At 59.6% G+C, this 100,566-nt stretch carries 88 protein-coding genes (1 of these 88 running past the window's edge); 38 read left to right on the top strand and 50 right to left on the bottom strand.

The annotated features are described in order from the left end of the window. The 4 genes from J9788_RS25040 to J9788_RS05415 all read left to right on the top strand — a co-directional run. Window positions 1-893 (top strand): VENN motif pre-toxin domain-containing protein (locus tag J9788_RS25040; protein ID WP_304621810.1); only part of this gene is annotated, 893 nt, incomplete at its 5' end. Next, window positions 880-1,182, top strand: a complete 303-nt coding sequence (locus J9788_RS05425; RefSeq protein WP_182264355.1) for a hypothetical protein — start codon at window positions 880-882, stop codon at window positions 1,180-1,182. The genes J9788_RS25040 and J9788_RS05425, both read left to right, overlap by 14 nt. 92 nt (window positions 1,183-1,274) lie before the next feature. Then, window positions 1,275-1,562 carry a hypothetical protein gene (locus J9788_RS05420; RefSeq protein ID WP_182264356.1) on the top strand — a complete coding sequence of 96 codons (288 nt, stop codon included), beginning with the start codon at window positions 1,275-1,277 and terminating at the stop codon, window positions 1,560-1,562. A 558-nt stretch (window positions 1,563-2,120) separates the two neighbouring features. Further along, window positions 2,121-3,308 carry a glycosyltransferase family 9 protein gene (locus J9788_RS05415; RefSeq protein WP_182264357.1) on the top strand — a complete coding sequence of 396 codons (1,188 nt, stop codon included), beginning with the start codon at window positions 2,121-2,123 and terminating at the stop codon, window positions 3,306-3,308. A 112-nt stretch (window positions 3,309-3,420) separates the two neighbouring features. Here the strand turns inward: J9788_RS05415 and J9788_RS05410 are convergent, their stop codons facing one another. After that, window positions 3,421-5,487, bottom strand: a complete 2,067-nt coding sequence (locus J9788_RS05410; RefSeq protein ID WP_182264358.1) for a carbon starvation CstA family protein — start codon at window positions 5,485-5,487, stop codon at window positions 3,421-3,423. Between the two features lie 385 nt (window positions 5,488-5,872). Between J9788_RS05410 and J9788_RS05405 the strand changes: the two genes are divergently transcribed. Next, complete coding sequence (locus J9788_RS05405; protein WP_182264359.1) at window positions 5,873-7,036, top strand: M20 aminoacylase family protein; 1,164 nt, start codon at window positions 5,873-5,875, stop codon at window positions 7,034-7,036. Between the two features lie 30 nt (window positions 7,037-7,066). Continuing rightward, complete coding sequence (locus J9788_RS05400; RefSeq protein ID WP_164094897.1) at window positions 7,067-8,377, top strand: MFS transporter; 1,311 nt, start codon at window positions 7,067-7,069, stop codon at window positions 8,375-8,377. Between the two features lie 76 nt (window positions 8,378-8,453). Here the strand turns inward: J9788_RS05400 and J9788_RS05395 are convergent, their stop codons facing one another. Next, on the bottom strand, window positions 8,454-10,388 hold the full coding sequence (locus J9788_RS05395; RefSeq protein WP_182264360.1) for an exoribonuclease II: 1,935 nt from the start codon (window positions 10,386-10,388) through the stop codon (window positions 8,454-8,456). 185 nt (window positions 10,389-10,573) lie between these two features. Continuing rightward, window positions 10,574-11,101: a lactoylglutathione lyase gene (gene gloA, locus J9788_RS05390; protein WP_182264361.1), complete on the bottom strand. Its 528-nt coding sequence runs from the start codon at window positions 11,099-11,101 to the stop codon at window positions 10,574-10,576. A 99-nt stretch (window positions 11,102-11,200) separates the two neighbouring features. On the opposite strand from gloA, the gene J9788_RS05385 reads away from it, so the two are divergent. Continuing rightward, window positions 11,201-12,055 (top strand): LysR family transcriptional regulator, encoded by an 855-nt coding sequence (locus tag J9788_RS05385; RefSeq protein ID WP_182264362.1) that lies wholly within the window; start codon window positions 11,201-11,203, stop codon window positions 12,053-12,055. Window positions 12,056-12,070: 15 nt separating this feature from the next. Here the strand turns inward: J9788_RS05385 and J9788_RS05380 are convergent, their stop codons facing one another. Next, the gene (locus J9788_RS05380) at window positions 12,071-14,377 is read right to left on the bottom strand and encodes an FdhF/YdeP family oxidoreductase (RefSeq protein WP_182264363.1); all 2,307 of its coding nucleotides are present in this window, start codon (window positions 14,375-14,377) and stop codon (window positions 12,071-12,073) included. Between the two features lie 282 nt (window positions 14,378-14,659). On the opposite strand from J9788_RS05380, the gene dacD reads away from it, so the two are divergent. Together dacD and J9788_RS05370 are read left to right on the top strand one after the other, a co-directional pair. Further along, a complete protein-coding gene (dacD, locus tag J9788_RS05375) occupies window positions 14,660-15,829 on the top strand; it encodes a serine-type D-Ala-D-Ala carboxypeptidase DacD (protein ID WP_182264364.1) in 1,170 nt (389 codons plus the stop codon). A gap of 64 nt (window positions 15,830-15,893) precedes the next feature. Beyond that, a complete protein-coding gene (locus J9788_RS05370; RefSeq protein ID WP_033650272.1) occupies window positions 15,894-16,799 on the top strand; it encodes a LysR family transcriptional regulator in 906 nt (301 codons plus the stop codon). Window positions 16,800-16,842: 43 nt separating this feature from the next. Here the strand turns inward: J9788_RS05370 and J9788_RS05365 are convergent, their stop codons facing one another. Beyond that, window positions 16,843-18,027 (bottom strand): peroxidase-related enzyme, encoded by a 1,185-nt coding sequence (locus J9788_RS05365; protein WP_182264365.1) that lies wholly within the window; start codon window positions 18,025-18,027, stop codon window positions 16,843-16,845. Window positions 18,028-18,044: 17 nt separating this feature from the next. Here J9788_RS05365 and J9788_RS05360 point away from each other — a divergent pair, with 17 nt between their 5' ends. After that, window positions 18,045-18,302: a hypothetical protein gene (locus tag J9788_RS05360; protein ID WP_182264366.1), complete on the top strand. Its 258-nt coding sequence runs from the start codon at window positions 18,045-18,047 to the stop codon at window positions 18,300-18,302. Window positions 18,303-18,448: 146 nt separating this feature from the next. On the opposite strand, the gene sapF is transcribed toward J9788_RS05360, so the two are convergent. From sapF to sapA, 5 genes are read right to left on the bottom strand one after another with little or no spacing between them, the layout of a single operon-like run. Beyond that, entirely contained in the window at window positions 18,449-19,261 is an 813-nt protein-coding gene (gene sapF / locus J9788_RS05355) for a putrescine export ABC transporter ATP-binding protein SapF (protein WP_016927550.1), read from the bottom strand. 1 nt (window position 19,262) lies between these two features. Further along, window positions 19,263-20,255 carry a putrescine export ABC transporter ATP-binding protein SapD gene (gene sapD / locus J9788_RS05350; RefSeq protein ID WP_004930587.1) on the bottom strand — a complete coding sequence of 331 codons (993 nt, stop codon included), beginning with the start codon at window positions 20,253-20,255 and terminating at the stop codon, window positions 19,263-19,265. Then, complete coding sequence (gene sapC, locus J9788_RS05345) at window positions 20,255-21,145, bottom strand: putrescine export ABC transporter permease SapC (protein WP_004930580.1); 891 nt, start codon at window positions 21,143-21,145, stop codon at window positions 20,255-20,257. Before sapC ends, sapD begins: the two co-directional genes overlap by 1 nt. Then, complete coding sequence (sapB, locus tag J9788_RS05340) at window positions 21,132-22,097, bottom strand: putrescine export ABC transporter permease SapB (RefSeq protein WP_004930575.1); 966 nt, start codon at window positions 22,095-22,097, stop codon at window positions 21,132-21,134. Before sapB ends, sapC begins: the two co-directional genes overlap by 14 nt. Further along, window positions 22,094-23,743, bottom strand: a complete 1,650-nt coding sequence (gene sapA / locus J9788_RS05335) for an ABC transporter substrate-binding protein SapA (protein ID WP_182264367.1) — start codon at window positions 23,741-23,743, stop codon at window positions 22,094-22,096. Before sapA ends, sapB begins: the two co-directional genes overlap by 4 nt. Window positions 23,744-23,947: 204 nt before the next feature. Between sapA and folE2 the strand changes: the two genes are divergently transcribed. The 3 genes from folE2 to zigA are packed head-to-tail and all read left to right on the top strand — an operon-like array spanning window position 23,948 to window position 26,622. Beyond that, window positions 23,948-24,874: a GTP cyclohydrolase FolE2 gene (gene folE2 / locus J9788_RS05330; RefSeq protein WP_182264368.1), complete on the top strand. Its 927-nt coding sequence runs from the start codon at window positions 23,948-23,950 to the stop codon at window positions 24,872-24,874. Further along, on the top strand, window positions 24,864-25,424 hold the full coding sequence (locus J9788_RS05325; RefSeq protein WP_033643236.1) for a carbonate dehydratase: 561 nt from the start codon (window positions 24,864-24,866) through the stop codon (window positions 25,422-25,424). Before folE2 ends, J9788_RS05325 begins: the two co-directional genes overlap by 11 nt. A 10-nt stretch (window positions 25,425-25,434) precedes the next feature. Next, window positions 25,435-26,622, top strand: coding sequence for a zinc metallochaperone GTPase ZigA (zigA, locus tag J9788_RS05320; RefSeq protein ID WP_182264369.1), 1,188 nt, complete (start codon window positions 25,435-25,437; stop codon window positions 26,620-26,622). 193 nt (window positions 26,623-26,815) lie between these two features. On the opposite strand, the gene pspF is transcribed toward zigA, so the two are convergent. After that, complete coding sequence (pspF, locus tag J9788_RS05315; RefSeq protein WP_046898220.1) at window positions 26,816-27,823, bottom strand: phage shock protein operon transcriptional activator; 1,008 nt, start codon at window positions 27,821-27,823, stop codon at window positions 26,816-26,818. A 184-nt stretch (window positions 27,824-28,007) separates the two neighbouring features. Between pspF and pspA the strand changes: the two genes are divergently transcribed. The 7 genes from pspA to tyrR all read left to right on the top strand — a co-directional run bounded on the left by pspA (window position 28,008) and on the right by tyrR (window position 34,007). Beyond that, a complete protein-coding gene (pspA, locus tag J9788_RS05310; RefSeq protein ID WP_004930555.1) occupies window positions 28,008-28,673 on the top strand; it encodes a phage shock protein PspA in 666 nt (221 codons plus the stop codon). Between the two features lie 63 nt (window positions 28,674-28,736). Further along, window positions 28,737-28,964, top strand: coding sequence for an envelope stress response membrane protein PspB (gene pspB / locus J9788_RS05305; RefSeq protein ID WP_004930553.1), 228 nt, complete (start codon window positions 28,737-28,739; stop codon window positions 28,962-28,964). Next, on the top strand, window positions 28,964-29,323 hold the full coding sequence (gene pspC / locus J9788_RS05300) for an envelope stress response membrane protein PspC (protein ID WP_033643233.1): 360 nt from the start codon (window positions 28,964-28,966) through the stop codon (window positions 29,321-29,323). The genes pspB and pspC overlap by 1 nt, the downstream gene beginning before the upstream one ends. A 96-nt stretch (window positions 29,324-29,419) precedes the next feature. Continuing rightward, window positions 29,420-29,686, top strand: coding sequence for a phage shock protein PspD (pspD, locus tag J9788_RS05295; protein WP_071991647.1), 267 nt, complete (start codon window positions 29,420-29,422; stop codon window positions 29,684-29,686). Next, window positions 29,667-31,064: a YcjX family protein gene (locus J9788_RS05290; RefSeq protein WP_182264370.1), complete on the top strand. Its 1,398-nt coding sequence runs from the start codon at window positions 29,667-29,669 to the stop codon at window positions 31,062-31,064. The genes pspD and J9788_RS05290 overlap by 20 nt, the downstream gene beginning before the upstream one ends. Continuing rightward, a complete protein-coding gene (locus J9788_RS05285) occupies window positions 31,061-32,122 on the top strand; it encodes a YcjF family protein (protein WP_182264371.1) in 1,062 nt (353 codons plus the stop codon). Before J9788_RS05290 ends, J9788_RS05285 begins: the two co-directional genes overlap by 4 nt. 313 nt (window positions 32,123-32,435) lie before the next feature. Continuing rightward, on the top strand, window positions 32,436-34,007 hold the full coding sequence (gene tyrR / locus J9788_RS05280) for a transcriptional regulator TyrR (RefSeq protein WP_046898224.1): 1,572 nt from the start codon (window positions 32,436-32,438) through the stop codon (window positions 34,005-34,007). Window positions 34,008-34,063: 56 nt separating this feature from the next. On the opposite strand, the gene tpx is transcribed toward tyrR, so the two are convergent. Beyond that, window positions 34,064-34,567, bottom strand: coding sequence for a thiol peroxidase (gene tpx / locus J9788_RS05275; protein ID WP_004930536.1), 504 nt, complete (start codon window positions 34,565-34,567; stop codon window positions 34,064-34,066). Window positions 34,568-34,792: 225 nt separating this feature from the next. Between tpx and ycjG the strand changes: the two genes are divergently transcribed. After that, window positions 34,793-35,767: an L-Ala-D/L-Glu epimerase gene (gene ycjG / locus J9788_RS05270; RefSeq protein WP_182264372.1), complete on the top strand. Its 975-nt coding sequence runs from the start codon at window positions 34,793-34,795 to the stop codon at window positions 35,765-35,767. A gap of 3 nt (window positions 35,768-35,770) precedes the next feature. On the opposite strand, the gene mpaA is transcribed toward ycjG, so the two are convergent. Next, entirely contained in the window at window positions 35,771-36,478 is a 708-nt protein-coding gene (mpaA, locus tag J9788_RS05265) for a murein tripeptide amidase MpaA (protein WP_033643228.1), read from the bottom strand. Window positions 36,479-36,684: 206 nt separating this feature from the next. Here mpaA and J9788_RS05260 point away from each other — a divergent pair, with 206 nt between their 5' ends. Further along, window positions 36,685-37,035 carry a hypothetical protein gene (locus tag J9788_RS05260; protein ID WP_015378006.1) on the top strand — a complete coding sequence of 117 codons (351 nt, stop codon included), beginning with the start codon at window positions 36,685-36,687 and terminating at the stop codon, window positions 37,033-37,035. A 158-nt stretch (window positions 37,036-37,193) separates the two neighbouring features. After that, window positions 37,194-38,828: an ABC transporter substrate-binding protein gene (locus tag J9788_RS05255; RefSeq protein ID WP_182264373.1), complete on the top strand. Its 1,635-nt coding sequence runs from the start codon at window positions 37,194-37,196 to the stop codon at window positions 38,826-38,828. Between the two features lie 158 nt (window positions 38,829-38,986). Here the strand turns inward: J9788_RS05255 and J9788_RS05250 are convergent, their stop codons facing one another. The 3 genes from J9788_RS05250 to J9788_RS05240 form a co-directional block, all read right to left on the bottom strand. Continuing rightward, the gene (locus J9788_RS05250) at window positions 38,987-39,235 is read right to left on the bottom strand and encodes a hypothetical protein (protein WP_004930507.1); all 249 of its coding nucleotides are present in this window, start codon (window positions 39,233-39,235) and stop codon (window positions 38,987-38,989) included. 194 nt (window positions 39,236-39,429) lie between these two features. Further along, window positions 39,430-40,521, bottom strand: coding sequence for a hypothetical protein (locus J9788_RS05245; protein ID WP_182264374.1), 1,092 nt, complete (start codon window positions 40,519-40,521; stop codon window positions 39,430-39,432). Next, window positions 40,473-41,282, bottom strand: a complete 810-nt coding sequence (locus J9788_RS05240) for a hypothetical protein (protein WP_227414458.1) — start codon at window positions 41,280-41,282, stop codon at window positions 40,473-40,475. Before J9788_RS05240 ends, J9788_RS05245 begins: the two co-directional genes overlap by 49 nt. Window positions 41,283-41,332: 50 nt before the next feature. Here J9788_RS05240 and zntB point away from each other — a divergent pair, with 50 nt between their 5' ends. Further along, window positions 41,333-42,316 (top strand): zinc transporter ZntB, encoded by a 984-nt coding sequence (zntB, locus tag J9788_RS05235; RefSeq protein WP_033643224.1) that lies wholly within the window; start codon window positions 41,333-41,335, stop codon window positions 42,314-42,316. 217 nt (window positions 42,317-42,533) lie between these two features. Here the strand turns inward: zntB and J9788_RS05230 are convergent, their stop codons facing one another. The 3 genes from J9788_RS05230 to nifJ form a co-directional block, all read right to left on the bottom strand. Then, window positions 42,534-42,932: a VOC family protein gene (locus J9788_RS05230; RefSeq protein WP_033643223.1), complete on the bottom strand. Its 399-nt coding sequence runs from the start codon at window positions 42,930-42,932 to the stop codon at window positions 42,534-42,536. A 147-nt stretch (window positions 42,933-43,079) separates the two neighbouring features. Continuing rightward, the gene (gene ttcA, locus J9788_RS05225; protein ID WP_182264375.1) at window positions 43,080-44,018 is read right to left on the bottom strand and encodes a tRNA 2-thiocytidine(32) synthetase TtcA; all 939 of its coding nucleotides are present in this window, start codon (window positions 44,016-44,018) and stop codon (window positions 43,080-43,082) included. 229 nt (window positions 44,019-44,247) lie between these two features. After that, on the bottom strand, window positions 44,248-47,781 hold the full coding sequence (gene nifJ, locus J9788_RS05220) for a pyruvate:ferredoxin (flavodoxin) oxidoreductase (protein WP_182264376.1): 3,534 nt from the start codon (window positions 47,779-47,781) through the stop codon (window positions 44,248-44,250). Between the two features lie 246 nt (window positions 47,782-48,027). On the opposite strand from nifJ, the gene ssmE reads away from it, so the two are divergent. Then, entirely contained in the window at window positions 48,028-48,360 is a 333-nt protein-coding gene (ssmE, locus tag J9788_RS05215; protein WP_033632935.1) for a multidrug efflux SMR transporter SsmE, read from the top strand. Window positions 48,361-48,859: 499 nt separating this feature from the next. After that, entirely contained in the window at window positions 48,860-49,114 is a 255-nt protein-coding gene (locus tag J9788_RS05210) for a DUF333 domain-containing protein (RefSeq protein ID WP_015377999.1), read from the top strand. Between the two features lie 29 nt (window positions 49,115-49,143). Here the strand turns inward: J9788_RS05210 and hslJ are convergent, their stop codons facing one another. Together hslJ and J9788_RS05200 are read right to left on the bottom strand one after the other, a co-directional pair. Then, on the bottom strand, window positions 49,144-49,569 hold the full coding sequence (hslJ, locus tag J9788_RS05205; protein WP_046898234.1) for a heat shock protein HslJ: 426 nt from the start codon (window positions 49,567-49,569) through the stop codon (window positions 49,144-49,146). Between the two features lie 52 nt (window positions 49,570-49,621). After that, window positions 49,622-50,614, bottom strand: a complete 993-nt coding sequence (locus tag J9788_RS05200) for a 2-hydroxyacid dehydrogenase (RefSeq protein ID WP_033650287.1) — start codon at window positions 50,612-50,614, stop codon at window positions 49,622-49,624. A 443-nt stretch (window positions 50,615-51,057) separates the two neighbouring features. Between J9788_RS05200 and J9788_RS05195 the strand changes: the two genes are divergently transcribed. From J9788_RS05195 to J9788_RS05185, 3 genes are read left to right on the top strand one after another with little or no spacing between them, the layout of a single operon-like run. Then, complete coding sequence (locus tag J9788_RS05195; protein ID WP_182264377.1) at window positions 51,058-53,670, top strand: YdbH family protein; 2,613 nt, start codon at window positions 51,058-51,060, stop codon at window positions 53,668-53,670. Then, window positions 53,667-53,864, top strand: coding sequence for a YnbE family lipoprotein (locus tag J9788_RS05190; protein WP_004930472.1), 198 nt, complete (start codon window positions 53,667-53,669; stop codon window positions 53,862-53,864). Before J9788_RS05195 ends, J9788_RS05190 begins: the two co-directional genes overlap by 4 nt. An 8-nt stretch (window positions 53,865-53,872) precedes the next feature. Continuing rightward, window positions 53,873-54,196, top strand: coding sequence for a YdbL family protein (locus J9788_RS05185; protein WP_182264378.1), 324 nt, complete (start codon window positions 53,873-53,875; stop codon window positions 54,194-54,196). 118 nt (window positions 54,197-54,314) lie between these two features. Here the strand turns inward: J9788_RS05185 and azoR are convergent, their stop codons facing one another. After that, window positions 54,315-54,920 carry an FMN-dependent NADH-azoreductase gene (gene azoR, locus J9788_RS05180; RefSeq protein ID WP_182264379.1) on the bottom strand — a complete coding sequence of 202 codons (606 nt, stop codon included), beginning with the start codon at window positions 54,918-54,920 and terminating at the stop codon, window positions 54,315-54,317. A 269-nt stretch (window positions 54,921-55,189) separates the two neighbouring features. On the opposite strand from azoR, the gene hrpA reads away from it, so the two are divergent. After that, window positions 55,190-59,077 (top strand): ATP-dependent RNA helicase HrpA, encoded by a 3,888-nt coding sequence (gene hrpA, locus J9788_RS05175; RefSeq protein WP_182264380.1) that lies wholly within the window; start codon window positions 55,190-55,192, stop codon window positions 59,075-59,077. Window positions 59,078-59,174: 97 nt separating this feature from the next. Here the strand turns inward: hrpA and J9788_RS05170 are convergent, their stop codons facing one another. Beyond that, the gene (locus J9788_RS05170) at window positions 59,175-59,987 is read right to left on the bottom strand and encodes a serine protease (protein ID WP_046898237.1); all 813 of its coding nucleotides are present in this window, start codon (window positions 59,985-59,987) and stop codon (window positions 59,175-59,177) included. Window positions 59,988-60,280: 293 nt separating this feature from the next. Continuing rightward, window positions 60,281-60,559 carry an acid resistance repetitive basic protein Asr gene (gene asr / locus J9788_RS05165; protein WP_033643216.1) on the bottom strand — a complete coding sequence of 93 codons (279 nt, stop codon included), beginning with the start codon at window positions 60,557-60,559 and terminating at the stop codon, window positions 60,281-60,283. Between the two features lie 185 nt (window positions 60,560-60,744). On the opposite strand from asr, the gene J9788_RS05160 reads away from it, so the two are divergent. Further along, complete coding sequence (locus J9788_RS05160; protein WP_182264381.1) at window positions 60,745-61,650, top strand: alpha/beta fold hydrolase; 906 nt, start codon at window positions 60,745-60,747, stop codon at window positions 61,648-61,650. Window positions 61,651-61,819: 169 nt separating this feature from the next. Here J9788_RS05160 and J9788_RS05155 read toward each other — a convergent pair whose 3' ends face one another. The 4 genes from J9788_RS05155 to folM form a co-directional block, all read right to left on the bottom strand. After that, complete coding sequence (locus tag J9788_RS05155) at window positions 61,820-63,319, bottom strand: carboxypeptidase M32 (protein WP_046898239.1); 1,500 nt, start codon at window positions 63,317-63,319, stop codon at window positions 61,820-61,822. Window positions 63,320-63,354: 35 nt separating this feature from the next. After that, a complete protein-coding gene (rstB, locus tag J9788_RS05150; protein ID WP_033643213.1) occupies window positions 63,355-64,659 on the bottom strand; it encodes a two-component system sensor histidine kinase RstB in 1,305 nt (434 codons plus the stop codon). Further along, the gene (rstA, locus tag J9788_RS05145) at window positions 64,656-65,381 is read right to left on the bottom strand and encodes a two-component system response regulator RstA (protein ID WP_004938307.1); all 726 of its coding nucleotides are present in this window, start codon (window positions 65,379-65,381) and stop codon (window positions 64,656-64,658) included. Before rstA ends, rstB begins: the two co-directional genes overlap by 4 nt. Before the next feature lie 75 nt (window positions 65,382-65,456). Beyond that, entirely contained in the window at window positions 65,457-66,179 is a 723-nt protein-coding gene (folM, locus tag J9788_RS05140) for a dihydromonapterin reductase (RefSeq protein WP_033643212.1), read from the bottom strand. Between the two features lie 183 nt (window positions 66,180-66,362). Here folM and J9788_RS05135 point away from each other — a divergent pair, with 183 nt between their 5' ends. Next, window positions 66,363-66,773: a hypothetical protein gene (locus tag J9788_RS05135; protein WP_033643211.1), complete on the top strand. Its 411-nt coding sequence runs from the start codon at window positions 66,363-66,365 to the stop codon at window positions 66,771-66,773. Between the two features lie 99 nt (window positions 66,774-66,872). Here the strand turns inward: J9788_RS05135 and J9788_RS05130 are convergent, their stop codons facing one another. From J9788_RS05130 to ydgH, 4 genes are all read right to left on the bottom strand, one after another. Further along, window positions 66,873-67,268: a pyridoxamine 5'-phosphate oxidase family protein gene (locus J9788_RS05130; protein WP_033643210.1), complete on the bottom strand. Its 396-nt coding sequence runs from the start codon at window positions 67,266-67,268 to the stop codon at window positions 66,873-66,875. Between the two features lie 31 nt (window positions 67,269-67,299). Beyond that, window positions 67,300-67,785 (bottom strand): hypothetical protein, encoded by a 486-nt coding sequence (locus J9788_RS05125; protein WP_182264382.1) that lies wholly within the window; start codon window positions 67,783-67,785, stop codon window positions 67,300-67,302. Window positions 67,786-68,006: 221 nt separating this feature from the next. Next, window positions 68,007-69,398, bottom strand: a complete 1,392-nt coding sequence (locus J9788_RS05120) for an amino acid permease (protein ID WP_033643208.1) — start codon at window positions 69,396-69,398, stop codon at window positions 68,007-68,009. A 244-nt stretch (window positions 69,399-69,642) separates the two neighbouring features. Continuing rightward, complete coding sequence (gene ydgH, locus J9788_RS05115) at window positions 69,643-70,593, bottom strand: DUF1471 family protein YdgH (protein ID WP_046898243.1); 951 nt, start codon at window positions 70,591-70,593, stop codon at window positions 69,643-69,645. Between the two features lie 537 nt (window positions 70,594-71,130). Here ydgH and pntA point away from each other — a divergent pair. Together pntA and pntB are read left to right on the top strand one after the other, a co-directional pair. Further along, complete coding sequence (gene pntA / locus J9788_RS05110; RefSeq protein WP_182264383.1) at window positions 71,131-72,660, top strand: Re/Si-specific NAD(P)(+) transhydrogenase subunit alpha; 1,530 nt, start codon at window positions 71,131-71,133, stop codon at window positions 72,658-72,660. 10 nt (window positions 72,661-72,670) lie between these two features. After that, on the top strand, window positions 72,671-74,065 hold the full coding sequence (gene pntB / locus J9788_RS05105) for a Re/Si-specific NAD(P)(+) transhydrogenase subunit beta (RefSeq protein WP_046898244.1): 1,395 nt from the start codon (window positions 72,671-72,673) through the stop codon (window positions 74,063-74,065). Window positions 74,066-74,126: 61 nt separating this feature from the next. On the opposite strand, the gene uspE is transcribed toward pntB, so the two are convergent. The 13 genes from uspE to J9788_RS05040 all read right to left on the bottom strand — a co-directional run bounded on the left by uspE (window position 74,127) and on the right by J9788_RS05040 (window position 87,246). Next, window positions 74,127-75,089 carry a universal stress protein UspE gene (gene uspE, locus J9788_RS05100; RefSeq protein ID WP_004938281.1) on the bottom strand — a complete coding sequence of 321 codons (963 nt, stop codon included), beginning with the start codon at window positions 75,087-75,089 and terminating at the stop codon, window positions 74,127-74,129. A gap of 126 nt (window positions 75,090-75,215) precedes the next feature. Further along, window positions 75,216-75,980 (bottom strand): FNR family transcription factor, encoded by a 765-nt coding sequence (locus tag J9788_RS05095; protein ID WP_004938278.1) that lies wholly within the window; start codon window positions 75,978-75,980, stop codon window positions 75,216-75,218. A 280-nt stretch (window positions 75,981-76,260) separates the two neighbouring features. Continuing rightward, on the bottom strand, window positions 76,261-76,785 hold the full coding sequence (gene ogt, locus J9788_RS05090; RefSeq protein ID WP_004938274.1) for a methylated-DNA--[protein]-cysteine S-methyltransferase: 525 nt from the start codon (window positions 76,783-76,785) through the stop codon (window positions 76,261-76,263). 219 nt (window positions 76,786-77,004) lie between these two features. Next, the gene (locus J9788_RS05085; RefSeq protein ID WP_182264384.1) at window positions 77,005-77,316 is read right to left on the bottom strand and encodes a hypothetical protein; all 312 of its coding nucleotides are present in this window, start codon (window positions 77,314-77,316) and stop codon (window positions 77,005-77,007) included. A 306-nt stretch (window positions 77,317-77,622) separates the two neighbouring features. Continuing rightward, on the bottom strand, window positions 77,623-78,477 hold the full coding sequence (locus J9788_RS05080; RefSeq protein WP_182264385.1) for a tagatose bisphosphate family class II aldolase: 855 nt from the start codon (window positions 78,475-78,477) through the stop codon (window positions 77,623-77,625). A gap of 9 nt (window positions 78,478-78,486) precedes the next feature. Then, window positions 78,487-79,653: an SIS domain-containing protein gene (locus tag J9788_RS05075; protein ID WP_182264386.1), complete on the bottom strand. Its 1,167-nt coding sequence runs from the start codon at window positions 79,651-79,653 to the stop codon at window positions 78,487-78,489. A 25-nt stretch (window positions 79,654-79,678) separates the two neighbouring features. Continuing rightward, window positions 79,679-80,449 (bottom strand): transcriptional repressor AgaR, encoded by a 771-nt coding sequence (gene agaR / locus J9788_RS05070; protein WP_019452625.1) that lies wholly within the window; start codon window positions 80,447-80,449, stop codon window positions 79,679-79,681. A gap of 332 nt (window positions 80,450-80,781) precedes the next feature. Further along, on the bottom strand, window positions 80,782-81,687 hold the full coding sequence (locus J9788_RS05065; protein WP_094142651.1) for an ROK family protein: 906 nt from the start codon (window positions 81,685-81,687) through the stop codon (window positions 80,782-80,784). An 18-nt stretch (window positions 81,688-81,705) separates the two neighbouring features. After that, window positions 81,706-82,989: a Gfo/Idh/MocA family protein gene (locus tag J9788_RS05060; RefSeq protein WP_182264387.1), complete on the bottom strand. Its 1,284-nt coding sequence runs from the start codon at window positions 82,987-82,989 to the stop codon at window positions 81,706-81,708. A gap of 20 nt (window positions 82,990-83,009) precedes the next feature. Beyond that, window positions 83,010-84,122 (bottom strand): ABC transporter ATP-binding protein, encoded by a 1,113-nt coding sequence (locus J9788_RS05055; RefSeq protein WP_019452622.1) that lies wholly within the window; start codon window positions 84,120-84,122, stop codon window positions 83,010-83,012. Between the two features lie 21 nt (window positions 84,123-84,143). Next, complete coding sequence (locus J9788_RS05050; RefSeq protein WP_182264388.1) at window positions 84,144-84,962, bottom strand: carbohydrate ABC transporter permease; 819 nt, start codon at window positions 84,960-84,962, stop codon at window positions 84,144-84,146. 10 nt (window positions 84,963-84,972) lie between these two features. Further along, entirely contained in the window at window positions 84,973-85,914 is a 942-nt protein-coding gene (locus J9788_RS05045; RefSeq protein WP_182264389.1) for a carbohydrate ABC transporter permease, read from the bottom strand. Between the two features lie 78 nt (window positions 85,915-85,992). Next, on the bottom strand, window positions 85,993-87,246 hold the full coding sequence (locus tag J9788_RS05040; RefSeq protein ID WP_182264390.1) for a sugar ABC transporter substrate-binding protein: 1,254 nt from the start codon (window positions 87,244-87,246) through the stop codon (window positions 85,993-85,995). A gap of 465 nt (window positions 87,247-87,711) precedes the next feature. On the opposite strand from J9788_RS05040, the gene J9788_RS05035 reads away from it, so the two are divergent. The 4 genes from J9788_RS05035 (at window position 87,712) to J9788_RS05020 (ending at window position 92,931) form a co-directional block, all read left to right on the top strand. Further along, a complete protein-coding gene (locus J9788_RS05035) occupies window positions 87,712-89,382 on the top strand; it encodes a DUF4091 domain-containing protein (protein WP_182264391.1) in 1,671 nt (556 codons plus the stop codon). Between the two features lie 154 nt (window positions 89,383-89,536). Beyond that, on the top strand, window positions 89,537-91,258 hold the full coding sequence (locus J9788_RS05030) for a lysophospholipid acyltransferase family protein (RefSeq protein WP_033643203.1): 1,722 nt from the start codon (window positions 89,537-89,539) through the stop codon (window positions 91,256-91,258). 101 nt (window positions 91,259-91,359) lie between these two features. After that, window positions 91,360-92,142 (top strand): N-formylglutamate amidohydrolase, encoded by a 783-nt coding sequence (locus tag J9788_RS05025; RefSeq protein WP_182264392.1) that lies wholly within the window; start codon window positions 91,360-91,362, stop codon window positions 92,140-92,142. Window positions 92,143-92,217: 75 nt separating this feature from the next. Then, entirely contained in the window at window positions 92,218-92,931 is a 714-nt protein-coding gene (locus J9788_RS05020) for a flagellar brake protein (RefSeq protein WP_182264393.1), read from the top strand. 60 nt (window positions 92,932-92,991) lie between these two features. Here the strand turns inward: J9788_RS05020 and J9788_RS05015 are convergent, their stop codons facing one another. The 5 genes from J9788_RS05015 to J9788_RS04995 form a co-directional block, all read right to left on the bottom strand. Beyond that, on the bottom strand, window positions 92,992-94,419 hold the full coding sequence (locus J9788_RS05015) for a hypothetical protein (RefSeq protein ID WP_182264394.1): 1,428 nt from the start codon (window positions 94,417-94,419) through the stop codon (window positions 92,992-92,994). Next, complete coding sequence (locus J9788_RS05010) at window positions 94,400-96,310, bottom strand: hypothetical protein (RefSeq protein ID WP_182264395.1); 1,911 nt, start codon at window positions 96,308-96,310, stop codon at window positions 94,400-94,402. The genes J9788_RS05015 and J9788_RS05010 overlap by 20 nt, the downstream gene beginning before the upstream one ends. Window positions 96,311-96,319: 9 nt before the next feature. Then, entirely contained in the window at window positions 96,320-97,978 is a 1,659-nt protein-coding gene (locus J9788_RS05005) for a hypothetical protein (RefSeq protein ID WP_046898255.1), read from the bottom strand. A gap of 13 nt (window positions 97,979-97,991) precedes the next feature. Next, complete coding sequence (locus tag J9788_RS05000) at window positions 97,992-99,758, bottom strand: hypothetical protein (RefSeq protein ID WP_370576315.1); 1,767 nt, start codon at window positions 99,756-99,758, stop codon at window positions 97,992-97,994. 128 nt (window positions 99,759-99,886) lie between these two features. Beyond that, on the bottom strand, window positions 99,887-100,566 hold the 3' portion of the coding sequence (locus tag J9788_RS04995; protein WP_046898257.1) for a hypothetical protein. Its footprint extends 1,477 nt past the window's final position; only the last 680 of its 2,157 coding nucleotides appear in the window; the start codon falls outside the window, past its right edge; the stop codon is at window positions 99,887-99,889.

Genomic DNA, 100,566 nt, shown 5'->3' with positions numbered 1-100,566 from the left:
GCGGCGGGGAACTGGCGGCGCGCTACATTGCCGGCCAGCTGTACCCGGGCAAAACGGCGCAGCAGCTGAGCGAAAGCGAGAAACAACAGGTCAGCGCGCTGAGCCAGTTGGCTGCAGGGCTTGCAGGCGGCCTGGCGACGGGGGATACTGCGGGAGCGGTGACCGGCGGGCAGGCAGGGAAGACGGCGGTGGAGAATAATGCGCTGAGTGACATCATCGAGAATAAAGTCTCGGGTGTATCACAGGAAGAGAAATACCAGAAAGCGCAGGATAGCTTAAAAGCTGCAGTAGAAGAGTATAAGAAGAAAAACTGTGCAGGGATAAGTGCAGAAGCGTGTTCAGCGAAGATGCAGGCCAACAGTGACGAACTGCTGAAAGGCGCAGCGGGCTTTGGTTTAGACTTCGTGCCTATCATTAGTGATATTAAGAGCTTTGCGGAAGCGCAGAGTGCGCTGGATTATCTGGTTGCGGCGATAGGGATTATCCCAGGTGCTGGTGATGCGGCCGGTAAGGCGATCAAGGCGGCAGAGGCGGCGCTGAAGAAGGGGGATGTCGCTGAAGCGTCCAGGTTGATTAATAAGGCCAGTGATGAGGTATCGGCAACGATCCCTATGGGAAGCAAGCGTAATCCGATGAATCAACCAAGTAATCCATCTTATCAACTCGTCAGGAATCAATCAGGTACAATAGGAAACCGAGAGTATTCAGGTCATGCCTTAGATAGGATGCAGGATCGAGGAATAACTCCTTCTGTTGTTGAGAATACAATTAAAAATGGAAAGTCGACTCCTAGCCGCGGCGGAACAACAGTCCATTTTGATCCTGAAAGCAAAGTGTCAGTGGTAACGAACGAATCAGGAAGGGGGGTAACGGTTAAATATGGCGACCAATAAGAAGGATGCTATTCGTGAGTGTGCGTTTAGTTCTCTAAATAACGTTGTTAGCTTTGCTAAGTTCGTAAGCTATGCAGAGGATTTGGCTCAATTAAATGAGTTGTTTGAGGATGAAAAAAGCAGAGATAATTACCTGAGAATCTGGTTTGAACTGGAAATCATCAATGCACTTGCTCTATCAGAATGGGAGAATGAAGGACGCCCAGTAGACTGGAAAACTCAGTGGGAATCAAGCTATAAAGAAGATGCTTCCGAACTAATGAATGAGCTAATGAAGGTGCTGAAGTAAATATCAACAGCCTCTGCTAGGGCACTGATGCCGCTCAGCTGTTCCCGGGCAATACCGGGAAACAGCTTATCGGCGAGATTGGCGGCCAGACGATGGACGTCATCCGCACGCAGGGCGAGATTGCCGGGCTGAAGGCACAGAAAGACCCGGCGGCGCTGGCGCAGGCCAGGGAGCAGCTTGAGAAGAGCGGCAAACCGACGAACGATGCGGCGGTGATGAAGCAGGCGTACGACAACGCGATGCGGCAATACGGCACCGGCAGCGATCTGCAGAAAGCGGCGCAGGCGGTGACGGCGCAGCTGAACGATCAGTCAGCCACCGCAGGGGGGCTGGGTGCGGGCGGCGCGCTACATGTTCCACCGTACCCAATCTACGGCTAGATAACAAAGATGCGAGGAAAGGAGCCATCAACACAGAGTGCATCAGCCTCTCGGTCGGCATCAATGCCGGCAGGGGCTTGAGAACGGCAACACGGGATATATATACAGGAAGTTATCGAAACGGTAAGAGATAACGCCTCTTGCTTATAGGTGAAATCAACGCTTAGCCTTCCCGACAACGTCTGAATTATTGGAACCTCTTATATTGCATAAGGTTGTTTTTAATCAGATGCAAGTATTGGTATTCTGAATTTTCTGTCTAGGCAGCCATCTAGGTTGATGGTAAGGTAACCTTTTCAAACATTAATATGTCACGGGTAACATGATTGGATAGGCTAAAAATATTATTTTTGTTTGGCAGTTATCGAGTTGGTGAATGTATTTAACTGTTGTGATTCTACGGGTGTATTGTTATTTTCAGTCATGATTGAGTGGAGGTAATAATGTTGCATCGATGACTTTTTGTCACAAGAGTCGAAAAGATAAAGTGCTACGGAAATATCATTCAGTTTTTCTCTGCTATTTAACCTTTGGCTATTCAACTTAATGGAGTTTGTCATGCATAAGGATTTGAAAATTTACATTTCATCAGGGCGGTTTAGAAAAATAAGAGAGTGGAACAGGAGGCGGAATTATTACTTCAAAAAAGTGAAGCTGAATATTAAGGTTTATATTGCAAAGCTTATCTGGGATAAGCGTAGAAAAAATGTGATTGATATCAAGTCTGTCAAAACCGTATTGCTCCTGCGCAATGAAGGGACAATTGGCGATGTGGTGATTTCGACGCCGCTAGTGAAATGTCTTTATGAGTATGGTTATACGGTGGATTTATTGCTCACAAAATCGAGTAGCGCGGTGGTGAAATACAACCCCTATGTCAGGAATATCTATGAGGCAGATGATTGTAATAATGAGATATTTTTGAAACGGTTCACTCATACAGTTGCAAAATCAACAGTTAAGATGTTAAGCGGGAATAATTATGATCTGGTTGTTGATCTTTGTTTGTTTGATACCCCGGTACATAGGATGATGCTTTTTCGCGATATAAACGCAAGGTTTGTTCTTGGTTTTAATAAATGGGATTGCATTAACCACTACAGCAAATCTATTTCATTTGACAATGGTAAGGAACATGTGACGAAAGCAATTGCTTTGATTGCCAATGCCGCAGGGCTCAATATTACAAATCGCCGTGCCTATGACTTGCATATCCCAGATGAGATAACTTTTGAAGTGAGAGAGTATTTAAGCGGTTGGAGGGATAAAGTCAAGATTGTCATTAATGTTTTTACCGGGAGTCCAGAGAGAAATCTATCCAGAGAGCAACTTGTTCGGCTTATTGATATGCTTAATGAAAAATCGTCAAGTATAAGTATAATTATTCTCGATCACCGAAAGGAACTGACTATATCTCTACCAAGTAACGTTGTTATAAATCCATTTAATTCATTGCATCATGTCATGGCTTTGATCCGGGAGGTTGACATGATTATATCCCCGGATACGTCGATTGTACATATTTCTGCTGCATGGAATAAATCATTGGTTTGCGTTTACAAGAACGTAACAGATAATAATGACCTGTGGGCGCCAGACTATGAAAATGCAAAGCAGATTATTGTTAATAGCAGAAAAATAGCTGATGTGGATAATGTTCCGGAGCTTATATTGCATGAAATCGGCCGAAGAGGCCTGTTAGGTAAGCAAGAGATAAAACAGCTGCAGCAGTCCGTTGATCGGTGAGGCGGAGGCGGATGCCGCCGTAAACGCAATATTGTCCACCGGCGCGGTAACGACCCAACCCCTCGAGCAGCGCATTGCTCGAGAGGCCGGCCGTCTATCTCAACCCCGGGACTCAGCCACGGCTGGTTTCCTCCCGCAGTGCGGCGCTGACCTCGTGCGCCGTCGGTTGTTCGGAACGCAGCGCCCGGCGGATGGCGAAGAAAGCGGCGATCAGCATGGTCACCGCCACCAGCATAAAGAACCCGCACAGCGCGGCGTTGATTTGGTTGCTGAACACGATGGTCTCCATGTCTTTCAACGATTTGGCCGGCGCAATGATCGTGCCTTGCTCGATGCCGGTGGAGAACTTCTTCGCCTGCGCCAGGAAGCCGATGCTCGGTTTTTCGTGGAAGATCTTCTGCCAGCCGGCGGTCATGGAGGTCACGAACAGCCAGGCGGTCGGCAGAATAGTCACCCAGGCGTAGCGCTGCTTCTTCATCTTGAACAGCACCACGGTGCCGAGGATTAGCGCCATCGATGCCAGCATCTGGTTGCCGATGCCGAACAGCGGCCACAGGGTATTGATGCCGCCGAGCGGATCGACCACCCCCTGATACACGAAGAAGCCCCAACCGGCCACCGCCACCGTGGTGCCCGCCAGGTTGCCGAGCCAGGAGCGGTTGTTGGCCAGCTGCGGCACCGCCACGCCCACCAGATCCTGCACCATAAAGCGGCAGGCGCGGGTGCCGGCGTCGACGGCGGTCAGGATGAACAGCGCTTCGAACAGAATGGCGAAGTGGTACCAGAACGCCATCATCGCCCGGCTGTTGAACACCTCACTGATGATGTGCGCCATGCCCACGGCGAAGGTCGGGGCGCCGCCGGCGCGCGACAGTATCGAATTCTCACCCACCTCTTTGGCGATCAGCGCCAGCGTTTCCGGCGTGACGATAAAGCCCCAGCTGTTAATGACCTGCGAAGCATTTTCCACCGTGGTGCCGATCAGCGCCGCCGGCGAGTTCATGGCGAAGTAAACGCCCGGATCCAGCACCGAGGCGCAGATCAGCGCCATGATGGCGACGAAAGACTCCATCAGCATGGCGCCGTAACCGATAAAGCGAATGTGGCTTTCGCGCTCCACCAGTTTGGGCGTGGTGCCGCTGGAAACCAGCGCGTGGAAGCCGGAAATGGCGCCGCAGGCGATGGTGATGAACAGGAACGGGAACAGGGCGCCGGCGAACACCGGGCCGCTGCCGTCGATAAAGCGCGAGACCGCCGGCATTTTCATCTCCGGCATGGCGAAGACGATGCCGATGGCCAGACCGATGATGACGCCGATCTTCATAAAGGTCGAAAGGTAATCGCGCGGCGCCAGCAGCAGCCACACCGGCAGCACCGAGGCGACGAAACCGTAGATCACCAGCACCCAGGTCAGGGTGGTGCCGTGCAGCGTGAAGAACGGCCCCCAGTACGGATCTTGCGCCACGTTGCCGCCGTAAACGATCGCCAGCAGCATCAGCACGAAGCCGATTACCGAGATTTCAGCGATCTTACTTGGGCGAATAAAACGCATGTAGACACCCATGAACAGGGCGATCGGGATGGTGGCGGCGATGGTGAACAGCCCCCACGGGCTGTCGGCCAGCGCCTTCACCACCACCAGCGCCAGCGCCGACAGGATGATGATCATCACCCCCAGCGCGCCGAGCATGGTGATCACCCCGGCGAACGCCCCCAGCTCTTGCTTGGCCATCTCCCCCAGCGAACGTCCGTCGCGGCGGGTGGAGATGAACAGCACCAGAAAATCCTGCACCGCGCCGGCCAACATAACGCCGACCAGGATCCAGATGGTTCCCGGCAGGAAGCCCATCTGCGCGGCCAGGATCGGCCCCACCAGCGGCCCGGCGCCGGCGATGGCGGCGAAGTGGTGCCCGAACAGCACCCATTTGTTGGTGGGCACGTAGTCCAGACCGTCGTTGTGGCGTTCGGCCGGGGTCAGACGGCGGTCATCCAGTTCAAAGACCTTGTCGGCGATGAACCGGCTGTAGAAGCGGTAGGCGATGCTGTAGCAGGCGACGGCGGCGACCACCAGCCAGACGGCGTTGACGTGTTCGCCGCGGCTGAGCGCCAGCATGGCGAAGGCGAAAGCGCCGACCAACGCCACCAGCAGCCAGATAAGTCCGGACCTGATGTTTTTCATGAAACAACTCCTTGGCGTACAGAGGTAGAAATTGACGTTGTTATTAGGGATGACGTTTTAACAGTAGAAGTTTTGCCGCTGAACCGTGGCAGGTCGGATGAGAAATGTGAAGCAAGTGGGGTTTTAGTGTAAAAACAACGTGATGAAACCCCATTGGTGCAGGCTGTCGTCGCAATGTGGCCTGGCAGCGTTTCCTGCTGCATTTTTAATTCTTATCTGGCGGATAATATCTAAACCCATCGCTTGCGCGATCCCTTTGGCATTATTTTTCTGTATTGCCGACGCGAGGGGTACTAATAAACGTTTTGCGTGATATATCTTGGCTCGCGCTCGAAGCGCCATTCATTTATTTCACAAATAATAAAGTCAATAAAAGGAATTAATAATGATAGATAAAGTCATTGCAGGTTATTTACCGCAGCTAACGGCCATTCGTCATGATATTCATCAGCACCCGGAGCTTGGCTTCGAGGAGTTTCGTACCAGCGATTTGGTGGCGGATTATTTGAGTTCGTGGGGGTATGAGGTGCACCGCGGATTGGCGGGCACCGGCGTCGTCGGTACGCTGCGAGCGGGCGCCGGTGCGAAGCGTCTCGGGCTGCGCGCCGATATGGATGCGCTGCCGATCGAAGAAAACAACGGCAAATCCTGGAGCAGCAGCGTGCCTAACCGCATGCACGGTTGCGGCCACGACGGCCATACCACCATGTTGCTCGGCGCTGCGCGTTACCTGGCGCAAACCCGCCGCTTCAATGGCACGCTGCATCTGATTTTTCAGCCGGCGGAAGAGACGCTGGGCGGCGGCGCGTTGATGGTGGAGCAAGGGTTATTCGAACGCTTTCCCTGTGACGCCATCTTCGCCATGCACAACATGCCGGGTCTGCCGGTGGGCGAGTTTTTCTTCCGTCACGGCGCCTTTATGGCTTCGACGGACCAATTCGTCGTTACCGTGCAAGGCTGCGGTGGGCACGGCGCTATGCCGCATCTGACCGTCGATCCGGTGCTGGTGGCCTCGCATATCGTCGTCGCGCTGCAAAGCATCGTCTCGCGTAATACCGATCCGCTGGAGGCGGCGGTGATCACCGTCGGCAGCATTAAGGCCGGTGAGGCGGCCAATGTTATCCCGGACAGCGCGGAAATGCGGCTTAGCGTGCGATCGCTGGGGCGCGAGTGGCGAACCGAGCTGTTAACGCGCATTCCTGCGCTGATTCAGGCGCAGGCGCAAAGCTTCGGTGCCACGGCAATCGTGAACCACATCAACGGCGCTCCGGTATTGGTTAACGATGAGGCCATGACGCGCTTCGCGCATCAGGTGGCGCAGCAGCAGTTCGGCGCCGCACGCGCGCACTACGGCGCCAAGCCGCTGATGGGCAGTGAAGATTTCACCTTCATGCTCGAGGCGCAGCCGCAGGGTTGTTATCTGCTGATCGGTAATGGCGACGGTGAAGGAAGCTGTATGGTGCATAACCCGGGATATGACTTTAACGATGAATGCCTGGCGGCGGGCAGCCATTATTGGGGAGCGCTGGTGGAAGCCTATTTAAAATAAACTAAAAGAATAATAACAGGGAAGGTCATAATGAGTGAAAATACGGCGGTGACGCAATCAGAAATAAATGCGCCGTCGAAGGCGGGTGGCAAGAAAGTGATATTTGCCGCCTCCTTCGGTAATGCACTGGAATTTTTCGACTTCGGCATTTATAACTTCTTCGTCATTTATATTAGTGTGCTGTTCTTTCCGCCGTCGAGCGATCCTAATCTGGCGTTGCTGCTGGCGTTCGCCACGTTCGGCGTCAGTTTTATTATGCGGCCTCTGGGCGGTATTTTGATCGGCGCTTATGCCGATCGCCGCGGACGCAAACCGGCGATGATCCTGACGATTTCACTGATGAGCCTGGGTACGGCGATGATCGGTTTTGCGCCGACCTACGCCAGCGCCGGCTATTGGGGAACCATCACGCTGGTGGTGGCGCGCCTGATCCAGGGCGTGGCGGCGGGCGGAGAGGTGGGGGCGTCAATGTCGTTGCTGGTGGAGTCGGCGCCGCCCAATCGGCGCGGCTTCTATTCCAGCTGGTCACTGGCGACGCAGGGCATTGCCAGCGTGATTGGCGGTGTGACAGCGCTGGGGTTGAGCGCCGCGCTGCCGCTGCTTTCGGGCGAACCGAACGCGATGGCTGAATGGGGCTGGCGCATTCCTTTCTTTATCGGCGTGGCGCTGGCGCCGCTCGGTTGCTGGCTGCGTCTCGGGCTGGAAAGCGACCGGCCGCCGGCGGAGCGTACCCATGAGGCGCCTGTACCGCTGCGCAAACATTCCCGGGCGGTGATGCTCGGCGTGATGTTGACCATCGGCGCCACCGTCGCGACCTATATCTCGATGTACTATCTGGGCACCTTTGCGGTTAAGTACCTGGGGATGGCGCAGACCTACGGGTATGCGGCGATGCTGCTGGCCGGGATTATCACCTTCGTCGGCAGCCTGCTGGTCGGGCATTGGTGCGATCGTTATGGCCGTCTGCCGCTGATCCGCTGGGCGCGGATCGCCATTTTGTTGCTGGCGTTGCCGGTTTTCTGGCTGTTGACGGTGGCGCCGCATCCGGCGGTGTTGCTGAGCGTGGTGGCGTTGATGGTTGCGCTGACAACGTTAGGTTCTGTTCCGACGTTGTTGATGATTTCCGAGCTGTTTCCGCAGCGGGTGCGCGCGCTGGGGTTTGCGCTGGTTTATAGCCTCGGCGTCGCAATTTTCGGTGGTTTTGCCCAATACATCGCTTCACAGTCGATCGTGCTCAGCGGTTCATTGTTAGCGCCCGCCGGCTATCTGATGCTGGCGACGCTGATCTCGCTGGCCGCGTTGCCGCTGTTGCGTGAAACCGGCGGCGATCCGCTGCGCTAGCAGACGCGGGGCAAAAAAAGCGCCGGCGGTTTTCACCGCCGGCGCTTGACGTTTGTTACCGCACGCTATCCTACCGTCAGACCGCAGGGCGGGCGATCACGCTGCGGGTTTCCATGCGCACTTCGGCGATGGTGACCTGCAAGGTGTCGCTCTGGCGGTAAACCACTTCACCTTTGATCTGCACGGTGCCGGTTTCCTGGCTGCATTGCATCTCGTCACGCACCGCATGAATGAACGGCGCCGGAATGAAGGCAACCGCGCCGTTGTCCAGCAGGCGCACGCGCAGGCCGCCGCGTGTCACGTCGATAATCTCGGCGTTGAAGCGGGTATCGGTACCGGCCTTGTCCTGCAGGAAGCGCGCGTACAGCCAATCGCCGACGTCGCGTTCCGCCATGCGGTTCAGGCGGCGGCGTTCCGCCAGCTGCACCGTCACGTCATCCTGCGGTTTTTCCGCCGGCTGCTGGTTGATGATCGCCTTCAGCAGGCGATGGTTGACCATATCGCCGTATTTACGGATCGGCGATGTCCAGGTGGCGTAAGCCTCCAGCCCCAGACCGAAGTGTGGCCCCGGCGTAGTGCTGATCTCGGCGAAGGTCTGGAAGCGGCGGATGCGGCTGTCGAGGAACTGGGTCGGCTGCGCATCCAGGTGGCGGCGCAGTTCGCAGAAACCGTCGAGGGTCAGCAGCTTCTCGGCTTCGGCTTCCACGCCGTTGGCCTGCAGTACGGTGACCGCTTGCTCAACCAGCGCAGGATCGAAACCGGTGTGCACGTTGTACACGCCGAAGCCCAGGCGATCGCGCAGCACGATGGCGGCGCAGACGTTGGCGGCGATCATGCATTCTTCAACGATACGGTTGGCGCTGCGGCGCTGCTCGGTAACGATCTCCAGCACGTCGCCTTTTTCACCCAACACGAAGCGGTAGTCCGGGCGATCTTTGAATACCAGCGCATGCTGGTGGCGCCAGGCGTTGCGCGCGTCGCAAACGCGTTTCAGCAGGGTGATCTGTTGCGCGATGGCGTCGCTCGGCGGTTGCCAGCCGGCAATGCCGTCCAGCCAGTCGGAGACTTCGTCGTACACCAGTTTGGCTTTGGATTCGATCTCGGCGGCGAAGAACTGAATATCTTCGCCCAGCGCGCCGTCGGCGGCGATGGTCACGCGGCAAGCCAGCACCTGACGGCGCTCGTTAGGGCGCAGAGAGCACAGGTTGTCCGACAGATCGCGCGGCAGCATCGGGATGTTGAAGCCCGGCAGATAGTTGGTGAAGGCGCGCACGCGGGCGATATCGTCCAGCTTGCTGTCTTGTTCGACGTAGGCAGTAGGATCGGCGATGGCGATGGTCAACTGCAGCGAACCGTCACCGTTGTCGGTCACGTACAGCGCATCGTCCATGTCTTCGGTGCTGGCGCTGTCGATGGTGACGAATTCGAGCGCGGTCAGATCTTCACGCACCAGCGCCGCGTCCGGCTCGCTGAGGGCCTGCATCTCCGGCGCCTCTTTTTCCAGGTTGTGACGCGCCAGCGTCACCCACCACGGGGCGAAATGGTCTTCACCGTCGGTGATAAACTGGGTCAGGTCGGCGTTGAAGCCGCGATCGCCTTTCAGCGGATGGCGGCGCATTTCCGCCACCGCCCAGTCGCCGGCCTGGAAGTTGTGGGTCAGTTCACGCACCGGGCGGCACGGAATCGCGTCTTTCAGCAACGGATGATCGGGCACGATGGACAGACGATCGTCGCGTTTTTGCACGCGGCCGACAAAGCGCGACAGGAATGGCTCGACCAGGGTTTCCGGCTCGGCGATTTCGCGCTCTTTCTCGGTGTGCAGGGTGGCGATAATGCGATCCCCGTGCATGACTTTCTTCATGTACGGCGGCGGAATGAAGTAGCTTTTTTGACCGTCTACTTCAAGAAAGCCAAAGCCTTTCTCAGTCCCTTTTACGACGCCTTCAACGCGCGGGGTCTGAGAGTGAAGTTGCTGTTTTAGCTGCGCCAGCAGCGGGTTATCTTGAAACATATCGTCCAGTGAATGGGTTGTGAGTGGCAAGATTTGCGGCTGACAGTTTTACGCGAATCACCCGCTGCGAGCAAGCCTAACGTCACGGAACCCCGCGTTGCCGCGCGATTTTGCGCAAGATTGGTCAATCGAAGGGCGAACGATGAAAAATCCCGGCGCGCAGGCCGGGGTGAAGGAGGGGGCAATCAGTCCTGCAGCGGCGTCGGCTGCAGGATTTCAATCCAGTAATCGTCCGGATCGCGAATGAACGCGACGTAGTTCATGCGGCCTTCATGCAGGCGTTTCTGGAAGGTGACGCCCAGGCGCTCAAAACGCTCGCAGGCGGCGCGCACGTCCGGCACCGTGACGCACAGGTGGCCAAAGCCGCGCGGCTCGCCGTTGCCGTTGTGGTAATGGAAATCCGCCTGATTTTCGGTGCCGTGGTTATGGGTCAGCTCGAGAATGCCCGGTTGGCTCAGCGCCCAGCGTTTGCGTTCGTCGTCATCCTGCGGGATATGCTCGCGCGGGCTGCGCGTCAGGTAGCAGATAGTGAAGGCGGCCTCTTTGAACTCTTCCAGATAGACCGGGGTAAAACCCAGTACGCGAGTGTAGAAATCCAGCGCTTTGGTCAGGTCTTTCACGCGGATCATGGTGTGGTTGAACACGTAACCGTCGGTTACCGCGTCCGGTTGGGCCGCCACGCCGGGCAGCGACAGTAAATCATTCAGTGGCATCAGTGATCCTCCTCAGGGTGTCGGCAGACTGTAGATGAAATCGATGCTAATCTAAAGTGATTGTTTTTAACTAAAACACTTACTAAAAGTGAATGAAACATGAAGCTGAGCCAACTGAAGTTTTTCTGCACCGTGGTGGAACACAAAACCATCGCCGCCGCCGCCCGTGAGCTGCACTGCGTGCCGTCCAACGTCACGCTGCGGCTGCGCGAGCTGGAGGAGTCGTTGGGCGGCGAACTGTTTTTTCGCGACAAGAACCGGCTGTACGTCAATCCCAAAGGCCGGTTGTTCTACCAGCAGGCGCGCGACATCGTGGCGCAGGCGGAGCGCAGCAAACAACTGTTCGCCGACGAGCACCAGCATGGGCTGCTGAACCTCGGGGCGCTGGATTTCTCGCTGGTCAGCCATTTGCCGGCGCGTATCGCTCGGCTGCGCCGTTTACAACCCCATCTGCAGATCAACGTGCTCAGCCGCGATTCATTGGTGCTGGAGCGCATGCTGATCGACAGTACCCTCGATCTGGCGATCACCGACGGCCCGATTGAACATCCGTTGCTGGCCAGCCAAAAGGCGTTTGACGAACGGCTGGTGATGCTGATGCCGGCCGATGCCGGGCAGCCCGATGCCGCCACGCTGGCGGCGCTGGAGTTTTACACGTTCAGCCGAGAATGCTCGTTCCGCCTGAAGGTGGATCACTGGCTGGCCTCACGCGGGCTGAAACCGCGCATGACGCTGGAAATGGAGTCTTATGCCGCGATGGCGGCCTGCGTGCAGGCAGGTTGCGGCGTCGCCTGCGTGCCGGGTTCTTTGCTGCCGCAGATTTTGCCCGCTCCGGGGCTGAAGGTGGTGGAAATGGGTGAGGAGGGCGCGAGCGATCTGTACTTCGTCTGGCGACGGCATCAACTGTCCGACGAATTACAGACCATCCTGGCGATATTGAAGCGCCCGGCGTGAACCGGGCGCGCGTTTTCAGGCAATGCGCAGCGAGGGTTGCTGTTCGCTGCGGCGAATCGCCACCGGGATCGACTTCGACGTCGGGGTGCCGGTGCCGTCGCCGAAGCTGGCCAGCGGCACCAGCGGGTTGGTTTCCGGGTAGTAGGCCGCCAGGTTGCCACGCGGAATGTCGTAACTCACCAGCTTGAATCCGTCCACTTTACGCACCACGCCATCGTTCCACAGGGTCTCTATCTCAACCCGTTCGCCATCCTGCAGGCCCAGCGCCGCCAGATCTTCCGGATGGATGAACAACACTTCGCGCTGGCCGTAAACGCCGCGGTAGCGGTCATCCAGGCCATAGATGGTGGTGTTGTACTGATCGTGCGAACGCAGGGTTTGCAGGGTAAACGGCGCTTGCTCGTCGCCCAGCTGCGGGAACAGGGTCGCCGGCAGCGCGGCGGCGCTGAATTCCGCCTTGCCGCTCGGCGTGGCGAAGCGCAGTTCGGCGGCGGCGTTGCCCAGGTAGAACCCGCCGGGCTGGTCGCAGCGCCGGTTGAAATCCTCGAAGCCGGGAATGGTGGCGGCGATATGATCGCGGATCAGCGAGTAGTCGTCGGCTAACTCCAACCAGTCCAGCTGCTGCGTGCCCAGCACCGCGTCGGCGATGCCGCAGACGATCGCCGTTTCCGAACGTTGCGTATCCGCCAACGGTTTGCCGATGCCTTCCGAAGCGTGAACCATGCTGAAAGAATCTTCGACCGTGATGTACTGCGAGCCGCTGGCCTGCATGTCCAGTTCGGTGCGGCCCAGCGTCGGCAGGATCAGCGCGTCTTTGCCGGTCACCAGGTGGCTGCGGTTAAGTTTGGTGCTGATGTGCACCGTCAAATCGCAGTTGCGCAGGGCGCGGGCGGTGCGCTCGGTGTCCGGCGCCGCGGCGGCCAGATTGCCGCCCAGCGCGATCAGCACTTTCACTTCGCCGCGCAGCATCGCTTCGATCGCTTCCACCGTGTTGTGGCCCACCGCGCGATTGGCGGTGAAGTTAAAGTGGCGTTCCAGGCTGTCGAGCAGCGCCTTCGGCGACTTCTCATCGATCCCCATGGTGCGGTTGCCCTGAACGTTGCTGTGGCCGCGCACCGGACACAGACCGGCGCCTGGTTTGCCCAGTTGCCCGAACAACAGCTGCAGGTTGGTGATTTCACGCACCGTCGCAATCGAGTGCTTATGCTGAGTCACGCCCATCGCCCAGGTGCAGATCACCCGTTCAGCACCCTGGTAGGTGGCCGCCGCCTGACGCAATTGCGCTTCGCTCAGGCCCGATTGTGCGGTGATGGTCTGCCACTCGGTGGCGTCCACCTGCGCCAGATAAGCCTCCACGCCGACGCTGTGCCGTTCGATAAACGCCAGGTCAAACAGGGGGGGCTCACCGGCGGCGAGGCGCTGACGGTGGGTTTCCAGCAGGGCTTTCACCATGCCGCGCACCGCCGCCATATCGCCGCCCAGATTCGGTTGGTAATAGGAGGAACTGATCGGCGAGGATTTTGGCGTCAGCATCTGCACCGGATCCTGCGGATCGGCGAATCTTTCCAGCCCGCGCTCGCGCAGGGTGTTGAAACTGACGATGCGCGCGCCGCGTCGGGCGGCGTTTTTCAGGCTGTGCAGCATGCGCGGGTGGTTGGTGCCGGGGTTTTGACCGAACACGAAGATGGCGTCGGCTTTTTCGAAGTCATCGATGCGGATGGTGCCTTTGCCGACGCCGATGCTTTGCTTCAGCCCGACGCCGCTCGCCTCGTGACACATGTTGGAGCAGTCGGGGAAATTGCTGGTGCCGAGCATGCGGCCGAACAGTTGATAAAGGTACGACGCTTCGTTGCTGGCGCGGCCCGAGGTATACAGCTCGATTTGGTTCGGGTTGTCCATTGCGTTGATGTGCCTGGCGATCAGCGCCAGCGCGTCCGGCCAATGAATAGGCTCATAGTGGTCGGTTTCGGCGTTGTAGCGCATCGGATGCGTGAGGCGCCCCTGATATTCGAGGAAATAGTCGCTCTGCTGCTGCAGGGTGCTGACGCTGTGCGCGGCGAAGAACTCAGGCTCGACGGCGCTGCGCGTCGCTTCCCAACTGACCGCCTTGGCGCCGTTTTCACAGAAGCTGAAGGTGCTGTGGTTATCGTCGCCCCAGGCGCAACCGGGGCAGTCGAAGCCGCGCGCCTTGTTGACGCGCATCAGGTTGCGCATGTTTTTTAGGGTTTGTTTACTGTCGAGGACAAAGCGGGTGGTGGCTTCAAGCGAACCCCAGCCGCCCGCTGGGCCGGTATAAGGCTTGATTGACGGTTTGAATTTCATGGTGACACTTCGCAGGTGGTTGTAGCTAAAAAGTAAACGCTTTTTTATGCGTCTTGCGTATTTATGTCACAAGTTTAGGGGGGCGGCAGGCAGGCGTCTAATCGAATGGGGCAATGGCGGCATAGAGCATATCTATCGCAGGCGGACGCTGACCTAAACAAATGGTTGCATAAAGACACCCGCTGCAAAAGAGTAATGGTTTCGCCTGAAAGTGAATTAATGCAGTCTATCTCGCGGATTATATTGGCATTTTATTTAGCCTGCGGGCCTGAGGAACACAGCGTGAAGCGTTCAGTATCAGTGGTGATTGGCGGTATCTTACTGCCTTTGGCGGCGCAGGCGGCGGAAACGGCGTCCCATTTTCCCACCATGACCCCACCGGCGATAGACGCCGCCTCTTACGTATTGATGGATTACACTACCGGCCAGGTGCTGGCTGCCGGCAATGCCGACGAGCGCCGCAATCCGGCCAGCCTGACCAAACTCATGACCGGGTTGGTGATCGATCATGCGCTCGATGAGCATAAGATTGGCCTCGATGATGTCGTCACCGTGGGGAAAGACGCCTGGGCGCAGGGCAACCCGGTGTTCAAAGGCTCCTCGCTGATGTTCCTGAAGCCTGGTGACAGGGTCACGGTACGCGATCTCAGCCGCGGCATCATCATCGATTCCGGCAACGACGCCTGCGTGGCGATGGCGGACTATGTGGCGGGCAGCCAGGTCAACTTCGTCAAGCTGATGAACGAGAAGAGCGCCCAGCTGGGCCTGCAAAACACCCATTTTGAAACGGTGCATGGGCTGGATGCGCCGGGCCAGTTCACCACCGCCGGCGATCTGGCGGTGATTGCGCGCGCCATCATCATGAGCGAGCCGGCGGAATACCATATGTACAGCGAGAAATCGCTGACCTGGAACGGCATCACGCAGCAGAACCGCAACGGCCTGCTGTGGGATAAGACCCTGCACGTCGACGGCCTGAAAACCGGACACACCGCCTCGGCCGGCTTCAACATCATCGCTTCCGCCACCGAAGGAGATCGCCGCCTGATCGCCGTGGTGATGGGCGGCAAAAGTTCCAAAGGCCGCGAGGAACAGGCGCGTAAGCTACTGAGCTGGGGGCTGCGCGACTTTAGCACGGTACACCTGTTCAGCGCCGGCCAGAGCCTGGGGGAAGAGCCGGTCTGGTATGGTGCAAGCCACCGTTTGCCGGTCGGCAGCGCGCAGGACCAGTCGCTCAGCCTGCCGAAAAGCGAGGCGGACAAGCTGAAGGCGCAGTACGTGCTCAACGTTGCGCGGCTGGAAGCGCCGGTCAACAAAGGACAAATCGTCGGCGAGATCCGCATCAGCGACAATGGCCAGGTGGTGAAAACCCTGCCGCTGGTGGCGCTGCGGGCGGTGCCGCAGGGCGGCGTGTTCTCCCGCCTGGCGGATTACGTGAAGCTCAAACTCTGACTCACCGGGCGGGCGACGGCGCCCGGTGGTATACTGGTGCGAATGCCGATCATTGAGCCGCGCTATGGATATTAAACAACTGATTTATCTGTGTAATTTAGAACGGGAGCGCCACTTCGGCCGGGCGGCGGAAGCCAGCTTCGTTAGCCAGCCGACGCTGTCCATGCGATTGAAAAATCTGGAAAAAGAACTGGGCGTTTCGCTGATTAACCGCGGCAACCATTTCGGCGGCTTTACCGCCGAGGGCGAACGGGTGTTGGCGTGGGCGCGCGAGATCGTCTCGGTCTACCAAGGGCTGAAACTGGAGGTGGAGTCGCTCAAGCACGGCTTGCACGGCACGTTGCGCCTCGGTGTGGTGCCGCAGTGCAGCATCTCGGTGGCGGAAATGCTCAAGGCGGTCAGCGAACGTTATCCCCATCTTGATTATCGGTTGGCGGTGCTGAGCGCCGATCAGCTGCTGGAGGCGCTGACGGCGCACACCGTAGATATCGGCATCGGCTTTTTCGAGCTGTCGACCTTGAAAGAACTGCATTTCCAATCGCAGCCGCTGGTGGAAACCGGCGTTGAGCTGGTGTTTCATCCGCAGCATTTCCCTAAGCTGGTGGGGGATGCGCCGTTGCCGCTGGAGGCAGTGGCCGCCTTGCCGCTGTGTCTGGCCGAGCCGACGCGTTATTTCCGCCGCTATCTCGATCAGCATTTCCGCGACGCTGGATTGACGCTGCACCCGCGGCTGGAAACTACCTCTATCTTCCAACTGCTGGAGGGGATTTTCGTCGGGTTGGGCTGCGGGTTGTTCCCGCGCGGCCAACTGCAATCGCCGCTGATGCCGGCATTGCAGCGGCGTCCGGTGGCCATCGCCGCCATGCCGCGTCATGCGGCGGTGGTGGTCGATATGTCGGAGCGCGCCACGCCGTTGGCGCAGAAGTTTTTCGATGCCGCCAGCGAGTGGTTGCGGCGGCAAAATATCTGAAGGAAGAATGTATTGCGGCCAGTAATTAGCCGCGTAGTGGTATTCAGTCGGTAGCGCTGAAAGATTCCGCATCACCCAGCGTTTGGCGCAGGCGGTTTTCCCAGGCGTAGAGCGCGACGGTGAGGATCACCTCCAGCGCCTGCGCCTGATCCAGGCCGCTGTTGAACAGCGGCTGCACGCTCTGCGGGGTGAACTTCTCAGGTGCGCGAGTCAGCTCGGCGGCGGTGCGCATCACCGCGAGTTTTACCGCATCTTCGGTATACGCCAGCCCCTGAGGCAGCCCGGCGAACAGCGCCTGAACCAATCCCTCATCCTGCAATTCTTGCGCGACGGTGGCCGCGCAGTAACGGCTGCCGTTGATGCGCGAGACCGCCAGCGTCGCCAGCGCCTTGAGGCGACTCGATAACCCATATCCTTCGGCATTGATGCCGTTGAACACCCCGTTGCGCTCGCGCAGGGTGGCGGCGTCGTGGGCCAACAGCAAATAATAAGATTCGGCGCGCGCCTGCGGGTGACTTTGATCCAACACATCAAGCTGTTCGGCGGCGGCGGTTTCCGCGTCGATCGGCGGCAGGCGGGCGAACCAATTCAGTTCGTCGGCGCTGAAAGCGATGCCATCGGCGTCTTCGACGTTAGGAAAGCCGGGCACCACCACCGCCGGCCGGCCGGCCAACGCCGCGACGCCGGCGACCACGCGCGCCTGATAGCTGACAAAACCGATCACCTGCGAAAAGGTGACAATATCCGCCGGGCTCAGCCCGACGTCGGCGAGCTGTTGCAGCGCCTTGCGGCAAATCAGCGTGGGCTGGCTGGCAAGCTGGCGGGCATATTGGGTGATCTGAGCAAGGCGGATATTGCTTTCCCGGGAGGCGTCCGGGCTGTGCAGCGGGGCGAGGCGGGCGGCGTAGTGGCTACAAAGCGATTGCACGCCCGCCACCTGAGCGACGGTCAACGCGGTGCTGAGGCGATCGTAGGGTGACAGTGTCACGTAGCGTGACAGCGGCACCTGGTCGGGAAACAGCGCGTGGTAACCGGCCAACGAGGCGCTGAACACCCCGGCGCGAGCGCTGAGCGCATTGTTTAAGGCTGCATCGGCGAAGGCGCCCAGCCCCAGCAGAAAGCGATCGCGAAGGGTGGCCGCCTGGGGTTCCAGCGGCGCATCGCCCCGCACGCTGCTTTGGGTTTCGTGATACCACTGGGCATTATGTTGTCGACGGAGTCGTTCCATAGGGTCAATCCTTAATCATGATCAACAACCGCCGCTGCGCGCGGCAGCGTCGGCTGGACAAAGAGGCAACATGCCCGCAGGCGGGGCGAAAGGCGGTTTTAACGCAGCTCATCACAGCAGAGGGCGTGGCCGTAAACAGAAAAACCGGCTGCCAGCGTGAGCAGAAACTGCGTAAGGCGGCGATGGCGAATGCTGTTCATCAGTGCGATATCCTGTCGTATGAGAAGTGCAACGTAGGGGATATCCTCACCGATCGCCCTGGCGAGATAAAATAATGTTACGGACTAATCAATAACTGGAAGGAATAAAATATAAGGATATATAACAAGAATGTAATTTGCATGTGCGCTTTCTTGCTAAGCGGCAGGCGCGCAAGGCGATAAAAAACCCGCCGCAGCGGGTTTGGAGGTGAAGGCGTGACTCAGAAGCGGCCGCCGTCGCGCCGCCAGGCATCGGCGGTCAGCGCCTCGCCGAAGTGGCTGGCGATAAGGCGCTTGGTCAATTCGTGCAGCGGCGCCGCCAACACCTCCGCGGTGCTGCCGCGTTCGACGATTTCCCCTTCGTGCATCACCAGCACCTGGTCGCTGATATGCTTCATCATGCCGAGGTGCTGGGTGACGTAGATATAGGAAATGCCGTGTTTTTCCTGCAGCTCCAGCATCAGATTGATGATTTGCGAGCGCATCGACATGTCCAACGAGGCCAGCGCCTCATCGGCGACGATCACCTTCGGTTGCAGGATCAGCGCGCGGGCCAGCGCGACGCGCTGTTTTTGCCCGGAGGCCAGCATGTGCGGATAGTAGTAGGCGTGATCCGGCAGCATGCCGACCTGGCGCAGCGTTTGGTTGATACGCTGCTCCCGCTCGGCGGGCTCAAGATCGGTGTTCAGCCGCAGCGGCGCATCCAGCAGCTGGCCGATGCGCTGGCGCGGGTTGAGCGAGGTGCTCGGATCCTGAAAAATCATGCGAATACGCTGGCTGCGGTAACGATAATCGCCGAACGCCAGCGGATGATCGTCGATCAGCAGCTCGCCGGCGGTGGGTTCCACCATGCCGGAGAGCATCTTCGCCAGCGTGGATTTGCCGGAGCCGTTCTCGCCGATCACCGCCAGCGTCTGGCCTTCGCGCAGGGTAAAGCTGACCGATTTCACCGCCTCGACGTGCTGGCGGCGGAACAGCCCGGTGCGGTAGCGGTAGGTTTTGCTCAGGTTGCGCACTTCCAACAGCGTTTCCATGTTATTGCTCCTCCATGTTCAGCGGGAAGTGGCAGGCAAAGAAGTGGTTCTTGACCGGGCGCAGGCGCGGCGTTTCGATGCACTTCTTCTGCGCGTAAGGGCAACGCGGCCCCAGACGGCAGCCGATCGGCAGGTGTTCCAGCGAAGGAATGGCGCCCGGCAGCGTATTCAACCGGCTTTTGTGCGGCAGCGAGCGGCCGAAGTCTGGCATGGCGCGGATCAGCGCCTGGGTGTACGGGTGGTGCGGCGCCGCCAGCAACTCTTCGCACTGGGCGCTCTCCACCGTTTGCCCGCAGTACAGCACGTTCACCCGATCGGCCCACTTGCTCATCATCTGCAGGTCGTGGCTGATCAGCAGAATGGTGGTGTTGTTGTTCTGGTTGAGGCGCGCCAACAGACGGAAAATCTGCGCCTGCGTGGTCGGTTCCATGGCGTTGGTCGGCTCATCGGCGATCAGCAGGCGCGGTTGGTTGGCCAGCGCGATGGCGATCATCACTTTCTGGCACTCGCCTTCCGTCAGCTCGTACGGGAAGCTGCCCATGATGTCGTCATGATCCTTGATACCGACGCGGTGCAGCAATTCGATGGCGCGGCGTTTGCGCCAGTTGAAGCGCTGCCACCAGTGGCCCTTGTAGGTCCAGCCCGGGATGGCCTGCGCCAGCTGACGGCCGATGCTTTCGGAAGGGTCGAGACAGGACTGCGGCTCCTGGAAGATCATTGAGACGTTGTGGCCCACCAGCCTGCGCCGCTCGCGCGGGCTCAGCTGCAGCAGATCGATGTCGTCGAAACGAAAGCGATCGGCGGTGACGCGCCAGTTATCTTTGGTTACGCCGCAGATGGCCTTGGCGATCAGGCTCTTGCCGGAGCCCGATTCGCCCACCAGTCCGCGCACCTCGCCCTCGGTCAGCGTCATGCTGACGCGATCGACCGCCTTGACCGGCCCTTCGGCGGTCATAAATTCAATCGTCAAATTGCGGATATCGAGTAACGGCATTATTCCACCCCGGCATTGATTGCGCGGCGCATACCGTCGCCTAACAGGTTAACCAGCAGCACGCTGACGAGAATGGCCGCGCCGGGCAGCATCACCGTCCAGGGCGCGACGTACACCAGCTCAAGCGAATCGCCGAGCATCGCTCCCCATTCCGGCGAAGGCAACTGCGCGCCGAGATCGAGGAAGCCGAGTGCGGCGATATCCAAAATGGCCATCGACAGCGCGCGGGTGAACTCGGTCACCAGCACCGCCGCGATGTTCGGCATGACCGCGTACCACAGGATCTGCAGCGTGGAGGCGCCGTCAAGCCGGGCCGCCACCACGTACTCTTTCTCCAGTTCGTCGTGCACCGCGCTGTAGATGGTGCGCACCATGCGCGGCAACAAGGCGAGCCACACCGCCAGCATGGCGTGTTCAAGTTTGGGGCCGATAAACGCCACCACCACGATCGCCAGCAGCAGCGACGGAATCGACAGCAGGGTATCGAGGATGTGGTTGAGCACCGCCGAGCGCAGCCCGTGGGTGACGCCGGCGAACACGCCGAGGATCACCCCGCAGAACGCCGCGGCCAGCGTCACCGCCAGCGCGGAACCGAAGGTGGCGGCGGTGCCGGTTAACAGGCGGCTGAGGATGTCGCGCCCGAGATCGTCGGTGCCGAGGAAGAACGACACGTTGCCGTAGCGCGACCAGGACGGCGGCAGCAGTTGATAGCCGAGGAACTGCTGATCCAGCGCGTAGGGCGCCAGCAGGCTGCCGAACAGCGACAGCAGCAGCAGGGCGATCACGCCGTAAAAACCGATCATCGCCAGCGCGTCGCCGTAGAAAATCCGCCAGGTGTAGCGCAGCGGGCTCGGCATCTTTTTCTCGCGGTATACGTTATCGAAGGGCATACCATTCCTTATGTTTCAGCGGGTTGGTTGCCGCACCCAGAATGTCGGCCAGCACGTTAATGGTGATCACCAGCGTGCCGACCACCATCACGCCGGCGGAGATCGCCGCATAGTCCTGTTGGCGAATGGCGTTGATCAGCCAGCGGCCGAGACCCGGCCAGCTGAACACCACTTCGGTGATCATTGCCAGCGTGAGCATGGTGGAGAACTGCAGCCCGAGTTTGGGCACGATCGGCGGCAGCGCGTTGTGCAACACGTGGCGACGAATAATGGTAAAGCGCGACAGGCCGCGGGTGGCGGCGGCCTTGATGTAGTTTTGGCTCAGCACGTCATCGGTACTGATGCGCATCAGCCGCACCACTTCGGTGGTGGGCGCCACCGCCAGCGCGGCGATCGGCAGGATCATGTGGCGCAGGGCGCTGCCGATCATCTCGGCGCGATACGGCGAGTCCGACAGCCAGGCGTCGATCAGCGCGAAACCGGTGATGGGTTTCACCTGATACAGCAGATCGAAACGGCCGGAAACCGGCAGCCAGCCGAGATGCAGCGAGAAGAACAGCATCAGCAGCAGCGCCAGCCAGAACACCGGCATCGAAAAGCCCAGCAGCGCGAAGGTGCTGATGGCGGTGTCCTGCCACTTGCCGCGCAGCACGCCGGCGATGATGCCCAGCGGAATGCCGATAAACAGCGCCAGGGCGAAGGCCAGCAGGCACAGTTCCATGGTGGCCGGGAACACTTCGCGCAGCTGTTCGCTGATCGCCTGGCCGTTGATGCTGGAGACGCCGAAGTCCCAGTGCAGCAGGCTGACGAAGTAGAACTGATAGGCGTCCAGCAGGGCGGCGCCGTTCAGCGGCGCGCGCGGCGTGAAATAGCTCAGGCTGAAGCTGACCAGCGTCAGGAAGAACAGCGTGATCAGCAGCAGCAGAATGCGGCGCAGGGTAAAGATAATCACTTTTTCACCTCCGGCGCGGATTCACGGTACACCCCGGCGAACGAAGCGTTGCCGAATGGGCTCAGCACCAATCCCTTGATGTCGTAACGATAGGCCTGCAGGCGCAGGGAAGACGCCAGCGGCAGCACCGGCAACTGCTGCTCGAGGATTTTCTGCGCCTTGCGGTAGTTGTCGATGCGCTGAGACAGCTGCTGCGACAGCAGCGCGTTCTGCAGCACTTCGTCGAAGCTCGGGTCACACCAGTGAGCATAGTTGGTTTGCGAACGGATTGCCGCGCAGCTCAGCAGCGGCCGGAAGAAGCTGTCCGGATCGTTGCTGTCGGTGGCCCAGCCGGTCAGGGTCAGATCGTGGTTCATCTCCATCAGGCGCGCTTCCTGGAAGCGGCCCTCCACCGGCACGATGGTGACGTTGATGCCTACCTGGCCGAGGTCGGCCTGGATCAGCTCGGCGGTTTTCAGCGGGCTCGGGTTGTAAGACTGCGAGGCGGTCGGCACCCACAGCTTCAGGTTCAACTGGCCGACGCCGGCCTGCCGCAGCATCTCGCGAGATTTGGCCGGATCGTACTCGGTGACGTGCGCGTCGTTGTCATAGGCCCAGGAGGCGCGCGGCAAGATCGAGGCGGCGGTTTCCGCCGTGCCGTAATAGATCGACTGCATCAACCGCTGGTTGTTGATCGCCAGCGAGATCGCCTGGCGCACATTGAGGTTGTCGAGCGGCGGTTTGCGGGTGTTGAACGCCAGATAGGCGATGTTCATCCCCGGACGCAGCGTCAGGCGCAGGCGTGGATCGTCGCGCAGGATAGACAGCTGGCTGGCCGCCGGATAAGCCAGCACGTCGCATTCGCCGGTCAGCAGTTTGGAGAGGCGGCCGGTGCCGCCGGCGCCCAGATCGATCACCACCTGCGGCATGCGCGGCAGCCCTTTCCAGTAGGCGGCGTTGCGCGCCAGGCGAATATATTGCCCCGAGCGGTATTCGTTGAGCAGGAACGGGCCGCTGCCGACCGGCTCGCGGTCGATCAGCTCCTGATGGCCCTCACGCTTCAGCAGATCGGCGTACTCGGAGGACAGCACCGGCGCGTAGTGGGTCGCCAGGTGCCACAGGAACGAGGCGTCCGGCGACTGCAGGCGAATCTCCACCGTATAGTCGTCGAGCTTTCTCACGCTCTGCACCGAATCGCCGAACTGCAGGCTGTCGAAATAGGGGTATTCGCCGCCGTTCACGTCGTGATACGGATGTTTCTGATCGAATACCCGGGCGAAGCTGAATACCACGTCGTCGGCGTTCATCTTGCGGGTGGGCGTGAACCAGGCGGTGGTCTGAAACGGCACGTCCTTGCGCAGATGGAAGCGGTAGGTGGCGCCGTTGTCCAGCACCTCCCAGCTCTGCGCCAGCTCGGGGATCAGGCGATAGGTGTAGGGGTCGACGTCCAGCAGGCGATCGTACAGCTGGGCGGCCAGGGTATCCACCGTCAGGCCGCTGCTGGCCATTTGCGGGTTGAAGGTATTCAGTATGCCGCTGACGCAATAAACAAAGCCGCTCTGGCGAATGTCCGGCAGCGGCGCCGCGCTGGGCGCGGGCGGTGTTGTCGCGGCCAGGGCAGAGCCCGTCAGGCACAACGACAGTATCCAAAAGGGTAAACCACGCATAGAGGCTCATGGGTTAATCAGCAATAGCGTTAGTGTATCGCACTCTGACCAGCAGCCCAATCCATTGAGCAAAATCGCTGAGTTTTCTGCGACTTGATTAATCAGCTCGTTCAGGGGCAGGAAAAAAGTTTTTCATGTTATGTTATAATATAACAAAATCATGTTACCGTTCCCCGGCAAAGTCACAATAACGCAAGGGGATGTATGAACGAAGTTGCACTTCCACCACGCCGTTCGCTGCCGGATGCTCAGGCATGGCGCGGCGAAATGAGTGATGTCGGGCTCGATTGGGTCGGGATGCAAGGGATCGCGCTGCCGCTGGAGCTGGTCGGCAAGCCATTGATGGCGAAGGTCGACGCCGGTATCAACCTGCGCGCCGAGGCGGCGGGCGAGCGCGGTATTCACATGTCGCGGCTGTATCTGGCGCTGGACGAGTTGACGCAGGGCGAGCTGACGCCGCAGCGCATCGGCCTTACGCTGCAGGCCTTTTTGGCTTCGCAGCCGGAACACAGCGATCGCGCCAGCTTGTCGATCAGTGGCGAGCTGTTGCTGTCACGCCCGGCGCTGCTGTCGCCGCAGCGCGGCTGGAAAGCCTATCCGCTGCGTATCGAGGCCACTCTGACGGATACGCTGACGCTGGCGCTGACCGTCGGCGTGCCTTATTCCTCCACCTGCCCGAGTTCGGCGGCGCTCAGCCGCCAGCTGGCGCAGCAACAGTTCCAGTTTGATTTTGAACAGGCGGCGGAGCGGGTCAGCCAACGGCAGGTGAGCGAGTGGCTGCTGGAGCAAGGGATGCCGGCCACCCCCCACAGCCAGCGCAGCTGGGCCTGGATCACCGTGACGCCCGAGAATGAACGGGCGTTTGAGCCGGTGAAACTGATTGACCGCATCGAACACGCGCTGGGCACGCCGGTGCAAACGCTGGTGAAACGCAGCGACGAACAGGCCTTCGCATTGGCCAACGGTCAGAACCTGATGTTTTGCGAAGACGCGGCGCGCCGCCTGTATCGCATGCTGCGCAGCCAGTGCGACTACCGCGCCTTCTCGCTGCGCGTCGAGCATCAAGAGAGCCTGCATGCCCACAATGCGGTGGCGGAGCTGAGCTGGCGGGGAGAACACCATGCTGCGTAAAAATCCCAGTGGCCATCTGCCGCAGGTCTCGCCGCTGGCCTACATCGATCCCACCGCCATTATTTGCGGCCGGGTGATCGTTGAAGATTTCGTTTACGTCGGCCCTTATGCGGTAATTCGCGCCGATGAGTTGAACGCCGTCGGCGACATGGAGCCGATCGTCATCGGTTCGCACTCCAATATTCAGGACGGCGTGGTGATCCATTCCAAGAGCGGGGCGGCGGTGACAATTGGCCGTTACAGCTCGATCGCCCACCGCGCCATTGTGCACGGCCCGTGCCGCATCGACGATCGGGTGTTTATCGGCTTCAACAGCGTGCTGTTCAACTGCCACGTTCAGTCCGGCTGCGTGGTGCGCTACAACGCGGTCGTGGACGGCGTAACGCTGCCGGAAAACCGCTATATCCCGTCGACCGAACGCGTGGGGCCGGACAGCGATTTGTCGCGCTATCGCCAGGTCGATCGCGGCGCGCTGCAGTTTTCGGAAGAAGTGGCCGCCACCAACGTCGAACTGGTGCGCGGTTACCAGGCATTACGCAATGAATTTTAATGAGGTCCCCATGAAACAACTTCCCGTGACCGTGCTTTCCGGCTTTCTCGGCGCCGGCAAGACTACGGTGCTGAACCATATTCTGAACAACCGGCAGGGCATGCGCGTGGCGGTGATCGTCAACGACATGAGCGAGGTGAATATCGACGCCGCGCTGGTGGAGAATGAAATGCGCCTCGATCGCCAGCAGGAGAAGCTGGTGGAGATGAGCAACGGCTGCATCTGCTGCACGCTGCGCGAAGACCTGCTGGTGTCGGTGCGCGAGCTGGCGCAGGACGGGCGCTTCGATTATCTGTTGATCGAATCGAGCGGCATCTCCGAACCGCTGCCGGTGGCGGAAACCTTTACCTTTGAGGATGAACAAGGGGAAAGCCTGTCGCAGTTCGCCCGGCTGGATACCCTGGTGACGGTGGTCGACGGGGTGAATTTTATCCAGCAGTATCAACAGGCGCAAAGCCTGCAGGAGGCCGGCCAAAGCCTGGGCGAGGACGATCTGCGCAGCGTGGCGGACCTGTTGATTGAGCAAATTGAATTCTGCGACGTGATCCTGGTCAGCAAGACCGATCTGTTGACGCCAACGCAACAGGGCGAAGTGATGGCGCTGCTGGCCAGCCTGAATCCCGACGCCCGCATTGTGCCGATCGCACCGGGCAAACTGCCGCTGGAGGCGGTGCTGAATACCGGCAGCTTCAGTTTTGAAAAGGCCCAGCAGGCGCCCGGCTGGCTGAAAGAGCTGCGCGGCGAACACGTGCCGGAAACGGAAAGCTACGGCATCAGCAGCTTTGTCTATCAGGCGCGGCGGCCGTTTGCGCCGGACAAGTTCTACCGCGTGATCAACGGCGACTGGGGCGGCGGTAAGCTGCTGCGTTCGAAAGGCTTCTTCTGGCTGGCGACGCGGCCGCGGCAGGCCGGGCAGTGGAGCCAGGCCGGCGGCATCGCCCATTACGGCCTGGCGGGCACCTTTTGGCGCGCGATCCCGCAAGACAATTGGCCACAAGATCCGCAAACGCGGGCGCATATACAGGAGAAATGGGTGGAGCCGTTCGGCGACATGCGCCAGGAGCTGGTGTTTATCGGCCAGCACTTGCAACAGGCGGCGATCGTGCGTCTGCTGGACGACTGCCTGCTGAGCGACGACGAAATGGCCGCCGGCGTGGACTATTGGCTGGAGATGGCAGACCCGTTCCCTGAGTGGTAATTGCGCAATCTTCGTGTGGTAATGAGAAAAATTCTCAACAAAGTGCTTTACAGACGATACTGATAACTATTATCATCGCCTGGCAGTTCACGGAAGGCCACAGTTTGCGGCTCTGATGTGGAAGGCACGACATTGCTCACATTGCTTCCAGTGTTTTTTAAGCCAGCTCGGGTGCTGGCTTTTTTTTTGTCTGTTATTCCTCGTCTTGCTCGCCGTTTTGCAGCAGCGCATGCTTTTTCAGCATACCGCGTAGCTGATGGTAGGTGAGCCCCAGCAGCTGCGCCGCCTTGCGCTGGTTGAACCGGCCTTGCTGCAGCGCTGCTTCGATCAGCGCCTTCTCTTGCTCCAACTGCCAGTTTTTCAGCTCGAGCGGCAGCGCCGGCAACGCGCCGGCGCCTTCAGGGGCAGGCGTAAGCGGCGTGGCCTCGCGTGGCGCAAACGGGTTGATGACGATCTCATCCAGCGGGTTGTCGCTGTCGCCGTGACGATAGACCGAACGTTCCACCACGTTTTTCAGTTCGCGCACGTTGCCCGGCCAGCCGTAGTTGAGCAACGTCTGCCTGGCGTGTTCGGTAAAGCCGGGAAACAGCGGCAGCGCCAGCTCACGGCACATTTGAATGGCGAAGTGCTCGGCCAGCAGCATGATGTCGGGCCGGCGTTGGCGCAGCGGCGGCAGCTGCACCACGTCGAACGCCAGCCGATCCAGCAGATCGGCGCGGAACTTGCCCGCCGCCGCCAGCGCCGGCAGATCGTCGTTGGTGGCGCACACCAGGCGCACATCTACCCGCAGCGGCTGGCTGCCGCCCACGCGTTCCAGTTGGCCGTATTCGATCACCCGCAGCAATTTCTCCTGCACCAGCATTGGCGCGGTCGCCAGCTCATCGAGGAACAGCGTGCCGCCGTCGGCGCGCTCGAAGCGGCCCAGATGACGTTTCTGCGCACCGGTAAAGGCGCCAGCCTCGTGGCCGAACAGCTCGGAGTCCAGCAGGTTTTCATTCAGCGCCGCACAGTTGAGCGAGATGAACGGCCCTTGCCAACGGTTGGAGAGGTAGTGCAGACGATGGGCGATCAGCTCTTTGCCGGTGCCGCGCTCGCCGATCACCAGCACCGGTTTGTTTAGCTTTGCCACCTGGGAGACTTGCTCCAATACTTCGACAAAGGCGTTTGCTTCGCCCAACAAATTCTCTGGCTGTTCGTTCATGATGAAATTCGCCAATGTTTGGTGAAAATAATCACTCTACAGCAAGCGCGCAGAGAGTCAAAAATAAAGAGTTGTTGTTTTTCAATTGGATAAAAGTTGGCACGGGTTTTGATTATCTCTTTGGGCAAGCTGTACGACTTAACGCGGCGCTTCAGACGCCATCAGAACCAAGAGGAAGTGAATTATGGGTATTTTTTCTCGTTTTGCCGACATCGTGAACGCCAACATCAACACCCTGCTGGACAAGGCGGAAGATCCGCAGAAGCTGGTGCGGTTGATGATCCAAGAGATGGAGGACACGCTGGTTGAAGTCCGTTCTACGTCGGCGCGCGCGCTGGCGGAGAAAAAGCAGTTGCTGCGTCGCATCGAGCAGGGTGAAAGCCAGGTAAGCGACTGGCAGGAAAAAGCCGAGCTGGCACTGCGCAAAGATAAAGAAGACTTGGCCCGCGCGGCGCTGATCGAAAAACAAAAGGTTGCCGACCTGATCGCCACGCTGACGCAGGAAGTGGCGACCGTAGAAGAAACGCTGGCGCGCATGAAGAGCGAAATCGGTGAGCTGGAAAACAAGCTGACCGAAACCCGCGCGCGGCAGCAGGCCCTGGCGCTGCGTCATCAGGCCGCATCTTCCTCGCGCGAGGTGCGCCGTCAGCTCGACAGCGGCAAGCTGGATGAGGCGATGGCGCGTTTCGAACAGTTCGAACGTCGCATCGACCATATGGAAGCCGAAGCGGAAAGCATCAGCATCGGTAAAAAGAAGTCGCTGGACCAGGAGTTTGCCGAGCTGAAAGCCGACGACGCCATCAGTGAGCAACTGGCGGCGCTGAAAGCCAAGATGAACCGCTCCGAGTAAGGCGAACCGCGGCCACACGCCGGAGGTGGCCGCCTATCCAGGATCCGATAAGAAGGAATAACAATGAGTGCTTTATTACTTGCCATTCCGCTGACAATTTTCGTGCTGTTTGTCGCGCCGATTTGGCTTTGGCTGCATTACAGCAATCGGCAACAGACCGGCATCCAGCTGAGTCAGCAAGAAATGCAGCGCCTGGCGCAGCTGGCGGAAGACGCCAAACGCATGCGTGAACGCATTCAGGCGCTGGAAGAGATCCTCGATGCGGAACACCCGAACTGGAGACAGTCCTGATGAGCATGACGCTGGGCAGTAAAAAGCTTTATCGCGTACCCGAAGAAGGCATGGTAAAAGGCGTCTGCGCCGGTCTGGCTCACTATTTCGACGTGCCGGTGCGCCTGATCCGGGTGATGGTGGTGCTGTCGCTGTTCTTTGGGCTGTTTTTCTTCACGCTGGTGGCTTATATCGCGCTGGTGTTCGTGTTGGACGAAGCGCCGGCCAGCCGTTTCGAGGGCGAGCATCAGAAGACGCCGCGCCAGTTGCTCGATCAGCTGGAATATGAGCTGGGCAGCGGCGAACAGCAGCTGCGTCAGGTCGAGCGTTACGTGACGTCCGACACCTTCGGCGTTCAGAGCCGCTTCCGCAAGCTGTAACTCTTCTTGCGATATCCGGCCTGTGCAGGCCGGATATCTCGCCGCCGTCATCCCGTTGAAGGTCATCTTAATCGTCTTGTGCCGGAGGGCATTGTCATGAATAAAATTGATGTCGCGAACGCCACCAGAACGGGTGGATTTAAATCAGGAGCGGCGGCAATGTTGAAGACATTGGCTAAAGTCATCATCATAGCGTTATTGAACTATGGCCCGGCGGGCGCCGCCGGCTGGCTGTTGAAGACCGTCGGCCGCAAACCGGTGCGCTTCGTGCTGGCGCTGGTGCTGGAGCCGCTGTTCCGTAAAGGCCTGAACAAGGCATTCGGGCGTTACGTCAAGGAGAGCAATGAAACGACTGCAAAATGAGTTAACCTCGCTGGTCAACCGCGGAATGGATCGCCATCTGCGCCTGGCGGTGACCGGCCTGAGCCGCAGCGGCAAAACCGCCTTTATCACCGCCTTCGTCAATCAACTGCTGCATGTGCACAGCGGCGCGCGCATGCCACTGTTTTCACCGGTGCGCGAAGAACGCCTGCTGGGCGTCAAGCGCATCCCGCAGCGCGATCTCGGCATCCAACGTTTCACCTACGACGAAGGGCTGGCGCAGCTGTACGGCGCGCCGCCGTCCTGGCCGACGCCGACGCGCGGCGTCAGCGAAATCCGACTGGCGCTGCGTTACCGCTCCAACGACTCGTTGCTGCGCCATTTCAAAGACACCTCGACACTGTACCTGGAGATCGTCGATTATCCGGGCGAATGGTTGCTGGATCTGCCGATGCTCGAGCAGGATTACCTGGCCTGGTCGCGCCAGATGACCGGGCTGCTGCAGGGCGAACGAGCCGAATGGGCCAAGCCCTGGCTTGAGCTGTGCAAAACCTGCGATCCGCTGGCGCCGGCCGACGAAAACCGCCTGGCGGCGATCGCCCAGGCCTACACCGATTATCTGCTGTGCTGCAAAAGCGAAGGTCTGCACTTCATTCAGCCGGGCCGTTTCGTGCTGCCGGGCGACATGGCCGGCGCGCCGGCGCTGCAGTTTTTCCCGTGGCCCGATGTTGCCGCGGTGGGCGAGTCGAAACTGGCGCAGGCCGACAAACACACCAATATCGGCATGCTGCGCGCTCGCTTCAATTATTACTGCCAGTCGATCGTCAAAAACTTCTATAAAGAGCATTTCGTCCGTTTCGATCGGCAAATCGTGCTGGTCGACTGCCTGCAGCCGCTCAACAGCGGCCCGCAGGCGTTCAACGACATGCGCCTGGCGCTGACCCAACTGATGCAGAGCTTCCATTACGGCAAGCGCACGCTGTTTCGCCGCTTGTTCTCGCCGACCATCGACAAACTGATGTTCGCCGCCACCAAGGCGGACCACATCACCGCCGATCAGCACGCCAATCTGGTGTCGTTGCTGCAACAGCTGGTGCAAGAGGCGTGGCAGAACGCGGCGTTCGAAGGCATCAGCATGGATTGCGTCGGCCTGGCCTCGGTGCAGGCGACCGAGAGCGGCATTGTCGATCATCAGGGGCAGCGTATTCCGGCGCTGAAGGGCAATCGCCTCAGCGACGGCGCGCCGCTGACGGTGTTCCCCGGCGAAGTGCCGGCCCGTTTGCCGGGGCCGGCGTTCTGGCAGAGCCAGGGATTCCACTTCGATGAGTTTCGCCCGCGTGCCATGAGCGTGGACAGCCCGTTGCCGCATATCCGTCTGGATGCGGTGATGGAATTTTTACTGGGAGACAAATTGCGATGAGCGAGCCGATCAAACCGCGTATCGATTTTGACGAGCCGTTGCAGCCGCCGCAGGAACCGACGTTGCGCGCCGGCGTCGCTTTCGACGCCGAGCAGGCGGAGAGCTTCTTTCCGGCGGCGCCGGAGCTGCAGCAGGAGGAGGAAGAAGGGCGCGCCGAGGGCATCATCAACGCTGCGCTGAAGCCGAAACGCAGCCTGTGGCGCAAAATGGTCACCGCCGGGCTGGCGCTGTTCGGCGTCAGCGTGGTGGCGCAGGGCGTGCAGTGGGTGCATACCGCCTGGGTGCAGCAGGACTGGATCGCCATGGGCGGCGGCGTGGCCGGCGGCCTGATCGTGTTCGCCGGCGTCGGTTCGGTGGTCACCGAGTGGCGGCGTTTGTATCGGCTGCGCCAGCGCGCGGAAGAGCGCGACGTGGCGCGCGATCTGTTGCACAGCCACGGACTGGGGCAAGGGCGCGAATTCTGCGAGAAGCTGGCGCGCCAGGCCGGGCTGGATCAGGGGCATCCGGCGCTGCAGCGTTGGCAGGCCTCGCTGCATGAAACCCAAAATGACCGTGAAGTGGTGGAGCTGTACGCCAAACTGGTGCAGCCGGTGCTCGACAATCAGGCGCGGCGCGAAATCAGCCGCTCCGCCGCCGAATCGACGCTGATGATTGCCGTCAGCCCGTTGGCGCTGGTGGATATGGCGTTTATCGCCTGGCGCAACATCCGTTTGATTAACCGCATCGCCGCGCTGTACGGCATCGAACTGGGCTACTTCAGCCGCATTCGTTTGTTCCGGCTGGTGCTGCTCAACATCGCCTTCGCCGGCGCCTCCGAACTGGTGCGCGAAGTGGGCATGGACTGGATGTCGCAGGATCTGGCGGCGCGGCTGTCGGCGCGCGCGGCGCAGGGCATCGGCGCCGGGTTGTTGACCGCGCGGCTGGGCATCAAGGCGATGGAACTGTGTCGCCCGCTGCCGTGGCTGGAAGGGGAGAAACCGAAGCTTGGCGATTTCCGCAGCCAGCTGATCGGCCAATTGAAAGACACGCTGAAAAAGAGCGACGGCAAGGCCAAATAACCCCGCGACGGCGCTCCTGGCAGCGCCGTTATTTCACCAGCGCCAACGCCGGACGTAATCGAGACTTGACGATAGTCGATCCCCCTGCGCTTGCGTGATAAATACCTGCAAAATTAATTCTGTTTGTGATAACTCTCTGTTTGTGGGCTAAAATGACGCCGATGCTGTTATTCGCTTGCGTTTAAAATCAGCAACCACGGCAATAAATCAGAGTTCTGTCAACTTTTGCTGACAGATCGCTTCTACCGCCCGGTGCGAGGGAGTATCATCATCGCTAACGATCCCCGCACCTGCAGAGATAAGGCCAACACTGATGCGTTTGGAAGTATTTTGCGAAGACCGCCTCGGTCTCACTCGAGAATTACTCGATCTTTTGGTATCGCGCAGCATTGACTTACGTGGCATCGAGATCGATCCCATCGGCCGCATTTACCTCAATTTCTCCCAGCTGGACTTCGATACTTTCCGCGCGCTGATGGCGGAGATCCGTCGCATCGCCGGCGTGACCGACGTGCGCACCGTCAGCTTTATGCCTTCCGAACGCGAGCATCGCGCGCTGCGTGCGCTGCTGGAGTCGATGCCGGAGCCGGTGTTCTCTATCGACATGAAGGGCAAGGTCGAGCTGGCCAATCCGGCGGCGCTGGCGTTGTTCAGCCTGAACGAAGACAAGATCCGCAACCAGACCGCCGGGGCGCTGATCGGCGGCTATAACTTCAGCCGCTGGCTGGAGAGTGAGCATACGGCGCCGCACTCAGAACGGGTGGTGATCCGCAGCCAGGACTTCCTGATGGACATTACGCCTATCTATCTGGAGGACGAACAGCAACAGCCGGCTGCGGTCGGCGCGGTGGTGATGTTGAAGTCCACCGCGCGCATGGGCCGCCAACTGCAAAATCTGTCGGTGAACGACGATACCGAATTCGATCACATCGTCGCGGTGAGCGCCAAGATGCGTCACGTGCTGGAGCAGGCGCGCAAACTGGCGATGCTCGATGCGCCGCTGCTGATCGTGGGCGATACCGGCACCGGCAAGGATATTCTGGCTCGCGCCTGCCACCTGCGCAGCCCGCGCGGCAAACAGCCGTTCCTGGCGCTGAACTGCGCCGCGCTGCCGGATGACGTGGTGGAGAGCGAGCTGTTCGGCCATGCGCCGGGCGCTTATCCCAACGCGCTGGAAGGTAAAAAGGGCTTCTTCGAGCAGGCCAACGGCGGTTCGGTGCTGCTGGATGAGATTGGCGAAATGTCGCCGCGCATGCAGACCAAACTGTTGCGCTTTCTCAATGACGGCACGTTCCGCCGGGTCGGCGAAGAGCATGAGGTGCACGTTGACGTGCGCGTGATCTGCGCCACCCAGAAGAACCTGACCGAGCTGGTGCAGCGCGGCGAATTCCGCGAAGACCTCTATTATCGCCTCAACGTGCTGACCATCACCATTCCGCCGCTGCGCGAACGTCCGCAGGACATCATGCCGCTGACCGAGCTGTTCGTGGCGCGCTTCGCCGATGAGCAGGGCGTGGCGCGGCCCAAGCTGGCGAACGATCTGGGCGGTTTCCTCAGCAAATACGGCTGGCCGGGCAACGTGCGCCAGCTGAAAAACGCCATCTACCGCGCGCTGACGCAAACCGAAGGCTACGAACTGCGGCCGCAGGATATCGTGTTGCCGGAGTTCGAGGTGGAGATGTCGCTGGGCGACGAGGTGCTGGACGGTTCGCTGGACGACATCAGCAAGCGTTTCGAGCGCTCGGTGCTGACGCGCCTGTATCGCACCTATCCCAGCACCCGCAAGCTGGCGAAGCGGTTGGGCGTTTCCCATACCGCCATCGCCAACAAGCTGCGCGAGTATGGCCTGAGCAGCCGCAAAGGCGGCGCTGAGGGCGAAGAATAAAAAAGGCGCCTTGCGGCGCCTTCCCGTGTATCCAAAGCCGGCGTTCGCCGGCTTTATTATTTCAGCGCTGCCAGCGCCGCGTCGTAATCCGGCTCGGTGGTGATTTCGTTCACCAGCTCGCTGTACAGCACGTTGTCCTGGCCATCCAGCACCACGACCGCACGCGCGGTCAGGCCCGCCAATGGACCTTCGGCGATTTCAACGCCGTACGCCTGTTTGAACTCGGCGCCGCGCAGGGTTGACAGCGTGACCACGTTGCTCAGGCCTTCCGCGCCGCAGAAACGAGACTGGGCGAACGGCAGATCGGCGGAGATGCACAGCACCACGGTATTATCCAGGCCGCTGGCCAATTGGTTGAATTTACGCACCGACGTCGCGCAGACGCCGGTATCGATGCTTGGGAAGATGTTCAGGACTTTGCGTTTACCCGCGAAGCTGCTCAGCGCTACGTCTGACAGGTCTTTGGCAACCAGCGAGAAGGCCTTGGCCTGTTCGCCCTGCTGTGGCAGTTTGCCCGCTACGCTGACCGGATTGCCTTGAAAATGTACTGTCTGAGTCATTGCTAGATTCCTTTTACAGGTGTTTATACAAAGGATATGAACCTGATGGAGCGGCGCGCCGGCGACGGCTGTTAACATCAGGTTCACACTCTGACGCCAGTTTATGACAAGCGGGGCGGATTGGATATCAAAGTTTGCTAAATAGTTGTATATATTAGGCTGTTCTATAAAACATCACCGGCGCATCAGCCTGCCTGGATGCGCAGTTTTCGCTCAGGAGCCGTTATGAGAGACATGCGTTTTTACCCGGAAGCCTGGCCGCTGCACACCGCCTTCGTGATCGCGCGCGGCAGCCGCACCGAAGCCCGGGTGGTGGTGGTCGAAATCGAACAGCAGGGCATGCGCGGCGTCGGCGAATGCACGCCGTATCCGCGCTATGGCGAGAGCGAGGAATCGGTGATGGCGCAGCTGGCTGAGATGGCGCCGGCGATCGCGCAGGGCATCACCCGCGAGCAGCTACTGACGCAGATGCCGGCGGGCGCGGCCCGCAACGCGCTGGACTCGGCGCTGTGGGATCTGGAGTGTTGTCTGCACGGGCAGACCCTGTGGCAGCGCAGCGGCGTGACGGCGCCGGCGCAGATCCGCATGGCGCAGACCGTCAGCATCGGTACGCCGGAAGCGATGGCCTTCGCCGCGCGTGAGCTGGAGCGGCAGGGCGCCACGCTGCTGAAGATCAAACTCGACGATCACTATATCAGTGAACGGCTGGTGGCGATCCGCGCCGCGGTGCCGCAGGCGACGCTGATTGTCGACGCCAATGAATCCTGGCAGGCGGAAGGGCTGGCGGCGCGCTGCCAGCTGTTGGCCGATCTCGGCGTGGCGATGCTGGAGCAGCCGCTGCCGGCCGGTGACGACGCCGCATTGGAACACTTTATTCATCCGCTGCCGATCTGCGCCGATGAGAGCTGCCACACCCGCGCCGATCTGCCGCGGCTGGCGCAACGCTATCAGATGGTCAACATCAAACTGGACAAAACCGGCGGTTTGACCGAGGCGCTGGCGCTGGCGCAGGCCGCGCGCGAACAGGGATTCGCCATCATGCTCGGCTGCATGTTGTGCACGTCGCGGGCGATATCCGCCGCCTTGCCGCTGGCGCCGGCGGCGCGCTTCGTCGATCTGGACGGCCCGACCTGGCTGGCGCGGGACGTCGAACCGGGTCTGGCGTTCGAATGCGGGGCGATCGTCGATCTCGCCCCGTAGGGATTAATTCGGGTAGGTCAACAGTTCGGTCATGGCGTCGATGTAGCGCTCGCTGGCGGCATCGGCGGAGATCGGCGGGAATTCGGCGGTGATGCACGGCAGCGACAGATCCGCGCACCAGCTGCCGAACGAACCGGGCGTTTCATAGCCGACGCTGGTCACCAGCGGGAGTTCGAACTTGTGCGACAGCCAAACGCCGAGCCGCGAGCTGGCGGGATCTTCGATGCAGGCCAGCGGCTCATGGAACGACACCACCCAATGCGGCTTCAGGCGATGGATCAGATGACACAGCGCCTGGGTTTCCGGTTCGGAGCCGGGGCGCCCGCCGGTGGAGAGCCTGACGTCGCGCACCGGCGCCGCGCTGTTCCAGCGATAGACGGTGTCGCCGGAGCGCCAGTTGGCGGCCGGGAAGTTGCGGTTCAGATCGACGCCGTTGGCATTGGCGCGCAGCCCCAGCTGACAGCCGTCGGGGTTGACCGCCAGCACCACGTGGTGGCGCAACTGTTCGGGGGCGATGCTGCGCAGCGCGCAGGACAGGGTTACGATGGCGGCGCTCTCATCGCCGTGGGTGCCGGCGATGATCAGCCCGGTTTCCGGGCCGCTGACCGCCGCCGGGAAATAGAGCAGCGGCGCGCCCAGCAGCGAGCTGCCGTAGTTCTCTCCTGCGACGGCCAACTGGCCACGTTCACTGCGCGGTCGATGTTCGGTCATGGTGTTGTCCCTGAGTTAAAGGCCGAGAGTCATTGTCATTTTATTCAGTGTATTACGCTTTAAGACTTCTTTCCCATCGCAATTGTGCGGCGTTTGCGCGATCTGTGATGCGGTAGCGGCGAAAACGCCAATTAAACCGCACCTGACCTGAGGCTATTGTTATACTAACGGCAGAGTTAAGCCAATCACCCGCAAGAGGATTTAACATGCCAGTAGCCAGAATCATCGCCAGCTATAGCGAAAATGAAAATGACACCATCACGCTGCTGTGCGGCGTAGACGCTGAAAACCAGATCCGTCAGGGGGAATGGTTCGGCGTGGTGAAAAATGACGACGGGCGCGGGGACGAATCGAACTATCCGTTCACCCTGCATATCGATTACCAGAAAGATGCCTTCTATCTCGACTACGGCTACGACGACGCGGATGCGCGTCAGCTGCAAAAAACCGATATCTCGGCTCGTCCGCTGGCTGAGAAAGGCTTCTTCACCGTGTTCGATGAAGAAGAGGGTGAAGAGTTCAGCTATCGCATCAACAGCATCCACCTGTACGACTGACGGTCGCTGCCGCAATCCCACCCGTGCCGCCCTGCGCCGCACGGGTTTTTTATCGCCTGAATCGCACTTTTTGCAACTTCTTGCCCGCGGGCTCTAGGCCGGATGGATCTTGTGCTATATGATAAAAAATTCAGATGGTTAACGGGGGACAAATCATAATGACGGGAAAAAAAATGCAACGGGGTTTTCGTTTGGCGCTCTGCGCGGCGGCGATCGGCGCCTGTATGAGCAGCGCCATGGCGGCGCAGGTTCCCCCGGGCACCGCGCTGGCGGACAAACAGGAAATCGTGCGCCACATTAAAGACGAACCGGCCTCGCTCGATCCGATCAAAGCGGTTGGCTTGCCGGAGGCTCAGCTGGCGCGCGATCTGTTCGAAGGGCTGGTCAATCAGGACGCCAACGGCAAAGTGATCCCCGGCGTCGCCACCCGCTGGCAGACCAGCGACAACCAGACTTATATTTTCCATCTGCGTAAAGACGCGCGTTGGTCAAACGGTGACCCTGTCACGGCAAAAGACTTCATCTACAGCTGGCAGCGGCTGGTAGAACCGAAAAATCTGTCGCCTTTCGCCTGGTTCGCGCAGCTGGCGGGGATCCAGAACGCCGAGCAGATCATCAGCGGCAAACTGCCGGCCGATCGCTTGGGCGTATCGGCGCCGGATGACTACACACTCAAGGTGCAGTTGGACAAGCCGGTGCCGTACTTCGTCAGCCTGACGGCCAACTTCAGCCTGTTCCCGGTGAACAAGGCGGTGGTGGAAAAATACGGCAACGACTGGACCAAGGTCGGCAATCTGGTGGGCAACGGCGCGTTCAAACTGCAGGAGCGGGTGGTGAACGAGAAGCTGGTGCTGACGCCTAACGACCATTACTGGGATCATGCGCATACCGTGCTGACCAAAGTGACCTTCGTGCCGATCAACCAGGAATCCAACGCCACCAAGCGTTACCTGGCGGGTGACATCGATATTACCGAATCCTTCCCGAAAAACATGTATCAGAAGCTGCTGAAAGACATTCCGGGGCAGGTGTACACTCCGGATCAGCTCGGCACCTATTATTACGCGTTCAACACCCAGCGTGCGCCGACCAACGACGTGCGGGTGCGTCAGGCCTTGTCCTACGCCATCGATCGCAAGATTATCGCGGAGAAAGTGTTGGGCACCGGTGAAAAACCGGCTTATCACTTCACGCCGGACGTCACCGCCGGGTTCAAACCCGAGGCGAGTTTGCTGCAACAGCAGCCGCAGGCGGAGCTGGACGCGCAGGCCAAGGCATTGCTGCAGGCGGCCGGTTACGGCCCGAACAACCCGCTGAAGCTGACGCTGCTGTATAACACCTCGGAGAGCCACCAGAAGATCGCCATCGCCGTGGCCTCGATGTGGAAGAAAAAGCTGGGGATTGACGTCAAGTTGCAAAACCAGGAGTGGAAAACCTACATCGACAGCCGCAATACCGGCAATTTCGATGTGATCCGCGCCTCCTGGGTGGGTGACTATAACGAGGCGTCGACCTTCCTGTCGCTGCTCACCTCCACCCACAGCGGCAATATCGCCAAGTTCAAGAACGCGGACTACGACAAGCTGCTGGCGCAGGCGGGGCGGGAAACCAACCCGGCGGCGGTGACCGCCGATTACAACAAGATGGAACAGATCATTGCCGACCAGGCGCCGATCGCGCCGATATACCAATACACCAACGGCCGCCTGATCAAGCCGTGGGTAAAAGGCTACCCGATCACCAATCCGGAAGACGTGGCCTACAGCCAGACGATGTATATCATCAAACACTGAACCGGTTTATTTATCGCCCCCGGCTAATGCGGGGGCGATATTTTCTCGTCGGTGAAACCGCGAGGCTAATTAATTTTCCCACGCGATAAACCCCGTTTAATAATAAACAGGGTTGCCATCATCACATTAATATTGTCTATTTCAGAGAGCGGTTACGCTTACAGACAGTCCCGCATGGCGTCCACCACTACGCGGCCGCTCATATCGGTCTGAGTAATGCGGTAGCTGGTGGGATAAGAACGACGGGTACTGAAACGATCGTGGACAGAGACCTTGCCAATCTGCAGGCCGGCGGCGTTTTTCACCACAAACTCACTGATCTCTTCCTGGCCCTGGTTTTGCAAATGGATATTGCTGATTTTTTCCAGTGTATCGCTGGCGTTTATTTTTAAATGGTCGCGTAACATAACTACCTCCTCGTAGTGAGAAAAGTATATGCCCCTAAAATTTGCGCTGAAACAGCTTTGTGTTGATTTATTATTATCATTTTGAATTAAAATTGATAGCAATATGTTAAGTCATAATAATAACGGCATTGCCAGCGCTTTATCGGCGATATTGTCTGATTTATCGGCAATGGTTTATTTCAATGCCGTTATTATTAGTCTGCATTAATGGGGAACAGCGCTTGCCTGGCCGCCGGCGCGGGAAAGACGCAGGCGACGTTGTGTCCACAGCCGGGAACGAGGGTTAACCGATGCGGCTTCTCCGGCGCCAGATAGCGCCGGTCATAGTCGGCATAGGCCAGGGCGCGCTGCAACCGGTAGGGGCCCTGCAGCTGGGCGGCGCAGGATTTGTCGAGTATCCGATAGTAGGCGCCCGGCGCGGTGCCGGTATCACCGTCTGCGGCCAGATAGGAGATATCCGCCGCCGCATAGCGCCGGCGGGCTGTGTCGGCGGTGCGCTGCAGATGAGCGGGAAGCGCTTCCGGACCATATTTCCACTGGTTAGCCTGCGGGCACTGGCCGGCGTCCAGCGTTTGCCAGCGGAAGCGACAGGTTTTTTCACTGCCACAGCGCTCCGGGTGAAGGGGCTGGGGACGCAGGTTGTCATAATAGAGCCAGCTGCCCGGATCGGCGACGACATAGCGCAGACGCACTCCGTCCGGCGGGTTGGCGAAGCCGACATAATGCTGCACGAATTGGGCACCGGCGGAGAAACCGGCGACGGTGATCGACTGCAACGACGGCCAGCGCCGTTTCAGATCGGCCAGCAGGTTATCCATGGCGTTGAACGAGCCGGTTTTCTCGCCATTATCCAAACCGCCTTCGATCCAGGAGTCGCAGCGCCACAGGGCGTCACCCTCTTGCGGCGCCGGTAGCCCTGCGGAACGGCAGCGTGCGGCGAGCGTCTCCGGCACCTGGAACAGCGGGGCGACCAGCAAGCTGTTGTCCCCCGCTCCCTGCGCGGCGTCGATCGCCGCTTGCAATGTCTTGGCGACATCGCGCGGGTGGCCGTGCATCACCACCAGCGCGGTGCGCGGTTGGCGGGAGTGAGCGTGAGCGACAAAATAAGGCAGTGAACCCGCCGCCGTCGGCGCGTGATAGGGCGTGGCGAGGCGTTCTAACACCGGCTCTGCACGAGCCGATTGGCCGAACAGCAGCAGGGCGGCCATTGCGATGCAGCGCAGGCGGCGCATTCTCGTCAGGTTCGGCGCAGCGTAGCGCGCAGTTGTCTCAGGACTTCCCGGCATCGTTGTTCCTCACGCGCGCGTTGATAGTAGCGATAAAAGGCGCGTTCCGAACTGAGGTTGCCCGCGCGTGCCAGCTGCCTGAAGGTCAGGTATGCCAGGCTGAACATAATGATAATAAATAATAAACCGGGGAACAGCAGCTGCCAGCCGTCGGTGATGCGCGCATTAGGCAGATAGTGGAGTGAATAGGGCGTAATCAAGACCCCTAACTGCTGCAGTCCCCATTGAGTCAACGCAGGGAACAGCACCAGCAACGTAACGAACACCAAATACAGCAAGAAATAGCGACAGGAAAGCAAGAAACGCTTGAACGCGTTATTGGCGCTTGGCCGCAAAACGAAGCCTGCGGGCGTGGCACGCAAGATTTGCTGACGGCCACCGGTGAAACGATAGCGTTCCAGCGCCGCTACGCTATCCGGCAATGCCAGCAGCAGCTGCAGCGCAACAAGGCCGGCGCTGCGGTTGCCGATATAGTCGCGAAACCGCAACAGACGTATGGGGGCGCTTTGGGGCTTCTCGACGGATTCGAGCAGGTTTAACAGCTTATCGTGGTTTTCCCGCCGGATGCGAAAAGGCGTTTTGACCACGGCGATAAACAGCGTAATGACGGTCGGTAGGACGATTTTCAAGATATCTGCGGTGCTGATTTGTAACATGCGAGTTTCCTCTCGGGCTGTCTTGCGTTCCTGGCAGCAGAAGTATAGACCACGCTTATGGGACAACATGAAAACTGGCGTTACAGCTTGGTCTTTGATCTCCAAGGCGTTAACGCTAGACTCAGCAACATAAGCAAGACTGAGGGGATAAATGAATGGATGTGATTGAGGGGAGCGAGCTGCAGGTCGCCGACGCGGTTTACGCCTACCAGCTGGATGGCAAGGGCGGCGTCACGCCGATCGAGCGGGATGACAAGATCACCTGCGACGCGCCTTGCTGGCTGCATCTTGATTACGCGCACCCGGCCAGCGCCGAATGGCTGAGCACCACGCCGCTGCTGCCGGACTCGGTGCGCGAAGCGCTCTCCGGCGAAAGCTCACGGCCGCGCGTCAGCCGCCAGGGCGAAGGCACCATGATCACGCTGCGCAGCATCAACTTTAACGCCAACTCACGGCCAGACCAGTTGGTCACCATTCGCGTGTACATCACCGATAAACTGATTATCTCCACGCGGCACCGCAAGGTGTATTCCATCGATCAGGTGGTGAACGATTTGCAAAGCGGCGCCGGGCCGACCAACAGCGGCAACTGGCTGGTGGAGATTTCCGATGCGTTGACCGATCACACCAGCGAATTCATTGAGGATCTGCACGACAAGATTATCGATCTGGAGGACGCCTTGCTGGAACAGCAGGTGCCGGAGCGTGGCCAGCTGGCGTTGATCCGTAAACAGCTTATCGTACTGCGCCGTTATATGGCGCCGCAGCGTGACGTTTTCGCACGGCTGGCCAGCGATCGCCTGCCGTGGATGAGCGACGACGATCGCCGCCGCATGCAGGACATCGCGGATCGCCTGGGGCGCGGGTTGGACGATCTGGACGGCAGCATCGCGCGTACCGCCATCTTGTCCGACGAAATTACCACGGTGATGGCCGACGCGATGAACCGCCGCACTTATACCATGTCATTGTTGGCGATGGTATTTCTGCCGACCACCTTCCTGACCGGGCTGTTTGGCGTCAACCTTGGCGGCATACCGGGCGGCGGCAACCCCTTCGGTTTCGCGGCATTTTGCCTGATGCTGGTCGGGTTGGTGCTTGGCGTCGCCTGGTGGCTGAAGCGCAGCCGCTGGCTGTAGGCGAAAATGACGAAAACCCGGTTAACATTGAGCAAAATCAACATTTAGCCGGGGGAAATGGGGCATGATCTCTCTCGCAGGTGAATGCAACGTCAAGCGATGGGCGTTGCGCTCCATAATTGTCTTACTTTCTTATTTTTGAATTACTGCATAGCACATTTGATTCGTACAATGCCGGTTTAATCACCGGCATTTTTTTATTCGATTTCTCTCTTCCTCAGGCCGCGCTTTCATCCCAGAAGCTGGCTTCAATCTTGTGCCCATCCAAATCACGGACAAAGCAGCCGTAGTAAGCCTCACCGTAGTGCGGCCGCGAACCGGGCGCGCCTTCATCGACGGCGCCGGCCAGCAGCGCCTGGCGATGGAATTCATCCACCTGTTGCTTGCTGGTCGCGAAAAAACCGACGTGCGTGCCGTTGCCGGGTGAAGCGGGCTGGCCGTCGATCGGCACCTGCAGCCAGAACTCCGGGTAGTCGCGGCCATAACCGATCGCGCCGGGATGTTCCAGCACCCGTCGGCAGCCCAAGGCGGCCAGCGTGCGATCGTAAAAGGCCGCGGCGGCGACGAAATCGTTCGAGCCCAGCGAGACGTGGGACAGGCAGGGGGTGATATTCATTGCGCGATCTCCATATGACTGTATAAATGAACAGTATGAGATATAAACGGCATCGCCCAGCAAATTTTGCGCAAACTGTGAACAGGATCGAGATCGTCGAGAGAGGGAAAAGGTCGCCGCTCGCAGGGTGGCAAGCGGCGAGGGGGCTTATTTGATTTCCAGCACGTCCAAACGCGCCGGCGCAGGCGCCGCGTCGTCCGAATCTTCCGGCTGCCAGCCGACCGGCTGCATCGGAATGTCTTCGCGATCGAAGGCCAAATCGCCGCCGTCCACCACCGCGCTGCCGTGGTGAATGCCTTTGAAATCGAACAGATTGATATCGCTCAGGTGCGAAGGCACCACGTTTTGCATGGCGCTGAACATGGTTTCCAGCCGGCCTGGGTAACGTTTGTCCCAGTCGCGCAGCATGTCGCCGATCACCTGGCGCTGCAGATTAGGCTGAGAGCCGCACAGATTGCATGGAATGATCGGGAACGCTTTGGCGATCGAGAAACGCTCGATGTCTTTCTCGCGGCAATAGGCCAGCGGACGAATGACCACGTGCTTACCGTCGTCACTCATCAGTTTGGGCGGCATGCCTTTCATCTTGCCGCCGTAGAACATGTTGAGGAACAGCGTCTGCAGAATATCGTCGCGGTGGTGGCCCAGCGCGATCTTGGTGGCGCCCAGTTCGGTGGCGGTGCGATACAGAATGCCGCGGCGCAGGCGCGAGCACAGTGAACAGGTGGTTTTGCCTTCCGGGATCTTGTCTTTAACGATGCTGTAGGTGTTTTCTTCGACGATCTTGTACTCCACCCCCAGGCTTTCCAGATAGGCGGGCAGAATATGCTCCGGGAAGCCGGGCTGTTTCTGGTCGAGGTTCACCGCCACCAGCGAGAAGTTGACCGGCGCGCTCTGCTGCAGATTGCGCAGGATCTCCAGCATGGTGTAGCTGTCTTTGCCGCCGGACAGACAGACCATGATGCGGTCGCCTTCTTCAATCATATTGAAATCGGCGATCGCTTCGCCCACGTTGCGGCGCAGGCGCTTTTGCAATTTGTTCAGGTTGTACTGCTCTTTTTGGCTAACGGATTGCTTTTCTGACATTTAAATCGTGCTCATTCTCAATGGGGGGCACTAGGGGCATGGCGTTGTAGACCGCGAGTTTACCATTCAACCGGCCGATTTTGATCATTATTCATCATCCAGCTTCCACGCGCCCGACGCGAGGCCTGTATGGTACGGATTGCGCGCAGGAATGCCAGCAGGTTTTATTGCTACGCCTTACGTCAACGATAAAAGATCAGGGCGCGGATCGCTCGCGCCCTGAGGGAGGTTACTCTGCGGCGGACTTTTCCGCCTTGCCGGCCAGCAGGCTGAGGAAATCGTATTTCTCCTTCAGCTCTTTCTCGGCGGCCTGATACAGCGCGCTGGCCACCTCCGGCTGCTGCGCGTTCAGGCGGCGGAAACGCTGTTCTTTCAGCAGCGTTTCCGACAGGTTGCTGTTCGGCGGCCGCGAATCCAACGCCAATGCGGCCTTGCCCTCGGCGCTGCGGCGCGGATCGAAGCGGTACAGCGGCCAGAAGCCGGTGGCGGTCAGCTGTTTCATCTGATCGTGGCTGAGCGCCAGATCGTAGCCGTGCTCTTCGCACGGGCTGTAGGCGATGATCAGCGACGGCCCCGGATAGGCCTCGGCCTCCTGAATTGCCTTCACCGTCTGGTTGAGCTGCGCCCCCAGCGAGATCTGCGCAACGTAAACATGGCCGTACATCATCATGCTGACGCCCAGATCCTTGCGCGCCTTGCGCTTGCCGTGCTCGCCGAACTTGGTCACCGCGCCGAGCGGCGTGGCCTTCGACTGCTGGCCGCCGGTGTTGGAATAGCACTGGGTGTCGAGCACCAGCACGTTGACGTTCTCCGTCAGGCTGAGAACGTGATCCAAACCGCCGAAGCCGATGTCGTAGGCCCAGCCGTCACCGCCGATCAGCCAGATGGATTTATCCACCAGATAGTCGGCGTCGGTCGCCAGCTGGCGCGCATCTTCACCCTCTATACTCGCCAGCAGCGCGCGCAGTTCGGCGATTTGCTTGCGGCGCGGCTCCGGCGCCACGTCTTCCATCTGCAGGGCATTGACCAATTGCTCAGGCAACTGCGGCGCCAGCGAATTCAGCAGGCGCAGCACCCGCGCGCGATGTTGATCGACCGTCAAACGGAAGCCCAGGCCGAATTCGGCGTTGTCTTCGAACAGCGAGTTTGCCCATGCCGGCCCGCGCCCTTCGGCGTTGGTGGTGTACGGCGTGGTCGGCAGGTTGCCGCCGTAGATCGACGAACAGCCGGTGGCGTTGGCGATCAGCAAACGGTCGCCATAGAGCTGGGTCAACAGCTTGATGTACGGCGTTTCTCCGCAGCCGGAGCAGGCGCCGGAGTACTCGAACAGCGGCGTGATCAGCTGCGAGGTGCGAATGTCGATGCGTTCCAGCTGCGCCGTATCGATTTCCGGCAGCTGCAGGAAGAAATCGTAGTTGTCTTTTTCCGCCGTCAGATTATCGAGGCGTGAGGCCATATTGATGGCCTTGATCTCTGGGTTCTGGCGATCTTTCGCCGGGCAGACCTCGACGCACAGGTTACAGCCGGTGCAATCCTCCGGCGCCACTTGCAGCACGTATTTCTGCCCGCGCATATCGCGCGCTTTGACATCCAGCGACTGCAGGGAGGCGGGGGCGTGTTCCATCTCCACCGGCTGCACGACCTTGGCGCGAATGGCGGAGTGCGGACAGGCGGCGACGCAATGGTTGCACTGGGTGCACAGGTCGGGCTGCCAGACCGGGATCGCTTCGGCGATGTTGCGTTTTTCCCACTGGGTGGTGCCCACCGGCCAGGTGCCGTCCGGCGGGAAGGCGGAAACCGGCAGCGCATCGCCCAGTCCGGCCAGCATCGCCGCGGTAACGGTTTTGACGAAGTCCGGCGCGGCGTCCGAGACCACCGGCGGGCGCATCGGGCTGCTGTCGTCGACCGGCTGCAGCGGGATTTCAATCAGCGCGCCGCGGGTGGCGCCCAGCGCCTGCCAGTTGCGCTCGACGATCTCCTGGCCTTTGCTGCTGTAGCTGCGGGCGATGGCGTCCTGCAGCTGTTGCAGCGCCACGTCGCTCGGCAGGATCTGCGTCAGATGGAAAAACGCCATCTGCATCACGGTGTTGATGCGTGCGCCGAGCCGGCATTCACGCGCCAGCTTGGCGGCGTTGATGATATAGAAACGCGCCTGGCGTTGGTGCAGCAGCGCCTGAACTTCCTGCGGCAGGCGCGACCAGACTTCGTCGGCGCCGTAAGGGGTATTGAGCAGGAAGGTGCCGCCGGGTTTGAGGCGCTCAACCATCTGGTACTTATCGATAAACTGCAGCTGGTGGCAGCCGACGAAATCCGCCTGGCTGACCAGATAGGCCGAATTGATCGGCTGCTCGCTGACGCGCAGATGCGAGACCGTCAGGCCGCCGGCCTTTTTGGAGTCGTAGACGAAATAGCCCTGCGCATACAGCGGCGTGGCGTTGCCGATGATTTTGATGTTGTTCTTGGTGGCCGAGACCGAGCCGTCGCTGCCCAAACCGTAGAATAGCGCTTCCAGCGAGGCGCGCTGCGGCAGGATTTCGTCGCTCAGCGGCAGCGAAAGGCCGGTGACGTCATCGAAGATGCCGACGGTGAAGCGCGGGCGCGGTTGCGGCTGGGCCAGCTCGCGAAACACCGCCAGCGCGCAGTCCGGGCCGAACTCCTTCGACGACAGGCCGTAACGGCCGCCGATCACTCGCGGCAGCGTGGCGCGCTCGCCCCGGCTGTAGGCTTCCGCCAGCGCGGTCATCACGTCCAGATACAGCGGCTCGGCCAGCGCGCCCGGCTCTTTGGTGCGATCGAGCACCGCGACGCTGCGCACGCTGTCCGGCAGCGCGCCGAGCAGGTGTTTGGCGGAGAACGGCCGGAACAGTCGCACTTTCAGCACGCCGACTTTTTCGCCGCGGGTCAGCAGGGTGTCGATCACTTCTTCGCAGGTGCCGGCGGCGGAGCCCATCACCACCACCACGCGTTCGGCCTGCGGGTGGCCGTAATAGTCGAACGGCCGGTAGTGGCGGCCAGTGAGGGCGGCGAAGGCCTCCATGGCGTCGATCACGTGCTGGTCGGTGGCGTCATACCAAGGGTTGGTGGCCTCGCGCGACTGGAAATAGGTGTCAGGGTTGGCGGAAGTGCCGCGCACCACCGGATGATCCGGCGACAGCGCCCGGCGGCGGTGAGCGTCGATCGCTTCCTGCGGCAGCATGTGCCGCAGCGTATCGTCGCTCAGCGGCACGATCTTGTTGATTTCGTGCGAGGTGCGGAACCCATCGAAGAAATGAATAAACGGCACGCGCGCGTTGAGGGTGGCGGTCTGCGAGATCAATGCGAAGTCCTGCGCTTCCTGCACGCTGCTGGCGCACAGCATGGCGCAGCCGGTCTGGCGCACCGCCATCACGTCAGAGTGATCGCCGAAAATTGACAGCGCGTGCGTGGCCACGGTGCGCGCGGCGACATGCAGCACAAACGGCGTCAGCTCGCCGGCCAGTTTGTACAGCGTCGGGATCATCAGCAGCAGACCCTGCGATGAGGTGAACGAGGTGGACAGCGCGCCGGTCTGCAAGGCGCCGTGCACGGTAGCGATCGCGCCGCCCTCCGACTGCATTTCCACCACTCGCGGGATATCACCCCAGATGTTTTGCCGGCCATCGCCGGACCAGGCGTCCGCCTGCTCCGCCATGGTTGAACTTGGCGTGATAGGGTAGATGGCAATCACTTCGTTGGTGCGATAGGCCACGGAAGCGACTGCATTATTACCATCTGTAGTTATCATCGACATTACCTTTTCATTGCTCACAAAGCCGCGAAAGCGCACTTTCGCAGTAATGGAAAAAAGTCTAACAGGGGTTTGAACGCGGCTTTATCGCGTTTGTGTGGCGGGCGATAAATCGGCAAGCGTATCGGGCATCGCTATTTGCATTGCCGGTTGAGGTCCTTCAATAAATTGTTTTCGCCGTTTAAAGACAATTTATTTCCGGCGCGTCATAATTACGCATCGGTAAACTGACAGAAGAAAACCATGAGCGGATTTATGTATTTGACGATGGCGATAGTCGCGGAAGTGATCGCCACCACCATGTTGAAAGCCTCCGAGGGCTTTACCCGTCTGTGGCCGTCGCTGCTGGTGGTGCTGGGCTACGGCGTGGCGTTTTGGGGGCTGTCGATGGTGGTCAAGAGCATGCCGCTGGGCATTGTGTATGCGATTTGGTCGGGCATGGGGATCGTGCTGGTGTCGGTCGCGGCGGTATTCGTTTATCAGCAAAAATTGGATTGGCCGGCGATTGTCGGCATGGGATTAATTATTGCCGGCGTGCTGGTAATTAATTTACTGTCGAAAGCCTCGGTGCACTGAATGTTATTTTGATGTAAAAAAAGCCGGCGTGACAGCAAGTCGCGCCGGTTGAAGAATTCAGCCATCATTCACTGAAAATAGTGGAATGCTAATTAGTTAGCGCCGTCAGCATAGACGCAAATATCATCCTCTCCGGTAGCAAAAAATGCGCCGTCACGCCGAAAGCACGCGGGGTTAATTAATATCGATATCATGCGAAGAAACCCCGTCGCCGGCAACGGTGACGTTATCACTTTCTCTCTGCGGCCGGGGCGGGCGGTGGGTGCCGCTGTCACGTTTAACCTCCCGCAATGGGGGCGGAAATATTCTGCAAACAAAATAAATGTCCGGCCGGCGCAAAAAAACCACAAATAATGGCCGGAATATATTTTCATTATTTATATATCGAGCTAGATTAAACAAGTTTGCATCAAAGATAGCGAAACGTGTCCGCCAAGTGACGCGCGTTATCGGCAATGGCGATTTTACACAGCGCAGTTCCGGGTTCAGGAGTGGGATAATGACGACATCAAAATGGCTGCTTGCCAGCGCCGTGCTGCTTTTAGCCGCCTGCAGCAGCAACAACGAAGAGCCAGTACAGCAGGGCAACAGTGCCAGAATCAACACGTTGCAGACCAGCGCCGGTTGCGCGGCGGTCGGCGGCGTCACCACCATCGCGCACAACTTGAACGGTGAAGCGCTGCGCATGTGCCAGATGCCGAACGGCAAACAGTGTGAGGAACGCACGCTGGGCCTGGGCAGCTGCGCCGGGTAAGCCCACGGCGCCAGGCCTGGCGTCCAGAATCAATATACCCAGTCGCGCAGGGCATAAACCAGCGTGTGGCCGCTGCCGTTGAGCGTCAGCTGCTGCGCGCTCAGCGTCACTTCGGCGCCGTTTTCCAGCACGGTGCCGATCACCCGATCCCAGCGATTGCGCTGCTCATCAGGGCACAGCCTGCGCGTCGAGGCCAACGGTTTTACCGTCAGTACGCCGTCGCGTAATTGCCCCTGGCCGAAAAAGCGGTTGCACATCGCGCCGGACACATGCAGGTTCTCGCCGAACTCCAGATTGAGCAGGACGCCGCCCGTTGGGGATTTTGCCGCTTCGCCATCGACGCTCTGCAACACGAAATTATGATGCATCAGATCGCCGGGCGTAACGGTCGCGGGTGGTTTCATGCTGCATCCCCCCAAGACCAGCCCCGCCAGGGCGGCCATCGTTGTTCTCATCGTCGCGCTCTCAAATAAACAGGGCGCCGCAAGGGGCGCCCCGAGATGCCGTTCACGCGTTCAACTGGTTCGGGCAGGCTTCGCCGCGATCCAATTGGCTGATGTTCTGCAGCGTGGTTTGCGAAATGCTGGTCAGCGCCTCTTCGGTCAGGAAAGCCTGATGGCCGGTGAACAGCACGTTGTGGCAGGCCGACAGGCGGCGGAACACGTCATCCTGAATCACGTCGTTAGACTTGTCTTCAAAGAACAGATCACGTTCGTTCTCGTAGACGTCCATCCCAAGCGCGCCGATTTTTTGCTGCTTCAACGCGTCGATGGCGGCGGTAGAGTCGATCAGCGCGCCGCGGCTGGTGTTGATCACCATTACGCCGTTTTTCATCATCGCGAAGGCGTCGGCATTCAGCAGATGGTGGTTTTCCGGCGTCAGCGGGCAGTGCAGGGTGATTACGTCGGATTGCGCGTACAGCGTTTTCAGGTCGACATACTCTGCGCCCAGTTCCAGCGCCTGTTCGCTGGGGAACGGATCGTAAGCCAGCAGCTTCATGCCGAAGCCTTTGAGAATACGCATCGTCGCCACGCCGATTTTACCGGTACCGATCACGCCGGCGGTGCGATTGTGCATGTTAAAGCCGATCAGCCCTTCGAGAGAGAAATTGGCGTCGCGGGTGCGTTGATATGCGCGGTGAATACGGCGGTTCAGGCACATCATCATGCCTACCGCGTGTTCCGCCACGGCTTCCGGCGAGTAGGCCGGCACGCGCACCACCTTGATGCCCAGCGCTTTGGCGGCGTCCAGATCGACGTTATTAAAACCGGCGCAGCGCAGGGCGAGAATTTCGACGCCCAGCGCCGCCAGTTCTTCGAGCACTTCACGGCTACCGTCGTCGTTGACGAAGATACACACCGCCTTGCAACCGGCGGCGGTTTTGGCGGTTTTTTTACTGAGTAAAAAGTCGAAGAATTCCAGCTCATAGCCAAACTGCTGATTCACCAGTTCGAGATATTTACGGTCATACTGTTTAGTGCTGTATATCGCCAATTTCATCGTGGTTTCTCCACCGTGATTTTGTGATCAATTTAACAGATTTTAGTAAATTCGACAATTGGTTAGCCACACTGCAGGGCTGCTGTGGGTTGGCGACGGTGAAGGGAAGGCGACGGTGAGGCGAGCGACAAAAAAATCCCCACGGGGGTGTGGGGAATGGCTTCTCTAGTACACAGTTAGCTAGCAGCTAAACTTTTATTAGAATGCTTGCAAGACTATTAATCATCAATGGTAACAACAATAACAAAAGTCTGAAAACTGTCCTATTTATGTGATGTATATGTAACGAAAATCTACAACTCCGCGCACGCCTGCGCCAAAAGGGTGCAAATCGCCTCTGCGACCGCGCTCAGCTTCACCCTATGTCAAATTCGTGCCATCATTATTGTCAATTCAGGCATAGACTTAACCAATGCCTAACACAGGAACGAAGCAATCATTTAATGACCAGGCGATTGAAAGTATTCATAGGGACGGTGGCAGGCTGCGCAATCCTGGTGCTGGCGTTGTGGCAAACCTTGCCGCGCTGGCTGCCGGGGGTGTTATCGCATTGGTTGCCGGCGGGAAGCCGACTGGAGTTGCAGGGCAAATTACATTGGCGCCAGGGCGGCCTGACGTTGGCGGGGGCGCGTTTCACCGCGCAAGATTGTCTGCTGGCCAGCGTCGGGCCGACGCGGCTGGCTTATCGGCAAGGCCGCTGGCAGCTGTCGAGCGATAAGGTCAGCGTCGACAGCGCCTGTTTGTCAAAACTGCCGGGCGGCGACGCCAACAGCGCGCCGCTTGCGCTCGACCAACTGCAGCGGCAGCTGCCGCCGCTGGATCTCACCATTCATGATCTCACGCTCATTCCCTGGCAGCGTTATGCCGGGAAGCTGCAGCTTTCCTCCGGCTCTGACGGGCAACGCCTGCATTATCGGGGGCCGAATCTCAGCGCCGAGGCGCAGCTGGATGAAAAACAGCAGCTGACGTTGCACAGCCTGACCGTCATTCCGCCCAACAGCGCGCAACCGCTGCGCCTCGCGGGCAAGATAACCATCCCGCTGGATCTGGCCAGCCTGCCGACGCAGGGCGCGCTGCAGGGTGAAATGCAGACGGCCTATCTGGAAAAACCGGTGTTGCTGGACATGCGCTGGCAACAGCAGCAGGGCGTGTTGACGGTGAGCGAGAAAGGCGACGATCGGCCGCTGGCGGTGCTGCCGTGGGAAGTGACCCCGCAGCGGGTTAGCATCAAGCAGGGCGAGTGGCGTTGGCCGTACAGCGGACAACCGTTGAACGGCGGCCTCAGCATCGCGCTGCACGACTGGAGCAAAGGGCTGGATGAAACGGAGATCAGCGCGCGGCTGAACGTGATCACCGCCGGCCACAACGGCAAGGGCAATGCGGTGCTGACCCTCGGGCCGGGCAAGGTAGGCTTGACTGACAGCGATCTGCGTTTCCAACTGACCGGCCAGGCCAATCTGGCCGACTTCTCCACCACGGCGTCGATCCCGGGCGTGATCGGCGGCAGCATTCTCAACCCGACGCTGGTGCTGCAGCCGGGCTCGCTGCTGCGTCTGTGGGGCAAAGTGTCCCCGGAAATGAAGCTGGACGAGGCGCGGTTGCCGCTGGCGGGGGTGAAAGTGACCGCCGCCGGTATTACCGGCCGCCTGCAGGCGATTTTGAGCGCCAGCGACAGTTATTGGGGGCGTTTCAAGCTGCACCTGGATGGCCAGGCGCAGGATTTCTGGCCGGACAAGGGCGACTGGCAATGGCGTTACTGGGGCAATGGCCGTTTGCCGCCGCTGCAGGCCGCCTGGGACGTGGCCGGCAGCGGCAGCTGGCGCGACAGCGAGTTGGTGCTCGATAAACTCTCCACCGGCTTCGATAAGTTGAAATACGGCCTGGTGACGGTCGCCGCGCCGCGCTTGAGCCTCAACCAGCCGCTGCGCTGGCGGCGTGATGAACAAAGCCCGCAGTTCAACGGTGAGCTGCAGCTGGCGGCGGATAAGGTTAGCTTCAGCGATGGCGGCTATCTGCCGGCGCCGGTGCTGGCGCTGCAGGTGAACGGCCGTTCGCCGGACAGCTTCCAGATGCAGGGCAAGCTGCAGGCGCAACAGATCGGGCCGATCGCGCTGCGCGGCCGTTGGGACGGCGAACGTCTGCGCGGCGAAGGCTGGTGGCCGAAACAGTCGCTGAAGGTCTTCCAACCGCTGCTGGCGCCGGATCTCAATCTCACGCTGCGCGACGGCGAGTTTTACGCGCAGTCGGCGTTTTCCGCCGCCCGCGAACAAGGGTTCGAGGCCGGTGGCCACTGGGTGGTGAAAAACGGCGGCATGTGGCTGAAGGACGGGGAGATGAGCGGCCTGGATTTCATCCTGTCGTACCGGTTCAAGCAGCATCACTGGCAATTGGGAGCTAAACAGCCGGTATCGCTGCGCATCAAGTCTTTCACCAACCTGTTCGAGATGCAGAACATTTCCGCCGATTTGCAGGGCACCTATCCTTATAGTGAAGGACAGCCGCTGACGTTGAGCAACGTCGGCGTGGACATGCTCAACGGGCATATCAGCCTGTCGGCGCTGCGGTTGCCGCAGCATGACGCCGCGGTGCTGAAGCTGGACAAGGTCGATCTTAGCGCGCTGTTTACCGCCCTGAAACCGAAGCAGTTCGCCATGTCCGGCCGCGTCGACGGCGAGTTGCCGCTGTTCCTGAACCATCCGAAGTGGCTGGTGCAAAACGGCTGGATCGCTAACGCCGGCACGTTGACGCTGCGCCTGGACAAAGACATGGCCGACGCCATCGGCAGCAACAATCTGGCGACCGGCGCGGCGATCGACTGGCTGCGCTACATGGAAATCAATCGTTCGCACGCCAGGGTCGATCTCGACAACCTGGGCGAGCTGACGCTGAGCGCGCGCATCGACGGCATCAACCCGCAGAAAAGCGCCAAGCGCGAGGTGATCCTGAACTATCGCCATCAGGAAAACGTGTTTCAGCTGTGGCGCAGTTTGCGCTTCGGCGACAATTTACAGGAGTGGCTGGAGCAGGCCCTCTCACAACCTGGGGAGCAACAATGAAAATCATGAGTGTGTCGGCGCTGGCAGCGGTGCTGTGCGTTTCGCTGCTGAGCGGCTGCGTGCCGCGCATCGAGGTGGCGACGCCGAAGGATCCGATCACCATCAATATGAACGTCAAGATCGAGCATGAGATTCATATCAAGGTGGATAAGGACGTCGAAAACCTGCTGAAAACCCAAAGCGGTCTGTTCTAGGAGCCGACATGAAAAAACGTTATGTGTGGCTGGCCGGCGCCGCCTGGCTGTTCAGCGGCCTGGCGATGGCGCTGACGCTGGATGAGGCGAAGCAGCAAGGGCGGGTGGGCGAAACCCTGAGCGGCTATATTGCGCCGGTGCAGCAGGACGCCGAAACTTTGGCGCTGGTGAAGCGCATCAACGCCGGCCGCGCCGAGAAGTATCAGGAAGTGGCGGATGGCAACCATATCGCCGTCGACGAAGTGGCGCGCATGGCCGGGCAGAAGCTGGTGACGCGCGCGCAGAGCGGCGAGTATGTGCGCGGCATCAACGGCCAGTGGCTGAAGAAATAAAAAAAGCGCGCCGTCTGGCGCGCTGAATGATACGGATAGATGATTATTATGAGGGTAGTGCAGGTTTGACAGGACTGACGTCTTGTCCGGCAGGGGCATGGCGCCCCTGCGCGGGGGCTTAGGCGGCAATCACCTGAGACAGGGCCGCTTTGGCGTCTTCCTGTGCTTTGGTGGCCACTTCCGGGCCGTAGGCGATGCCTTCCGCGAAGACGAACTCCACGTCGGTGATGCCGATGAAGCCCAGGAACAGACGCAGGTAAGGCTCTACCAGGTCGGTTGGGGTGCCTTTATGGATGCCGCCACGGCTGGTCAGGATCACGGCGCGTTTGTTTTTCACCAGGCCTTCCGGACCGTTCTCGGTGTAGCGGAAGGTCACGCCGGCGCGGGCAACCAGATCGAAATAGTTTTTCAGCTGGGTCGGGATGTTGAAGTTGTACATCGGTGCGGCAATCACGATGACGTCATTGGCCTGCAGCTCGGCGATCAGTTCGTCCGACAGGGCCAGCGCTTCTTGTTGACGCGGAGTCAACGGAGCATCGGAAGGACGCAGCGCGCCAACCAGCTCGCCGTCCAGCACCGGGATTGGCTGTGCGGCCAGATCGCGCACGGTGATGGTGTCGCCGCTGTGGGCGTTGCTCCATTGCTCTACGAAGAAATCGGCCAGTTGGTTAGACTGAGAGTAGGTCGCCAGGATGCTTGATTTCAGAACCAATACGTTGCTCATCGATAATTCCTTACGTTGTGACAGTGACATCAGGACTCAGCGTCCCTTGCATGGAGTACATGCTATTCACATTCCTCCGACAGTGATAGCGCAATATTTCGAGATCTTCGTTCGATTTTATTGAATGACATGCCGCGGCTTTGTTCGCGGAAGTAGGGCGGAAAAGCCGTTTGTGATAGGCTGTGCGGCTAAAGCAAAAAAATCGCTAAAAAAACATTAAACCGTTGCTAAGCCTGGTCTTGGCCGCGATGAAACAAGGAACACCGAACGTGAAATCTCCGCTCGAGGCACTGCCGGCCCAACTGGGCGAGCTGATGCTCCGCGATCAACAACGCCTGCGTCGTCGCCTGCAGGGCGCACGAAAAATCAAAAATCCCGATGCCCAGCTGGCGGTCGCCGCTGAAGTCGAAAGCGACATCGCGGCGGCGCGGCAGAAAGTGCAGGCGCGCGCCGCGTCTTGCCCGCGCATTACCTATCCGGAAAGCCTGCCGGTCAGCCAGAAAAAGCAGGACATCTTAAACGCTGTCCGCGACCACCAGGTGGTGATCGTCGCCGGGGAGACCGGCTCGGGGAAAACCACCCAGTTGCCGAAGATCTGTCTGGAGCTGGGGCGTGGGGTGAAAGGGCTGATCGGCCATACCCAGCCGCGCCGCCTGGCGGCGCGCACCGTCGCCAACCGCATTGCCGACGAGCTGGAAACCCCGCTCGGCGGCAGCGTGGGCTACAAGGTGCGCTTCAACGATCAGGTGGGGGAAAACACCCTGGTCAAGCTGATGACCGACGGCATTTTGCTGGCGGAGATTCAGCAGGATCGCCTGCTGATGCAGTACGACACGTTGATCATCGATGAAGCGCACGAGCGTAGCCTGAATATCGACTTTATTCTCGGTTACCTGCGCGAACTGCTGCCGAAACGGCCGGATCTCAAGGTGATCATCACCTCGGCGACCATCGATCCGCAGCGTTTCTCGCGCCACTTCAACAATGCGCCGATCATCGAGGTTTCCGGCCGCACCTACCCGGTGGAGGTGCGCTACCGCCCGGTGGTCGACGACGGCGACGATACCGATCGCGACCAGCTACAGGCGATTTTCGATGCGGTAGATGAGCTTGGGCGCGAAGGGCCGGGCGACATTCTGATCTTCATGAGCGGCGAGCGCGAGATCCGCGATACCGCCGACGCTTTGAACCGCCTCAATTTGCCGCACACCGAGGTGTTGCCGCTGTATGCGCGCCTGTCGAACAGCGAGCAGAACCGGGTGTTCCAGTCGCACCACGGCCGCCGCATCGTGCTGGCCACCAACGTGGCGGAAACCTCACTGACGGTGCCGGGCATCAAATACGTCATCGATCCGGGCACCGCGCGCATCAGCCGCTACAGCTTCCGCACCAAGGTGCAGCGCCTGCCGATCGAGCCGGTGTCACAGGCCTCCGCCAATCAGCGTAAAGGGCGCTGCGGCCGCGTGTCGGAGGGGGTGTGCATCCGTCTGTACTCCGAACAGGATTTCCTCTCGCGGCCGGCGTTTACCGATCCGGAAATTCTGCGCACCAACCTGGCGTCGGTCATTTTGCAGATGACCTCGCTGGGGCTGGGCGACATCGCCGCGTTTCCGTTCGTCGAGGCGCCGGACAAGCGCAACATTCAAGATGGCGTGCGCCTGCTGGAAGAGCTGGGGGCGATCACCACCGCCGATAACGGCCACTATCAGCTGACGCCGCAGGGCCGGCAGTTGGCGCAGTTGCCGATCGACCCGCGTCTGGCGCGCATGGTGCTGGAAGCGCAGAAGAGCGGCAGCGTACGCGAGGTGATGATCATCACCGCCGCGCTGTCGATTCAGGATCCGCGTGAGCGCCCGATGGACAAGCAGCAGGCCTCGGATGAAAAACACCGCCGCTTCGCCGACAAAGACTCGGACTTCCTGGCGTTCGTCAACCTGTGGGATTATCTGCAGGAGCAGCAAAAGGCGAACTCCTCCAGCCAGTTCCGCCGGCTGTGCCGCAACGATTTTCTCAACTACCTGCGGGTGCGCGAGTGGCAGGATATCTATACCCAGCTGCGCCAGGTGGTGAAAGAGCTGGGGCTGCCGATCAACAGCACGCCTTCCGACTACCGCAGCGTCCACACCGCGCTGCTGACCGGCCTGCTGTCGCACATCGGCCAGAAGGATGCGGACAAGCAGGAATACACCGGCGCGCGCAACGCCCGCTTCTCGATCTTCCCCGGCTCCGGCCTGTTCAAGAAGCCGCCGAAGTGGACCATGGTGGCCGAACTGGTGGAAACCAGCCGCCTGTGGGGGCGCATCGCCGCGCGCATCGAACCGGAATGGATCGAGCCGCTGGCTCAGCACCTGGTGAAACACAGCTACAGCGAACCGCACTGGTCGAAGTCGCAGGGGGCGGTAATGGCCAGCGAAAAGGTCACGTTGTTCGGTCTGCCGATCGTCGCGGCGCGCCAGGTCAATTACGGCGCCATCGATCCGCTGCTGTGCCGCGAGCTGTTTATCCGCCATGCGTTGGTGGAGGGCGACTGGCAGACGCGCCATGCTTTCTTCCGCGAAAACCAAAAGCTGCGCGCCGAAGTGGAAGAGCTGGAGCATAAATCGCGTCGCCGCGACATTCTGGTGGACGACGAAACGCTGTTCGGCTTCTACGATCGCCGTCTCCCCAACGACGTGGTGTCCGGCCGTCATTTCGACAGCTGGTGGAAGACCGCCGCCAAACAGCAGCCGGATCTGCTGAACTTCGAAAAAGAGATGCTGATCAAGGATGGCGCCAACAAGATCAGCGCGCTGGATTACCCGAACTTCTGGCATCAGGGCAACCTCAAGCTGCGGTTGAGCTACCAGTTCGAACCCGGCACCGACGCCGACGGCGTGACGGTGCACATCCCGCTGCCGATCCTCAATCAGGTGGAGGAGCAGGGTTTCGAATGGCAGATCCCCGGCATCCGCCGTGAACTGGTGATCGCGCTGATCAAATCGTTGCCGAAACCGGTGCGTCGCAACTTCGTGCCGGCGCCGAACTACGCCGAAGCGTTCCTTGGCCGCGTAACGGCGCTCGAATTGCCGCTGCTGGACGCGCTGGAGCGCGAGCTGCGGCGCATGACTGGCGTGACCGTGTCACGTGATGACTGGCAGTGGGATCAGGTGCCCGATCACCTGAAAATGACTTTCCGCGTGGTGGGCGAGAAAAACCAGACGCTGCGTGAAGGCAAAGATTTGGCCGCCCTGCGCCTGCAGTTGAAAGAGAAGGTGCAGGAGACGCTGTCGGCGGTGGCCGATGACGGACTGGAGCAGAGCAACCTGCATGTCTGGAGCTTTGGCCAATTGCCGGCGTTCTACGAGCAGAAGCGCGGCGGCTATTCGATGAAGGCCTATCCGGCGCTGGTGGATGAAAAGGACAGCGTGGCGATCCGCCTGTTCGACAGCGAAAGCGAACAGCAACAGGCGATGTGGCAGGGCACGCGCCGCCTGCTGTTGTTGAATATTCCTTCGCCGATCAAATATCTGCATGAAAAGCTGCCGAACAAGGCCAAGCTGGGGCTTTATTTCAACCCGTACGGCAAGGTACTGGAGCTGATCGACGACTGCATTTCGTGCGGCATTGACAAACTGATCGCCGAACACGGCGGCCCGGTTTGGCAGGAGGAAGACTTTGCACGGTTACAGGAGCAGATCCGCGCCGAGCTGAACGACACGGTGGTCGAGGTGGCCAAGCAGGTTGAACAGATCCTGACGGCGGTCTTCAACATCAACAAACGGCTGAAAGGCCGGGTGGACATGTCGTTGGCGCTGGCGCTGTCGGACATCAAGACCCAGCTCGGCGGGCTGGTCTACCGTGGCTTCGTCACCGGCAACGGATGGAAACGCCTGCCGGACACGCTGCGCTACCTGCAGGCGATCGAGCGCCGGCTGGAGAAACTGGCTATCGATCCGCACCGCGATCGCGCGCAGATGCTGCGGGTGGAGCAGGTGCAGCAGGCGTGGCAGCAGTGGCTGAACAAGCTGCCGCCGAAGCGACAGCAGGAGGAAGAGGTGAAAGCGGTGCGCTGGATGATTGAAGAGCTGCGCGTCAGCCTGTTCGCGCAGCAGCTGGGCACACCTTACCCGATCTCCGACAAGCGCATTCTGCAAACCATCGAACAGCTTTCGGGCTAAGCTCAGGCGCGGCCGGCCGGCAAACGGCCGGCGCAGCGCAAGTTGAAATTCAGGGAACAGAGAAACAGCAACGGCGCTTGATGCGCCGTTGCGAGAGCTACTTGCCTGCCGCCAGGGCGTCCAGCGCCTCGCGGATGCCGGGCACCGCCAGAGCGCGGTTATCGGCGCGGTAGCGATCTTTCGCCGCCGGCGCCGAACTCTGGATGGCGATCAGCTGCCAGCCGTCGGCGGTTTTCAGCAGCAGCGGTGAGCCGCTGTCGCCCGGCAGGGTATCGCACTGGTGCGACAGCACGCCTTGCTGGGCCCAGCCGGTCACCTTGCAGTTTTGGTGGCTGTAGAGATCATCCAGATGATCTTCCGGGTAGCCTGCCTGGGTGATCAGCCGTTTGGCCTGTTTCAGCGCCTGGGTCAGCGCTTTGCTGTCGCCTTGCCACAGCGGCAGCGGGGCGATCGGCAGCGGCGTTTTGTCTTTCAGCCGGATCAGCGCAAAGTCATAAGCGGCGGCGGCGGGCGGCACGATCCAGCCGTCGCCGTCCGGTTTCAGCTTTTTGCCCAGTTTGCTGTCGACCAGGGTTTCAATATTGTCGGTTTGATACTGCCATGATTTATCGCCTGCCACGAAGCGCAGGGCGACGGCTTTATCCAATTGTCCCGGCGGCGCCAGCACGCAATGGCCGGCGGTCAGCGCCAGGTGTGGGGAGATCAGCGTGGCGGTACACAGATTGCCGCTGGCGGTTTCGACCTGGCCGATGGCCTGCCACGGCTGGGCGGCGGTATCCGTGACCTTGATTCGTTCATCTTTGCCGAAAAACAGGCGCGTTTGCTCGGCCTTGGACGGGCCGTCGGCGCGTGCCGCCTGAGAGGCAACGAACGGGAGTGAGCACAGCAACAGTAAAACGGATATGCGCATAGATCTCTTGCCTGACAAATACGGATCATCCATAAACACACTGAATGCTAACTATAGACTGATTTAGCAGCCATGTGGATGGGCAATAACTGATTTTTCAATAATTTCCCGCCGCGAGGCGACAGGCTACAGATAAAAAAAGACGGCGATCAGTCCACAAAGGATCAGGGCGGTCAGAATGATCTCGAACAGGTAGCGGCGCAGCATCAATGAGAACCCCCCGATGAAAAAACACCCGGCGAACCGGGTGTCGTACACGTCAAACCTGAAGCGGTGAGGGGACCCTCACGTCATTACGCTTTTTTGTGGCTGGCTTTCTTGTGGTGCTTTTTAGCCGCCTGGGCTTTTTGCGCCGGGGCTTTTTTGCCGGCTTTCTTGTGATGCTTTTTGGCCGCCTGAGCTTTCTGTACCGGGGCTTTCTTGCCGTGGTGTTTCACCTGAGCTTTAGCCGGCGCAGCGGTGGCGGTGGTTGCGGTAGCCGCAGGTGCGGTAGTGGTGGCAGCCTCGGCAGCGAAAGCCACGGAAGACAGACCCATTGCAGCGGCAACAACCAGAGCTAATACTTTTTTCATCGCAGAATCCTCAGCATGACTTTTGGGTATCAACCCCACTGCGGGGCCGTTGAGATGATAGTAGGCAAACGGCGTCCGGCTTTCCGTGAGTGATTGGTTTCGGCTTGTAACCTAATGTACAGGGCGGCGGCGGCAGAAGGGATTGCTGCTATAATGACCGTCAGGCTCGATAAAAGGGATTTAAAATGAACGAGATAACGGTTCGTTGTGGCGTGACCGAACAGGGCGAGGTGCCGCTGGCCTATGAAGACTGGGGCGATGAGACGCATCCGCCGCTGTTGTTAATCATGGGCATCGGCGCGCAGCTTTTGCTGTGGCCAGACGATTTCTGCCGCGCTCTGGTCGCCAAGGGATTTCGGGTGATCCGCTACGACAACCGCGACGTCGGCCTTTCCGGTAAAACGCGGGCGCAGCGCAAGACGCCGCTGTGGCTGTTGATGTTGCGTGCCCAGCTCGGCTGGCAAACGCCGGTGCCTTATACCCTGGCGGATATGGCGACGGACGCGGCGCATCTGCTCGATCATTTACGCCTTCCTCAGGCTCATGTCCTTGGCGCCTCGATGGGGGGGATGATCGCCCAGGTGTTGGCTGCCGAATACCCGCAGCGCGTCGCCTCGTTATGCATCTTGTTTTCCAGCACCAATCAACCGCTGTTGCCGCCGCCGGCGCCTTCGCTGCTGTGGTTGCTGGTGCGCCGGCCTGCCGCCGATATGACGCTGCAGCAGCGCCAGGAAGGGATGAAGGCCTTTCTGCGCGCGCTTGGCACCGCGACTTATCCGCCGGAGGAGGCGGAGCTGGATGCCCTGGTGAAGCGGTTGCTGAAGCGGGGCGTGGATCCGGAGGGCATGCAGCGGCAACTTTCCGCGCTGCTCGGCAGCGGCGATCTGCGGCGTTACAGTCGGCGCATCGCCGCGCCGACGCTGGTGATTCACGGCGATCGCGATCGGCTGGTGCGCAAGGCCGGCGGGGTGGCGATCGCTCGGGCCGTCGCCAACGCCAGATTGCAGATTATGCCGGGCATGGGGCATGACCTGCCCGCCGCGTTGAGACCACAACTGGCGGCGATGATCGCCCGTCATGCGTTGGGATAAGAGGCTGATAGGGGCGCTGTTGTTTATGATTTTAGTTACAACATACTATCGGTTGGTAGCAACCCGCACCCTGTAGCCAAGGCGTTGCCGGCAAGGAAAGCGCGCTATGTGACATTATTAGGCCAAGCAGGGAAAAAAGGGCGCGGCCACGGCCGCGCCCGGGGAGAGATTAGAGGTAGCGGTTTTCCAAATGCTGACGGAAGTAGCGCGGGTTGAGCGCTTCGCCGGTCGCGTTGGCGATCAGCGTCTCGGTCGGGTAACGGCTGCCGTGGCGCCAGATATTATGCTGCAACCAGTGGAACAACGGCTGCAGATTGCCGGCGGCGATGTCCTCGTTCAGCGAAGGCAGGGCCTGACGCACGCTGTGGAACAGCTGCGCGGCGTACATCGCGCCAAGGGTATAAGTCGGGAAGTAGCCGAAGGCGCCGTCGGTCCAGTGGATATCCTGCATGCAGCCGTTGCGGTAGTTGCCGATGGTATCGAGGCCCAGGTAAGCGTGCATCTTTTCATTCCACAGCGCCGGAATGTCTTCCACTTCGATCTCGCCTTCGATCAGCGCTTTTTCAATTTCGTAGCGCAGGATGACGTGAGCAGGATAGCTCACCTCGTCGGCGTCGACGCGGATCAGGCCCGGTTTCACCCGCTGGTTGAGGCGAATGAAGTTGGCTTCTTCCAGCGCCGGCTGTTCGCCAAACTGCGCGGTAACCAGCGGACGCAAGATTTTCAGGAATTCATTACCGCGCGCCAGCTGCATTTCGAACAGCAGGCTCTGCGATTCGTGGATGGCGGTGGAGCGGGCCAGGGCGACCGGTTGGCCGAGCAGATCGCGCGGCAGGTTCTGTTCGTAACGGGCGTGGCCAGTCTCGTGTACGATCCCGAGCAGCGCGGTCAGAAACTCTTTCTCGTTGTAACGCGTGGTGATGCGGACATCTTCCGGCACGCCGCCGCAGAACGGGTGGGCGCTGACGTCGACGCGGCCGTTGTCGAAGTTGAAACCGAGCAGCTTCATCACGCTCAGGCTTAGCTGGCGCTGGGTGTCCACATTGAACGGGCCCTGCGGCGCCAGGCAGGGTTCATTGGCCTGTTTGGCCACCACGCGCTGCAGCAAATCCGGCAGCCAGGTTTTCAAATCGCCGAAGATGCGATCGAGATCGCTGCTGCGCATGCCCGGCTCATACAGGTTGAGCAGGGCATCGTAACGGCTGGTGCCGGCCGCCTGCGCGCGGATCTGCGCCTCTTCCCGGCTGAGTTTGACCACGTCGCGCAGATTCTCCGCGAAGCCATCCCAGTCGTTGGCCGGGCGTTGGGCGCGCCAGGCATGTTCACAGCGGGCGCCGGCCAGAGATTTGGCTTCGACCAGCGACGCCGGCAGCAGCACCGCGTCTTCATACTGGCGGCGCATTTCGCGCAGGTTGGCGCGGTCGAGCTCGTCCAGCGTCTCTTGCTGCGCGCGATCCAACAGCACGCCGGTGCTTTGTGCCGTTAAAAGCTGGTGCTGCAGCACGCTCAATTCGGCCAGGGCTTCGGAGCGCGCCTTGCTGCCGCCCGGCGGCATCATGGTTTGCATGTCCCAACCGGCGATGGCGGACAGATGGCCGAAACGCGACAGCCGGCTAAAAAGCGCGCGCAGGTGATCGTAAGCAGACGTGTTGGAATGTGCAGATGTCATTATTATTCGGCTCCAATGAGAAGGGTCCGGCGGTATTACGCCAGATCGGCTTTTAAACTGAATGTCGGCTTCACCGGCCAGCAGAAACGGAAGCTGGCGCCGCCGAGCGAACTGCCTTCGACGAACACCTGTCCCTGGTAGGCGACGGCGATGGAATGAACGATGGCCAGCCCCAGCCCGCAGCCGCCGGTGGCGCGATCGCGGCTGGGATCGAGGCGAACGAAAGGCTCGAACACCCGCTCACGCTCTTCCGGCGGGATACCCGGCCCGTCATCTTCGACCTGCAAACAGGCGAGATCGCCGTCGAACCACAGCCCAACGCGCAGGCGCTGCTCGGAATAGCGCAGCGCGTTGTTGACCAGGTTATCGAGCACGCGCTCCATCAGGCGCAGATCGACGCCGCCGAAGTCGCCGACGTGCGGGATGTCGAGCTGGATGTCGCGTTCCTGATGGATAAGGCGGATATCATCGACCTTGTCCTCCAGCCACTTTGGCAGATCGATGGGTTCAATGTTTAACGCAACCTGCGGCCGATCCAGGCGGGCATAGGTCAGCAGCTCGTCGATCAGCGACTCCAGTTGGCCGATATCGCGGTTCAGCGCTTGCTGCTCGCCTTCGGACAGGTTATCGCTCATCTCGAGCCGATAGCGCAGGCGCACCAGCGGCGTGCGCAGCTCGTGGGCGATGCCATCGATCAGCTGTTTCTTGCTGGCGATCAGGGTGTTGACGTTGTCGGCCATTTGGTTGAACGCCACGCCGAGCCGGCTCAGGCTGGAAGTGGGATCGAAGTGGGTGCGTTCATCCAGATGCCCGGCGCCGAGCCGCTGGGCGGCGTTTTCCAGTTTGAGCAGGTCTTGCCAGTGCGGCCGCATCCACAGAAACACCGGCAGCGCCAGCGACATGCCGATAAACACCAGCAACACCAGATCCAGCAGACGCATCTGGTGCAGATAGAACAGATAAGGAATGGGGCCGACCACCAAGACATAGTGGCTGCGCGGAATGCGTTGCATAAAGGTGTACTGATCGTCGAGGGCGATGATCTCCCCCAGCCGCAGCCGCTTTTTCAGATCCTCGCTCAGCTCCTGTTTGCCGAGCGGTTCGATATGAAGCTTGAACGACAGATTGAGATCCAGCGTGGCGATGGTTTTGTTCCAGTCCTTCAGCGGGATTTCGCGCAGCTCGCTGCGCATCAGGTACAGCGAGCTTTTCATCAAATCGTCCATCGACTGGCGGCCGGCGCGCTCGGCGGTCACCTTGTACACCAGGCCGACCAGCATCGCCATCACCAGAAAACAGACGAACAGCAACAGGAAGAACTGGACGAAAAGTTTTCTCATTGTTGCACCGATGCCCAGGCGTTAGGGGCGAACAGATAGCCCTTGTTGCGCACCGTCTTGATACGGAAAGGCTCCAGCGCGTTGTCGTACAGTTTGCGGCGCAGGCGGGAGATCGCCACGTCGATGCTGCGGTCCATGCCGTCGTAGCTCACGCCGCGCAGGTTTTGCAGCAGCGCCTCGCGATCCATGATCTGCCCGGCGTGGGTCGCCAGCTCCCACAGCAGATCGAAATCCGAGGTGGACAGGGTGATGGTTTCCTCGCCCAGCGTAACCTGACGGTTGACCGGATCGATGCACAGCAGCCCGAAATGCAGCGCGTTATGCTGGGTAAGCGGCTGAACCGACTCTTCCTTCGGCTGCTGGCTGTGTTGACGCAGATGCAAACGCAGGCGCGCCAGCAACACCGCCGGCGGTGTGGTTTTCAGGATATAGTCGTTGGCGCCCATCTCCAGCGACAAGATATGGTTCATGTCGCTGTCGAGCGAGGTCAGCAGCACGATCGGGCCGGGGAAGGTGGGGCGCAGATCGCGGCACAGCGTCATGCCGTCTTTGCCGGGCAACATGATATCCAGCAGCACCAGATCGGGTTGCTCGCGCTCGATGCGTGCCTGCGCGCTGTCGCCGCGCGGTTCGATCAGCACCTCGATGTCGTGTTTGCCCAAATAGGCGGCGATCAGTTTGCCGACTTCAGGATCGTCTTCCACAAAAACAATTTTATGCATATGCCCGTGTTTTAATAAGAAAAGCGGATTTCAGCATAGCGCGGCTCGCGAGGTTGCGCCAAGCGGATCTTTGCGTCAGCGCAGCGGCCGCCCGCCGTCGACGCCGTGGGTGCGGCCGGTGACGTAGCGGCTCTCCAGCAGGTAGTTCACCAGATTGACCACTTCGCTCTCGCCCGGCGCGACCTTCATCAGCGACTTCGCCAGCGCCTGCCGGCGATAAGCTTCATCATCGCCCGGATTGAAGATGATCAGCGCCGGCGCGATCGCGTTGACTTTGACTTCGGGCGCCAGCTTGCGGGCGAACGACCGGGTCATGTTGTCCAGCGCGGCTTTGCTGGCGGCGTAGGCGATATGCTTGTCGCTGCCTTTTTCCACCACATAGTCGGTCAGGTGGATAATGTCGGCGCCGGCCTGGCCCTGGCCGGTCAGGCAGGACTCGAGCAGTTGATTGAGCAAATAGGGCGTGTAGACGTGAATTTGCAGCATCGCCGCCATGACCTGCTCCGGCGGCACCTCCGGCGACTCCGCCTGCCAGGCGCTGGCGTTGTGGATCACCGCACGCAGTTTGGGCGCGGCCTGCCGCACCTGATCGGCGAAACGATAAATGCCTTCATGGGTGGAAAAATCGCCCTGAATGCAGCAGGCGCCCAAGGCTTTCAACTCGGCCATCGCCGGATATTCGCTGCGGTAGGCGATGATGACCGGAACGCCGCGCTGGAGAAACGCTCTGGCGAGCGCCAGCCCTATGCGCCGTGCGCCGCCGGTAATCAGCACCGGGGCGGAGTTGTGGTGTTCCATTGATTAAAGCTCCTGGACAGACTGGCAAACAATAGGGGAATTATGCCATCATACGGCGGAAAGTCGTTAAAGCTTCGCATGATTATCCATTTCTGGATATAAGATCCCCAATGCATTTCAGGTTGCCCCCGGCGGCGGCTTGAAAGACCACGGGTTAACACTGGCCATGAGAGGAATGAGGGGATGAACAGCAATCACCTTGCATCCATCGCGCGCAGTGAGAAAATCTGTTTCGACTATATGGATTTTCTGTCCGCATCGTGCAGGAAGCACTGGCGCTTTGTTGATGCTATTTATGGTGTGATGCCGATCTTCGGCATGGTGTTGAAATCGCGCGTGACCACGTCGCAAACGCGCAAAGAGCAGTTAAAAGAGTTGGCGCTGCAGGTGGTGTCGACGCAGGTCAGCGATGAAACCAACATCGTGCGCCTGATAGACCTGGCGCAGCAGCAGGGCCTGGCGGTGTTTGATATTCAGTTGCCTTATGCGCTGGAGGCTCAACAACTGGCGGCCATTCAGAAAGAGTGTGCGGAAGGCATTGCGATTACTCTGGTGGGTGAACGCATGACCGTCGCGATCCCTCCCAAAAGCTGACCGGGTGTCAACCCGGCCGCCCGTTCATGGTTAGGCAATTGACTCGTCGCGATGGCCTAACCCTGAACGTGATGTCTCACGCCGCATGACGGCCGGCGTCTAGAGCTGGGTCCCGGCATTCGGGCCGGAGCGCAGGGTATAAATACTGTCTATATGAATTAACACCGCGTACTTCGGCGGCTTCATCCCGTTTTTTTCCGCAAACGTCAACGCATCGTCAAACGGCTTGCCCGCCAGAAACAGTTCGGGCGTGCCAACGAAGCGGTAACCGTCCAGCGCCTCGCGATCGATGACCACAACGGCCATTTTCGAGCCGGCCTTGATGTTTTTCAGCGTTTGGCCTCCGGTATTTTCGTTATAAATCAGCGTACGGTCATCATAGAGGCGCAAAGATCGCTTGGGGCCGATATCGGGAACGCCGTTCGGGCTGCTGGTCGCCTGCACAGGCAGCTGTTTAGCCAGCATCTTCTTCATCTCGTCATTCAATTCATTCATTACAGATGACCCTCAGATTGGTGTGTCACTTTTAATGCAAGGTAGCGGAAGCGTTGGCCGCCGGCGCGCAGACGCTGGTTTCCGGCAGCCGGTGTTCGCGCAGCAAGTGCAGGGTTTCAATCCTGAAACGCAGCAGGTGCCGTTCGGCGATCTGCTGCATCTGTTCGCACAGCGACGAATCGGCCAAGAGTTGCTCGATAGCGACTCGGGCCTGATGAACATGCAGCTCGACGCCGCGCAGAGGCTTCTGCCGCAGGCGCAGATGGGTAATGTTGTTGAACGTGACGATCAGCGCGGCAAGGGCAGACTCGAAAATATTCAGCGCTTCAAATCTGGCGGTATAGTCCGCATTCAGCCAGGGCTTCTCGGCGATGATCGCCTGAGCCCCCTCCAGCGCCTGTTGATAGCGCGCCATCGCCTGGCGATCGTGCCGCTGATTAAACGCCGTGTTGCCCTCGGCGATCAGCGCCTCCCAGGCGGTAAACAAAGGTAATGAGTGCAGCAGTTTCTCAGCCATGAAATGCCTTCCATTTTCAGCCTGTCTTCATCCGCCGCCTGACGCCTCTCGCCAGGGGCACTCGCGTCTTACCATTAACCAATAAATGATAATGATAATTAATTGCATTTGAGATCGCAAGCGTGGTGCATGGCTGACTATGCAAAGGGGGGGGAACGCGGTAGCAGGGGAAAAAGAGGAAGCAAAATGCGGCTGACGGGCAGCCGCATTGACGGGACACGTTAGTGCAGCATAAACCAGCCGGCGGGCAGCGTGGCCACCAGCAGCAGTAAGATGCTGCCTTTTTCCAGGCGATTCAGCAGATTGATATCCTGATGGCCGCGGCGGGCGTACATGAACACCAACAGGCCCGGCGCATAAAGCAGCACCGACATCAGCAGGTGCATTAACCCGGAAGCGTACAGCAGCCATAAACCATAAACGCAGGCGCCGGTGGCGGCGAAGATCAGGCGCTTGTCGCGGCGGCGGTAAGCCACCTTGAACAGAAATGCGCCGACCAGGAAGTAAGGCACCAGGATCATTTCCGACGCGATGGTCAACAGCGAGTTGTAGTTGCTGCCGGTCAACCAGATCAGCACCAACGCCAGCTGCACCGCGATGTTGGTCAGCCACAGCGAAGACGATGGGGCGTGATGGCGGTTCTGTTTGCCGAACACGCGTGGAAATGCGCCGTGCTGTGCGGCCAGCAGGGGGACTTCCGCCGCCATGATGGTCCAGCTGAGGTAGGCGCCGCACACGGAAATGATAAGACCGGCGGCGATGATCACGTCTCCCCACGGGCCAATCAGTTCCACCATCAGCACTGCCATCGACGGGTTGCGCATGTCGGCCAGTTCACTGCGCGGCACCACCCCCAGCGACAGCAAGGTGACCATCAGATACACCGCCAGCGCCGACAGCACCGCCAACATGGTCGCGCGGCCCACGTCCTTCTTATTGCGCGCGCGCGCGGAAACCACCACGGCGCCTTCCACGCCGATAAACACCCACAGGGTGATCAGCATGGTGTCCTTGACCTGTTCCCACACCGGCTTGCCGAGGGCGATCCCCTGGAAGTCCAGCGTGAACACGTCCATTTTAAAGGCGATCGCCGCCAGAACGGCGAACATCCCCAGCGGCAGCAGCTTGGCGAGGGTGGCCGCAAGATTGATGCTGGCGGCGGTTTGCACGCCGCGCAGCACCAGCGCGTGCACGATCCACAGCAGGGCGGATTCGGCGATCAGCGCCTGCCAGGTATTGCCGTCACCGAGAATAACGTTGCCGCCGCGATCGGTGAAAATGCTCAACGCCGCGAACACGATCACCAGATACGAGACGTTGGCGATCACGGCGCACAGCCAGTAACCCCAGGCGGAGCAGAAGCCCATCAGCTCGCCGAATCCCTCTTTGGCGTAGGTGAAGATGCCGCCGTCCAGATCCGGGCGCAGACGCGTAAGCAACAGCATGGCGAACGCCAAAAACAGAATGCCGACGCCGGTGATCCCCCAACCCAGCAGCAGCGCGGCGGGGCTGGCGACCTGCGCCATGTTTTGCGGCAGACTGAACACGCCGGCGCCCAGCATTGAGCTGAGCACCAAAGCGGTTAGCGCGGTAAGACCGAGTTTTTTTTCCAATGACGGATCCTGAACGCAGAATAAACAACTGGAAGGGAACTGCTTGGCGGCAACAATGTGTTAACAACCACTGCGCTAATAGACAATAGCCCTAAAAATTGGCGCAAATTCTACGGAGGGATGATTAGAGATGCAATGATTGAATATGCGGAATTTACAAAAAACTATTCAACGAGCGGCGAAAAGAGCGGCAATAAAAACGGGCAGCTCAAGGGCTGCCCGATGGTAAACCGAAAAGCGGGTTTTATTTGAACAGATCGGCGCTGACGGTCAGGTTGCCGCCGCTCTTGTTCTGCCACTGGCGAGTGACGTGGTAGTACTTGGCGCCTTTCTCGGCCGCGCGTTTCGCCACTTCGGTGGACACGTCGGTCATGCTGTTGAAGTGGCCGGTGAAGGTGACGGAATCGAACGGCACCATCTGCGCGGCGGTCACGTTGTTCACTTCCTGAATCTTGGTGCCGTTAGGCAGCGTGACGGTATAGCGTTGGCCGGTAGAGGACTGGGTTTCGAAGAAACGGCCCACTTCGCGGCTTGGTGAACCGGAAGACGCGACGCCAGGAATTTCGACTTTCGCGGCTGCGGCGCCGCCGGCGGCCAGCGCGGCGCGGCCGGCGTCAGAATCGGCCGGGATGGCGTCCGGGCTCTGCACGCGGCGTTTCGGCGCATCGGCCTTATAGATGTAGGCGGTGACGAACTGGTTGCCGCCGGAGTTGGCGTCAACCTGGCGCACGATGAAGAACGAGGCGGCGCCTTTTTTCTGCGCTTCTTTGGAGATGGCGTCGTTAATGTCCGGCTGGCTGCGGTAGAAACCGCTGACGCTCACGGTATCGTAAGGCTCCAGCAGGTAGGCTTCCTCTTTAGGCAGTTCATTCACGCCGTTAAATACGCGGTATTTTGGTGTTTTGCTCACTTCTGGCGCATCTTTATGATAAAGGTCTGCGGTGACGCGCCAGTTGCCGCCGTTGTTGCTGTTGTTGCTGTCCTGGATATAGAAGGAATCGGCACCCAGTTTGTCTGCACGGCGGGATACGGCGTCGACGGCTTCATTGATCGCATTGAAGCGGCCGGTAATCGTGATGCGATCAAACGGCTTCAGCGCCGCTGCTTTCTCAGGAGTTAACTCTTGCGCAGCTTGAGCAGACAGCGCGGTGAGTGATAACAAGGCTGACGCGATGATCGTGGTCTTCAGCTTCATAAAAAATCCTTTCGCCTAGCGCATTAACGTTTATAACGTACTGAACTGTTTAAGTGTAATTCAGCCGTCGATTATTACATGTAATTCTGAAAACTGTCTCAGCATTTTATGTTATCCCGTGCGACAAATCGCCGACGGTGACGCGGGTCGCACGGATGGCGCCGCCGCCATAAGTTTCCATAATAAAGGCTTTGGTGTCATTAGTGTTAATTATTCACAAAATGATAACTTTTATGCTTATCCGCCCCGCATGGCGATAAATCGTTACGCCGGGCGAAAACCTCTAACCATGCAGAATGTGCTGTTCTGTATGCATTTTTTCACTGTAAATTGCGATTTGTCATATCGCGCCCGGCGTTTTTATGTAAAAACAGGGCTGAATGCGTAAGCAATTATGGATCATCGACCTTATTTTCAGTAGGTTATAGTTGGCGTCTGAAATCAGTGCGGGCAAGTTGACGCAACGCTCGCCGGTGGCGCCGTTCTATGGGCAGGAAAATAATAAACATCATCCAAGACAGGTGAGAAGGGAACATTATGCGTATTGGTGTACCAAGAGAGCGGTTGGCCAATGAAGCCCGGGTCGCAGCCACGCCGAAAACGGTGGAACAACTGCTGAAGCTGGGTTTTTCCGTCGCGATTGAACGCGGGGCGGGCAAACTGGCCAGTTTTGACGACGTCGCCTACGAAGCCGCCGGCGCGGCGCTGGTCGACGAAAACGAAGTGTGGCAGTCGGATCTGATCCTGAAAGTCAACGCGCCGCAAGACGACGAGATCGCCTTGATGCGCGAAGGCAGCACGCTGGTCAGCTTTATCTGGCCGGCGCAAAACCCCGAGCTGATGGCCAAGCTGGCGGCGCGCAAGGTCACCGCGCTGGCGATGGACTCGGTGCCGCGCATCTCGCGCGCCCAGTCGATGGATGCGCTGAGCTCGATGGCCAACATCGCCGGCTACCGCGCCATCGTCGAGGCGGCGCATGAGTTCGGCCGCTTCTTCACCGGCCAGATCACCGCCGCCGGCAAAGTGCCGCCGGCCAAGGTGATGATCATCGGCGCCGGCGTGGCCGGCCTGGCGGCGATCGGCGCTGCGGGCAGCCTCGGCGCCATCGTGCGCGCCTTCGACACCCGCCCGGAAGTGAAAGAGCAGGTGCAGAGCATGGGCGCGGAATTCCTCGAGCTGGATTTTGAAGAGGAAGCGGGCAGCGGCGACGGTTACGCCAAAGTGATGTCCGAAGCCTTTATCAAGGCCGAGATGGCGCTGTTCGCCGCACAGGCGGCGGAGGTTGACATCATCGTGACCACCGCGCTGATCCCGGGCAAACCGGCGCCGAAGCTGATCACCAAAGAGATGGTGGCGTCGATGAAGCCGGGCAGCGTGATCGTCGATCTGGCGGCGCAAACCGGCGGCAACTGCGAACTGACCGTGGCCGATACCATTACCGTGACCGACAACGGCGTGAAAATCATCGGCTATACCGATCTGCCGAGCCGCTTGCCGACACAATCTTCGCAGCTGTACGGCACCAACCTGGTCAACCTGCTTAAGCTGCTGTCGAAAGAGAAGAACGGCGAGATCGACATCGATTTCGACGATACGGTGATCCGCGGCGTTACCGTGGTGCGCAGCGGTGAAATCACCTGGCCGGCGCCGCCGATCCAGGTTTCCGCCCAGCCGAAAGCGGCGCCCGCCGCCGCGCCGGTCGCTAAACCTGAAGCCAAGCCGACCTCGCCGTGGCTGAAGTACGGCCTGATGGCTCTGGCGATCCTGTTGTTCGGCTGGCTGGCGGACGCAGCCCCGAAAGAGTTCCTGTCGCACTTTACCGTGTTTGCGCTGGCCTGCGTGGTCGGTTACTACGTGGTCTGGAACGTCAGCCATGCGTTGCATACCCCGCTGATGTCGGTCACCAACGCGATCTCGGGGATTATCGTGGTCGGTGCGCTGCTGCAAATTGGCCACGGCGGCTGGGTGAGTTTCCTCTCCTTTATCGCCGTGCTGATCGCCAGCATCAATATTTTCGGTGGGTTCACCGTCACTCAGCGCATGCTGAAGATGTTCCGCAAGAACTAAGGGGTAACAAATGTCTGGAGGATTGGTTACAGCTGCATACATTGTTGCCGCTATTTTGTTTATTTTCAGCCTGGCGGGCCTGTCGCGCCACGAAACGTCGAAGCAGGGCAACCTGTTCGGCGTCGCCGGCATGGCGATCGCGCTGATCGCGACCATTCTGGGGCCGGATTCCGGCAACGTCGGTTGGATCATCATCGCCATGATCATCGGCGGCTCGATCGGCGTCTATCTGGCGAAGAAGGTCGAGATGACCGAAATGCCGGAACTGGTGGCGGTGCTGCACAGCTTCGTTGGCTTGGCCGCGGTGCTGGTCGGTTTCAACAGTTATCTGGATCACGGTGCGCCGATGGAGCCGGTGATGGCGAATATCCATCTGACCGAAGTGTTCCTCGGCATCTTTATCGGCGCGGTGACCTTCACCGGGTCGATCGTCGCTTTCGGCAAGCTGCGCGGCATCATTTCTTCCAAGCCGTTGATGCTGCCGAATCGCCATAAGCTAAACCTGGCGGCGCTGGCGGTCTCGTTCCTGCTGCTGGTGGCGTTCGTGCGCACCGACAGCGTGGGCTGGCAGGTGGTGACGCTGCTGCTGATGACGGCGATCGCGCTGGCGTTCGGCTGGCATCTGGTCGCCTCGATCGGCGGTGCTGACATGCCGGTGGTGGTGTCGATGCTCAACTCCTACTCGGGGTGGGCGGCGGCCGCAGCGGGCTTCATGCTGAGCAACGATCTGCTGATCGTCACCGGCGCGCTGGTGGGCTCTTCGGGTGCGATCCTGTCTTACATCATGTGTAAGGCGATGAACCGCTCGTTTATCAGCGTGATCGCCGGCGGTTTCGGCAGCGACGGTTCGTCCACCGGCGATGCCGAAGAGATGGGCGAATACCGTGAAACCACGGCGGAAGAGGTGGCCGAGCAGTTGAAGAACTCCACCTCGGTGATCATCACCCCGGGCTACGGCATGGCGGTGGCGCAGGCGCAGTATCCGGTGGCGGAAATCACCGAAAAACTGCGGGCGCGCGGCGTGAAGGTGCGCTTCGGCATTCACCCGGTCGCGGGGCGCTTGCCGGGGCACATGAACGTGCTGCTGGCGGAAGCGAAGGTGCCGTACGACGTGGTGTTGGAGATGGATGAAATCAACGACGATTTCCCGGATACCGACACCGTGCTGGTGATCGGCGCCAACGATACGGTGAACCCGGCGGCGCTGGAAGATCCACGCAGCCCGATCGCCGGCATGCCGGTATTGGAAGTGTGGAAAGCGCAGAACGTGATCGCGTTCAAACGGTCGATGAACACCGGCTACGCCGGCGTGCAGAATCCGCTGTTCTTCAAGGAGAACACCCAAATGCTGTTTGGCGACGCCAAAGACAGCGTGGAAGCGATTTTGCGGGCGTTGCAGAAGTAAAATTGGGCAACCAAAGAAAAACGGGCCGCTTTTCAGCGGCCCGTTTCTTTATGCGCGAAGCTTAATCTTCGTCGTCGTGTTCGTCGTCTTCATCCGCCTCGATCGGGCAGTTGAAGTTTTCCGGTTTAATCACCAGCAGGTCGCATTTCAGATGATCGATCACATGTTCCGCGGTGTTGCCGATAAAGGCGGCTGAAATGCCGGTGCGGCCCAGGGTGCCCAGCACCACCACGCCGGCCTGCAGATGTTCGGCCAGATCGGGGATCACCTCTTCCGGCAGGCCTTTTTCCACGTGGGTGAACTCTTCCTTAATGCAGAATTTTTGCCGCAGCGCCTTCATGGCGATCAGATGCTGGCCGCGGATGGCGTCGTTGTAGACGCTCGGGTCGAAGTCGGGCAATTCGATGGCGATGTTGATCGGGGTAACGGGATAGGCGCCGACCAGGTGAACCTCGGTCTGGTTGACATTTTGCGCCAGTTCGACGGTTTCTTGCACCAGTTTGATATTGAGCGGGTCGTGATAGGGTTCTTCGCTGGCCAGATTGACCGCCACCAGCGCCTTGCCGCCTTCCGGCCAGGGCTGGTCTTTCACCATCCACACCGGGCAAGGGCATTTGCGCAGCAGGTGCCAGTCGGTGGGGGTAAAGATCACTGACTCCAACCGGTCGTGTTGGTGCGCCATTTTCAGCAGCAGGTCATGTTGACCGGAAAGCACTTCCTGAATGATGGCTTCGAAGGGGCGGTTATGCCAGACCACTTTGATTTCGATCGGCACGCCGTCGTTGAGATAGAAGCGGCACTGCTCGTTGATCCAGGCGGCGCGTTGGCTGATCACACCTTGCCGCATCGCCGTTCTTTCATCCGGGGAGAGCAGGGTCGTCATTTCGTAAGAGAAGTCATAGATGGGCAGGAAGGCCTTAATGCGCCCGCCGTTCCGTTTTACCAGGTACACGGCGCGGCGCAATGCCGGCTGATCGTCCTGATTGGGGTCAATAGCCACCAGAAGATTCTGATACTTCGCCATAGGGCCTCCTTACAGCTGAAATCAACAGTCTGTTAATTTACAGAGTAACCCAACATTGAAAAACAGAACAACAACAGAAGCGTGCCGGATCAACAATTTCGGGGAAATGGTGATCCGGCAGGGGGATCAGGCGTTGACGGTCACGTTGATGCGCGGCGTGCCGGCCAGCACCGACAGCGCGTCGGCGTTTTCGATGGTGATGTATTTGCCTTTCACGCTGAGGATTTCGCTTTTCTGGAAGCGGCCCAGCAGGCGGCTGATGGTTTCCACCGTCAGGCCAAGGTAGTTGCCGATGTCGCCGCGGGTCATGGTCAAACGGAACTCGCGCGGTGAGAAGCCGCGCTCCGCAAAGCGGCGCGACAGGTTGTAAACGAACGCCGCCAGGCGCTCTTCGGCGTTTTTCTTCGACAACAGCAGGATCATGTCCTGGTCGCCTTTGATCTCGCCGCTCATCAACCGCATGATCTGCTGACGCAGGTTCGGCATTTTGCCGGACAGATCGTCGAGGGTCTCGAACGGAATTTCGCACACCATCGAGGTTTCCAGCGCCTGGGCGAAGCTTGGGTGCTTCAGGCCGCCGATGGCGTCAAAGCCCACCAGGTCACCCGCCAGGTGGAAGCCGGTGATCTGCTCGTCGCCTTGCTCGGTGATGGTGTAGCTCTTGATGGTCCCGGAACGGATCGCGTACAGCGATTTCAGCTCGTCGCCGGCCTTGAACAGGGTCTGGCCTTTCTGAATAGGCTTTTTCCTCTCGATAATGTTGTCGAGCTGATCCAGCTCGTGGGCATTAAGGGTGAAAGGAATGCACAGCTGGCTGATGCTGCAGTCCTGGCAATGGATCGCACAACCACCAGACTGGATACGACGAATCACGCGTTTTTCCGGGATCATAGATTACGCTCATTCAATAATTGATATGAGTCAATTTTAACATCTTTTGCCGCAGCTGATAAGGGTAGCATTAGCATGAATAGGGGCATTGTGTGCGAATTTTACGCACACATGCCGCCGATTATTCTGTAGGGGACTGAAGTTATGAGTATTATTTGTGACTTATGCGTTTTATTCACACAGGTTATTCATAGGGCCCAGCGGCCTGCGAGCGTGGCGTTGAGCAATGGGCTTTATTAAGCGGCGCCAAACAATGGCGCCGGATAATCGCCTGGCGCGGCTACAGCAGGCTTTTAGGCAGGTAGCCTTCGTGCTGCAGCAGCCACTGTTTGCGCTGTACACCGCCGGCATAGCCGGTCAGCGCGCCTTGCGAACCGATCACTCGGTGGCAGGGCACGACGATGCTGATCGGATTGGAACCGTTGGCCATGCCGACCGCGCGCGAAGCGGTCGGACGGCCGATACGTTGCGCGAGCTGGCCGTAGGTCAGTATCTCGCCGCAGGGGATTTGGCGCAGCTGTTGCCACACGGTGCGTTGGAACTCGGTGCCGGCGGTCATCACCGGCAACCGATCGATAATGCTCAGTTCACCTGCGAAATAGCGCTGCATGGCGTCGGTCAGCCCGCTGGGATCGCGCTGTTCGCGCAGGGTGAACCGATCGGCGCGGTAGTGGGTATTCAGCAGCTTCATCAGGCGCGCTTCGTGATCGGTCCAGTCAATCGCCCGCAGGCGCCCCTGTTCATCGGCAATCAGCACCAGTTCTCCCACCGGCGTGGCGGTACGATCAATCAAAAAAGTCTGCATCTGGATCACTCCTCGGTTTGGTAGGGCGATTATCGCATGAAACGCAAGGGAGCGATGGCGGATTTCGGACATGCTGATGGGCGACCGCAGGGTCGCCCGAATAGCCGGCTTACGGTAAGGCGGGGAGTTATTGTGCGATAAATTTATAAAATAAATTTATAATTCATCAAGACAAGTTGTGTCTTGTTTATTATTTCAGCAGGCAGTAACGCTTTGTGGTTACTTATAGCTGATGGTCACGCGCTTTAAATGGGGATCGTTATTCACCATCTCACTGCTGACGGCAGAAACTAATTCTTTTGGCATCTCTTTTAACGAAGAGGATATATACGCGTTCTGATATTCCGTCACTTTACCGAAGCAGCTGGAGATAAGCTTTTCATCCTGATGTTTGACGGTGCATGCCGGCGTGGTAATGGCGCCGGTGAAGCGGACGACGCCAGAGGCGACCTGGCTGCCGGAAAGCGGTTTTGCTTGCAGAGCGAAGGGCAGAATGACCAATGCGCTTAATACGGCTAAGTAATGGTTCATACGCTGTTCCTTTCAGAGTAAAAACACTGCCAATTAAAAAACAAGCGCGCTTGTTTTCATCAAATAAGCTATTTCGCCTGGCGAAATAAAAACGAATGGGCAAAAATCCTACTACCCGCATTCAATGAATTTGATAATAGGGAGGCAGGATGAGTAAAACCATGATTTGGATCATAGTGAAGACCGGTTAATGATTTCCGGCGCGGGCAGGGTGAAAGGCTGTGATCGTTCTCTCAGGAAAGTCGGGCAAGGGCGGGCCGTTTTCGTCCCCGTTGCGCGGCTGCAGCAACGGGGGCGAGAGCGGGGTTACAGCATGCCGCTGCTGCCGCAGATGCGGATCTTTTCCGCCACCACTTCTTTCATCGCCAGTTTGCCAGGGACGATGTATTTGCGCGGATCGTTGGCATCCGGGTGCTGTGAAAAGTAGCTTTTCACCGCATCGGCGAAGGCGATTTTCAGTTCGGTGGCGACGTTGACCTTGCAAACGCCGAGCGAGATCGCGCGCTTGACCATCGCTTCCGGAATGCCGGAGGCGCCGTGCAGCACCAACGGCACGTCCACCTGTTCGCGGATCAGCGCCAGGCGTTCGAAGTCCAGCTTCGGTTCGCCGTGATACAGGCCGTGGGCGGAACCGATCGCCACCGCCAGCGAATCGATGCCGGTGGCGGCGACAAACTCGCGCGCGGCGGCCGGATCGGTATAGAAGCTGTCCGCCGTATCGACGATCAAATCGTCCTCTTGCCCGCCCAGGCGGCCCAGCTCCGCCTCCACGCTGGCGCCGTAGCGATGGCACAGGGCCACTGCGGCGGCTACCTTGGCGATGTTCTGTTCGAACGGCAAGTGGGAGCCGTCGATCATCACCGAGCGAATGCCGCTTTTTACCTTGTGCTCAATGTCGTCCAGCTCTTCATGATGATCCAGATGCAGCGCCAGCGGCAGATCGTAGCGGTGCGCGGCCGATTGGCAGATGCCGATCAGGTAGTCGGTGCCGGCATAGCTGAAGGTGCCGGGCGTGCCGGCCATGATTACCGGCGAGCGCAGTTCGGCGGCGGTCTCCGCCACCACCTGCACGGTTTCCAGATTGTGGACGTTAAACGCCGGCACGGCGTAACCCTGGCGCTGCGCCTTGAGCAGCATTTCTCGGTTGGCTATCAGATACATGGGATCTCCTTACAGCTCAGGGGAGGGAAAACGGTAAATCGTCACGCCTTTCACCACCCGGTTGACTTCACCGGTCGGGCACGGGTTGTCCGGGGTGAGCCCCAACGCCAGCGAACTCTCGAAGGCCAGCATCTGGGTGAACAGCAGATACGGGAACAGCAGCCAGATATCGTCTGCCGCGTTGTGCATATGCAGCAGGGCATCGGTGAGGGGATGGTGCTCGCCGGTCAAGCCGACCAACTGCATCGCCAGCCCGTCGCGCTGCAGTTCGTTCCACAGGTCGCGGTCATACTGACGGGCGTAGTCGTCGTGGGAGAACATCAGCACCACCAATGTCTGGCCGTCGACCATAAATTTAGGGCCGTGGCGCAGACCGAGCGGTGAGTCGTAGCGTGTCACGATTCGCCCGGCGGTGAGCTCCAGCATCTTGAGCGAGGCCTCTTCGGCCAGGCCGGTGAAACAGCTGCCGCCGAGGGTGATGTAGCGGCGGAAGCCGCTGGCGGCCAGTGCCTTTACCTGCGGCTGCAGCATTTCGCGCAGTTCACGGCAGCGCTGCACCATGGCGTGCAGCGGCGCCTGGGCGGCCTCAAGCGACATTGGGCCGAGCAGCAGCGCGGCGCTCAGCATCATGCAGCTGAAGCTGGAGGTCATGGCGAAGCTCTGATCGTTGGCGCCCAGTGGCATCACCAGCGAACAGACGTTATCGCGCTGATGCGCATACTGCGCCAGCCGGCTGTCCGGGTTGCACACCAGCATCAGGTGATAGCTTTTCGGCAGCAGCTGGTCGGCCAGTTCCACCGTCGCCACGCTTTCCGGGCTGTTGCCCGAGCGGGCGAAGGACACCAGCAGCGTCGGCCGGTCAGGGGCGAGATACTGCAGCGGGTTGGCGACGATATCGGTGGTGCCGTAGGCCACTACGTCGCGGCCGGTGCGTTCGCGCAGCCAGGGCGCCAGAGCCCGGCCGGCGAACGCCGAACTGCCGGCGCCGCACAGCACGATTTGCAGCCGAGGATTGCTCAACAGCGGCGCGAGGAACGGCTGCCACTGCGCCTGTTGATCCTGCAGCTGCCGGTGCAGCGCCGCCCACAGGTCCGGCTGCTGCCAAATCTCTGCGGCGGTGTGCCAGGCGTTGCGCTGCTTCAGCCAATCCGCCTCGTAAGAGAAATACGCATTCATGATGACAACTCCTTAAAAGCCTCGGTTAACGGTCGGCGATAATCACGTCGATCCCTAAATGGTGCAGCGCCTGCAGGTAGTGCGCCGGAATACGGCTGTCGGTGACCAGGCGGTGGATCTGGCCGACTTCGCGGATCATGCAAAAGCTGGTGCGGCCGAATTTGCTGGCGTCGGCGATGGCGATCACTTCGCGCGCCACTTCACACATCACCCGGTTGAGCTGCGCTTCGCCCGGATCCGGCGTAGTGATGCCGCCCGCCAGATCGAAACCGTCGACGCCGAGAAACAGTTTGTCGAAGCGGTACTGGCGCAGCTGCTGTTCGGCGGCGGGGCCGTACAACGACCAGGCTTTGCGGCGTACGCTGCCGCCGACCACCATCAGATCGATCTGCTCGTTGTTGGCCAGTTCGAAGGCGATATTCAGCGCGTTGGTCATCACCACCAGATCCTTTTTCCCCGCCAGCTGTGGCGCCATCTGGCTGGTGGTGGAGCCGGAGTCGAGGATGACGGCGTCGCCGTCTTCGATCAGCGCCGCCGCCGCGCAGGCGATGGCGTGTTTCACGTCGCGGTTGATGCGGCCCTTGTCCTGCAGCGGGCGGTCGAAGGCGAACTGTTTGTTCAACATGGCGCCGCCGTAGGCGCGCACCGCACAGCCGTGCTGTTCCAGCTGACGCAGATCGCTGCGGATGGTGACGCTGGACACCGAAAACTGCTGGCTGAGCTGCTCCACACGCACCGAGCCCTCGCGGCACAGCTGGTCGATAATTAATTCCCGGCGTTTTGCGGTATTGATCATTAACGCAGACTCCTGATTTACCTGTAGCCGTGCCCGTCCGCGGCTTAATAAGCCGCAGCGATGCCGACCGGAGCGCTTTCAGTTGTTCGTGGCGAATTACAGCAAACGAAACACTGAAATGCAATCGATTAATTTTAAAATATCTATATCTATCAGTTGGTTATATTTTATTTTGCTTTCGATTGAGCACTAACCGAAAGCGGGGTTAACGCAAAGTGAAAACGGCAAATTCGTTATTTTTCAGTCGACAATTCCCGGCGGTTATTCATTCGCTCCGCCGATGACGAAAGCCGCAGCGATCGTTCGGCAGCCGCCGGGCTTTCACTGTTTTTTTATGCTGCAGCGTGCAAAAGCGCCGCGCCGCGCACGCCGCTGCTGTCACCGTGCACCGGCGGGAACACCGCCGCGGGTTCCACGCCCGGCAGCAGCCAGCACCGCATCGCCGGCGGCAGCAGCCGGTACAGCTCACCGACGTTCGACAGCCCGCCGCCAAGCACGAAGGCATCGACGTCCAACAGCAGCTGTAAGCCGGCCAGCGCGCTGGCCAGAATATCGACGTAGAGGGCCATCAGCCGCTGCGCGAGCGGATCGCCGGCGCGGTAGCTGGCGACCAACGACGGCACGTCGGCGGCCGGATGGGCAAAATGGCGGCTCAGCGCCAGCAGCCCGTTGCCGGAGACGTAGCGTTCAAAGCAGCCGGTCAGCCCGCAGTTGCAGCTGAACAGCGGCAGATCGTAACGTTGCGCCAGCTGGGCCGATATCGGCATATGGCCCCATTCGCCCGCCACGCCGTTACGCCCTTTGTGCAGTTGCCGGTTCACCACCAGGCCGCCGCCAGCGCCGGTGCCGATGATGGCGCCGAACACCAACGGCAGGTGCGCGGTTTGCGGCGTGCTGGCTTCCGACAGCGCGAAGCAGCGGCAGTCGTTCTCGATGGCGATAGGTCGCGCCAACGCCTGCGTCAGGTCATCCGCCAGGCAATGGCCGGTCAGGCAGGGCACGTTGACCGCTAACTGGCGGCGGCTGACGGGATCGGTGATCCCCGGTAAACCGATGCCGATGCTGCCGCGCGTATGCAGCTCGCGATCCGCCTGGTCAACCAGCCCGGCGATACAGGCCACGAACTCGCCGTAATCGCCGGTTGGGGTGCGCACCCGTTGGATCATCACCTGATTGAGCCGGCGATCGTAGGCGGCCATTTCGATCTTGGTGCCGCCGATGTCGAAGCCGTAATGCATCTCTCTCAACGCCATGCTTCAGGCTCCGTTCAGGGCGATCACCGCCGCTTCGCGGCGCGCGCGTTCGGCGGCGAACACCATCAGATGGCTCTCCAGCGCTTCCGTCGGGCCGGCCAGCACCTGGCTCGGATCGTTGGCGCGAATGGCCGCGATAAAGTGCTGCATCAGGTAGTAGTCGCCGCCGCCGTGCCCGGCCATGGCGTGCAGATCCTGGCCGGCGTCGGTGTCGTAATGCGTTTCGCCGTCGTCGAGGAACGAGGTGATGCGAATATGGCGGCCGTCGCCCTCCAGGCAGCCACGGCTACCGAAGATGCGGGTATGGCGATCTTCGTGGCGGGTAAAGGCTGTCATGGTGAACGACGCGGTGCGGCCGCCGGCGAACTGCATGTTGACCACCTGATGGTCGACCACATTATTGTCGCAGCGGTAGACGCAGCGGCCGTAAGGACCGTCGCGCAGCGCCGCCCGCAGCGTCGTTTGGTCGGGTTCCGGCGTCAGCACCCGCAGAAAACCGGGTGTGGCCTTGTGGTCGTCGCCCAGATAGATCCGCTTGGCGGAATAGGGGCAGGACGCCTCTACCGTGCAATCCAGGCAGTTGTCCGCCGCGCCGGCCGGTTGGTTTTCCCGGCGGAAATGGCGCAGGTTGCCGAAGGAGCTGACCTGCTCACAGGGTTGCTCCATCACGTAGCGGATCCAGTCGATATCGTGGCAGGATTTCTGCAGCAGCATAAAAGCGGCCTGTTGATCGTTGCGCCAGTTGCCGCGCACGAAAGAGTGCGCCTGGTGCCAGTAGCCGACCGGTTCCAGGTGCTGCAGGCTGACGATATCGCCGATCGCGCCGTCGCGCAGCAGCTGCTTGAGCTTTTGGGTATAGCGGGTATAGCGCAGCACGTGGCCGACCGAGAAGATCAGCTTTTGGCGTACCACCTCGGCGACGATGGCGCGGCACTCGTCGGCGTCCGGCGACAGCGGTTTTTCCAGCAGCATGGCGTAGCCCTGGCGGGCGAAGGCCAGCGCCGGCTCCAGATGCATCTGATCCTGGGTGCAGATCAGCACCGCGTCGGCCAGCTTGCCGGCGTCGGCGGCCAGGCTCCAGTCGGTGAAGACGTTTTCCGGCGCGATGGCATGCTGCGCCACAAACTGCTCGCGGTAGGCGTCACGCGGTTCCGCTACCGCCACCACCTGCATCAAATCGGGATGCGCCAGCGCATAGCGCGAGTAGATTTCGCCGCGCGCCCCGGCGCCGACCACCAGCACCCGCACCGGGCGATGGGCAAAGCTGTTGGGTTGTGTTGACGACATTGCTGGATACTCCGCTGTTGTTATTTGAGGTTTTGGCCGCTGAGCTCGTCGAACAAATGCGCGCGCGTCAGATCGAATGCCAGATGAATATTTTCGCCGAGGCGCGGTTCCCAATCCGGCAGCGACGCCATGCGCAGCACGAAGCGCAGGTCGGCCAGTTCGCAGTGCAACAGCTCTTCGTTGCCCATGCGCTCGATAGTGACGATCTGCGCCGGGAAACAGTTTGCGCTGCCGGGCGTGCACAGCCGCAGGGACTCCGGCCGGATGCCGAGGCACACCCGCGCATGCGGGTAGTCCGCCAATTGCCGTTGCAGCGCGGGCGGCAGATCGAGCTGATGCTGCAGGCCGATGCGCAGCCGCACCGTTTGGCCGTCGCGCACGATCGCCAGATCGTGCAGGTTCATCGACGGGCTGCCGATAAACTCGGCGACGAAACGGTTGGCGGGGTGGTGATACAGGTTGATCGGTTTATCCACCTGCATGATGGCGCCGCGGTTCATCACGCAAATGCGATCGCCCATGGTCATCGCTTCGACCTGATCGTGGGTGACGTACACCATGGTGGCAGCGGCACCTTCCTGCTTCAGTTGATTGTGCAGTTCGATCAGTTGCACGCGCATCGACACCCGCAGCTTGGCGTCGAGGTTGGACAGCGGCTCGTCAAATAGAAACACCTTGGGTTTACGCACGATGGCGCGGCCGACCGCCACCCGCTGACATTGGCCGCCAGAGAGCTGGCCTGGCTTGCGCTGCAGCAGGTTGGTGATCTCCAGTTTTTCCGCCGCGTCGCGCACCCGGCGGTCGATCTCGGCCTTGCTTTCTTTGCCGATCAGGCCGAACGCCATGTTCTTGTACACCGTCATGTGCGGGTACAGCGCATAGTTCTGGAACACCATGGCGATGCCGCGATCCTTCGGCATGCTGTCGTTGACGCAGCGATCGTGGATCAAGATCTGCCCCTCGCTGACGCTCTCCAGCCCGGCGATCATCCGTAGCAGGGTGGATTTGGCGCAGCCTGACGGGCCGACGAACACCATAAATTCCCCGTCCTCGATGTCCAAATCGACGCCGTGCAGCGCGTGGAAACCGTTGGGATAGACTTTTTTAACGCTGTTTAACTGAATTCCGGCCATGTCGTTTACCTTGTCTGCGCGTTAGCCTTTCACCCCGGCGCTGGCGATGCCCTGGATGAAATAGCGTTGGAAAATAATGAACAGCATCAGCATCGGGATCACCGCCATCAGCGCCCCGGCCATCAGCAATGGATATTCCACCCCGGCGCGGCTGGAGAGCGAGGCCAGCCCAACCGGCAGCGTCAGCTTCTCGGCGGTGGTATTGACGATCAGCGGCCACATCAGGTTGTTCCAGCTCCACAGGCCGTTGATGATGATGCAGGCGATAATGCCCGGCCGGATCAGCGGCAGCATGATGCGCCAGAAGATGGCGAAGTAGCTGTAACCGTCGATCAAGGCCGCTTCTTCCATTTCCTTCGGCACCGCCAGAAAGAACTGGCGCAGCAGAAAGGTGGCGTAAACGCTGAAAATGCCCGGCAGCACCAACCCGGTGATGCTGTTGACCAACCCCAGCTTCTGCACCACCAGGAATTGCGGGATCAGAAACGCCTGACCAGGCACCATCAGGACCGATACGCACACCAGAAACACCGCATCCCGGCCGCGAAAATGCAGGCGTGAGAAGCCGTAGGCGGCCATGGTGGCGATCGCCATCTGCAAGGTGACGGTGAAGAAGGTCGCCAGCAGCGAGTTGAGATAAAAGCCGGCGAACGGGATTTCGTGCATCACCCGACCGTAGGCCTGCAGGCTGGGATGCGCCGGCAGCAGCGTCAGCGGGATCTGAATGCTCTCGGCCTGGGTTTTCAGCGAGGTCACCAGCATCCAGATAAAAGGCACCACCGAGGCCAGCGCCGCCAGCCCCATAAACAGGTACACCAGCGTTTTCTTGCTTGCGTTCATGTGCAGCTCCTCAGCTGACTTTCAGGCGCTTGCCGATCGCCATTTGAATCAGGGTGATCACCAGCGTGACGGCGAACAGCACCACGGTGATGGCGGAGGCGTAACCTTTTTCCTGCAGGTAAAACGCGTACTTGTAGAACAGGTTGGTGACGGTCATCACGTCGTTCTCCACCAGTGCGCGGTCGAACATCAGGAACACCACGTCAAAGATTTGCAGGATCTCGATAAAGCTCATCACCGACACGAAGAACAGCGTCGGCACCATCATCGGCAGCGTGATGCAGAAGAAGCGGCGCAGGGTGCCGATACCGTCGAGATCCGCCGCTTCGTACAGCTGGCGCGGAATGCTTTGCAGCCCGGCCAGCAAAATGATGATCTTCAGCGCCAGCGACGACCAGATGATGATGATGGACACGCTGATGCGCACCACGTCCGGATCGGACAGCCAGGCGACCGGCGCGATGTGCAACAGGCTCAGCGCCTGGTTGATCAGACCGAAATTCTTATTGAACAGCCATTGCCACACCATGGCCACCGCCGCGGGCATGGTAACCGCCGGCAGGAACAGCAGGGTGCGCAGCAGGCCTTTGCCGCGGATATTCTGGTTGAGGCCAATCGCCAGCAGCAACGACAGACTCAGGCTGATCGGCACGCAGACCACCATGTAAAACAGGGTGTTGGCGGCGGCGGTGTAAAAGTCGTCGTCTTCGAACAGGTTGAGATAGTTATCGACGCTGATGCTGCTCCAGCGCATGAATTGGTTGAGATCGGTAAAGCTGTAAAAGATGTTTTGCAAAAAGGGGATCAGGTAAAACACCGTCACCCCCATCAGCAGCGGCAGGATCATCACCCAGCCCCAGAAGCGTTCGGCGCGTTCGAGCCGATTGAGCGCGGGGCGGGCGGTGCGCCGGGATGGTTTCAGGGTGACCGTAGCCGTTTCTGCCAGCGACATGTTGCCATTCCTCACCTATGACGTTCAGCGTGGGTCCACCGCGGCGCGCGCTCGGGGCAGCGCGCCGCGGCGGGGCGATTACTGCTCCATGACGCGCGCGATCTTCTTGACCGATTTGTCCATTTCCTGTTTGGCGTCCGCGCCCATAAAGATCTTCTTCAGGCTGGCGATCCACATGTTCTGCCATTTCGGCGTATTGGTGCCGGCGGTGGGATAAGCCTGGGTCACTTCCAGGGTCTGGATGTAAGGCGTGACGTCGACCTTTTGGATCTGCTGCGCCCAAACTTTGGCCGCCGTCTTGTTGGCCGGGATCACCACCTTGGCCAGCTCCGCCTGCGAGGCTTCGCTGCTCATGAAGGCGATATATTTCCAGGCGGCCTGTTTGTGGGCGCTTTTGGCCGACATGGCGAAGGCCAGGCTGTGTGCCACGCCGGACTGACGTTCAATTTTCGGCATCATCACCACGTCGATGTGATCGTTGATCAGCGGGTTATTGGCGAACGGCGCCGCCAGCCAGGAGCCGGCATAGACCATCGCGGCGCGGTTGGACTGGAAGATGTTCTCGGTTTTGACTTCGCTCATCTGCTGGGCGCTCGGCATCAGGCCGTCTTTCATCATGCCCTGCAGTTGCTGATAGACCCAGATGGACTTGTCGTTGGCGATGTCGGTAGGCTGGCCATCCTTGGGCACGATGTGATTGCCGTTTTGGAACAGCAGGTTCATGTAGCTGTCCTGGCCGTCGATGCTGAGGTCCATTACCAGCGGGAAGGCGGCGCCTTTCAACCCGTTTTTCAGGGCGGCGGCCTTGCTCTTCAGATCGTCCCAGCTCCAGTCGTTGGTGGGGTAGCTGACGCCGGCCTGATCGAACAGTTTTTTGTTGTACCACACGGCGATGGAATCGACGTCGCGCGGGATGGCCATCTGTTGACCGTCGTACTGGTAGGCTTTCACCGAGCTGGCGACCACGTCGTCCAGCTTAAGGCCGCTCTCCTTAATATAAGGCGCCAGCGGCTCCATAATGCCGTTTTTGGCGTACTGCACAAAATAAGGCATATTAATCCAGAATATATCCGGCGCTACGCCGCCGGCGGCAGCGGAATCTAATTTAACGAAATATTGCGCCGAAGGGGTTAATTCTATTTCTATTTTTATATCCGGATTGGCCTGTTCAAATCGCTTGGCGATCTCCTGTTCGGCGGGTAATTGATTTCTGTCCCAAACGGCATAGCGTAATGTTATTTTATCTGCTGCATGGAGCAGGGTGGGTAATAATAATGCGCTGGCAAGAATGGAGTGCGCCAGCAGGCGGCCGGTATTTTTTATCGGTGACATTGCTTTCCCCTCGGTGAGCGACGAATAACGTTTTTCGCAACGTAAATTCTTTCTATCCCTTAACTTTCAATGTGTCAATACACCCCCGAACGCCCAAAAATGGGGCATGTATGTTTCATTGTTGTTAAAATCGAAAGGCTTTTACGACTAAGTGAAAGGTCGATCCGTTCACATTTCATTAACCTTGTGGCGGGGTTTTTCCCCGGTAGTGCGGCATTTAGCGGTCTTCGCAGGCATAGGAATAACTGATAACCCTTGCACCAGAATGGGGATTAAAAACATTTTTATTGTGCAAGCTCCAGCTTCTTTCATTTTTGTGATGCAAATAAACAAAAAAATCTTCCCACCGCCGTCAGAAGAGATGGCTGGAACGTTTTTTATTACTGACTATTGTTTGTGGCGATAAAAGACGCTAGCCTGATTTTTACACCGATTATTCATGAGAAATAAAGAGGGCTGATTATTATGCGCCTGTCTCTGGTATTTACCCATAGTCTGGAAAAAGTATTTCATCGCCGCAGCATGCCATCCATTTCCGTAGAAAATCGGCTGAGCGGGCTGAATAACGAGGTGCTTTCCTGGCAGGCGGTATACTGTTTGCAAACGCCCGGTAACGAGACCCGCCATGAGCTGTGTTATCAACTTGACGGGCCGCTGGCGGATTATATCAGCGTGCGTCAGGTGCGATCGGTGCCGAGCGGATTTCCCTGTTATCGCGAGAGCGATGAAAATTACCTGACCACCGAACCGGGATTATTTCCCGATCCGCTGATGCCGCTGCCGCAACGGCGTTTTTTCGCCGCCTGCGGTTATTACGGCAGCTTATGGCTCACCCTGACGCCGCCGGCCGCCATGACACTGGCCGGCGATGTCCCGTTGACCCTGCGCCTGCTGGATGCGCAAAGCGGCGAGACGCTGGCCGAAGCCGCACTGACGCTGCACTTGGTGCCGGCGGCGTTGCCGCCGCAAACCCTGTTGCATACCGAGTGGCTGCACACCGACTGTCTGGCGGATTACTACCGTCTGACGGTGTTCAGCCCGGCGTACTGGCGCGCGGTGCGCAACTTTGTGCGCTGTGCGGTGCAGGCCGGCGTCAATATGCTGCTGACGCCGCTGTTTACGCCGCCGCTGGATACCGCCGTCGGCGGTGAACGCACCACGGTGCAGCTGGTGAAAGTGACGCGTTCGGCGCAGGGGTTCGGCTTCGATTTCAGCCGTCTGGCGCAATGGGTGGCGCTGGCACAGGAAGAGGGCATCGAGCATTTCGAGATCGCGCCGCTGTTTACCCAATGGGGCGCGGCGCATGCGCCGAAGATAGTGGTAGAAGATCAGGGCGAGATGCTGCCGCTGTTCGGCTGGCACACCGATGCGCAGGGCAAAGCGTATCAGCGTTTCCTGCACGCGCTGCTGCCGGCGTTAACCGCCTGGTTTCGCGAACGGGGGCTGGAACGGCAGGTGTGGTTCCACATTTCCGATGAACCGACGCTGGACAACCTGGCGGCCTACCAGCGTGCCAGCGCCGCGCTGCGGCCGTTGCTGGGCGGTTTTCGCACCTTCGACGCGCTGTCGGATTTCGCGTTCTATCAGCAAGGCCTGGTGGAGACCCCGGTGGCGGCGACCGACCATATCGAACCCTTTATCGAACACCGGGTGCCCGGGCTATGGGCCTATTATTGCTGCGTGCAGAAGACCGAGGTCGCCAATCGCTTCTTCGCTCAGCCTTCGGCGCGCAACCGCATATTGGGCGTGCAGCTGTATCTGTACCGCATCGCCGGCTTCCTGCACTGGGGATTCAACTTCTATAACAGCGCCCATTCGCGCGAGCGCATCAATCCGTACGCGGTGACCGACAGCGGCCATGCGTTTCCTTCCGGCGACCCGTTCGTGGTGTATCCGGGCGACGATCTGCAGCCGGTGGAGTCGCTGCGCCTGCGGGTGCTGCATCAGGGGCTGCAGGACATGCGCGCGCTGCAGCTGTTGGAGAGTTTGAGCGATCGGGCGGCGGTGGAGGCGCTGATCGAACGCGAGCTGGGCATGCGCATCACCTTCAAGCGTTATCCGCATCAGGCGGGGCCGCTGCTGCGCCTGCGTGAAGCGGTGAACCGCCGCATTGAAGCGTTGCTGGCGCCGATGTGAGGGGAAGTGGGGCGAAAATGCGTCTTTCGCTCCCAAATCGCCATTACTTTGCTATACCTGATAGTCGATGGATTCATTTTATTGTCATGTGACTGACATGTCAGAGTCATGGCTCTGGCTTAAGTTTGCAGCGACTACGTCAGGAGATAACGCGATGTTCAGCCTGGATTCTCTGTTGCAAGATGCATTTCCACACCGCAATACCCCTGCCTGGCAGCGCAGCCTGCTAAGAACCCTTCTCTTCGAAAAAGAATTCAAACAGTTCGCCGCCGACTATCCCCACCTGAAAGGGCTCGATCTGATCGAGCAGGTGGTGGACTACTTTAACCTCAGCTGCGAGCTGGTGGACGGCGATCTGGAAAACATCCCCAGTCAGGGGCCGGTGGTGCTCGTGGCCAACCATCCGATCGGCTCGCTCGACGGCCTGGTGCTGCTGCGCGCCGTTGCGGCGGTGCGTCCGGATGTGAAAGTGGTGGCCAGCCAGCTGCTGACCTACATCGAACCGCTGCGCAACCTGTTCGTGCCGGTGGATAACGTCGCTTATAAAACCAGCCGCAAACAGATTGAAGGCATGCAGCAGCAGTTGGACAATCAGGGCGCGCTGATCCTTTTCCCGGCCGGCGAAGTGTCGCGCATGAGCCCAAAAGGCATCCGCGACGGCCACTGGCATACCGGTTTTTTGCGCTTGGCCGCCAAGGCGCGCGCGCCGATCGTGCCGATTCATATCAGCGCGCGCAACAGCAACCTGTTCTACTTTACCTCTCTGGTCTACCGTCCGCTGTCGACGCTGCTGCTGGTGCGTGAAATGTTCCAGCAGCGGGGCGGGCGCATCAGGATCCGCATCGGCGGCCGCGTGCCGTTCGCCAACTGGCACGACGGCCACACCAGCGCCAAGGATCTGGCGGAGCGCTTTCGCCGCCACGTGTATCGCCTGGGCCAGGGCAAGCCGGGGCTGTTCGCCAGCGAATCGCCGATCGCGTTGCCGGAAGAGCGTCTGGAGCTGAAAAAGGCGCTGGCGAACTGCGAACGACTGGGGGTGACGCCGGACGGCAAAACCATCTACCTCTATCGCCGTCACGATGAAGCGCGCACGCCGATCCTGCGCGAGTTGGGGCGCCTGCGCGAGATCGCTTTCCGCGCTGTGGGGGAAGGATCCGGCCGCCGCCGCGATCTGGACAGCTACGACGACGATTATTATCACCTGGTGCTGTGGGATGAAGAGGAGCTGGAGATCGTCGGCGCCTATCGTTTTATCCCCACCGCCGAACAAATCGCGCGTAAGGGCCTGGAGAGCATCTACAGCAACAGCCTGTTCCACTATGACCGCGATATGGAACCGATCCTGGCGCAGGGCATCGAACTGGGGCGCAGCTTCATTCAGCCGGCTTATTGGGGCAAGCGCGGGCTGGACTATTTGTGGCTGGGCATCGGCGCCTATCTGTCGAAATACCCGCAGTATCGCTATCTGTTCGGCCCGGTATCCATTTCCGGCGGCATGCCGCTGGCGGCGCGCGATCTGTTGATCGCCTTCTATCGGCTCTATTTCTCGCCGGATCACGCCTTCGCGCAGTCGCGTCGTCCTTATCCGGCGTCGTTGCCGCAGGTGCTGGCGCAGTTTGCCGGGGATAACTACCAGGAAGATCTGGTGCGGCTGAAGAGCCTGCTCAGCAACATCGGCTGCTCGATCCCGACGCTGTACAAACAGTACACCGAGCTGTGCGAACCGGGCGGGGTGCAGTTTATCGACTTTGGCACCGATCCTGCCTTCAACAACTGCATCGACGGCCTGGTGCTGGTGGATACCTCGCGGCTCAAGCCGTCGCGTTATCAACGTTATATTGCGGTGCATCAGCCGCAGGAAGCCGAGACGGCATGATCGGCGTCTGACTCATGCCTTTTTGATCTAAGCACGACCTTGGGGCCGGCGACGGGATAGCGCTACGATAAACGTTTTGCTTTCCACCGCCGGAGCCTTTCATGCCTCATTCGTTTATCCCGCCGTTATTGTCCGCCGATGAACCGCCCGCCGCCGTCGTTGAAACCCCGCGCGGCAAAGCGCCATTTTTGCTGCTGTGCGATCACGCCGGCAAGGCGATACCGCAATCCCTCGGCGATCTCGGCTTACCGCCGGGGGAGATCGAGCGCCACATCGGCTGGGATATCGGCGCGCTGGGCGTATCGCGCCATCTGAGCCGCCAACTTGACGCCACGCTGATTCATCAGCGTTACTCACGGTTGGTGATCGACTGCAACCGGGCGCCCGGCATCGCCAGTTCGATCCCGCATTTGTCTGAACTGACGCCCATCCCCGGCAATATCGGCATCAACGCCGAACACGCGCTGGCGCGTGAGCGCGAGGTATTTTTACCGTATCACCACGCCATCGACGAGCATCTGGGGCAACGCCAACTGCGCGAACTGCCGACGGCGGTGATCGCCATGCACAGCTTCACGCCGGTGTTCAAGGGCCAATCGCGCCCCTGGCAGGTGGGGCTGCTGTTTAACCGCTACCCGGAATTTGCGCTGCTGTTGGCTGAACTGCTGCGTGAAGAGGGGGATCTGCAGGTGGGTATTAACGAACCTTATGCGATGACGGACGCCACCGATTACACGTTGCCGGTGCACGCGGAGCGCCGCGGTTTGCCTTACGTCGGCATCGAAATTCGCCAGGATTTGGTTGCTGACGAACGCGGGCAACAGGCATGGGCGAAACGTTTCGCACGCCTGCTGCCGCAGGCCTGGCAACGCTGGCAAATTTGACTTTAGGAATATTCCCAGAGATGATAACCGTAAGGAATACGTAAGACGTCATTAGAAAAAAGTCAGGAGACACGTGTGGAGCACAGCGATAACGGACTGTTTATCAAACGGGAGCGTTTTGAAGTTCTGGCGATTCTGCGAGAAATTTGCAAACAACGCACGCCGCTGCGCGTAGAAAATCAGCAGCACCGGTTTCAAAGTCTGTTATTGAGCGTCGGGCCGGACAATATCGTGTTTAGCGGTGAGGAAGCCTCGAGCGCCATTGACGGCGCTTGCACCATCGTGATTGAAAGCAACGACGCCAAAATCGAGTTTTCCGTCCCCCAGGCGGAGCTGACCGAACATCAGGGCGTACAGGCCTGTTCGACCCAGCTGCCGCAGGAGCTGGTCTATATCCAGCGTCGCCGTCAATTCCGCATCACTACGCCGCACTGGCGCCAATTCTTTTGTACCGGCGAATACCCGGACGGCACGCCGTACGAGCTGCGGATCCACGATCTCTCCGCCGGCGGCGTCGGTTTACGCTTCGACGGCCCGCTGCCGGATTTCTTCCAGCCAGGCTTGCAGTTCAAGAAAGCGGAGCTGGATCTGGGCAGCTACGGCAGCTTCAAGGTCAATATGGAGCTGGTGGTGGTCAACGACGATCAGGAAACCGACGATAACGACCAGGTGGTACACTTCTCGCGCCTGTCATGCCGCTTTCTTAAGCTCGGGTTGGCGATGGAGCGCAAAATTCAGAGCGCCGTGTTCGCCTTCGAGCTGGATTTTAACAAAAAGAAAAAACGTTGATCCTCTGTTCCGGCGCGCCGGGCTCGATGCAGCCTGGCCGCGCCGCCATTCTTTCCCCGTTCAGGGGACGTAAATAATCTCGAAGCTGGACGTATTGTCGTAGGAGGACTTTTTGCCGCCGTCGACGTAGATAATCTGCAAATCGTAGTGATACACCAGCTTCTTGTCCGGATGCAGGATAAGTTCCAGCACGGAAATCTTCACGTTAACCGATTGAACGGGGTGTTCCTTGTCCAGCTCAATGGTTTGGTTGTCGATGCTGACCAGCATGCGCTTGATTGGTCGCGGTCCGGCAGGATCGTAGGCGCCGGCGTCGCTGCGGAATTCCACGGTCTTATTGATGTCCGCCGGTGCGGATTGCTTGATGAAATCCGGCAGCCTGTTCTGGTATTTGGCGTCCAGCGCCAGCGCTACGGGCAGATTATCCGGGTTGAAGCCGGTGAACTGCACCGCCAGATACCCCTTGAGCAGCAGGTTTTGCGCAGACCGATCGAAGAAGGCGTCCCAAATCAATCCAAATTGGCTGGCGGGCAGCGTGAATGAATCCACGATGCCGCTCTGCAGATTGATCAGCGCGTTTTTTTCCTCCGTTTTTCCGTCCGGCAGCCCCAGCTGCAGCGTCAGGGTGTCCGCGTTGGCGAACGGTGCCAGCTTGCCGTCCGGTTGCATCTGCGTGAACTGTGCGGTGGCGTCGCCGATGCGCGCCTGATTGACCTTGGGCGACAGGAAATAGTCGAACGTCACTTCGACATCGTTGAGCGAGGTCGCGTGCGGCGCTGCAGAAAACGAGATAGACAGCATCGGTTTGTCGTCCTCGGCGGCGTTGGTCGCGAGCAGGAAAGTATCCGGCAGGTAATAAAGATAGTTTTTTCGTACATAGTCCTGATAGTAGTTGTACCACAGATGCCCGAAGGCCAGCGGCGTGAGGATCAGCTGCAGGCGCGGCGGCGGCGGCAGGATGCCCTGATAGATATAGGGATAGTAGTTCTCGGCGAAGTAGAAGACTTTCGGCGAGGTGATGGTGTTGAGGAGCCCGTTATCGGTGACGATGGCGACCACCAGCGTAGTTTGCGAGTCATAATCCGACAGCGCTCGCAGCAGCGCGTCACGCTGTTCCAGGCGGTCCAGGTCGAGCTGGGCGCGGTAGCGGGTCGGCGGGGCGTCCAGCAAAACCTGTTCGAAGATCATTTCTTCAACCTTGCCGAACGTGCTGAAGGTCAGCACCACGTAGGGCACCTGCTGAACGGCGCGGCTGAGCGCAAAATCCACCGTCATATGCCAGCGTGTACCGTCACTGGTGGTAGCGATGCGATAGCGCGTCTCTCCCGAGACGACTTCGGTACAAACATCGGCCTGCAGTTCGTCGGCCACCGGCGCGGGCGCGGCGCGGTAGCGCAGACGGGGGGCTTCGGCGTCGGGAAACTGTTCGCGCGCGTTGTCCAAAATGACCTTGTTCAGCGTCACCAGATCATTGAGAAAGATGTTCATAGCGATCCTCCAGAGAAGAAAGGCGTGCCAGATGTCTGAACTGGTTCAGGCAGGCGGAAGTCCAAAGAAAATGACCGTCGTGACGGCGATAGAGCGGGCTTTCGTCATTGGTCGCCGGCAAGCGCCAGGCGGCCAGCGCATCGATCGCCGGTGAAAGCTGCGGCACCCCTTGCCGCCTGGCGTATTCCAGCGTACTCAGCCACTCATGCGGGTGGGCATAATAGGGCGTTAACGCGTTGAGGCGGTTGTAATCGCCGTCGCTCCAGCTCACCGCCTGATTCAGCATTTGGATAATGCGCGAATAGGCCGGCGGCGGGCTGCCGTGAGCGGAGGTCAACGCATGGATTAAAATCAGCGCGTTGGTATTCACGCAGCAGTCCAGCTGCGTGATATCACCGTCGTCTTTCATCCAGGTGTGAAAGGCGTAACACTCCGCCCATTGGTGCTGCGTCGTCGTTAACCGCCGTTCGACGCGCTGTACCTGGTAGGCCTGCATGTGCGCCAGCGTCTGTCTGGCTTGGGCCAACGAGCGCCGATGAAATCGATACAAGAGCTCAGTGATAATGGCGGTATCGTCGATGTCAGCGTCGATCCGCTGGCCCGCCATCCAGGTGGGGTGCTTGCCGGCAGGCCAAAAATGGAAGTGGTGCGGGCGGCTCTCGCAACCGAGCAAGAAGTCGAGCGCCAGCTCGATATGGGGCGCGGTCTGGGCGCTATAATCCAGCGTACGGAGCACCTGGGCGGTGACAAAAGCATTTTCATCCTTGTGCCAGCGGCCATCCGGCGTTCTGACATGAGAGGGAAAGGCGCCGCTGGCACACTGCTGCGCCAGCAGCTCCGCCAACGGCAATGGCACAAGCGGTGCCGTTGCGCGCGCTTTGCATGGCAGGATTTCGAAATGCGCGTTTTGCGGGCTGAACGTGCAGCTGACGCTGTGATTGCCCTGGCGATCGCAGGAAAAACCGACGACGTTGTACTGCAACGGAACCTGCTCGCTCACCGCGCGGTTAAGCAGCGGCAGGGTTTGGCCATCAGGCGCCAGCAACGCGGTGATGCTGTCAAAAACGCGGCGGTTGTCGCCGAAAAAACTTGCCGCCATGGCGAACAGCGTAAAACTCTCCAAATTGCCGTCCGGCGCGTATCCCAGACTGAACCCGTAGGTGGTCGGGGGGAAGTCCCGTCTGTCCTGCTGCTGCAGCGCGCGGTCCAGCAGCGGCATTAGGGCGGAAAAACGGCTTTCTCCCTCGAACAGCCGCATGACGGCGAGGATATCGTCACGCGTGATCCGCGCACTGTGCCACTGGTAGTAATATTCGCGCGGAGAGTCGGCAGACTCCGGGTAATACCCCACCATCAGCAGCGTCAATCCCGCCGCGCGGCGGGCCTCGGCGGCGAGCGGCCCTTGCAATTCATCGGGCGCGGCCGCCATGTCAGCGGGGGTTTCAATGTAGACCTTGGTTTTGATCGCGTCCGGGCCGTATTTTCGCCCCAGCCAGGCGCCGAATCGCAACGGCTGAACGCTTGCACATTGCATGCGTCGCACCGCCTCCAGGCTGTTGGCGGGATCGGCGAGCGGGGCTGCGGTGATCGCCTGACAGTGTCGGGCAAAGGCGCCGGCGCTGCGCCGCTGCGCATAGCGCGGCAAAAAGGGATCCAGCGTGCAGGCGAGCCCCTGCGGTTTGGCCGACGAGACGGTGAACTCCAACGGGCTGCCGTTATAACCGAGCAGGCTGGTGGTAAACGCGGCGGACAAACCGCCGGGCGTCGCTTTCGTACGGCTGAAACGGGCGACGTCCGGGGCCAACGTGTTTTGCAAATGGGGCGCTTCCCTGCACAGGGCGCTGACCAGGGCGTTCCATGCCGCGGGTAACACTGCGTTGCGATCGGTCATGGCGCACACCTAAACCAGATTGGGGATAACGATCGCCGGCGGGTTTTCGCTGCCGCTGCGTTCGACGGTTTCCCCGCCTACCAAGAAGTAGATCAGTGTGTAATTGACCGCCCAGGGCTTCTCCGTCAGACAGCGGTATTTGAACGTTTGGCTCTCGTGCGCGTCTTGGTTAAAGGTATATTTCTTGATCTTGCGGCTTCCTTTGTCATCCTGATAGCTCAGCTCCACCATGACCTGGTTACAGTTTTCCCACGAGAATTTGCGATCGAGGAAGATACTGATCTCGTTGAACGACAGCACTGAGCCGGGATCCATGTTCAGCAGCGTCGAGGCCGATTCGGACAGCGACTGATAGTTGCTGCTGCCTTCCCAGCCCGAGGAGGCTGCGGATTTGAAAGCGAATTCGCTGGTGATATGGAACAGCTCGTTCTTATCGCTGCTGCGGGCGATGCGCTTGGTCCAGGTACCGTCATCGTTGGTGAAAGGCGCGCCGGTATAAACCTGGTTGTTGTAACGGATGTTGAAGCTGGCGGCCTTGATCCCATACTCTTCGAAGCTGTCCGGCCCGAGCACGGTCAAATCCAGCTGCTGGAAGAACGGATCGTTGACGTTGACCTGAATAAAGTAGGGCGCAGTTTTCTGAGCATGCAGAATATCGCTGCCGATGAAGTTTTGCGGCACGGCGGACTGGCTGAGGGCCTTCGAAGAGGTGTAGTTGAAGTTCAGGCTTTTGGTTTCCTCGATCCGCACCAGCTTGATCTCCAGCGAAGCGCTGGGGAACAGGCCGCCTTTGCCGGCTTCTTCGCCTTCTTTCTTGTCGCTGGCGATCAGCGAATCCAGAATGGCGTCGCTGGCGGATTTCGCCTGCGGGTTGCTGTCGTCGTTAGGTTTGAGCGTGGCGCTGAAAAAGCTTTTCAGGATCTCTTCCTTGACGAACTGCAGCGCCCACTCTTTCTCTTTGGCCTCTTCATCGCCCGGCATGCTTTCGGTGACCTTGATCACCAGTTTCTGATCCTGCTGCAGTTTTTTGATGACGCTGTCGAAGCCCAGCCAGAAGCTGGCCGGCGTCTCAACCGGGATGGGAATGTTGGCGCCGAATTTCAGATCGAACTCTTTGTAGATGCTTTCGAACTGTGCGGTCACTTCGACCTTCAGCGCCGGCGTGATGCCGGTGAAGCTGAGATTATAGGCGACGGCGGCCGGCGCCTTGGCCTGGGTGAACGCGGCTTCGAGGATCACCGCCTGGGACGGCGTCAGCTTGGCGCTGAAAATGGCGCTGTTGTTGCCGAACAGGCTTGGGCAAGGGGCGCTGATCAGCTCACCGTTGGTGGCGCCCGCGTCGAGCACGAAGAAGTTCACCGTGCCTTTATCATACGGTACCTGGGCCTTGCGGGCGTTCTTGGGATCAACGTTCAGTTTGCGCAGATAGTCGTTGAAGGCACGGTTCAACACCGCTTCGTCGATCGCCGTATTGACCTCGAAGTTGATGTATCCCCCTTGTGGGTCGCTGGCGTCGCCGGTGTATTTGATCAACGAAAACACCGGTTCGCCCGACTTTTGCGCAATGTGGATATCGCCGGGCAGATACCAGAACTGATTATCGTCTGAATCGTCGGCGAAGAAGGTGATGTTGTTGATGGTGGCGGTTTTGGCTCTGAGTAATAACATGGCGTTTCCTTAGTTAACTGAGGGTGGCGAGATCGAGAGCGTTGGCGTCGGTCGAGCACTGCACGTTTTCGGGCCGATCGCCGCCTTCTCCGGGTTGATAGGTAAACCAGATATCCAGATCGATGGTCATCTGCTCCGGATCAAGCTGATCGGCGCTGAAACAGCGCGGGGCGCCGTCGGATTCGGTGAATTGAAACACCTGCTGCAGCGTTTCCGCCGGCGTGCAGGCGTAGCTGGCGGAAACGATGACCATTTCCACCCGGCGCCAGTCCATGTCGGCCGACAGCGTCAGCACGCGCTGACGATACAGGGTCGAGAACAGGTAGACGTCTTGGCCGGTCGGTTCTTGCTGCTCGGCGGAAATATGCGGTGAGTTGACGGCGGCGCTGTAGGTTTTGTTGACGTCGAATTGGTATTCGTCCGGCTCCGGCAGCATGACCGGGTAGTGGGCCCGCGGGCTGGCCTGGTCAATTTGGAAGCTGCGCGACACGCTGCTGTTCGGCTGTTGCCGGTGGCGATAGCGTAGCGTGACCAGCACGGATTGATAGCGCTGCCAGTCAAACTGTTGCGCCGCTTCGATCGCGAAATCATAGCGGCCGTAGAGCGACTCGACGTCCAGAAAGACCTCGCTCATCTCCGTTTGCAGGCTACCGGAGCTGACCGAAGTTACGCCGCCTATCGACTGGTTGAAGTACACGGTGAAGTCATACTCGACCGGCCACAGCATTTTTCCCGTTTTCGGGTCGATCAGGCTGGGTTCCTTAAACGGTTTGGGCCCGGAGTCGTCGCGGGTGAATTTCAGCTGTCGGCTGTTTGAGCCATAGCGCAACCGGGCCGTCACCAGCAGGATATTGGCGTCAAGCGCATCCGACAGCAGGCTGACTCGCACCTCGCGATAGGCGAAAAAGTCATCCTGCAGATCGCGTTTGACGATCGCGCGATCGGCCTGATAGTCCGTGCCGTTGACCAACTGGGCGAACAGGGCCTGCGGATAGAGCGAACGCTGCACGACGGTGGTTTCGCTGATCTTGCCGCTCAGGCGACGCTGGTCGATGTTTTCAACCGAGACCTGTTGCAGATAAAAGCCGGCTTTGGGGCTTGTCTGCTGCGGTTCGTTGGCGATAACCGGTGTGAAGAACTGGCTGGTGAGGATCTGCGTCAGTTCGGCGGCCGCCTGCGCCATATGGCCGTCGGGGTCGGTGTCCCTGACTTTGACGGTGACGATTTTCTCGCTGATCAACTGGGCGGATGTCTGCTCGATACCGACGCTAAAGATCAGCAGGTTAAAGCCTATCGAGCGCTGCAGGTAACGGTAAACCTGGTCCCAGTTGGCTTCCAGCTCGAAGGTGGCTGGCGGCAGCTGCTGCAGGTAGTCGATTTTGTAACTGACGGCGATCGGCGTCGAGGCCGGCGTGCGCATCAGGCTCGCCAGCAGCAGGATATCGTCGTCATCGTCCAGTTTGGCGGACAGGTAGCAATATTGCTGGTCGCTCAGCGAGGTTTTGCTGGTCTGCCCGGGGATAAGATCGGGGATATTCAGCGTCGCGCTGCAGGCGATCGCCTGCAGCGGCAATAAGATCGCACCGCGCGGTATGTCCGGGCTGGCGGCGGCGGCGCGTTGTGCCGCTTCGGGCGAACTGGCCAGCTGGGTCTGCAACGACAGCGTGGCGTAGTAAAGATCGTCCGGTTGGTTGAGGTTTCTGAAAATTTGCAGTTGGACATCGGGTTGATTGCCTGCGGCGACCTGCACGCTCGGCGCGGCGGCACAGTAGTAATACACGGGCCGATCCGGGTCCGCTCGAATAAAACAGATGTCTTGCATGATTACCTGATCGCGCATAGCGGCAACCCCACGTCATCGGAGAGGGAGCCGGAGCAAGGTGTGCTTGCTCCGGCGGAGACCGGCCGTCAGAAGGTCACGACCACGATGGTGCTGGTGCCCGTGATCGGCTTGGTGACGGTTTTCTCCTGGTTATCGCCGTAATAGACCGTGGCGGTGTAGCTGATCTGCGGCTCGTTGCCTTTCTCTTGCTGCATCAGGTTGAATGTCAGGTACTGCGTGAGCGACTTGGTGTCGAACTCGGTTAACGCAATGGGTTGCGTTTGCGAGAAGTCCCATTTCGGGTAGTTCACCGTCATCTCGAAGGTGATCAACGAAACGTCTTTTTGCGACGGTTTGAAGATGATGGTGTATTTCTGCTGCTTCGGCAGGGCGTTGGCGATCAGGATCTGATTGCCGCGCGTTTCGCCATAGCCGGGCAGTTGAGGGTTGCTTTCCACGCCCGGCGGGAGGTAGGTCAGGCTGTCGCCGTCCAGCGCATAGTAGTCGGCCGAATAATAAAGCGGCTTTTCCACGTTGGTGCCGATCGGATAAATAAACGGCACCGGCGGGTTATCGACTCTAATCACCTGGGTGTGTTGCTTGGGCGACACGTGATGTTCTTTGTCTTCGTACAGGGTCGTGACCACGACCTGACTGAAAACCTCCCAGCCTAGCGGATTGAGCAGGGTGGCGATATCCGCATAAACGATGCCGCTTTGCGCCGCGTTGATAGTGACCACCAGATCGTCTTTGACCTGGATGTCCC

Origin of the sequence: Serratia sp. X10 (assembly GCF_017811775.1) — a bacterium.
GTDB lineage: Bacteria > Pseudomonadota > Gammaproteobacteria > Enterobacterales > Enterobacteriaceae > Serratia > Serratia ureilytica.
The sequence above is the reverse complement of the archived record's forward strand: the minus strand, read 5'-3'. Positions and strand labels throughout refer to the sequence as shown.

Coding starts and splice junctions, on each gene's coding strand:
- J9788_RS05050 (WP_182264388.1), bottom strand. CDS start 84,962: ATGAACGCAAGCAAGAAAACGCTGGTGTACCTGTTTATGGGGCTGGCG.
- J9788_RS05025 (WP_182264392.1), top strand. CDS start 91,360: ATGCCTCATTCGTTTATCCCGCCGTTATTGTCCGCCGATGAACCGCCC.
- tyrR (WP_046898224.1), top strand. CDS start 32,436: ATGCGTTTGGAAGTATTTTGCGAAGACCGCCTCGGTCTCACTCGAGAA.
- folM (WP_033643212.1), bottom strand. CDS start 66,179: ATGGAACACCACAACTCCGCCCCGGTGCTGATTACCGGCGGCGCACGG.
- nifJ (WP_182264376.1), bottom strand. CDS start 47,781: ATGATAACTACAGATGGTAATAATGCAGTCGCTTCCGTGGCCTATCGC.
- J9788_RS05055 (WP_019452622.1), bottom strand. CDS start 84,122: ATGGCCGGAATTCAGTTAAACAGCGTTAAAAAAGTCTATCCCAACGGT.
- J9788_RS05425 (WP_182264355.1), top strand. CDS start 880: ATGGCGACCAATAAGAAGGATGCTATTCGTGAGTGTGCGTTTAGTTCT.
- J9788_RS05005 (WP_046898255.1), bottom strand. CDS start 97,978: ATGTTATTACTCAGAGCCAAAACCGCCACCATCAACAACATCACCTTC.
- ogt (WP_004938274.1), bottom strand. CDS start 76,785: ATGCAGACTTTTTTGATTGATCGTACCGCCACGCCGGTGGGAGAACTG.
- J9788_RS05065 (WP_094142651.1), bottom strand. CDS start 81,687: ATGCATTACGGCTTCGACATCGGCGGCACCAAGATCGAAATGGCCGCC.
- mpaA (WP_033643228.1), bottom strand. CDS start 36,478: ATGACCGAACATCGACCGCGCAGTGAACGTGGCCAGTTGGCCGTCGCA.
- J9788_RS05200 (WP_033650287.1), bottom strand. CDS start 50,614: ATGAAATTGGCGATATACAGCACTAAACAGTATGACCGTAAATATCTC.
- J9788_RS05245 (WP_182264374.1), bottom strand. CDS start 40,521: ATGCCGGGAAGTCCTGAGACAACTGCGCGCTACGCTGCGCCGAACCTG.
- pspA (WP_004930555.1), top strand. CDS start 28,008: ATGGGTATTTTTTCTCGTTTTGCCGACATCGTGAACGCCAACATCAAC.
- J9788_RS05285 (WP_182264371.1), top strand. CDS start 31,061: ATGAGCGAGCCGATCAAACCGCGTATCGATTTTGACGAGCCGTTGCAG.
- J9788_RS05365 (WP_182264365.1), bottom strand. CDS start 18,027: ATGGAACGACTCCGTCGACAACATAATGCCCAGTGGTATCACGAAACC.
- uspE (WP_004938281.1), bottom strand. CDS start 75,089: ATGGCGAAGTATCAGAATCTTCTGGTGGCTATTGACCCCAATCAGGAC.
- sapA (WP_182264367.1), bottom strand. CDS start 23,743: ATGCGTGGTTTACCCTTTTGGATACTGTCGTTGTGCCTGACGGGCTCT.
- ycjG (WP_182264372.1), top strand. CDS start 34,793: ATGAGAGACATGCGTTTTTACCCGGAAGCCTGGCCGCTGCACACCGCC.
- J9788_RS05400 (WP_164094897.1), top strand. CDS start 7,067: ATGAGTGAAAATACGGCGGTGACGCAATCAGAAATAAATGCGCCGTCG.
- pntA (WP_182264383.1), top strand. CDS start 71,131: ATGCGTATTGGTGTACCAAGAGAGCGGTTGGCCAATGAAGCCCGGGTC.
- J9788_RS05160 (WP_182264381.1), top strand. CDS start 60,745: ATGAACGAGATAACGGTTCGTTGTGGCGTGACCGAACAGGGCGAGGTG.
- J9788_RS05040 (WP_182264390.1), bottom strand. CDS start 87,246: ATGTCACCGATAAAAAATACCGGCCGCCTGCTGGCGCACTCCATTCTT.
- hslJ (WP_046898234.1), bottom strand. CDS start 49,569: ATGAGAACAACGATGGCCGCCCTGGCGGGGCTGGTCTTGGGGGGATGC.
- sapD (WP_004930587.1), bottom strand. CDS start 20,255: ATGCCGTTACTCGATATCCGCAATTTGACGATTGAATTTATGACCGCC.
- J9788_RS05190 (WP_004930472.1), top strand. CDS start 53,667: ATGAAAATCATGAGTGTGTCGGCGCTGGCAGCGGTGCTGTGCGTTTCG.
- zigA (WP_182264369.1), top strand. CDS start 25,435: ATGAAACAACTTCCCGTGACCGTGCTTTCCGGCTTTCTCGGCGCCGGC.
- J9788_RS05210 (WP_015377999.1), top strand. CDS start 48,860: ATGACGACATCAAAATGGCTGCTTGCCAGCGCCGTGCTGCTTTTAGCC.
- folE2 (WP_182264368.1), top strand. CDS start 23,948: ATGAACGAAGTTGCACTTCCACCACGCCGTTCGCTGCCGGATGCTCAG.
- J9788_RS05095 (WP_004938278.1), bottom strand. CDS start 75,980: ATGATCCCGGAAAAACGCGTGATTCGTCGTATCCAGTCTGGTGGTTGT.
- asr (WP_033643216.1), bottom strand. CDS start 60,559: ATGAAAAAAGTATTAGCTCTGGTTGTTGCCGCTGCAATGGGTCTGTCT.
- J9788_RS05260 (WP_015378006.1), top strand. CDS start 36,685: ATGCCAGTAGCCAGAATCATCGCCAGCTATAGCGAAAATGAAAATGAC.
- J9788_RS05325 (WP_033643236.1), top strand. CDS start 24,864: ATGCTGCGTAAAAATCCCAGTGGCCATCTGCCGCAGGTCTCGCCGCTG.
- pspC (WP_033643233.1), top strand. CDS start 28,964: ATGAGCATGACGCTGGGCAGTAAAAAGCTTTATCGCGTACCCGAAGAA.
- J9788_RS05255 (WP_182264373.1), top strand. CDS start 37,194: ATGACGGGAAAAAAAATGCAACGGGGTTTTCGTTTGGCGCTCTGCGCG.
- azoR (WP_182264379.1), bottom strand. CDS start 54,920: ATGAGCAACGTATTGGTTCTGAAATCAAGCATCCTGGCGACCTACTCT.
- zntB (WP_033643224.1), top strand. CDS start 41,333: ATGGATGTGATTGAGGGGAGCGAGCTGCAGGTCGCCGACGCGGTTTAC.
- pspB (WP_004930553.1), top strand. CDS start 28,737: ATGAGTGCTTTATTACTTGCCATTCCGCTGACAATTTTCGTGCTGTTT.
- J9788_RS05230 (WP_033643223.1), bottom strand. CDS start 42,932: ATGAATATCACCCCCTGCCTGTCCCACGTCTCGCTGGGCTCGAACGAT.
- J9788_RS05075 (WP_182264386.1), bottom strand. CDS start 79,653: ATGAATGCGTATTTCTCTTACGAGGCGGATTGGCTGAAGCAGCGCAAC.
- ssmE (WP_033632935.1), top strand. CDS start 48,028: ATGAGCGGATTTATGTATTTGACGATGGCGATAGTCGCGGAAGTGATC.
- J9788_RS05395 (WP_182264360.1), bottom strand. CDS start 10,388: ATGTTTCAAGATAACCCGCTGCTGGCGCAGCTAAAACAGCAACTTCAC.
- tpx (WP_004930536.1), bottom strand. CDS start 34,567: ATGACTCAGACAGTACATTTTCAAGGCAATCCGGTCAGCGTAGCGGGC.
- J9788_RS05185 (WP_182264378.1), top strand. CDS start 53,873: ATGAAAAAACGTTATGTGTGGCTGGCCGGCGCCGCCTGGCTGTTCAGC.
- agaR (WP_019452625.1), bottom strand. CDS start 80,449: ATGATCAATACCGCAAAACGCCGGGAATTAATTATCGACCAGCTGTGC.
- J9788_RS05130 (WP_033643210.1), bottom strand. CDS start 67,268: ATGAATGAATTGAATGACGAGATGAAGAAGATGCTGGCTAAACAGCTG.
- J9788_RS05410 (WP_182264358.1), bottom strand. CDS start 5,487: ATGAAAAACATCAGGTCCGGACTTATCTGGCTGCTGGTGGCGTTGGTC.
- J9788_RS05380 (WP_182264363.1), bottom strand. CDS start 14,377: ATGAAATTCAAACCGTCAATCAAGCCTTATACCGGCCCAGCGGGCGGC.
- J9788_RS05155 (WP_046898239.1), bottom strand. CDS start 63,319: ATGACATCTGCACATTCCAACACGTCTGCTTACGATCACCTGCGCGCG.
- J9788_RS05360 (WP_182264366.1), top strand. CDS start 18,045: ATGATCAACAACCGCCGCTGCGCGCGGCAGCGTCGGCTGGACAAAGAG.
- rstA (WP_004938307.1), bottom strand. CDS start 65,381: ATGCATAAAATTGTTTTTGTGGAAGACGATCCTGAAGTCGGCAAACTG.
- pspD (WP_071991647.1), top strand. CDS start 29,420: ATGAATAAAATTGATGTCGCGAACGCCACCAGAACGGGTGGATTTAAA.
- J9788_RS05125 (WP_182264382.1), bottom strand. CDS start 67,785: ATGGCTGAGAAACTGCTGCACTCATTACCTTTGTTTACCGCCTGGGAG.
- J9788_RS05135 (WP_033643211.1), top strand. CDS start 66,363: ATGAACAGCAATCACCTTGCATCCATCGCGCGCAGTGAGAAAATCTGT.
- J9788_RS05030 (WP_033643203.1), top strand. CDS start 89,537: ATGTTCAGCCTGGATTCTCTGTTGCAAGATGCATTTCCACACCGCAAT.
- ttcA (WP_182264375.1), bottom strand. CDS start 44,018: ATGTCAGAAAAGCAATCCGTTAGCCAAAAAGAGCAGTACAACCTGAAC.
- J9788_RS05250 (WP_004930507.1), bottom strand. CDS start 39,235: ATGTTACGCGACCATTTAAAAATAAACGCCAGCGATACACTGGAAAAA.
- sapF (WP_016927550.1), bottom strand. CDS start 19,261: ATGGAAACGCTGTTGGAAGTGCGCAACCTGAGCAAAACCTACCGCTAC.
- J9788_RS05415 (WP_182264357.1), top strand. CDS start 2,121: ATGCATAAGGATTTGAAAATTTACATTTCATCAGGGCGGTTTAGAAAA.
- J9788_RS05290 (WP_182264370.1), top strand. CDS start 29,667: ATGAAACGACTGCAAAATGAGTTAACCTCGCTGGTCAACCGCGGAATG.
- J9788_RS05060 (WP_182264387.1), bottom strand. CDS start 82,989: ATGTCGTCAACACAACCCAACAGCTTTGCCCATCGCCCGGTGCGGGTG.
- J9788_RS05035 (WP_182264391.1), top strand. CDS start 87,712: ATGCGCCTGTCTCTGGTATTTACCCATAGTCTGGAAAAAGTATTTCAT.
- J9788_RS05045 (WP_182264389.1), bottom strand. CDS start 85,914: ATGTCGCTGGCAGAAACGGCTACGGTCACCCTGAAACCATCCCGGCGC.
- J9788_RS05420 (WP_182264356.1), top strand. CDS start 1,275: ATGGACGTCATCCGCACGCAGGGCGAGATTGCCGGGCTGAAGGCACAG.
- J9788_RS05170 (WP_046898237.1), bottom strand. CDS start 59,987: ATGCGCATATCCGTTTTACTGTTGCTGTGCTCACTCCCGTTCGTTGCC.
- pspF (WP_046898220.1), bottom strand. CDS start 27,823: ATGAACGAACAGCCAGAGAATTTGTTGGGCGAAGCAAACGCCTTTGTC.
- J9788_RS05085 (WP_182264384.1), bottom strand. CDS start 77,316: ATGAACCATTACTTAGCCGTATTAAGCGCATTGGTCATTCTGCCCTTC.
- rstB (WP_033643213.1), bottom strand. CDS start 64,659: ATGAGAAAACTTTTCGTCCAGTTCTTCCTGTTGCTGTTCGTCTGTTTT.
- J9788_RS05405 (WP_182264359.1), top strand. CDS start 5,873: ATGATAGATAAAGTCATTGCAGGTTATTTACCGCAGCTAACGGCCATT.
- J9788_RS05385 (WP_182264362.1), top strand. CDS start 11,201: ATGAAGCTGAGCCAACTGAAGTTTTTCTGCACCGTGGTGGAACACAAA.
- J9788_RS05195 (WP_182264377.1), top strand. CDS start 51,058: ATGACCAGGCGATTGAAAGTATTCATAGGGACGGTGGCAGGCTGCGCA.
- pntB (WP_046898244.1), top strand. CDS start 72,671: ATGTCTGGAGGATTGGTTACAGCTGCATACATTGTTGCCGCTATTTTG.
- sapC (WP_004930580.1), bottom strand. CDS start 21,145: ATGCCCTTCGATAACGTATACCGCGAGAAAAAGATGCCGAGCCCGCTG.
- ydgH (WP_046898243.1), bottom strand. CDS start 70,593: ATGAAGCTGAAGACCACGATCATCGCGTCAGCCTTGTTATCACTCACC.
- J9788_RS05015 (WP_182264394.1), bottom strand. CDS start 94,419: ATGAACATCTTTCTCAATGATCTGGTGACGCTGAACAAGGTCATTTTG.
- gloA (WP_182264361.1), bottom strand. CDS start 11,101: ATGCCACTGAATGATTTACTGTCGCTGCCCGGCGTGGCGGCCCAACCG.
- J9788_RS05370 (WP_033650272.1), top strand. CDS start 15,894: ATGGATATTAAACAACTGATTTATCTGTGTAATTTAGAACGGGAGCGC.
- J9788_RS05080 (WP_182264385.1), bottom strand. CDS start 78,477: ATGTATCTGATAGCCAACCGAGAAATGCTGCTCAAGGCGCAGCGCCAG.
- J9788_RS05010 (WP_182264395.1), bottom strand. CDS start 96,310: ATGACCGATCGCAACGCAGTGTTACCCGCGGCATGGAACGCCCTGGTC.